Origin of the sequence: Ideonella azotifigens (genome assembly GCF_021043325.1) — a bacterium.
Classification (GTDB): Bacteria; Pseudomonadota; Gammaproteobacteria; order Burkholderiales; family Burkholderiaceae_C; genus Ideonella; species Ideonella azotifigens.
Map to the genome: position 1 here is coordinate 399,829 of NZ_JAJNKD010000002.1, position 113,571 is coordinate 513,399.

The 113,571-nt window shown below is 67.2% G+C and carries 99 protein-coding genes and 1 pseudogene (2 of these 100 cut by a window edge); 41 read left to right on the plus strand and 59 right to left on the minus strand.

Annotated features, from left to right (window positions below):
* On the minus strand, positions 1–196 hold the 5' portion of the coding sequence (locus tag LRH25_RS06450) for a hypothetical protein (protein ID WP_141287243.1). The gene continues 1,817 nt to the left of window position 1, outside the view; only the first 196 of its 2,013 coding nucleotides appear in the window; it begins with the start codon at positions 194–196; its stop codon lies beyond the left edge, outside the window.
* Positions 197–426: 230 nt separating this feature from the next.
* Between LRH25_RS06450 and LRH25_RS06455 the strand changes: the two genes are divergently transcribed.
* Positions 427–1,557: a sterol desaturase family protein gene (locus LRH25_RS06455; protein WP_141287242.1), complete on the plus strand. Its 1,131-nt coding sequence runs from the start codon at positions 427–429 to the stop codon at positions 1,555–1,557.
* Positions 1,558–1,698: 141 nt separating this feature from the next.
* Positions 1,699–2,925 carry a hypothetical protein gene (locus LRH25_RS06460; RefSeq protein WP_141287241.1) on the plus strand — a complete coding sequence of 409 codons (1,227 nt, stop codon included), beginning with the start codon at positions 1,699–1,701 and terminating at the stop codon, positions 2,923–2,925.
* Positions 2,926–2,945: 20 nt separating this feature from the next.
* On the opposite strand, the gene LRH25_RS06465 is transcribed toward LRH25_RS06460, so the two are convergent.
* From LRH25_RS06465 to tgt, 3 genes are all read right to left on the minus strand, one after another.
* A complete protein-coding gene (locus tag LRH25_RS06465) occupies positions 2,946–3,488 on the minus strand; it encodes a hypothetical protein (protein WP_170200822.1) in 543 nt (180 codons plus the stop codon).
* Positions 3,488–5,653 carry a hypothetical protein gene (locus LRH25_RS06470; RefSeq protein ID WP_231010520.1) on the minus strand — a complete coding sequence of 722 codons (2,166 nt, stop codon included), beginning with the start codon at positions 5,651–5,653 and terminating at the stop codon, positions 3,488–3,490. Before LRH25_RS06470 ends, LRH25_RS06465 begins: the two co-directional genes overlap by 1 nt.
* Positions 5,654–5,763: 110 nt before the next feature.
* Positions 5,764–6,924 (minus strand): tRNA guanosine(34) transglycosylase Tgt, encoded by a 1,161-nt coding sequence (gene tgt / locus LRH25_RS06475; RefSeq protein WP_141290660.1) that lies wholly within the window; start codon positions 6,922–6,924, stop codon positions 5,764–5,766.
* Positions 6,925–6,996: 72 nt separating this feature from the next.
* On the opposite strand from tgt, the gene LRH25_RS06480 reads away from it, so the two are divergent.
* The gene (locus tag LRH25_RS06480; RefSeq protein WP_141290658.1) at positions 6,997–7,584 is read left to right on the plus strand and encodes an IMPACT family protein; all 588 of its coding nucleotides are present in this window, start codon (positions 6,997–6,999) and stop codon (positions 7,582–7,584) included.
* Between the two features lie 279 nt (positions 7,585–7,863).
* Here LRH25_RS06480 and LRH25_RS06485 read toward each other — a convergent pair whose 3' ends face one another.
* Positions 7,864–8,202, minus strand: coding sequence for an NIPSNAP family protein (locus tag LRH25_RS06485; RefSeq protein WP_141290656.1), 339 nt, complete (start codon positions 8,200–8,202; stop codon positions 7,864–7,866).
* A gap of 99 nt (positions 8,203–8,301) precedes the next feature.
* Between LRH25_RS06485 and LRH25_RS06490 the strand changes: the two genes are divergently transcribed.
* Entirely contained in the window at positions 8,302–8,988 is a 687-nt protein-coding gene (locus LRH25_RS06490) for a winged helix-turn-helix domain-containing protein (RefSeq protein ID WP_231010521.1), read from the plus strand.
* Positions 8,989–9,002: 14 nt separating this feature from the next.
* On the opposite strand, the gene LRH25_RS06495 is transcribed toward LRH25_RS06490, so the two are convergent.
* Both LRH25_RS06495 and queA read right to left on the minus strand, forming a co-directional pair.
* Complete coding sequence (locus LRH25_RS06495; protein ID WP_231010522.1) at positions 9,003–9,473, minus strand: c-type cytochrome; 471 nt, start codon at positions 9,471–9,473, stop codon at positions 9,003–9,005.
* A gap of 119 nt (positions 9,474–9,592) precedes the next feature.
* A complete protein-coding gene (queA, locus tag LRH25_RS06500; protein ID WP_231010743.1) occupies positions 9,593–10,714 on the minus strand; it encodes a tRNA preQ1(34) S-adenosylmethionine ribosyltransferase-isomerase QueA in 1,122 nt (373 codons plus the stop codon).
* A gap of 478 nt (positions 10,715–11,192) precedes the next feature.
* Between queA and recG the strand changes: the two genes are divergently transcribed.
* The 7 genes from recG to LRH25_RS06535 all read left to right on the plus strand — a co-directional run bounded on the left by recG (position 11,193) and on the right by LRH25_RS06535 (position 23,517).
* Entirely contained in the window at positions 11,193–13,358 is a 2,166-nt protein-coding gene (recG, locus tag LRH25_RS06505; protein ID WP_375142158.1) for an ATP-dependent DNA helicase RecG, read from the plus strand.
* Between the two features lie 173 nt (positions 13,359–13,531).
* The gene (locus tag LRH25_RS06510) at positions 13,532–15,085 is read left to right on the plus strand and encodes a M4 family metallopeptidase (RefSeq protein WP_231010523.1); all 1,554 of its coding nucleotides are present in this window, start codon (positions 13,532–13,534) and stop codon (positions 15,083–15,085) included.
* A gap of 258 nt (positions 15,086–15,343) precedes the next feature.
* Positions 15,344–16,906: a M4 family metallopeptidase gene (locus LRH25_RS06515; RefSeq protein WP_211361378.1), complete on the plus strand. Its 1,563-nt coding sequence runs from the start codon at positions 15,344–15,346 to the stop codon at positions 16,904–16,906.
* A 238-nt stretch (positions 16,907–17,144) separates the two neighbouring features.
* Positions 17,145–18,701 carry a M4 family metallopeptidase gene (locus tag LRH25_RS06520; RefSeq protein WP_141287641.1) on the plus strand — a complete coding sequence of 519 codons (1,557 nt, stop codon included), beginning with the start codon at positions 17,145–17,147 and terminating at the stop codon, positions 18,699–18,701.
* 248 nt (positions 18,702–18,949) lie between these two features.
* A complete protein-coding gene (locus LRH25_RS06525; RefSeq protein WP_141287642.1) occupies positions 18,950–20,512 on the plus strand; it encodes a M4 family metallopeptidase in 1,563 nt (520 codons plus the stop codon).
* A gap of 326 nt (positions 20,513–20,838) precedes the next feature.
* Positions 20,839–22,431, plus strand: coding sequence for a M4 family metallopeptidase (locus tag LRH25_RS06530; protein ID WP_141287643.1), 1,593 nt, complete (start codon positions 20,839–20,841; stop codon positions 22,429–22,431).
* Between the two features lie 162 nt (positions 22,432–22,593).
* Positions 22,594–23,517 (plus strand): LysR substrate-binding domain-containing protein, encoded by a 924-nt coding sequence (locus tag LRH25_RS06535; protein ID WP_141287644.1) that lies wholly within the window; start codon positions 22,594–22,596, stop codon positions 23,515–23,517.
* Here the strand turns inward: LRH25_RS06535 and LRH25_RS06540 are convergent.
* From LRH25_RS06540 to LRH25_RS06555, 4 genes are all read right to left on the minus strand, one after another.
* Positions 23,507–25,603 carry an alpha/beta hydrolase family protein gene (locus LRH25_RS06540; RefSeq protein WP_231010524.1) on the minus strand — a complete coding sequence of 699 codons (2,097 nt, stop codon included), beginning with the start codon at positions 25,601–25,603 and terminating at the stop codon, positions 23,507–23,509. The two genes, LRH25_RS06535 and LRH25_RS06540, sit on opposite strands and share 11 nt — an antisense overlap.
* A gap of 73 nt (positions 25,604–25,676) precedes the next feature.
* On the minus strand, positions 25,677–27,551 hold the full coding sequence (locus LRH25_RS06545; RefSeq protein ID WP_231010525.1) for a hypothetical protein: 1,875 nt from the start codon (positions 27,549–27,551) through the stop codon (positions 25,677–25,679).
* A 37-nt stretch (positions 27,552–27,588) separates the two neighbouring features.
* Positions 27,589–28,527: an ABC transporter ATP-binding protein gene (locus LRH25_RS06550; protein ID WP_141285088.1), complete on the minus strand. Its 939-nt coding sequence runs from the start codon at positions 28,525–28,527 to the stop codon at positions 27,589–27,591.
* 11 nt (positions 28,528–28,538) lie between these two features.
* The gene (locus LRH25_RS06555; protein WP_141285090.1) at positions 28,539–28,949 is read right to left on the minus strand and encodes a GntR family transcriptional regulator; all 411 of its coding nucleotides are present in this window, start codon (positions 28,947–28,949) and stop codon (positions 28,539–28,541) included.
* Between the two features lie 244 nt (positions 28,950–29,193).
* Here LRH25_RS06555 and LRH25_RS06560 point away from each other — a divergent pair, with 244 nt between their 5' ends.
* The 3 genes from LRH25_RS06560 to LRH25_RS06570 all read left to right on the plus strand — a co-directional run bounded on the left by LRH25_RS06560 (position 29,194) and on the right by LRH25_RS06570 (position 32,118).
* On the plus strand, positions 29,194–30,666 hold the full coding sequence (locus tag LRH25_RS06560; RefSeq protein WP_141285129.1) for a catalase: 1,473 nt from the start codon (positions 29,194–29,196) through the stop codon (positions 30,664–30,666).
* Between the two features lie 103 nt (positions 30,667–30,769).
* A complete protein-coding gene (locus LRH25_RS06565) occupies positions 30,770–31,528 on the plus strand; it encodes an acyltransferase (RefSeq protein WP_231010746.1) in 759 nt (252 codons plus the stop codon).
* A 59-nt stretch (positions 31,529–31,587) separates the two neighbouring features.
* A complete protein-coding gene (locus LRH25_RS06570) occupies positions 31,588–32,118 on the plus strand; it encodes a Dps family protein (protein ID WP_141285094.1) in 531 nt (176 codons plus the stop codon).
* Positions 32,119–32,156: 38 nt separating this feature from the next.
* On the opposite strand, the gene LRH25_RS06575 is transcribed toward LRH25_RS06570, so the two are convergent.
* Positions 32,157–32,918 (minus strand): hypothetical protein, encoded by a 762-nt coding sequence (locus LRH25_RS06575; protein ID WP_141285096.1) that lies wholly within the window; start codon positions 32,916–32,918, stop codon positions 32,157–32,159.
* A 297-nt stretch (positions 32,919–33,215) separates the two neighbouring features.
* Between LRH25_RS06575 and LRH25_RS06580 the strand changes: the two genes are divergently transcribed.
* Positions 33,216–34,844 carry a peptide chain release factor 3 gene (locus LRH25_RS06580; protein WP_141285097.1) on the plus strand — a complete coding sequence of 543 codons (1,629 nt, stop codon included), beginning with the start codon at positions 33,216–33,218 and terminating at the stop codon, positions 34,842–34,844.
* A 105-nt stretch (positions 34,845–34,949) separates the two neighbouring features.
* On the opposite strand, the gene LRH25_RS33010 is transcribed toward LRH25_RS06580, so the two are convergent.
* The 15 genes from LRH25_RS33010 to LRH25_RS06655 all read right to left on the minus strand — a co-directional run bounded on the left by LRH25_RS33010 (position 34,950) and on the right by LRH25_RS06655 (position 49,165).
* On the minus strand, positions 34,950–37,064 hold the full coding sequence (locus LRH25_RS33010; RefSeq protein ID WP_141285099.1) for a fused MFS/spermidine synthase: 2,115 nt from the start codon (positions 37,062–37,064) through the stop codon (positions 34,950–34,952).
* Positions 37,061–37,411, minus strand: a complete 351-nt coding sequence (locus LRH25_RS06590) for a DUF192 domain-containing protein (RefSeq protein WP_141285101.1) — start codon at positions 37,409–37,411, stop codon at positions 37,061–37,063. Before LRH25_RS06590 ends, LRH25_RS33010 begins: the two co-directional genes overlap by 4 nt.
* Positions 37,412–37,445: 34 nt before the next feature.
* Positions 37,446–38,309 carry a type II secretion system F family protein gene (locus tag LRH25_RS06595; protein ID WP_141285103.1) on the minus strand — a complete coding sequence of 288 codons (864 nt, stop codon included), beginning with the start codon at positions 38,307–38,309 and terminating at the stop codon, positions 37,446–37,448.
* A gap of 17 nt (positions 38,310–38,326) precedes the next feature.
* Positions 38,327–39,169 carry a type II secretion system F family protein gene (locus LRH25_RS06600; protein WP_141285105.1) on the minus strand — a complete coding sequence of 281 codons (843 nt, stop codon included), beginning with the start codon at positions 39,167–39,169 and terminating at the stop codon, positions 38,327–38,329.
* A complete protein-coding gene (locus LRH25_RS06605; RefSeq protein ID WP_141285107.1) occupies positions 39,166–40,908 on the minus strand; it encodes a TadA family conjugal transfer-associated ATPase in 1,743 nt (580 codons plus the stop codon). Before LRH25_RS06605 ends, LRH25_RS06600 begins: the two co-directional genes overlap by 4 nt.
* Before the next feature lie 17 nt (positions 40,909–40,925).
* The gene (locus tag LRH25_RS06610; RefSeq protein WP_141285109.1) at positions 40,926–42,440 is read right to left on the minus strand and encodes a type II and III secretion system protein family protein; all 1,515 of its coding nucleotides are present in this window, start codon (positions 42,438–42,440) and stop codon (positions 40,926–40,928) included.
* A 47-nt stretch (positions 42,441–42,487) separates the two neighbouring features.
* On the minus strand, positions 42,488–43,432 hold the full coding sequence (cpaB, locus tag LRH25_RS06615) for a Flp pilus assembly protein CpaB (RefSeq protein WP_141285111.1): 945 nt from the start codon (positions 43,430–43,432) through the stop codon (positions 42,488–42,490).
* Positions 43,433–43,449: 17 nt separating this feature from the next.
* Entirely contained in the window at positions 43,450–43,650 is a 201-nt protein-coding gene (locus LRH25_RS06620; protein WP_141285113.1) for a hypothetical protein, read from the minus strand.
* Entirely contained in the window at positions 43,647–44,366 is a 720-nt protein-coding gene (locus LRH25_RS06625; protein WP_141285115.1) for a hypothetical protein, read from the minus strand. Before LRH25_RS06625 ends, LRH25_RS06620 begins: the two co-directional genes overlap by 4 nt.
* Positions 44,363–45,157, minus strand: a complete 795-nt coding sequence (locus tag LRH25_RS06630) for a hypothetical protein (RefSeq protein ID WP_141285117.1) — start codon at positions 45,155–45,157, stop codon at positions 44,363–44,365. The genes LRH25_RS06625 and LRH25_RS06630 overlap by 4 nt, the downstream gene beginning before the upstream one ends.
* Positions 45,154–46,026, minus strand: coding sequence for a hypothetical protein (locus LRH25_RS06635; protein WP_141285119.1), 873 nt, complete (start codon positions 46,024–46,026; stop codon positions 45,154–45,156). Before LRH25_RS06635 ends, LRH25_RS06630 begins: the two co-directional genes overlap by 4 nt.
* A 41-nt stretch (positions 46,027–46,067) precedes the next feature.
* Positions 46,068–47,537 carry a pilus assembly protein TadG-related protein gene (locus LRH25_RS06640; protein ID WP_170200728.1) on the minus strand — a complete coding sequence of 490 codons (1,470 nt, stop codon included), beginning with the start codon at positions 47,535–47,537 and terminating at the stop codon, positions 46,068–46,070.
* A gap of 89 nt (positions 47,538–47,626) precedes the next feature.
* Entirely contained in the window at positions 47,627–48,376 is a 750-nt protein-coding gene (locus LRH25_RS06645) for an OmpA family protein (protein ID WP_231010526.1), read from the minus strand.
* A 124-nt stretch (positions 48,377–48,500) separates the two neighbouring features.
* Entirely contained in the window at positions 48,501–48,737 is a 237-nt protein-coding gene (locus LRH25_RS06650) for a hypothetical protein (protein WP_211361285.1), read from the minus strand.
* Positions 48,738–48,871: 134 nt separating this feature from the next.
* Entirely contained in the window at positions 48,872–49,165 is a 294-nt protein-coding gene (locus LRH25_RS06655; RefSeq protein WP_141285125.1) for a Flp family type IVb pilin, read from the minus strand.
* Between the two features lie 381 nt (positions 49,166–49,546).
* Here LRH25_RS06655 and lnt point away from each other — a divergent pair, with 381 nt between their 5' ends.
* The 5 genes from lnt to LRH25_RS06680 are packed head-to-tail and all read left to right on the plus strand — an operon-like array spanning position 49,547 to position 53,694.
* Positions 49,547–51,163 carry an apolipoprotein N-acyltransferase gene (gene lnt / locus LRH25_RS06660; protein ID WP_231010527.1) on the plus strand — a complete coding sequence of 539 codons (1,617 nt, stop codon included), beginning with the start codon at positions 49,547–49,549 and terminating at the stop codon, positions 51,161–51,163.
* Positions 51,160–51,921, plus strand: a complete 762-nt coding sequence (locus tag LRH25_RS06665) for a TadE family protein (protein WP_170200835.1) — start codon at positions 51,160–51,162, stop codon at positions 51,919–51,921. Before lnt ends, LRH25_RS06665 begins: the two co-directional genes overlap by 4 nt.
* Before the next feature lie 15 nt (positions 51,922–51,936).
* Positions 51,937–52,317, plus strand: coding sequence for a hypothetical protein (locus tag LRH25_RS06670; protein ID WP_231010528.1), 381 nt, complete (start codon positions 51,937–51,939; stop codon positions 52,315–52,317).
* A 1-nt stretch (position 52,318) separates the two neighbouring features.
* A complete protein-coding gene (locus LRH25_RS06675) occupies positions 52,319–52,726 on the plus strand; it encodes a hypothetical protein (RefSeq protein WP_141287347.1) in 408 nt (135 codons plus the stop codon).
* Positions 52,723–53,694, plus strand: coding sequence for a hypothetical protein (locus LRH25_RS06680; RefSeq protein WP_141287346.1), 972 nt, complete (start codon positions 52,723–52,725; stop codon positions 53,692–53,694). Before LRH25_RS06675 ends, LRH25_RS06680 begins: the two co-directional genes overlap by 4 nt.
* A 9-nt stretch (positions 53,695–53,703) precedes the next feature.
* On the opposite strand, the gene LRH25_RS06685 is transcribed toward LRH25_RS06680, so the two are convergent.
* The 3 genes from LRH25_RS06685 to LRH25_RS06695 are packed head-to-tail and all read right to left on the minus strand — an operon-like array spanning position 53,704 to position 56,662.
* Positions 53,704–54,444 carry a substrate-binding periplasmic protein gene (locus LRH25_RS06685; RefSeq protein WP_141287345.1) on the minus strand — a complete coding sequence of 247 codons (741 nt, stop codon included), beginning with the start codon at positions 54,442–54,444 and terminating at the stop codon, positions 53,704–53,706.
* Between the two features lie 15 nt (positions 54,445–54,459).
* On the minus strand, positions 54,460–55,821 hold the full coding sequence (locus LRH25_RS06690; protein WP_141287344.1) for a GGDEF domain-containing protein: 1,362 nt from the start codon (positions 55,819–55,821) through the stop codon (positions 54,460–54,462).
* 55 nt (positions 55,822–55,876) lie between these two features.
* Positions 55,877–56,662 carry a substrate-binding periplasmic protein gene (locus LRH25_RS06695; RefSeq protein WP_211361359.1) on the minus strand — a complete coding sequence of 262 codons (786 nt, stop codon included), beginning with the start codon at positions 56,660–56,662 and terminating at the stop codon, positions 55,877–55,879.
* 137 nt (positions 56,663–56,799) lie between these two features.
* On the opposite strand from LRH25_RS06695, the gene ubiA reads away from it, so the two are divergent.
* Entirely contained in the window at positions 56,800–57,738 is a 939-nt protein-coding gene (ubiA, locus tag LRH25_RS06700; RefSeq protein WP_141287343.1) for a 4-hydroxybenzoate octaprenyltransferase, read from the plus strand.
* 84 nt (positions 57,739–57,822) lie between these two features.
* Here ubiA and proC read toward each other — a convergent pair whose 3' ends face one another.
* Complete coding sequence (gene proC / locus LRH25_RS06705; protein WP_141287342.1) at positions 57,823–58,683, minus strand: pyrroline-5-carboxylate reductase; 861 nt, start codon at positions 58,681–58,683, stop codon at positions 57,823–57,825.
* A 229-nt stretch (positions 58,684–58,912) separates the two neighbouring features.
* Between proC and LRH25_RS06710 the strand changes: the two genes are divergently transcribed.
* Together LRH25_RS06710 and LRH25_RS06715 are read left to right on the plus strand one after the other, a co-directional pair.
* The gene (locus tag LRH25_RS06710; protein WP_141287341.1) at positions 58,913–60,187 is read left to right on the plus strand and encodes a Glu/Leu/Phe/Val family dehydrogenase; all 1,275 of its coding nucleotides are present in this window, start codon (positions 58,913–58,915) and stop codon (positions 60,185–60,187) included.
* A gap of 128 nt (positions 60,188–60,315) precedes the next feature.
* The gene (locus tag LRH25_RS06715; protein ID WP_141287340.1) at positions 60,316–61,287 is read left to right on the plus strand and encodes a Bug family tripartite tricarboxylate transporter substrate binding protein; all 972 of its coding nucleotides are present in this window, start codon (positions 60,316–60,318) and stop codon (positions 61,285–61,287) included.
* Positions 61,288–61,455: 168 nt separating this feature from the next.
* On the opposite strand, the gene LRH25_RS06720 is transcribed toward LRH25_RS06715, so the two are convergent.
* The gene (locus tag LRH25_RS06720; RefSeq protein WP_231010748.1) at positions 61,456–61,851 is read right to left on the minus strand and encodes an aldehyde dehydrogenase family protein; all 396 of its coding nucleotides are present in this window, start codon (positions 61,849–61,851) and stop codon (positions 61,456–61,458) included.
* 336 nt (positions 61,852–62,187) lie between these two features.
* A pseudogene (locus tag LRH25_RS06725) lies at positions 62,188–65,121 on the minus strand (L-glutamate gamma-semialdehyde dehydrogenase); the annotation flags it as partial.
* A gap of 106 nt (positions 65,122–65,227) precedes the next feature.
* Here LRH25_RS06725 and LRH25_RS06730 point away from each other — a divergent pair.
* Together LRH25_RS06730 and LRH25_RS06735 are read left to right on the plus strand one after the other, a co-directional pair.
* Positions 65,228–65,719: an Lrp/AsnC ligand binding domain-containing protein gene (locus LRH25_RS06730; protein WP_141288129.1), complete on the plus strand. Its 492-nt coding sequence runs from the start codon at positions 65,228–65,230 to the stop codon at positions 65,717–65,719.
* Between the two features lie 187 nt (positions 65,720–65,906).
* Positions 65,907–66,182, plus strand: a complete 276-nt coding sequence (locus LRH25_RS06735; protein WP_141288130.1) for a hypothetical protein — start codon at positions 65,907–65,909, stop codon at positions 66,180–66,182.
* A 4-nt stretch (positions 66,183–66,186) separates the two neighbouring features.
* On the opposite strand, the gene LRH25_RS06740 is transcribed toward LRH25_RS06735, so the two are convergent.
* Positions 66,187–66,879, minus strand: coding sequence for a YggS family pyridoxal phosphate-dependent enzyme (locus LRH25_RS06740; protein WP_141288131.1), 693 nt, complete (start codon positions 66,877–66,879; stop codon positions 66,187–66,189).
* Between the two features lie 73 nt (positions 66,880–66,952).
* Here LRH25_RS06740 and LRH25_RS06745 point away from each other — a divergent pair, with 73 nt between their 5' ends.
* The 4 genes from LRH25_RS06745 (at position 66,953) to LRH25_RS06760 (ending at position 70,888) form a co-directional block, all read left to right on the plus strand.
* Positions 66,953–67,996, plus strand: a complete 1,044-nt coding sequence (locus LRH25_RS06745; RefSeq protein ID WP_141288132.1) for a type IV pilus twitching motility protein PilT — start codon at positions 66,953–66,955, stop codon at positions 67,994–67,996.
* Positions 67,997–68,053: 57 nt separating this feature from the next.
* Positions 68,054–68,659, plus strand: a complete 606-nt coding sequence (locus LRH25_RS33015) for a Crp/Fnr family transcriptional regulator (RefSeq protein WP_170200905.1) — start codon at positions 68,054–68,056, stop codon at positions 68,657–68,659.
* 67 nt (positions 68,660–68,726) lie between these two features.
* On the plus strand, positions 68,727–69,863 hold the full coding sequence (locus LRH25_RS06755) for a PilT/PilU family type 4a pilus ATPase (RefSeq protein WP_141288134.1): 1,137 nt from the start codon (positions 68,727–68,729) through the stop codon (positions 69,861–69,863).
* Positions 69,864–69,994: 131 nt separating this feature from the next.
* Entirely contained in the window at positions 69,995–70,888 is an 894-nt protein-coding gene (locus tag LRH25_RS06760) for an NAD(P)-dependent oxidoreductase (protein WP_141288135.1), read from the plus strand.
* Positions 70,889–70,920: 32 nt separating this feature from the next.
* Here the strand turns inward: LRH25_RS06760 and LRH25_RS06765 are convergent, their stop codons facing one another.
* From LRH25_RS06765 to LRH25_RS06775, 3 genes are all read right to left on the minus strand, one after another.
* Complete coding sequence (locus LRH25_RS06765) at positions 70,921–71,550, minus strand: BON domain-containing protein (RefSeq protein ID WP_141288136.1); 630 nt, start codon at positions 71,548–71,550, stop codon at positions 70,921–70,923.
* Positions 71,551–71,608: 58 nt separating this feature from the next.
* Complete coding sequence (locus LRH25_RS06770; protein WP_231010529.1) at positions 71,609–72,208, minus strand: SIS domain-containing protein; 600 nt, start codon at positions 72,206–72,208, stop codon at positions 71,609–71,611.
* Positions 72,209–72,307: 99 nt separating this feature from the next.
* The gene (locus tag LRH25_RS06775) at positions 72,308–72,730 is read right to left on the minus strand and encodes a YraN family protein (protein WP_375142159.1); all 423 of its coding nucleotides are present in this window, start codon (positions 72,728–72,730) and stop codon (positions 72,308–72,310) included.
* Here LRH25_RS06775 and rsmI point away from each other — a divergent pair.
* On the plus strand, positions 72,729–73,694 hold the full coding sequence (rsmI, locus tag LRH25_RS06780; protein WP_231010530.1) for a 16S rRNA (cytidine(1402)-2'-O)-methyltransferase: 966 nt from the start codon (positions 72,729–72,731) through the stop codon (positions 73,692–73,694). The two genes, LRH25_RS06775 and rsmI, sit on opposite strands and share 2 nt — an antisense overlap.
* Positions 73,695–73,846: 152 nt before the next feature.
* Here rsmI and LRH25_RS06785 read toward each other — a convergent pair whose 3' ends face one another.
* Entirely contained in the window at positions 73,847–74,224 is a 378-nt protein-coding gene (locus LRH25_RS06785; protein ID WP_141287856.1) for a hypothetical protein, read from the minus strand.
* 169 nt (positions 74,225–74,393) lie between these two features.
* Between LRH25_RS06785 and tldD the strand changes: the two genes are divergently transcribed.
* Positions 74,394–75,857, plus strand: a complete 1,464-nt coding sequence (gene tldD, locus LRH25_RS06790) for a metalloprotease TldD (RefSeq protein ID WP_141287857.1) — start codon at positions 74,394–74,396, stop codon at positions 75,855–75,857.
* Between the two features lie 71 nt (positions 75,858–75,928).
* A complete protein-coding gene (locus LRH25_RS06795) occupies positions 75,929–77,242 on the plus strand; it encodes a glycosyltransferase family 2 protein (protein ID WP_141287858.1) in 1,314 nt (437 codons plus the stop codon).
* Here LRH25_RS06795 and LRH25_RS06800 read toward each other — a convergent pair.
* The gene (locus LRH25_RS06800; RefSeq protein WP_141287859.1) at positions 77,214–78,575 is read right to left on the minus strand and encodes a hypothetical protein; all 1,362 of its coding nucleotides are present in this window, start codon (positions 78,573–78,575) and stop codon (positions 77,214–77,216) included. The genes LRH25_RS06795 and LRH25_RS06800 overlap by 29 nt on opposite strands.
* Before the next feature lie 162 nt (positions 78,576–78,737).
* On the minus strand, positions 78,738–79,979 hold the full coding sequence (locus tag LRH25_RS06805) for a sulfatase (RefSeq protein ID WP_170200873.1): 1,242 nt from the start codon (positions 79,977–79,979) through the stop codon (positions 78,738–78,740).
* 441 nt (positions 79,980–80,420) lie between these two features.
* Here LRH25_RS06805 and LRH25_RS06810 point away from each other — a divergent pair, with 441 nt between their 5' ends.
* Positions 80,421–81,569, plus strand: coding sequence for a 3-deoxy-7-phosphoheptulonate synthase (locus tag LRH25_RS06810; RefSeq protein ID WP_141287861.1), 1,149 nt, complete (start codon positions 80,421–80,423; stop codon positions 81,567–81,569).
* A gap of 27 nt (positions 81,570–81,596) precedes the next feature.
* On the opposite strand, the gene LRH25_RS06815 is transcribed toward LRH25_RS06810, so the two are convergent.
* Both LRH25_RS06815 and LRH25_RS06820 read right to left on the minus strand, forming a co-directional pair.
* A complete protein-coding gene (locus tag LRH25_RS06815; protein WP_231010531.1) occupies positions 81,597–82,982 on the minus strand; it encodes a hypothetical protein in 1,386 nt (461 codons plus the stop codon).
* Between the two features lie 160 nt (positions 82,983–83,142).
* On the minus strand, positions 83,143–83,751 hold the full coding sequence (locus LRH25_RS06820) for a cob(I)yrinic acid a,c-diamide adenosyltransferase (RefSeq protein WP_231010532.1): 609 nt from the start codon (positions 83,749–83,751) through the stop codon (positions 83,143–83,145).
* A 54-nt stretch (positions 83,752–83,805) separates the two neighbouring features.
* Between LRH25_RS06820 and LRH25_RS06825 the strand changes: the two genes are divergently transcribed.
* A complete protein-coding gene (locus LRH25_RS06825; protein WP_141286464.1) occupies positions 83,806–84,588 on the plus strand; it encodes an SDR family oxidoreductase in 783 nt (260 codons plus the stop codon).
* 32 nt (positions 84,589–84,620) lie between these two features.
* Positions 84,621–86,033, plus strand: a complete 1,413-nt coding sequence (locus tag LRH25_RS06830; protein WP_141286462.1) for an FAD-binding oxidoreductase — start codon at positions 84,621–84,623, stop codon at positions 86,031–86,033.
* A 68-nt stretch (positions 86,034–86,101) separates the two neighbouring features.
* On the opposite strand, the gene LRH25_RS06835 is transcribed toward LRH25_RS06830, so the two are convergent.
* Positions 86,102–87,073, minus strand: a complete 972-nt coding sequence (locus LRH25_RS06835) for a hypothetical protein (protein ID WP_141286460.1) — start codon at positions 87,071–87,073, stop codon at positions 86,102–86,104.
* 231 nt (positions 87,074–87,304) lie between these two features.
* On the opposite strand from LRH25_RS06835, the gene istA reads away from it, so the two are divergent.
* Positions 87,305–88,840, plus strand: a complete 1,536-nt coding sequence (gene istA / locus LRH25_RS06840) for an IS21 family transposase (protein ID WP_141286458.1) — start codon at positions 87,305–87,307, stop codon at positions 88,838–88,840.
* Positions 88,833–89,651 (plus strand): IS21-like element helper ATPase IstB, encoded by an 819-nt coding sequence (gene istB / locus LRH25_RS06845; protein ID WP_141286456.1) that lies wholly within the window; start codon positions 88,833–88,835, stop codon positions 89,649–89,651. Before istA ends, istB begins: the two co-directional genes overlap by 8 nt.
* A gap of 218 nt (positions 89,652–89,869) precedes the next feature.
* Here istB and LRH25_RS06850 read toward each other — a convergent pair whose 3' ends face one another.
* The 5 genes from LRH25_RS06850 to LRH25_RS06870 all read right to left on the minus strand — a co-directional run bounded on the left by LRH25_RS06850 (position 89,870) and on the right by LRH25_RS06870 (position 97,069).
* Complete coding sequence (locus LRH25_RS06850) at positions 89,870–91,501, minus strand: SpoVR family protein (protein ID WP_141286454.1); 1,632 nt, start codon at positions 91,499–91,501, stop codon at positions 89,870–89,872.
* Positions 91,498–92,781 (minus strand): YeaH/YhbH family protein, encoded by a 1,284-nt coding sequence (locus tag LRH25_RS06855; RefSeq protein WP_141286452.1) that lies wholly within the window; start codon positions 92,779–92,781, stop codon positions 91,498–91,500. Before LRH25_RS06855 ends, LRH25_RS06850 begins: the two co-directional genes overlap by 4 nt.
* A 251-nt stretch (positions 92,782–93,032) precedes the next feature.
* Positions 93,033–94,955 (minus strand): PrkA family serine protein kinase, encoded by a 1,923-nt coding sequence (locus tag LRH25_RS06860; protein ID WP_141286450.1) that lies wholly within the window; start codon positions 94,953–94,955, stop codon positions 93,033–93,035.
* 573 nt (positions 94,956–95,528) lie between these two features.
* A complete protein-coding gene (locus LRH25_RS06865) occupies positions 95,529–96,434 on the minus strand; it encodes a ParB/RepB/Spo0J family partition protein (RefSeq protein WP_141286448.1) in 906 nt (301 codons plus the stop codon).
* 38 nt (positions 96,435–96,472) lie between these two features.
* Entirely contained in the window at positions 96,473–97,069 is a 597-nt protein-coding gene (locus tag LRH25_RS06870; RefSeq protein WP_141286446.1) for an RBBP9/YdeN family alpha/beta hydrolase, read from the minus strand.
* Between the two features lie 85 nt (positions 97,070–97,154).
* Here LRH25_RS06870 and argC point away from each other — a divergent pair, with 85 nt between their 5' ends.
* Entirely contained in the window at positions 97,155–98,099 is a 945-nt protein-coding gene (gene argC / locus LRH25_RS06875; protein ID WP_141286444.1) for an N-acetyl-gamma-glutamyl-phosphate reductase, read from the plus strand.
* A 162-nt stretch (positions 98,100–98,261) separates the two neighbouring features.
* Positions 98,262–98,999, plus strand: coding sequence for a hypothetical protein (locus LRH25_RS06880; RefSeq protein ID WP_231010533.1), 738 nt, complete (start codon positions 98,262–98,264; stop codon positions 98,997–98,999).
* Between the two features lie 31 nt (positions 99,000–99,030).
* Here the strand turns inward: LRH25_RS06880 and LRH25_RS06885 are convergent, their stop codons facing one another.
* The 3 genes from LRH25_RS06885 to mnmG all read right to left on the minus strand — a co-directional run bounded on the left by LRH25_RS06885 (position 99,031) and on the right by mnmG (position 102,820).
* Positions 99,031–99,822, minus strand: a complete 792-nt coding sequence (locus LRH25_RS06885) for a ParA family protein (RefSeq protein ID WP_141288726.1) — start codon at positions 99,820–99,822, stop codon at positions 99,031–99,033.
* A gap of 330 nt (positions 99,823–100,152) precedes the next feature.
* The gene (gene rsmG, locus LRH25_RS06890; RefSeq protein ID WP_141288724.1) at positions 100,153–100,815 is read right to left on the minus strand and encodes a 16S rRNA (guanine(527)-N(7))-methyltransferase RsmG; all 663 of its coding nucleotides are present in this window, start codon (positions 100,813–100,815) and stop codon (positions 100,153–100,155) included.
* 43 nt (positions 100,816–100,858) lie between these two features.
* Positions 100,859–102,820 carry a tRNA uridine-5-carboxymethylaminomethyl(34) synthesis enzyme MnmG gene (gene mnmG, locus LRH25_RS06895; RefSeq protein WP_141288722.1) on the minus strand — a complete coding sequence of 654 codons (1,962 nt, stop codon included), beginning with the start codon at positions 102,818–102,820 and terminating at the stop codon, positions 100,859–100,861.
* 207 nt (positions 102,821–103,027) lie between these two features.
* Here mnmG and LRH25_RS06900 point away from each other — a divergent pair, with 207 nt between their 5' ends.
* Entirely contained in the window at positions 103,028–103,300 is a 273-nt protein-coding gene (locus tag LRH25_RS06900) for a YkgJ family cysteine cluster protein (RefSeq protein ID WP_141288720.1), read from the plus strand.
* A gap of 8 nt (positions 103,301–103,308) precedes the next feature.
* Here the strand turns inward: LRH25_RS06900 and LRH25_RS06905 are convergent, their stop codons facing one another.
* The 4 genes from LRH25_RS06905 to LRH25_RS06920 all read right to left on the minus strand — a co-directional run bounded on the left by LRH25_RS06905 (position 103,309) and on the right by LRH25_RS06920 (position 108,150).
* On the minus strand, positions 103,309–105,522 hold the full coding sequence (locus tag LRH25_RS06905) for a peptidase domain-containing ABC transporter (protein WP_231010534.1): 2,214 nt from the start codon (positions 105,520–105,522) through the stop codon (positions 103,309–103,311).
* A 3-nt stretch (positions 105,523–105,525) separates the two neighbouring features.
* Positions 105,526–106,791, minus strand: coding sequence for a beta-barrel domain-containing protein (locus LRH25_RS06910; protein WP_170200985.1), 1,266 nt, complete (start codon positions 106,789–106,791; stop codon positions 105,526–105,528).
* A gap of 331 nt (positions 106,792–107,122) precedes the next feature.
* A complete protein-coding gene (locus LRH25_RS06915; protein ID WP_170200984.1) occupies positions 107,123–107,293 on the minus strand; it encodes a hypothetical protein in 171 nt (56 codons plus the stop codon).
* Positions 107,294–107,421: 128 nt separating this feature from the next.
* Positions 107,422–108,150, minus strand: coding sequence for an autoinducer binding domain-containing protein (locus LRH25_RS06920; protein WP_141289550.1), 729 nt, complete (start codon positions 108,148–108,150; stop codon positions 107,422–107,424).
* Between the two features lie 143 nt (positions 108,151–108,293).
* On the opposite strand from LRH25_RS06920, the gene LRH25_RS33370 reads away from it, so the two are divergent.
* Positions 108,294–108,662 carry a DUF4902 domain-containing protein gene (locus LRH25_RS33370; RefSeq protein ID WP_510591021.1) on the plus strand — a complete coding sequence of 123 codons (369 nt, stop codon included), beginning with the start codon at positions 108,294–108,296 and terminating at the stop codon, positions 108,660–108,662.
* Between the two features lie 108 nt (positions 108,663–108,770).
* Here the strand turns inward: LRH25_RS33370 and LRH25_RS06930 are convergent, their stop codons facing one another.
* From LRH25_RS06930 to LRH25_RS06945, 4 genes are all read right to left on the minus strand, one after another.
* A complete protein-coding gene (locus LRH25_RS06930) occupies positions 108,771–109,934 on the minus strand; it encodes an ABC transporter permease (protein ID WP_141289548.1) in 1,164 nt (387 codons plus the stop codon).
* The gene (locus tag LRH25_RS06935) at positions 109,931–110,722 is read right to left on the minus strand and encodes an ABC transporter ATP-binding protein (RefSeq protein ID WP_231010536.1); all 792 of its coding nucleotides are present in this window, start codon (positions 110,720–110,722) and stop codon (positions 109,931–109,933) included. Before LRH25_RS06935 ends, LRH25_RS06930 begins: the two co-directional genes overlap by 4 nt.
* Positions 110,719–112,191: an alpha/beta fold hydrolase gene (locus LRH25_RS06940; RefSeq protein WP_231010537.1), complete on the minus strand. Its 1,473-nt coding sequence runs from the start codon at positions 112,189–112,191 to the stop codon at positions 110,719–110,721. The genes LRH25_RS06935 and LRH25_RS06940 overlap by 4 nt, the downstream gene beginning before the upstream one ends.
* 296 nt (positions 112,192–112,487) lie before the next feature.
* Positions 112,488–113,571, minus strand: the 3' portion of a protein-coding gene (locus tag LRH25_RS06945) for a S9 family peptidase (protein WP_141289993.1). 857 nt of this gene lie beyond the right edge of the window; the window shows 1,084 of its 1,941 coding nt (coding positions 858–1,941); the start codon falls outside the window, past its right edge; its stop codon occupies positions 112,488–112,490.

Below are 113,571 nucleotides of genomic sequence, written 5' to 3' on the forward strand. Positions count from 1 at the left end.
GGTCCCGCATCGGTCGGAAAACGCTGGCATCGGTCGCCAGCGTCGCACCAGGAGTTACAGCCGCGGGCAACAGCCCGCTGGTCGTGCGTGTATCGCCACCACCTCCGGCGTCGCCCCCACCGCCTCCGCCACAGGCAGCCAAGCCTGCCAGCACAACCCAACACGCCAGTCGAACAATTTTCGGCTTCACAGCCACCTCCCTGCCTCATTGAATAAGCGAAACCCACAGCACTGTTGCCAGCAGGCAAAACAGATTTTGCCTGTCAGTTCGCCTTCGCAACCAGCTTGGTGAAGAAGCACCTGATCCATCACCGCCAACGCGACGCACCGCCTGAAAGTGGGATTGCCACCTGCCAGCGCCGCTGGCAGCATGCCGCGCTGACACGACAACACAGGCGCCGATGCGCGCCGCCAAGGGAGTTTGCATTGGAAGATCTCGACAAGCTGAACCGGCTGGCCGCCTCGCATGGCGCGCTGCAGCGCGGCACCGGCATGGTCTCGGGCGTGATTGCGCTGAGCCTGGCCATCCTGTGTTTCCTCGGCGTGCTGGCCTTCCACTTCCCGCAATACCTGACGACGCCGCAGTTGCGCCAGTCGTACGACGTGGCGGTGATCCGGCAGATCATGCTGGGGGCGCTGGCGGTGTCGGGCGGCATCGCGCTGTTCAACATCCTGTTCGGCCGCGCACGCTGGCTGGCTTTCAGCGCGTTTGCGCTGGTCGGCCTGTGCCTGCTGCTGGGCGGGCACAAGGTGCCGGTCAACGACTTCCCGGACAACACGCCCTACATCGGGCTGGACTGGTTCATCCTGGACCTGCTGGGCTCGACGCTGATCTTCGTCTTCATCGAGAAAATGTTTGCGCTGCGGCGCGAGCAGCCGGTCTTCCGCGCCGAGTGGCAGACCGACTTCCACCACTTCATCGTCAACCACCTGGTCGTCGGCTTTGTGCTGCTGGCGACCAACCTGCTGGTGCACAAGCTGTTCGGCTGGGCGGCGAAGGATGGCATCCGTGGCTGGGTCGAATCGCTGCCCTTCCCGGTGGCGCTGTTCCTGATCATCCTGGTGGCCGACCTGGTGCAGTACTGGACCCACCGCGCGTACCACGAGGTGCCGCTGCTGTGGCGGCTGCATGCAGTGCACCACAGCGTGAAAAGCATGGATTGGCTGGCCGGCTCGCGCCAGCACATCCTGGAGCTGCTGATCACGCGCACGCTGGTGCTGGCGCCGATCTATGTGCTGGGTTTCAGCAAGGAAGTGATCGACGCCTACATCGTCGTGGTCGGCTTCCAGGCGGTGTTCAACCATGCCAACGTGAGCGTGCGGCTGGGGCCGCTGCGCTACCTGATCGTCACGCCGAATTTCCACCACTGGCACCACAGCCAGGACGACGAGGCGATCGACAAGAACTACGCGGCGCACTTCGCGTTCCTGGACCACATCTTCGGCACTGCCGTGAAGTCTGACCGGCCGTGGCCGGGCCAGTACGGCGTGTTGGGCGACTACGTGCCAGACGGCTTCTGGAAGCAGGTCGCCTTCCCGTTCCGCTGGAAGGGCTGAGGTGGCCCTCTACAGGTAGCGCATGCCGCGCCGGCCGGTGGCGCGCGGCGATACCACGCCGATTCCCGTCGGCGCCCGCCAGCGCCGCACCTAGATTGGCGAGGTGTTCCACTCCCGCACGCCTTGCTGGCGTGACTCCGCGTGAAGAAATCCATCCTGGCCGCCGCATTGCTCGCTGCCACCACGGCCTTTGCTGCAGCCCCATCGGCGCCGGACCTCACGACGCCCGCCGGTTTCCAGCGCAGCTGCGCCGAGATGCCTGTGAGCGCCCCCAGACCTGCCGCTGCGCGTCAGGCCCCCCAAGGGGGCCAAGAAAACTCGGGAGCGGCCCTTCGTTTCCTTGAGAGCGCCGACAGCCTGCCCAATGACGACGCCCGCCTGGCCTGGGTGATCTGCCGCGACGTGGACCAGGTGCGCGACCTGATCACCTGGGGCACGCAAGGCATGGCGATGCTGGACAAGGCGCATCCGAGCAAGGAACAGGTGGTGGCGGAGGTCACGCGCAAGGTCGACGAGCTGCGCGAGCAGCTGCGGCGCTCGCGCCTGCAACTGCAGCGGGTGCAGTTGGGCAAACGCACGTCCTTGCTGATCGCGCCCGGCCAGTGGCAACTGGACCTGAACGGCAACGGCCAGCAGGAGGCCTGGGAGACCTGGTTCTTCGCGCTGCCGCGGCCGCATGACGGCGCTTCGCAACCGCGGCTGCCGGACAACGACGAGGACCGCTACCGGCGCGAGTTCGACGCCAACGCGCTGATCCGCCTGGACCAGAGCGACGTGCTGTGGGCGCTGTCGTACCACCAGTTCCTCGAAGGCCTGCTGACAACCGTGCGCGCGTTTGACTTCGACACCGACCACGGCGAGCTGGTGCTGAGTCGCCCGGCCTTGCTGCGCAGCGCGCACGGCCTGATCGCCGCCGGCCTGGCGACCTCCGAGCAACTGCGCCGCAGCGTGCTGGCCGAGACCGACGACGAGCACGAATGGGTGGCCAACCCACGGCAGAAGAGCAGCGTGTTTCCCATCCCGATCACCGCCGCCGATTTCGAGACCTGGCGCGCGCTGCTGCAGGAACTGGACGCCGTGTGGCAGGGCCGGCACCTGCTGCCAACCACGCGCGGCGGCCGCGGCCTGCTGGCCAGCACCGCGCCGGTGTGCCCGGCGGGCCAGGGGCTGGACGTGGCACGGCTGTTCAAGTCACCGCCACCAGTGGGCACACGCGTGGGATTCGACCGGATGCCGGCGCTCAACAACCAATCCTGCCGCACTGTGGACGCCACGCACCCGCTGAGCAATCTGTCCACGCGCCTGGACCGCACGGCCAGCGAGGCCGGCGGCATGGCCGCATTGCGCTACCTCTATTGGGTCAACTGAGGCGCCCGATCAAGGCCTGCTCAGTCGCGGCTCAGCCAGCGCTTGAGCAGCCGCACCCAACGGCCCATTCGGCGCTTGACGACCCGCGCCGCGCGCCACGGGCGCGAGGCGCGCACCTGGGCCAACAGGCGCTCCTTGAACACGGTCCAGCGTGCGTAGTTGCGGGCGAACCAAGCCAGGCGCATCAGCGCCGGCTGGGTCAGCGTGAACAGGCGCGCGACGATGGCCGTGCCGGCCACCTTGGCCGCGACGATGACCAGCGTGCCCAGCAGCGCATGGCCGCGACTGATGGCAAACAGCGCCAGCAGCTTGACCGGCAGCAAGGCCAGCGTGGGCAGCGCAAACAGCGCCAGCGCGCCATACGGCGGCAACGACTCGATCCAGCGGCCAATCCAGCGGAAGCCCGGCCACTGGCCGATGCGCGCCATCGCGCGTTGCAGCGGCTCCCAGCCCCATTCCTCGAACAGGATCAGCGCCGCCAGCGGCCACTCCCACAGGCCGCGCACAAAGCGGCGCCAGAACGGCTTGCGGTGAGGTGGACGCGGCGGGGGGCTGCTGTGCATCAGCCGGAGTGTGCCTCGGCTTCGGGTGGGGTTGCCGCCGGTGCGAGGCAGGCCAGCAGTTCGGCCAGCCAGGCCTGCAGCGCGGCGCCGCGGCGCAGGCCGGTGACCGGCTCGGCGCTGGCGGCCTTGTCGGCCTGCGCCTCGCGCCGGCTGGCTAGGCTGTCGGCCGGCAGCAGTTGCCAGACGGGCAGGCTGCGCTGGGTGCGCAGCGCGCGCACGCGCTGCAGGCGGCGCTCGCGCACCGCGTCGTCCCACGGACGATCAAGCAGGATGACCAGCGGGCGCTGCGGCTGCACGGCGATGCGTGGTTCGTCGGCCGGCACGCCATCGGCCACCAGCAGCACCTGCGCCTCGGGCGCATCGCGGAACTGGCGCAGCAAGGCCTCGCGTTCGTTCATGGCGCCCGCCAGCGCAAACGCCGGCAAACCAGCGTCAACGAGTCGCTGGGCCAGCTCGGGCAGTGCCTCGGCATCTTCGGCGAACACCACCACGCGGCGCACGCCGTCGGCCATGGCCTGTTGCAGCAGCGCCGGCAGCGCCGCTTCGCCGGCTTCGCGGCAGGCCTGTTGCTGCGCTTGCAGTTGACGCTGCAGCGCGAGCTGGTCACTGTCGGACAGGAAAGCGCTGCGCTGCCAGCGCGACAGCAACTGCAGTGCGGCGGCCTGCGCCTTGTCATGGGTCTCACGCTGCGACGCTGGCAGCGGACAAGCCAGGGTCTGCGGTGCCCAGGCCGGCCACTGCGCAGCCACGTCGGCAAAGCGTCGTTGCAGCAGCAGCGGCGCGAGCACTGCGTCGCCTTCCCCGTCCAGCCAGTCGGCCAATGCGCCGCTGCGCCGGCGGTCGATGCGGCGCAGCCAGGCCTCGGCACCGGCTCGGTCGGCCTGCAGCAGATCAGCCGGGCACAGCACCCAGCACCAGGTCGGTTGATCGGCCAGCACGGGCAGCGGCGTGCGCAAGCCGTCGCGCTGGTCGACGATCAGCACGCTGCCGGCTTGCAGCGCGGCCAGGTCGAGTTCGTCGTTCCAGGCCAGCAGGCGCGGCGCGGCTTCATCCGCAGCCGGGCTCTCAAGAAAACGAAGGGCCGTTCCCGAGTTTTCTTGACCCCCTTGGGGGGCCTGACGCGAGGCGGCAAGTCTGGGGGCGCTCAGCAAAGCCTGCCATTCGGCCAGGCGCTCGGCGGGGGCCAGCACAGTCACCGTGTCGGCGCCGAAGTGGCGGCGGACCAGTTGCCAGGCCAGCGCAGCTTCGCGCGCCGGTTCGAGTTCGGCATCGTCAGCCACCAGGCAGGTGCCGACGCAGGCGAGGAAAAACGCGCCTTCGAGCTGGGCGGGGCGAGGCGTCAGCGCCTGCGGCGCTTCGGGCAGCGACACATCGTCCAGTCCTTGCGGGTATTGGGCTTCGAGGTGGTCGATGCGGCCATGCAGGTCGCCTTGCGCGGCGAGGTGCTGCCACACGGCGTCTTCGACCACCAGCTTGTGGCCGGCGTGCATGGCCTCGGCCACCAGGGCCGCCAGCGCGTCGGTGCTGTTCAGCGCCAGCACGCCGCCGGCCTGCTGCAGCGGCGCCACCGCATCCAGCAGGCTGTTGGGGCAGCGGCTGCCGCTTTGCCAACGCAGCGTGCAGCGCAGGCCGTCGTCTTGCAGCGTGAGCTGGCTGTGGGCGGGGCGCGGCGGAAGAGGTGGGAGCGGCGGGGCGACAGGCGCGCTGGGCGCTTCGACCGGTGCGACTTCTTCGGCAACGGGCGGCGGCACTTCGGGCTGGACGGCGGGCGCTGGCTCGAGCTCGACGGGCGGCGCAACGACGAGCTCGGCCTCGACAGCGACCTCCTCGACCACCGGTGCAAGCTTGGCAGGGCGCGCCGTCTTCGCAGCGGGCTTCTTGGCACGGGCTCGCGGTGCGGGCGCTGTTGCCGCGGTCTCAACGACCTCGACGACCTCGGCCACAGGCGTGGCCACCGGTTCAGCCGGCTTGGCGCGCGAGCGCTTGCGCGGTGCGGGGGCCGGCGCCTCGGCGGCCTCGACCACCGGCGCAGCGACTTCGGCCACGGCCTTTGGCGGCTTGCGCGTGCGGGCGGTTTTGGCGGCGGGTGGTAGGGTGTCGACGATGAGGTCGGCAGCGGGGTCAGCCGGCGCGGAGGCCGCGCGGCGCTTGGCAGAGGTCGCCATGGGGCGAGTTCATCCGTGGTGAAGAAGGGGAGGTGCCCGGCCGCCAGCGACGGTGCGCCGCACAAGGGCGGCACACGGCCAGCGGTGGGCTGTGAGGAGGTCTCTGTTCGCTAGACGCCGCGTGCCCGGTCGGCCGCGAACTGGCGGCGGAATTCGGCGAAGGTGCCGGCGTCCAGGGATGCGCGCACTTCGCGCATCAGGTTCAGGTAGTAATGCAGGTTGTGCACCGTGGCCAGCATCGGGCCCAGCATTTCGCCGCAGCGGTCCAGGTGGTGCAGGTAGGCGCGGCTGAAGCCGCCGGCGCCCATCCCGGCAACATTCGCGTCGCCCGCGCAGGCATAGCAACTGCAGCTTTCGTCGATCGGCCGGTGGTCGCTTTTGTGGCGCGCGTTGCGGATCTTCAAATCGCCGAAGCGGGTGAAGAGGTGACCGTTGCGGGCATTGCGGGTAGGCATCACGCAGTCGAACATGTCCACGCCGCAGACCACGCCTTCGACCAGGTCTTCCGGCGTGCCCACGCCCATCAGGTAGCGCGGCTTGTGGGCCGGCAGCAAATGCGGCGTGTGCGCCATGATGCGCAGCATCTCGTCCTTGGGCTCGCCGACGCTGACGCCGCCAATCGCATAACCCGGCAGGTCCAGCTCGACCAGCGCATTCAGCGAGGCTTCACGCAGGTTTTCGAACATGCCGCCCTGCACGATGCCGAACAGCGCGTTCGGGTTCTGCAGCTTGGCAAACTCGGCCTGCGAGCGCTTGGCCCAGCGCAGGCTCAGCTCCATCGAGACCTGCGCTTCCTTCTCGGTCGTGCGGTGGCCCTTGGTTTCGTAAGGCGTGCACTCGTCGAACTGCATGACGATGTCGGAGTTCAGCACCGTCTGGATCTGCATCGAGACTTCCGGCGTGAGGAACAGCTTGTCGCCATTGACCGGTGACGCGAACTTCACGCCTTCCTCGGTGATCTTGCGCATCTCGCCGAGCGACCAGACCTGGAAGCCGCCGGAGTCGGTCAGGATCGGCTTGTGCCAGTTCTCGAAGCCATGCAGGCCGCCGAAGCTGGCCATCACGTCCAGCCCGGGCCGCATCCACAGGTGGAAGGTGTTGCCCAGGATGATCTGCGCGCCCATGTCGTGCAGCGAGCGTGGCAGCACGCCCTTGACGGTGCCGTAAGTGCCCACCGGCATGAAGATCGGCGTCTCGACCACGCCGTGGTTGAGCGTCAGCCGGCCGCGGCGGGCATGGCCGTCGGTCTTGATCAGTTCGAACTGGAGCATCCGGGGATTGTCGCGCAGTGGGGCACCCGGTCTCGCGGGTGGGCGCTGCCCTGCTGGCGGGACAATGCACGCATGCCCTTCAGCCTGAACCAGCCGGTGCACCACGAGCTGGTGATCAAGAAAAGCCGCTTCATCGCCTGCGTCGAACCGATGGCCGACCGCGCAGCGGCCGTCGCTCGCGTAGCGGAACTGCGTGCCCAGCATCCCGGTGCCAACCATGTCTGCTGGGCCTTGATGGCCGGTGGCCAGTCAGCCGCCAATGACGATGGCGAACCCGGTGGCACCGCCGGTCGGCCGATGCTGGACGTGCTGCGCCACCAGGACCTGGAGGGCGTGATGGCCAGCGTGGTGCGCTACTTCGGCGGCGTGAAGCTGGGCGCTGGCGGCCTGGTGCGCGCCTACACCGACGCGGTGGCGCAAGCCTTGTTGGGCGCCGAGAAGACGCCGCTGCAAAAGCGCATCGAATGGCGCTGCGAGGTGCCGTACGCACTGGAGGGGCGCTTTCGACGGGAGTTGGACCTGGCCGGGGCTTCTTTGCTCGACGCAGGGCACGGTGACGGCGTGGTGCTGCACTTCTCGGTACTGGCGTCTGCTTCGGAGGCCTTGAAGCTTCGATTGGAAGAAGCGGGTCAGGGAAAGTTGTGCTGGCTGACTGACTAGGTTTCAGTGGCCAAGGCCAACGGGTGGCCGGCTCCGTTCATGTCCCCCGGCCTTCGGCCTCCTCCTTTACTTCACTGCGCCGGCCACCCGCCGTCCTTGGAACTCCACGGTCTTGGGGTTTCACGGTCGAACAGCCAAAACACCGTGCCAGATCAGGGTGGTGGGATGCTGTGCAGCAAAGTAAAGGAGGAAACTTCGGCGCAGCCGAAGTTGGGGGACATGAGCGGAACAGCGTCCCGCCGGCCTGATCCCACGCCGACCCCAGGTCGTGAACGGCCATCACGAAGTCATTTCCGCAGACCGGTTCAACGTCCCCGGCACACCTTCGCAAAAGGTCCGCCACTCACGCAGGATGAAGCGCCCACGTTGGGCCGATTCGAAGTTGGCGCGGCCTTCGGGGTCGGCTTTCAGGCGGGCGCGGTAGCGCTCGTAAGCGGCCAGGTCTTCGAACGAGATCAGGCCCCAGGCCTCGTGGTTGCTGCCTTCGCTGGGCAGGAAATAGCCGATCAGCTGCCCGCCGCAACGGGGAATGATAGGGCCCCAGGCCTGGGCGTAAGCGGTGAAGGCTTCGCGCTGGAACGGGTCGATTTCGTAGCGGATGAAACAGGTCACGGCCATGGTGGCTCCTCGGGGTCAATCAGACGGTGACGCCACTGTGCGTGCTTTTCAGTCGGGCACGATTCGCCTACGATCGAACCATGAGCGCAATCCATTGCCATGGCTGACGGGCCACCGATTGCCCGTGTGGCCGCCTTGATCGGCGACCCGACACGTGCCGAGATGCTGGCCACGCTGATGGCCGGACAGGCGTTGACCGCCACCGAACTGGCGCAGCGCGCGGGCGTTGGCAAGGCGACGGCGAGCACGCACCTGGCGCGCTTGGTCGAAGCGCAGTTGCTGGTCGTCAGCGCGCAAGGCCGGCACCGCTATTTCCGCTTGGCCGACCCCGACGTGGCCCAGCTGCTCGAAAGCCTGATGGGCGTGGCCGCGCGCAGTGGTGCGAGGCGGCTGCGGCCAGGACCGAAGGAGCCGGCGCTGCGCGAAGCGCGGGTCTGTTACGACCATCTGGCCGGCGAGCGCGGCGTGCAGCTGATGCTGGGCCTGCGCCAGCGCGGGCTGCTGCCGGAGGGGGACGGGGTGTTGCCACTCGCGCCCGGAGCGACTGCCTTGTTCGGCCGGCTCGGGCTGGTGCTTTCAGCACTTCAGGCTCAGCGCCGGCCGCTGTGCCGCAGCTGCATGGATTGGAGCGAACGGCGGCATCACCTGGGTGGCGCGCTCGGCGCGGCCGTGCTGGACCGGGTGCTGTCGCTGGGCTGGGCGCGGCGCGAGGCGAACTCGCGGGTGCTGAAGTTCACCGGGGCCGGTGAGGCGAACTGGACGGCGTGGATCCACAGCGAGGGATGAACGCCATCGCCGCGCTACGGCTCCGGCGGGGTTTCGGGCAGGGCCAGGATCCAGCGGACCAGTTGCTGCACTTCCTCGCCGGAGGCCAGCGGGCGGTTGGGCGGCATCGACAAGCCGGCCACGTCGCGCCAATGCGGTGCCTGGGGACGCGAGCCACCTGACACGATGGCGCTCAGGCGCTGCAAAGCCGACGGCTGGTCGCGGTAACGGTTGGCCACGTCGCGCCAGAAAGGTCCGACCGGCGGCCGGGGCGCCGGAACCGCTTCCTCTTCATCCGGCACAGGACGGTCCACTTGATGGCAGGCGGTGCAGCCGCTGCGCTCGGCGAGTCGCAGCATCGCCAGGTCGAGATTGGCCTCCGGGGCTGGTGCCGCGACAACTGGCGCGACCGCGGCAGGTTGCACCGGCCCGGCCGGTGGCAGGGTGCAGGCGGCGAGCGCCATCGCAGCAACGGCGCAGGAGAGAACGGCAAGACGGGAAGGCATGCGGCACCTTAGGGGCAGGCCGGCCGCAGCGGCTTGCGCTGGGTCAAACCGGCCGCGGCGCGGCCGCGCCACCCGCCCGGCGGGTGGCGTTGCGAACACGCAAAGCCGGGTGCCCCAATCTACCGACGATCCAAAAGCATCGCGTCGCCGTAGCTGAAGAAGCGGTAGCGCGCTTCGACGGCGTGGCGGTAGAGCGCCATGATGTGTTCGTGGCCGGCAAAGGCGCTGACCAGCATCATCAGCGTGCTCTTGGGCAGGTGGAAGTTGGTGACCAGGCGGTCCACCACGCGGAACTGGAAGCCGGGCGTGATGAAGATGTCGGTGTCGCCGCTGCAGGCGTGGTCGATGCCGCGCTGGCTGCCGGTCTGCCGCGCGGCAGATTCGAGCGCGCGCAGCGTGGTGGTGCCCGCCGAAACGATGCGGCCACCAGCGGCGCGGGTGCGGGCAATCGCGTCCACCGTGGTTTGCGGCACCTCGAACCACTCGCTGTGCATCTTGTGCTCGGCCAGGTTCTCGGTGCGCACCGGCTGGAAAGTGCCGGCGCCGACGTGCAGCGTGACCTCGGTGGTCGCCACGCCGCGGGCGGCCAGCGCGGCCAGCACCGCCGCGTCGAAATGCAGCGCGGCGGTGGGTGCGGCGACGGCGCCGGGCTTGTTGGCGAACACGGTCTGGTAGCGCTCGGCGTCTTCGGCTGCGTCCTCGTGCGTGATGTAGGGCGGCAGCGGCACGTGACCGTGGCGCTCCAGCAGCGCCAGCGGGTCGCCCGGCCAGCGCAGGTGGAACAACGAGCCGTCCGGCCCGCCGCGGCCCAGCACCTCGGCTTCGAAGCCCTCGCCGCGGTCGGTGCCCAGGCGCACGGTGCTGCCGGGCTTGGGTGACTTGCTGGCGCGCAGGTGGGCCAGCACTTCGCCGGGGCCAGCGGCCGCGTGGTCGTAAGGCAGCACCCGCTCGACCAGCGCTTCGACGCTGCCGCCGGTGGCCTTCTCGCCATGCAGGCGGGCCTTGAGCACGCGGGTGTTGTTGAAGACCAGCAGGTCGCCCGGCGAGAGCAGCGCGGGCAGCTCGCGGAAGATGCGGTCGACGGGCGTGTCGCCGCGACCGTCGAGCAGGCGCGAGGCGCTGCGCTCGGCCGCCGGATGCTGCGCCACCAGCTCGGGTGGCAGCGGGAAGTCGAAGTCGGCCAGCGTGAACTGGCGGGGCGCCGGGGCGCCGGCAGGGCAAGAGGCTTCGATCAGGGGCATGGCTTGCAGGCTTGACTGGCCTTCAAAGCTGGACATGGGCCGATTGTCCCATCCGATGCCCGGGCGGCGATGCGGAGATGTCCGCAAGGCCTGCCACGGCGTGAAGTCTCAGCGCGAAGCGCTGTTGGGGTCGGCGCTGGCAGCGACTGCCGCGGCACTGTCCGAATGGTCCCAGGACCAGGCCAGGCCCACGGCCACGCTCAGCACCAGCGCCAGGCCCAACAGCAAGCGACCCACCAAACGACCCATCACACGCAAGGCAACCATACCTGTCCAGTTTGTTCGAGCAGCGCCTGATGGCCCCCGCGATTTGCGGGCGAAACCTTGTCTTGGCGCTGGCGCAATTGTCGCTGCCGGCGGCCGCGGTTTGCAGGCGGGAACTGCAAGTGGGTGCCTCTTTTTTGTGTCAGAAAAGAGAACCCCAGGGGGAACCCGAGCCCGGACGGGCGGACCTGCGCAGGCGCGATGTCACGCGAGAATGCCGGCCATGCCGCGTTCACCAGCTGCCAGCCCTGCCACCGATGCCCCGAACGGCGCTGCCTCGGGGGACGCCAAGCCGGCCTTGAAGGCCGACCTGCGCAGCGCGCCGGCCAAGGCGCTGGACCGCATGGGGCTGGACACGCCGCTGGCGCTGGCGCTGCACCTGCCGCTGCGCTACGAGGACGAAACCAGGCTGAGCGCGATTGCCGCGCTGCAGCCGGGGCAGACGGCGCAGGTCGAGGGGCAGATCGTCGAATGCCGCGTTGACTTCCGGCCGCGGCGGCAGCTGGTGGCACGGCTGCATGACGACGCGGGCGACGAGCTGGTGCTGCGCTTCGTCAACTTCTACCCCTCGCACCAGAAGACGCTGGCGACGGGCCAGCGGGTGCGCGTGCGTGGCGAATTGCGTGGCGGCTTCTTCGGCCGCGAGATGGTGCACCCGACCTTCAAGGCGGTGGACGAACACACGCCGCTGGCGGCCGCGCTGACCCCTGTGTACCCGGCCGGCGCGCAGCTGCCGCAAGCCTACCTGCGCAAGGCGGTGGCGGCCGGTCTCTCACGCGCGCCGCTGGACGAGCTGCTGCCCGCCAGCGTGCTGCCGCCCGGCCTGCCTTCGCTGCGCGCGGCGCTGCAGTTCCTGCACCAGCCGCCGGCCTCGGCCAGCCTGGCCACGCTGGAGGACCACAGCCACCCGGCCTGGCAGCGGCTGAAGTTCGAGGAACTGCTGGCGCAGCAGCTCTCGCAGATGCAGTCGCGCCGCGAACGCGCACGGCTGGCGGCGCCGGTGATGCAGGCGCTGCCCGGCGGCCTGCACGAGCGGCTGCTGGCGGTGTTGCCCTGGGGGCTGACCGACGCGCAGCAGCGTGTCAGCCAGGAGATTGCCGCCGACCTGGCCAAGCCGCAGCCGATGCACCGCCTGCTGCAGGGTGACGTGGGTTCGGGCAAGACGGTGGTGGCCGCACTCGCCGCCGCGGTCGCGATGGACGCTGGCTGGCAGTGCGCGCTGATGGCACCCACCGAGATCCTGGCCGAGCAGCATTTCGTCAAGCTGGTGCAGTGGCTGCAGCCGCTGGGCATCACCGTCGCCTGGTTGACCGGCAGCCGCAAGGGCAAAGGCCGGCGCGAGATGCTGGAACGGGTGGCCAGCGGCGAGGCGAAGCTGATCGTCGGCACGCATGCGGTGATCCAGGACGACGTGCAGTTCGCGCGGCTGGGCCTGGCCATCGTCGACGAACAGCACCGCTTCGGCGTGGCCCAGCGGCTGGCGCTGCGGCGCAAGCTGCGCACCGAGCGCGGTCCGGGCAGCCCAGCGCTGGAGCCACACCTGCTGATGATGAGCGCCACGCCGATCCCGCGCACGTTGGCGATGACTTACTTCGCCGACCTGGAGGTTTCGACCATCGACGCGCTGCCGCCCGGCCGCACGCCCATCCTGACCAAGGTCTTCGGCGAAGGCCGGCGCGACGAGGTGATGGCGCGCATTGCCGAGGAGGTGGCGCGGGGCCGGCAGGTGTACTGGGTCTGCCCGCTGATCGAGGAATCCGAAGCCGAGGGCGACGGGCGCGGCAAGCCGCTCTCGGAACTGGCCAATGCGACCGACACGCACCAGGAACTGAGCGATGCGCTGCCAGGCGTGGTGGTCGGGCTGATCCACGGCCGGCTGGCACCCACCGAGAAGGCCGAAGTGATGGCCCGCTTTGCCAGCGGGCAGACCGCCGTGCTGGTGGCGACCACGGTGATCGAGGTTGGCGTGGACGTGCCGAACGCCAGCCTGATGGTGATCGAACATGCCGAGCGCTTTGGCCTGGCGCAGCTGCACCAGCTGCGTGGCCGCGTGGGTCGTGGCGAGGTGGCCAGCATCTGCGTGCTGCTGTACAGCTCGCCGCTGTCCGAGACCGGCAAGCAGCGGCTCAAGGCGATGGTGGAAACCGGGGACGGTTTCGAGATCGCGCGGCGCGACCTGGAGATCCGCGGGCCGGGCGAGTTCATGGGCGCGCGCCAATCGGGCGATGCCTTGTTGCGTTTTGCCGACTTGGCAGAGGACGCGCCGCTGCTGGCAAGGGCCCGCCAGGCGGCGCCTTGGCTGCTGGATCACCACCCTGCCGCCGCCCGGGCGCAAGTGGCCCGCTGGCTGGGCAGCAAGGCCGATTTCCTGAAGGCCTGAGGGTCAACCGTCCCCCCGCAAGAGGGGTTGACCCGACCTGTCAGTTCTGACACCTCCCCCTGTTCAAGGGATGTCATCGCGCTGAAACAGAGCCCGACACTGCGTCGCGGCCCGAAGTCGACGATCCGCCGACTTCGGGCCGCAAAAAAACTACCCACAAGGAAATCGGACTCATGAAGACTTTCGCGTTCAATGCCATTGCCATGGCTGTCGTGGCCTTCTCGATGGCTGCGCCCGCCCAGGCCGCGGCCCCCGCCGCCGACCACCCCGCCGTGCAGCGTGCACTGGCCCACCTGAGCGGCACCGGCTTTGCCGCCGCCCACGCCTCGGGTTCGGACAGCTACGTTGCCCGTGACCTGATCGTCGACGAAGACGGCGCCGAGCACGTGCGCTTCGACCGCAGCCACAACGGCCTGCGCGTGATCGGCGGCGACCTGGTGGTGCATGGCGGGGCCGACGGCAGCTTCCGCAGCATCAGCCAGACACTGAGCCGCATGGTCCAGGTCGACCTGGTGCCCAAGGTCGCCAGCGAGCACGCCGGCAAGGCCGCGCTGGCGCTGTTCCCGCACCGGGACGGCGCTGTGCAAAGCAAGGAACTGGTGGTCTACGCCCGCAGCGGCAAGCCGCAACTGGCCTGGGACGTGCTCGTCAGCGGCACCCAGGCAGACGGCACGCCCAGCGAGGCGCACCTGATTCTCAGCGCTTCGAGCAAGAAGCTGCTGGACAAGTGGGACGACATCCACACCGCCGACAACGTCGGCTCCGGCAAGACGCTGTACTCGGGCAACGTCACGCTGCATGACGACCTGTCCGGCAGCACCTATACGCTGCGCGACCTGACCCGCGGCAGCCATTACGTGGTCACGATGAAAAACGGCACCCGCCGTGAGACGCTGGTGACCGCGACCAACAACGTCTGGGGCAACAACACCGAAGCCGACCTCGAAACGGTGGCGGCCGACGCTGCCTACGGTCAGAACATGACCTGGGACTATTACAAGAACACCTTCGGCCGCAGCGGCATTGCCAACGACGGCAAGGGCGCCTACTCGCGGGTGCACTACAGCCGCAACTACGACAACGCCTACTGGAGCGATAGCTGCTTCTGCATGACCTATGGCGACGGCAACAGCTTCACGCCGCTGGTCTCGCTGGACGTGGCCGGCCACGAGATGACGCACGGCGTGACCTCGCGCACCGCCAACCTGACCTACTCGGGTGAATCCGGCGGCCTGAACGAAGGCACGTCCGACGTCATGGGCACGATGGTCGAGTACTACGCTGCCAACAGCAACGATCCGGGCGACTACACCATCGGCGAAGAGCTGAGCAGCACCCCGCTGCGCTACATGTACCAGCCGAGCAAGGACGGCGCCTCGGCCGACTGCTGGTACTCCGGCGTGGGCAACCTGGACGTGCACTACTCATCCGGTGTGACCAACCACTTCTACTTCCTGCTGGCCGAAGGCACGACCGCCGGTTCGCCGTCCAAGACCTGCGTCTCGGGCAACACCAGGACGGCCACCGGCACCGGTACGCTCACCGGTATCGGCCGCGACAAGGCTGCGAAGATCTGGTACCGCGCGCTGACGGTCTACATGACCGCCAGCACCAACTACGCCGGCGCCCGCACCGCGACCATCAGCGCGGCAACCGACCTGTACGGTGCAAGCTCGGCCGAAGTGGCCGCCGTCAAGGCCGCCTGGACCGCCGTCAACCGCAGCTGAGCGCCTGCGCGCAGCTGGTCATTGGCAGCGCGGTTCGCGCGCTGCCAACACTGAGCCGTCACAAGGCCAGACCCGAAAGGGCCTGGCCTTTTTCTTGCTACATATGCATTGCATATCTTCAAAGCAGAGACGGATGTCAATCCCATGAACTGTTTTGGGGCGCGTGCAAGCCTTTTCGGGGCTCACCGGCCCTCTCGTCATGCGGCGCCGCCGCACCCGGCCATCCGCCGGCTCGTCAGCAAGAAAGTCACCCACTTCATGAAGCTCGTCTCTCTTCGCCTGGTCGCTGCTGCGGCCATGGCTGTCTGCCTCGGTCAGTCCGCCTTTGCCGCCAAGCCCACGGGCGACAACCCGGCCGTGCAACGCGCGCTGGCGCACCTGGGCGGTGCCGCTTTCGCAGCCGCCCATTCGTCCGGCGCAGACGCCTTTGTCGCCCGTGACCTGATCGTCGACGCCGACGGCGCCGAGCATGTGCGCTTCGACCGCAGCCACAACGGCCTGCGCGTGATCGGTGGCGACCTGGTCGTGCACAGCGCCGGCGACGGCAGCTTCCGCGGCGTCAGCCAGACGCTGGCGCAAATGGTTCAGATCGACCTGTCGCCCAAGGTCGATGCCAAGCTGGCGGCCAAGGCTGCGCAAGCCGAATTCGGCGCTGGCGGCACGGTGAAGAACAAGGAACTGGTGGTCTTCGCGCGTGACGCGAAGCCGACGCTGGCCTGGGACGTGAAGGTCAGCGGCGTGCGTGCCGACGGCACCCCGAGCGAAGCCCACCTGATCATCAGCGCCACCAGCAAGAAGCTGCTGGACCGCTGGGACGACATCCACACCGCGGACGCGGTGGGCAACGGCAAGACGCTGTACTCCGGCAAGGTCAAGCTGCATGCCGACCTGAGCGGCAGCACCTACACGCTGAAGGACGCGACCCGGGGCAACCATTACGTGGTCAGCATGGGCAACGGCACCTCGACCGAGACCATCTTCACCGGCAGCGACAACGTCTGGGGCGACAGCACCGAAGCCAGCACCGAGACCGCCGCCGCCGACGCGGCCTACGGTCAGAACATGACCTGGGACTTCTACAAGACGACTTTCGGCCGCAACGGCATCGCCGACGACGGTGCCGGCGCCCGTTCGCGCGTGCACTACAGCAGCAACTACGACAACGCCTTCTGGGACGACAGCTGCTTCTGCATGACCTACGGTGACGGCAACACCTTCACGCCGCTGGTCTCGCTGGACGTGGCCGGCCACGAAATGACCCACGGCGTGACCTCGCGCACCGCCGGCCTGGTCTATTCGCGCCAGTCGGGCGGCCTGAACGAAGGCACGTCGGACATCATGGGCACGATGGTCGAGTACTACGCCAACAATGCCAATGACGTCGGCGACTACCTGATCGGCGAAGAGCTCTACCCGGCCGGCAGCGGCAAGGCCTTGCGCTACATGTACCAGCCGAGCAAGGACGGCGCGTCGGCTGACTGCTTCTACGCGACGGTCGGCCTGATCGACGTGCACTACTCGTCCGGCGTGGCCAACCACTTCTACTTCCTGCTGGCCGAAGGCACGACCGCCGGCTCGCCGTCCAAGACCTGCGTCAAGGGCGACAAGAAGGTCGCTTCCGGCAGCGCCACCCTGACCGGCATCGGCCGCGACAAGGCCTCGAAGATCTGGTACCGCGCGCTGACCGTCTACATGACCTCCAGCACCGACTACGCCGATGCGCGCATGGCCACCGTCAGCGCCGCGACCGACCTGTATGGCGCGAGCTCGGCCGAAGTGGCCGCCGTCAAGGCCGCCTGGACCGCCGTTAACCGCAGCTGAATCGACGCGCCCTGACGGGCGCCTTGTCCCCTGAAAAGGGCCGGGCTCGAAAGGGCCCGGCCCTTTTCTTGCTGTGGAGCTGCCGCCCCCGGGCAGACCCTGCCCCTTACCTGAGGGATGGTCTGTTCAGGTGCCTCCTCACACACTGTTTTTCCCTTGGGCCTACAGGCCCGTCCCAATACGCGGCACCGCCGCACCGGCCACCAGCCGGCTAGTCAGCAAGAAAGTAACTCACGTCATGAAGCTCGCCTCTCTTCGCTTGGTCGCCGCTGCCGCCATGGCCGTGTGCCTGGGTCAATCCGCCATCGCCGCCAAGCCCACCGCCGACAACCCGGCCGTGCAACGCGCACTCTCGCACCTGAGTGGCACCGGCTTCGCCGCCGCGCACTCGTCGGGCTCGGACGCCTTCGTCGCCCGTGACCTGATCGTCGACGCCGACGGCGCCGAGCATGTGCGCTTCGACCGCAGCCACAACGGCCTGCGTGTGATCGGTGGCGACCTGGTCGTGCACAGCGCCGGTGACGGCAGCTTCCGCGGCGTCAGCCAGACCCTGGCGCAAATGGTCCAGATCGACCTGTCGCCCAAGGTCGATGCCAAGCTGGCGGCCAAGGCTGCGCAAGCCGAATTCGGCGCTGGCGGCACGGTGAAGAACAAGGAACTGGTGGTCTTCGCGCGTGATGCGAAGCCGACGCTGGCCTGGGACGTGAAGGTCAGCGGCGTGCGTGCCGACGGCACCCCGAGCGAAGCCCACCTGATCATCAGCGCCACCAGCAAGAAGCTGCTGGACCGCTGGGACGACATCCACACCGCCGACAACACCGGCAGCGGCAAGACCCTTTACTCGGGCAACGTGACGCTGCATGACGACCTGAGCGGCAGCACCTACACGCTGCGTGACCTGACCCGTGGCAGCCACTACGTGGTCAGCATGAACAACGGCACGTCGACCGAGACGATCTACACCGCGACCGACAACGTCTGGGGCAACAACGCCGAGTCCGACGGCCAAACCGTGGCCGCCGACGCCGCCTACGGTCAGAACATGACCTGGGATTACTACAAGACGACCTTCGGCCGCAACGGCATTGCCGACGACGGCGCCGGCGCCCGTTCGCGCGTGCACTACAGCAGCAACTACGACAACGCCTTCTGGGACGACAGCTGCTTCTGCATGACCTACGGTGACGGCAACACCTTCACGCCGCTGGTCTCGCTGGACGTGGCCGGCCACGAAATGACCCACGGTGTGACCTCGCGCACCGCCGGCCTGGTCTATTCTCGCCAGTCGGGTGGCTTGAACGAAGCGACCTCCGACATCATGGGCAGCATGGTCGAGTACTACGCCAACAACGCCAATGACGTCGGCGACTACCTGATCGGCGAAGAGCTGTACCCGGCCGGCAGCGGCCAGGCCCTGCGCTACATGTACCAGCCGAACAAGGATGGCGCGTCCTCTGACTGCTTCTACCCGGCAGTCGGTCTGATCGACGTGCACTACTCGTCCGGCGTGGCCAACCACTTCTTCTTCCTGCTGGCTGAAGGCACCACCGCCGGCGTGCCGTCCAAGACCTGCGTTTCGGGCAACAAGAAGACGGCGACCGGCACCGGCACGCTGACCGGCATCGGCCGCGACAAGGCCGCCAAGATCTGGTACCGCGCGCTGACCGTGTACATGACCTCGACCACCAACTTCGCCGGTGCCCGCGCTGCCACCATCAGCGCCGCGACCGACCTGTACGGCGCGACCGAAATCGCCGCCGTCAAGGCCGCCTGGACCGCCGTCAACCGCAACTGATCCCCTGGGATTGCAAGCGCGGGCCTGGTGGCCTGCGCTTCATCGCCGCCCGGTTGGGGCGCTGCGAACTGCAGCACCCCAACCGGGCGGCTTCTTTTTGTGCATTCGTTCCGCCCCTGCACCAGGCCAACCCCGCGTTCGTGGGATACACCAAAGCGGTGCATCTGCTGACACTGAGTTCATGGGGGCCCTGTCTGGGCCTTTTTTGCGGCCCGAATTCCGCGTCGGAACAGAAAGCAGTTTGTTTCATGAAGTCTCACTCTCTTCGCCTGGTGGCCGCGGCCGCACTCGCCATCTGCCTGGGTCAAGCTGCCCTGGCTGCCCAACCGGCTGCGGACCATGCCGCCGTGCAGCGTGCGCTGGCCCACCTCGGCGGTGCCACGAGCCTGGCCGCCAGCCAGGACGAATTTGTCGCGCGTGACCTGATCGTCGACGCCGATGGCGCCGAGCACGTGCGCTTCGACCGCAAGTTCCGCGGCCTGCGCGTGATCGGTGGCGACCTGGTGGTGCACAGCGATGCCCAAGGCGCGCTGCGCGGCATGAGCCAGCCGCTGGCCGGCGCGCTGCACCTGGACACCACGCCAACGCTGGCCGGCAATGCCGCCAGCGAGTTCGCCAAGGGCCGCTTCGAGCACAAGAATGGCGCCGTCGCCAGCAAGCAGTTGGTGGTTTTCGCCCGCAACGGCAAGCCGCAACTGGCCTGGGAAGTGCTGGTCACCGGCAACCGCGCCGACGCAACCCCCAGCCGCACGCACCTGATCGTCAGCGCCCATGGCAAGCAGTTGCTGGACCAGTGGGACGAGATCGAAACCGCCGACGCCACCGTCACCGGCAAGACCTTGTTCAGCGGCAGCGTGCCGCTGCACGCCGACAAGAACGCCCGCGGCGTCTACACGCTGACCGACGCGACCCGCGGCGGCCACAGCACCGTCTCGATGGGCAACGGCAAGCGCAAGGAAACGGCCGTCAAGAGCAGCACCGCCACCTTTGGCGATGGCACGCTGGCCAATGCCGCCACCGCCGCGGCTGACGCCGCCTACGGTCAGAACATGACCTGGGACTATTACAAGGCCACCTTCGGCCGCAATGGCATTGCCGACGACGGCGCCGGCGCGCGTTCGCGGGTTCACTACAGCAAGAACTACGTCAACGCCTTCTGGAGCGATGACTGCTTCTGCATGACCTACGGCGACGGCGATGGTGGCAAGAGCTACTACCCGCTGACCGCGCTGGACGTGGCTGGCCACGAGATGACGCACGGCGTGACCTCGCGCACCGCCGGCCTGATCTACTCCGGCGAATCCGGCGGCCTGAACGAAGGCACCTCGGACATCTTCGGCACGATGGTGGAGTTCTTCGCCAACAACCCGAACGACACGCCGGACTACACCATCGGCGAGGAAATCTTCGTCAAGGGCGGCGTGATCCGCTACATGGACAAGCCGAGCAAGGATGGCGCCTCGGCCGACTGCTGGTACAGCGGCGTCGGCACCCTGGACGTGCACTACTCGTCCGGCGTGGCCAACCACTTCTTCTACCTGCTGGCCGAAGGCACCAGCGCCGGCTCGCCGTCGCCGACCTGCAAGTCGACCGACACGCGAGTTGCCAGCGGCACTGGCAGCCTGACCGGCATCGGCCGCGACAAGGCCGCCAAGATCTGGTATCGCGCGCTGACCGTCTACATGACCTCCAGCACCGACTACGCTGCGGCCCGTGTTGCGTCCATCAGCGCCGCGACCGACCTGTACGGCGCGAGCTCGGCCGAAGTGACCGCAGTGAAGGCCGCCTGGGCGGCCGTCAACCGCTCGTGATGAATTGATTTGCCGGCGTGTGCGGCGGCCCAAGGTCGCCGCACACGCCGTGAATCTGAACAAGACCTGACAGCCGCCGCTGGCCCTTCGCCACGGCGGCTTTTTCTTTGTCAAATCCCACGTTTGAAGATATTCTCAAAATACTATTAACACTACATTCACAACCACGGCACATTGATCTGTCTGGTTTGCTCTGTGCCGCTGTGTGCCGCTGCACGCCGGGCTTTTCGAGGTCCGCGGTGTCCGGCAATGCCTTTGTGCCCATGGTCCCCGGCCGGGGAAGTTGCCCACACTGCAGCGCCGGCCTCCTCTGGAAAGCTTGTTCGATGAAACCCACCGCCCCTTCCAGCGCCATCCTGCGCGCCACCGTCGCTGGCGTCGCCGCGCTGCTGTCCGCCCAGATGGCTCAGGCCGCAATGCCCCAGCCTGACCACCCCGCCGTGCAGCGCGCGCTGGCCCACCTGAACGGCAGCGCCTTTGCTGCCGTACGCGCCACCGGCAACGACGACTACCAGGCCACCGACCTGATCGTCGACGCCGACGGCAGCGAGCACGTGCGCTTCAAGCGCGCCTTCCGCCACCTCTCGGTCATTGGCGGCGACCTGGTCGTGCACAGCGGCCCCGGCGGCGAGTTCAGCGGCCTGTCGCAGGCGCCGCAGCGCCGGCTGGACCTGGCGGTCGAGCCCACCCTGTCCGGCACCGCGGCCGAAGCCCTGGCGCTGAAAACCTCGGGCGTGGCAGACAGCGCTGTCCGCTCGCGCCAGCTGGTGGTCTATGCCCGCAATGGCCAGCCCAAGCTGGCCTGGGACGTGACGGTGCTGGGTCATGACGAAGCCGGCGGCCCGGCCCGCATGCGGGTGATCATCGATGCGCACCAGGCCAGCCTGCTGGAACGCTGGAACGAGATCCACAGCGCCGACGACAAGGGCACCGGCAAGGCCTTGTACTACGGCACCGTGCCGCTGCACGACACGGTCAACAAGAAGGGCACCAAGTACACGCTGCAGGACAACACCCGCGGCAACCACTACATGGTGGACATGAATGGCACGCAGGACACCGAGACGGTGTTCACGGCCACCGACAACGTCTGGGGCGACAGCACCAAGACCGACCGCCAGACCGTGGCCGCCGATGCCGCCTACGGCCAGAACATGACCTGGGACTTCTACAAGAAGGTCATGGGCCGCAACGGCATTGCCGACGATGGCAACGGCGCCCACTCGCGCGTGCACTTCGGCACGCGCGTGGACAACGCCTACTGGGACGACGAGTGCTTCTGCATGATGTATGGCGACGGCTTCATCCAGTTCAAGCCGCTGGTGGCCCTGGACGTGGCCGGCCATGAGATGACGCACGGCGTGACCTCGCGCACCGCGGACCTGATCTACGGCGACGAATCCGGCGGCCTGAACGAGAGCAGCTCTGACATCCTGGGCACCATGGTCGAGTTCTACGCGAACAATGCCGGCGACCCGGGCGACTACACGCTGGGCGAGATGATCATGAAGAAGCCCGGCACGGTGCTGCGCTACCTCTACCAGCCGAGCAAGGACAACATCTCCGCCGACTGCTGGTACCAGGGCGTGGGTAACCTGAACCCGCATTACTCGTCCGGCGTCAGCAACCACTTCTTCTTCCTGCTGGCCGAAGGCACGGCATCGGCCACCTTCCCGGCTTCCAAGACCTGCACCACCGGTGACACGGTGAAGGCCACCGGCAACGGCAGCCTGACCGGCATCGGCCGCGACAAGGCCGCCAAGATCTGGTACCGCGCGCTGACCGTCTACATGGTCTCGACCGAAACCCACGCCATGGCCCGCGCCGACACCATCAAGGCGGCCGAGGACCTGTACGGCGCCGGCTCGCCCGAGTCGCTGGCCGTTGCCGCCGCCTGGACGGCCGTGAACCGTCCCTGAACGACGAGGCGCTTCGCACCGCTTGAGTCCGTTGGCGCGTGGTCGGGGCAGACCTCTTCGGAGGCCTGCCCGCGCGCCAGCCTTGTGCCGCCGAGGCCAGCCTGGCCCGGCGGCTTTTTTGCGTGCGCGCGGCAACAGCGCATTCCTCGTCACAATCCGGGCATGACCCTGACCGAGCTGCGCTACATCGTCGCCGTTGCCCGCGAGCGCCATTTCGGCCGCGCCGCCGAGGCCTGCCATGTCTCGCAGCCCACGCTGTCGGTGGCGATCAAGAAGCTCGAAGAAGAGCTGGACGTGAAGATCTTCGAGCGCGGCAGCAGCGAGGTCAGCCTGACGCCGCTGGGCGAATCCATCGTGCGCCAGGCGCAGAGCGTGATCGAGCAGGCGCAAGGCATCCGCGAGATCGCCAAGCGCGGCAAGGACCCGCTGGCCGGCCCGCTGCGCCTGGGCATCATCTACACCATCGGGCCCTACCTGCTGCCCGAGCTGGTGCGCAACGCGATCGAGCAGACGCCGCAGATGCCGCTGATGCTGCAGGAGAACTTCACCGTCAAGCTGCTGGACATGCTGCGCACCGGCGAGCTCGATTGCGCAGTGATGGCCGAGCCCTTCCCCGACACCGGCCTGGCCGTGGCCCCGCTGTACGACGAGCCTTTTGTCGTCGCGGTGCCGGCCAACCATGCACTGGCCCAGCGCGAACACATCAGCCCCGAGGAGCTCAAGCGCGAGACCATGCTGCTGCTGGGCACCGGCCACTGCTTTCGCGACCATGTGCTGGAGGTCTGCCCGGAATACGCCCGCTTCTCCAGCGACACCGAGGGCATCAAGAAAAGCTTCGAAGGCTCATCGCTGGAAACCATCAAGCACATGGTTGCCTCGGGCATGGGCGTGACGGTGGTGCCCGGCCTGTCCGTGCCCAAGGAGCCCACCGCGCACCTGGCGTACGTGCCCTTCACCGAACCGGTGCCGACGCGCCGGGTGGTGCTGGCCTGGCGCCGCAGCTTCACGCGCTACGAGGCCATTGCCGCGCTGCGCAATGCCGTCTATGCCTGTGAACTGCCGGGCGTGACACGGCTCACGGCCTGAGCCTGGGCATCTCCGCGCCCAGCCGGGTGTTGCGCGCCAGGTAGGCCTGCAGCACCGCATCCGGCGGTGCGGGCTGCGGGCCACCCAGGCTTTGCTGCAGCTGGCGCTCCATCAGGTACAGAGCGGCCTCGCGGCCCAGCGGGTCGTCATTGCGGTGGCCGGCCTGCGGGTCGACCAGCAGCGTGACCGGCTTGTCCAGCGCCTTCAGGCGAGCCGCATAGTCGATGACACCGCTCAGGTCCACGCGCCGGTCTTCGCCGCCGGCGATCAGCAGCACGGGGCGGCGCAAGCTCGCGGCCTGCGCCAGCGGCGACTGCGCGCCGAGCCTGGCCATCGCCGCAGCGTCGCGCGGGTCCAGCTGCAGCAGCGAAAGCCAGTGCTCGAACGGCATGTAGCCGGAGACCACATCGGCCTCGGCGCTGCGGGCGATCGAACGCAATGCCCAGCTGAAATCCGGCGGCGGCACCGAGGCCACGCCGACCTTGAAGAGATCCGGCGAGAAAGTGACGCCGGCCAGCGCGGCGTAGCCGCCAAACGACGCGCCGACGATGCCGACGCGCTGCGCGTCGCCCACGCCCTGCGCCAGCAGCCAGCGCACGCCGTCGCCAATGTCCTGCAGCACGCGGCCGGTGCCGCCGTAGTCGCCGCGCGCCGCCAGCACATGGTCGCGCCCCAGGCCGGTGGAGCCGCGGTAGTTGGGCTCGAAGACGGCATAGCCGCGGTTAGCGAGGAATTGGGCGGTGGCGCTGTAGTCCGCACTGGCATGGCTCCAGGGGCCGCCGTGCACCAGCGCGAGCAAGGGCAGCTTGGCCGGTGCCACGCCGGGCGGCAGGCTGAGGAAGCCGCGCATCGTCAGGCCGTCACTGGCGCGGTAGCGGATCGGCAGGCGGTGCGCGAGCGCGGCTTCGGGCACAGCGGTGGCCGGCATGCCGCTGCGCTGGCTGATGGGCGGAAAATCCAGCACCTGCCTGAGCCGGCCGCTGGCGGGGTCGTAGCACTGCCAGCGCGGCACCTGCAAGCTGTCGCCACGTTCGCTGACCAGCCAGCGCGCGCCAGGGCCACGGCCAACCTGCACACGCAGCACGCGGCCCGGCAGGGCGCGTCGCAGCGCGGCGGCGTGGCGCTGCATCTCGGCGCCCAGCCCGCTCAGCAGCGGCGCCGTGCTGCGGTGGTCGGCGAACACCGGCTGGGCAGTCAGCGGGTCCAGCGTCAGCTCATCGATGTCGGCCTCGCCGCGAGGGTCTTGGTAGATCGGGTGCAGGCGTCCTGCCGCGTCCAGCCGCTGCAGCCCGCGCAGCGAACCTGGCAGGTCGCTGCGCAGCAGCAGGTCGCCCGCGTCGGTGGTGCGCGGCAGCAGGCCGCAGCGATGCAGTTCGGCGCAGCGCAGCGTTTCGATCAGCGCGCCGCTGCGGTCCACGCGGTGGATCACCGAGGCGTCGCCCTCGATGCGCTGCAGCCAGGCGAGCCGGCCGTCCGGCGCCAGCGCAAAGCCAACCAGGCGCTGCGCGTCCTGCCTCAGTACCTCGCGCTGGCCATGCATGTCCGCGCGCACCAGCTGCCAGCTGACAGGCTCGGTGCTGGCCTGCGCCACCAGCAGCACGGCCGCCGGCCGCGTCGGGTCCACTGCCGCCCAGCGCTGCTGCAGGCGCCCGCCCAGCGGGCTCAACAGGCCCGAGCCGGGCTGGCCCGCCATGGCCTGCGCAAAGAGCTGTGTCGGCGAGGCCAGCAGCAGCCAGCGGCCGTCCTGCGACCAGCCGAGTTCAGTCGCCTCGGTGCGCTGCAGCCAGCGCCGGGGCGCGCCGCCATCGACCGGTTGGGACCACAGCTCGCGCTGGCCGGGCACCGGTTCCCGCAGGTAGGCGATGGTGCGGCCGTCCGGCGACAGCGTGGCTTCGCTGACGGCTGGCTGCAGCAGGAAGTCGGCCCGCGCAAGCAGCGGCGCTGCGAGGCGTGCCCGTTCGGCCGCGATGGCGGTGCGCAACGCCGCATCGGTGCCTGCAGGCGCCGCTGCAAGCAGTGCGAAGCTGGCCGCGGCCAAGGCCAGAACACGGGCCAGCGCCACGCACCAGCGGCAGATCGAAAACATGAGCATCTCCCTCGGCCCCGCCGATGGCAGCCGATGCAAGCGAATCCGAAAGAGGCCTGGGCCTGGCGGGCAATCAGGCCACGAGGGCGCGCGGCGGCGCAGGCCGTGGCGTGGCCTCGGGCGCGGCATCAACGCCCTCTTCCGGCGGCACCAGCAGCCACAGGCTGACCAGCGCCGGCCAGCCGATCAGCACGCCAGCGGCCACCCACGCGGCACGGGCCGGCCAGCGCAGCGGCAGCTGCCGCACGCGCCACGCAGCGGCCAGTGCCGCCAGCAGGCTCATGGCGGCGGCCAGCAGCTTGATGTCGCGCGGCACCGGAGCGGGGTGGGTGGCGCGCAAGGCATCGGGCGGCGCCAGCAGCGCGCGGGCCCGGTCAAGCGCCTCCGACATCACCGGCGAGCTCCACCAGGCGCGGTAGCGGAAAAAGACCGGGTAGTCGAAGCCCACTGCGCGGCGTGCCACTTCCTGCACCTGGCCGGCATCGTCGGTGCGCAGCAGCACCTGGTACGGCGGCACGCCTCGCGGGTCATGCGCAAAGCGGGTGAAGCTGCAGGAGAACAGATAACCATCGACCAGCTCGATCAGCGTCAGGTCGCTCAGGTCGCCGAAGCGGCCGGGGCCGGGCAGCGGCACGCGCTGGCGCGGCTGCAGCAGGCCCTGGCCGGGGTCCCTCAGCAGCCGGCCGTCGATGATGTAGGCCGCCTTGTCGCTCAACGCGCCCAGGTGGGCGCCGAGCATCGAGACGCCCAGCAGCAGCTCGCCGGCCGGCAGCTGCAGGCGCGGTGTCACGCGGCCGGCCAGGCTGTCGTACTGGTAGAGCGTGTTGCCGCCCGCCAGCAGCTCGTCGCCCTGCGCCAGGAAAGGCTGGCGGCCGATGGGCAGCACCGGCACCGGGAAGGCGGCGTTTGCCGCGCCCACGCCCAACGTGCCCGCCGCGCGGCCATCGACCAGGCTGAGGCCTTGCAGGCGCATGCTGTCGTGGCTGAAGGTCCAGCGCACGCGGCGCTGCGTGTCGTCGAAGGCCATCGGTTTCACGTTCGTCAGTTCGCCGGTGTGCGGCAGCAGGCGCAGCTGCTGCGCAATGCCCAAGGGCTCGGACAGGGCCACCTGCTCACGCAGGCGCTGCGCATCGGGCGAGGCACTGGCGGCCAGGCCGGCGAGCAGGCGCGCGCGGTCGTCCATGCGCTCCAGCTCGTTGTGGCCGCCGGGCGCGGGCACGGCCCGGTTGTTCGGGTGCGAGCCCTGCATGATCCACAGCATCTCCACGCCAAACCACAGCAGCAGCAGCACCAGGTACACGCCCATCTGCAGCGGCAGTGCGGTCAGCAGCACGGCGCCCCAGCGACGCGGCGGCGCACCCAGGTCCGGCTGGAAGGCCAGCATCACCAGCGCCAGCAGCCACAGCAGCGCCACCATCTGCAAGGCCAGTGCGGCCAGGCCGATGGCATTCATCGCCGGCAGCCAGGCGAGGAAGACCAGGCCGGCCGCGGCATGGCGACGGTTCGCCAGCATCGCGTAAGCACCGGCGAGGTAACCGCAGCCGGCGATCTGCAGGCCAGCCAGCGCCAGCAGCAGGTGGCGCGCATCGACCACGCGCGCCGTCATGCCCGCCTGCCAGCCGGCGACGACCAGCACGGGCAGCGCCGCCGCGAAGGCCAGCAGCACGGCACCGGCGGCCAGCAGCGCGGCCGCCGTGCGCGCGGGCGCCAGCGGCCGGTGCAGCAGGTTCAGCCAGGTGCCGGGGCGGCGGTACACGCCCATCTGGTACAGGCCCAGCAGACCCCCGACCGCGCCGTAGGCGATGCCGAAGGCCAGGTGCACCAGCCAGGGTTGCTGCCCCAGGTCGACCACGCGGGTCAGGAAGCCCAGCACCAGCAGGTGCAGGCCGGCAATGCCGATCGCCCAGCCGCGAAAACGCAGCAGCTCGGCCTTGAACAGGTCCCACATGATCTGTGTCCTCGAAATGCGCTGAAGGGGGCGGCGCTCAGGCTGCGATGGGCGCAGCATGGTGCTGCGCGAGAAAGCTGTTGACGGCACGGTCCAGGCTCACCGGCATGCTTTGCACGCTGCGCGCGCCGCTGGCGCGCAGGAAGCGGCCGAAGCTGTCGTCCTGGTCCAGCACCAGGTAGTGGTGCAGGCCGTCGAGCTGCTGCTGCTCCAGCAGGCCGGGCACCTGGGCCGGGTCGGGCGCCTTGAACGGGATGTCGGCCACCCAGTGGGTGACACGGGCGCGGAAGTCGTCCGGCGCGGACATGTGCTTGAGCCGGCCGCGCTCCAGGATGATGAGGTTGTCGGCCACACGCTCGATCTCTTCCATCTGGTGCGAGCAGTAGATGACGGTGCAGGCGCCACGCCCGTCGGTGGCCGCGTTCGAATACAGCAGCGATTCGAGGAAGGCGCGTTTGGCCACCACGTCCAGGCCCAGTGTGGGTTCATCCAGCACCAGCAACTCGGGCGTCTGCGCCAGGGCGAGCGCGAGGTTGAAGCCGGCACGCTCGCCGCGCGAGAGCTGGCTCACCTTCTGAGCAGGCTGCACATGGTAGTGGCCGATCACCTCGTCGAACACCGGCTGGCGCCAGCCGGGGTACTGGTGGCGCTGCATCGCGGTGACGGCCGCCACCGCCATCCAGCCGGGCAGCGTGTGCTCCTCATTGACAAAGCCGATGCGGGCGCGGTCCTGCGGGCGCAGCCGGGCACTGTCTCGGCCGAGGATGGTGGCGCTGCCGGCGCTGGGCGGCAGGAAGCCGAGCAGCACGCGGAACAGCGTGGACTTGCCGGCGCCGTTCGCGCCGACGATGGCGTGCACGCCGCCGCGTGGAATCTGCAGGTCCAGGTGATCGAGCGCGAGCTTGCGGCCGTAGCGCTTGCACAGGCCGGCGGTGTGGATCACCGGCGCCTCAGGCGTGAACAGGCTGTCGTTCATGGCGGTGGACCTCAGGCCAGTTTCTTCGGCGCGAGCACGCGCAGCGCGTCGTCCAGCCGGGCCAGCGCATGCTGCGGCGGGTAGTCCAGCGCGGCCACTTCATGCACGAAGCGCTGGATGGCGTCGTCCAGCCGGCGCTCGCGTTCGCCGTCGCTCAGGCGCTGGCGCGGCGTGGCCACGTACAGGCCCAGGCCCTGGCGCGCGTCCAGCCAGCCTTCGGCCGTGAGTTCGGCGTAGGCCTTGGCGACGGTGTTGGGGTTGACGGTGAGCTGCTGGGCCAGGCCACGCACGCTGGGCAGCTGCGCGCCGGCGAGCAGCTCGCCAGTGGCGATCTTCAGGCGCACCGCATCGACGATTTGCTTGACGATGGGACGGGCGTCGCCGGTGGCGATCTGGATCATCAAGGGCTGGGGGCGGCTCATGTGGTCTCCAAAGACAAGGCTCGACTGTACTACTTGAATTAGTACAGTGCAAACACTTGGCTGCCGGCCACTGCCAAAAGGCCCACCCCCTGCCCCCGCTTCAGGCCATCTCCGACATGGCTCTATTGGGTTGGACGAATTCATAGCTCATTCCTAAGATCAACGCTTCCTGACCCACCTTCCGGAAGCCGCCATGAGCCAATCGTCCGATCCGAAATCCTCCCTCGCCGCCGGCTGCCCGGTGATGCATGGCACCACGCTGACGACCAGCGCTGGCGCGCCGGTGGCCGACAACCAGAACAGCCTGTCCGCCGGCCCGCGCGGCCCGCTGCTGATGCAGGACCTGCACCTGCTGGAGAAGCTGGCCCACCAGAACCGCGAGCGCATTCCCGAGCGCGTGGTGCATGCCAAGGGCTGGGGCGCGTTCGGCAGCTTTGTCGTCACGCATGACATCAGCCGCTACACGCGCGCCAAGCTGTTCGGCGCGGTCGGCAAGAAGACCGACGTGCTGACGCGCTTCTCCACCGTGGCCGGCGAGCTCGGCGCGGCCGACGCCGAGCGCGACGTGCGCGGCTTCTCGGTCAAGTTCTACACCGAAGAAGGCAACTGGGACCTGGTGGGCAACAACACGCCGGTCTTCTTCATCCGCGACCCGCTGAAGTTCCCCGACTTCATCCACACCCAGAAGCGCCACCCCCGCACCCACCTGCGCAGCAACACCGCCGCATGGGACTTCTGGAGCCTGTCGCCCGAGAGCCTGCACCAGGTCACCATCCTGATGAGCGACCGCGGCATCCCGGTGAGCCCTCGCTTCATGGACGGCTTCGGCTCGCACACCTACAGCTTCATCAGTGCCACCGGCGAGCGCCACTGGGTCAAGTTCCACTTCAAGAACCACCAGGGCCACCGCACGCTGACGAATGCCGAAGCGGCGCAGGTCATCGGCCAGAGCCGCGAGAGCTACCAGGAAGACCTGTACGGCGCGATCAGCAAGGGCGAGTTCCCGCAGTGGACGCTGTTCATCCAGGTCATGAGCGAGCAGCAGGCCGGGCAGACGAGCTACAACCCCTTCGACCTGACCAAGGTCTGGCCACATGCCGAGTTCCCGCTGATCGAGGTCGGCACGCTGACGCTGAACCGCAACCCGCAGCACTACTTCACGCAGATCGAGCAGGCCGCGTTTTCGCCCAGCAACGTGGTGCCCGGCATCGGCCACAGTCCCGACAAGGTGTTACAGGCCCGCATCTTCAGCTACGCCGACGCGCATCGCTACCGCCTGGGCACGCACTACGAAGCCCTGCCGGTCAATGCGCCCAAGTGCCCGGTGCACCACTACCACCAGGACGGCTCGATGAACTTCTTTGCCCACGACGGAGAACACGGCTCCGGCAGCGAAGATGCGTATTACGAGCCCAACTCCTTCGGCGGCGCCCAGCAGACGCCCGCCTACCGCGAGCCGCCGCTGCCGCTCAGCGGCGATGCCGACCACTACAACCACCGCGAAGGCAACGACGACTACGCCCAGCCCGGCGCGCTCTACCGGCTGTTCGACGAAGGACAGCGGCGCCGCCTGGCCGAGAACATTGCCGCGGCGATGAGCGGCGTGCCGGCCTTCATCATCGATCGCCAGCTGACCCATTTCGACCTGGCCGACCCGGAGTACGGGCTGCGTGTGCGAGGGGCGCTGCGCGAGCGGGGCATTGCTTTCGGCGCCTGAGCCTTCGCAAGCGTTGACGACGCGGGTTGCCAAACCAGCAAGCGCTCGGGTAGCCTCGGCCGTCTGGCGGCAACTTGCCGGCAACAAAGGACGGTTCATCTTGGTGGAGTACAAGCTGGCGGCGACCCCGCCCTGGGTCAAGCGCAAGGGCGAGTTCGGGGACAACTGCGTGTTGCAACTGGCGCCGGAAACCGTGGAGGCTGGAGAGAGCGGGAAATTTCAGCTGTCGCTGCTGCACAAAGGCGGCAAGCGCGCCCTGCATGGCATTCGCATCCGCCTGGCCATGCTCTCAGGCCACCTGACATTGAGCCTGGGCGGCGACCGTCACAGCATCGATTTCGGGCCTGGCGTCACCGGTCACTACGACGTGCGCATGTGGCGCACTTCCAGCCTGAACATCGGCCGGGGCACCACCTCGACCCGTACGCGCATCGTCTGCGACCATGCAGATGTGACCGTCGGCGAGGACTGCATGTTCTCGTCCGACATCCTGGTTCAGGCCGGCGACCAGCACCCGCTGATCGACCTGAAGACAGGTGACGTGATGAATGACACCCGGCGCCGCATTGCGCTGGGCGACCACGTCTGGATCGGCCGCGCAGCGATCCTGATGGCCGATGTGCAGATCGGTCGAGGCGCCATCGTCGGCACAGGTGCCGTGGTGACCAATGACGTGCCGGCCACCTCGGTGGCCGCAGGCGTGCCGGCCCGCGTGCTGCGCACCGACACGACCTGGAGCCGTCAGTTCGGCAGCTTCGACACGCATGCCCAGGCGCTGCTCCAGGAGCGCGGCCTGGTTCAACCCGACACTGATGACGCGCCAGACAGCAATCTGACCGAAGACGAATCCGCCGATGATTGACCTGCGTCACAGCTGGACGCACCGGTCACCTTCCATCCCCTGCCAAACAAGGAGTTCCCATGGCCAAGACAAAGACCAAGACCAGCACTGACGTGCTCGCCACCAACACCAGCGCGCCGCCGATCAACATCGGCATCAGCGACAAGGACCGCGCCGCGATTGCCGGCGGCCTGGGCAAGCTGCTGGCAGACACCTACACGCTCTACCTGACCACGCACAACTTCCACTGGAACGTGACCGGGCCCATGTTCAACACGCTGCACACCATGTTCATGACGCAGTACACAGAGCTGTGGAATGCGGTCGACCCGGTCGCCGAGCGCATGCGCTCGCTGGGCCACGCCGCCCCCGGCAGCTACGCCCAGTTCAGCGAGCTCAGCTCCATCCCGGACGTGCCGACCACGCCGCCCAAGGCGCTGGAAATGGTGCGCATCCTGGTCCAGGGCCACGAAGCCGTGGCCCGCACCGCCCGCAGCATCTTCCCGTTGGCCGACAAGGCCGGCGACGAACCCACCGCCGACCTGCTGACCCAGCGCCTGACGGTGCATGAGCAATCCGCCTGGATGCTGCGCTCGTTGCTGGAAGAGTGAATCAGCCGCCCGCGTGCCAATCGCGGGCTTTTTTCCGATCAACGCGCAGGTTTGCAGAACCAGCGCGCCTCACCCTCGGCAAACGCGAAGCTGGCCACGCCGCCCCCGCCTTCGCCAAATGCGCGTTCGATGTGCAGGTTGGCGCCGTCGGCCCACTCGATGTCGCCATTGAGCGTGCCATCGGCAAAGCGGCTGCCGATGCCGGCTTCCGCCAACTTCGCGCCTCCCTTGAGCGCCAGCGCCTTGCCGTTGAGGGTCACGGTGCTGGCACTCACCGAGTAGCTGGCCTGCCGGGACTCACCTCCCTCCCGTTTGCCGCCGCGCTTGCGCCCGAGGTTCTTGCAGTCACCCGTGATGGTCTGGCCGCCGGTGTCGTACACCGCCGCCAGGAAGTCGATCAGCGGCTCGGTCGCGCTCAGCAGGCGGGAGCCGCGCATGTCGGCGTCGGCGCACATCTGGCCCTCCGACACGTTCCCGCCGTCCTCGGTCCGGCCAATGTCCACAAAGGTCTCGCCACCTGGCTTGTCGTTGGTCATGCCCACCCGGCGACCGCCAACAGAGAGCTCGTAGCCAAAGCCAGCTGATGCAAAGTGGCGGCTCAGCGCGAACTGCGCCGCCGGATCGAACATGGAAAGGCTGAGCGAACCGATCGAGATCACGCCGGCGGGCGAGACCGTCACGCTGCCGGGACGATTGCCCTTGCCCTGCCGATCAGGAATCTCGCCGCAAGCCTTGGCGTTGTAATGGCCCGCCAGCAGGCTGGCGAAACCGCGCTGCAAGGCCGGAACGTCATTGATCAAGGGCCCGGCTTGGGCCGGCGCAGCAATTGCGGCGAAAATCAATGCACAAGCGCCGCCAAGCGTGGCGCACGAGAAGCCCTGGTTCTTCATTTCTGCTCAATCCTCCAATGTGACGGATCCCTTTGAACGCGCGGGCTGGCCGGTCGACGACCGATAATCCCCCAGTCCACACACGTCGTTGCAACAGCGTTCGCCGTGAGGCGGGCCTGTTGCATCCCATTGCGCCGGTGGCAGCCAGCTGCTTGCTCACCGGCACCAGGGCCCTGGGGGCCCACTGACGGCCGAGGGCCGCATCCTATGACCTCTGAACTCGCCCAACAGGTGCGGCAACGCCGCACCTTCGCCATCATTTCCCACCCTGACGCGGGCAAGACCACGCTGACGGAAAAGCTGCTGCTGTTCTCCGGCGCAATCCAGATCGCCGGCTCGGTGAAGGCCCGCAAGGCCTCGCGCCATGCCACGTCCGACTGGATGGAGATCGAAAAGCAGCGCGGCATCTCGGTGGCCTCCTCGGTCATGCAGATGGAATACCGCGACTGCACCATCAACCTGCTGGACACCCCCGGCCACCAGGATTTCTCGGAAGACACCTACCGGGTGCTGACTGCCGTGGACGCGGCGCTGATGGTGATCGACGCGGCCAACGGCGTCGAGCCGCAGACCCGCCGCCTGCTGCAGGTCTGCCGGGCCCGCAACACGCCCATCCTGACCTTCGTCAACAAGATGGACCGCGAGGTGCAGGACCCGCTGGCGCTGATGGACGAGATCGAGCGCGAGCTGGGCATGACGGTCGTGCCCTTCACCTGGCCGGTCGGCATGGGCAAGTTCTTCCACGGCGTGATGGACCTGCGCAAGCAGCAGATGCGCGTCTTCAGCCCCGGCGAAGACCGCGTGGCCGGCACCGAGGAAGTGCTGGAAGGGCTGGACAACCCGGCCTACGCCGATCGCTTTGGCATGCAGTACGAGCAGGCCCAGGGCGAGATCGAGCTGGTGCGCGAAGCGGCGCCCGAGTTCGTGCTGGAAGACTTCCTGGCTGGCAAGCAGACGCCGATGTTCTTCGGCTCGGCCGTCAACAACTTCGGCGTGCAGGAGGTGCTGGACGCGCTGGTCGGCCTGGCCCCGTCGCCCGGCCCGCGCCCGGCGATCCAGCGCACGGTGCACCCGGAAGAGCCCAAGTTCACCGGCGTGGTCTTCAAGATCCAGGCCAACATGGACCCGTCCCACCGCGACCGCATCGCCTTCCTGCGCGTGGCCTCCGGCCGCTTCGAGCGCGGCATGCGGCTCAAAGTGGTGCGCTCGGGCAAGGAACTGCGGCCCAACACTGTGGTCACCTTCATGAGCCAGAAGCGCGAGCTGCTGGACGAGGCCTTTGCAGGCGACATCATCGGCATTCCGAACCACGGCGTGCTGCAGCTCGGCGACACGCTGACCGAAGGCGAAAGCCTGCAGTTCACCGGCCTGCCTTTCTTCGCACCCGAGCTGTTCCGCTCGGTCGAAGTGGCCGACCCGCTGAAGACCAAGCAACTGCGCGCCGGCCTGACACAGCTCGGTGAAGAAGGGGCGATCCAGGTCTTCCGCCCCATGCTCGGCTCGGTGCTGCTGCTGGGGGCCGTGGGCCAGCTGCAGTTCGAAGTCGTGGCGCACAGGCTGGAACACGAATACGGCGTCAAGGCCCGCATCATGCCGGCGCGCTACAACGTGGCCCGCTGGATCACCTGCGAAGAAGCCGACGGCGGCGAGAAGGAACTCAAGCGCTTCGTCGACGGCAACAGCCACCGCTTGGCGCTGGACGCGGTCGACGCGCCGACGCTGCTGCTCGAATACGCTGGCGAGCTGCGCGCCATCCAGGAGAACTGGCCGAAGATCAAGTTCCACGCGCTGCGCGAACATGCCGGGCTGGTGTTTCAGCAGCGCATGGGGGATTGAGGCAAGAGAGGGGCCGCGCCCATCTCAATCGCAGCCGGATAGCCAGCCAAGCCGAGCCATCGGGCTTCAAGGACACGCGCACACGGCACAAGGGCGGCGTGGCGTTCAGTGCAGCGCCTCGAACAAGTTGTTGTGGCCGTCGGTCCAGGGCGCCAAATTGCCAACCGATGCCAGCGGCAGCTTGCGCGCCAGCAAGGCCGGCTGGCTGACGAAGGCCTGGTCCTGGGTCACCAGCACCCAGTAGGAGGGTGTTTCCGGCTGGCTGGGCCGGCTCTTCAGCTGCACCGCTTGCATCCCCGCATCGACTGCCAGCCGCAACACCACCGGCGCCAGGTCCAGGTACAGATTGGAGACATGGAAGGCGATGATCCCGCCGGGGCGAAGGTGCTGGCGGTAGATCGCCAGCGCCTCGCGGGTGAGCAGGTGCACCGGGATCGAGTCCCCGGAAAAGGCATCGACCACCAGCACATCGAAGTCGCCGCGCCGGCCTTCGGCCAGTTCCGCTTCCAGCATCAGACGTGCATCGCCCAGCACCACGCTGTGGTGCGCCGGTGAATTCTTCAGGTAGGTGAAATCACGTTCGGCGATCTGCTGGCTGTGGGGGTTCAGCTCGTAGAAGCGGAAATCGTCGCCAGACTGCCCCCAGGCGGCCATCGTGCCGACCCCCAGGCCGATCACCCCCACATGGCGGCCCACACGACCAGCGGTGTAGCGCATCACCTCGGCCACGCCGCTGCTTGTGCCGTAGTAGGTGGTCGGCGTGCGCTGGCCATGTTCCGAGCGCAGCTGGGTGCCGTGAAGGATGGTGCCGTTGAACAATGCCCGTTTCGCCTCGCCCTGGCCCCCGCGGCTCTCAACCACTTGCGAAGCCGCATAGAAGTTGCGCTGCTGGGACACGACGCCCATCGCATGCTGGCGGTGGAAGACCCACGCCATGGACGCGGTCAGCAGGGCGCTCGCCACGGCCAGCGCCAGCACCACCCATGCGGCCTTGTTGGCGGTGAGGTAGCGTCGCAGCAGCCACAGCATCAACACCGACATGGCCGCCAGCATCAGTGGCAGCTCGTAGTAGTTGTCCAGCACCGCAGGCGCCAGCGCACCCACCGCCAGGCCACCCAGCGCCCCACCCAGGCTCAGGCAGAGGTAGAAGCGCGTCAGGTATTGCGGGCCCGGCTTGCGCAGGCTGAGCTCGCCGTGGCAGAACATGCAGCAGACAAAAAACCCCACCGCATACAAAGGCACGGCCCAGCCGATGGCCACCAGCCGCGGTGGCAGGTTGGTGCACCACGCCATCGCGGCGAGCAACAGGATCAGCGGCGCAGTGAACCAGGCACGCCGGTACCCGCCACGGCCCTCGAAGCACAGGATGAAGCTCAACAGATAGAGCGACAACGGCAGCAGCCAGAGGAAGGGCACCGGCGCGATGTTCTGGGTGATGTGGCTGGTGATGGCCAGCAGCAGCATCGAGCCCATCATGGAAAGCAGCAGCCACAGCCCGAAGTCGGCCCAAGTTGGCGCCAGGTTCGAGGCCGTCGACCAACCACTGCCGGCCATTTCGCTTGCCGCTGCGGCCTGGCCTTTCGGCCGCCCCGCAGCCCAGGCGCTGGTGGCACACAGCAGCGCAAACAGGCAGAAGACCAGGCTCCAGCCCTGCGCTTGCTGCAGGCTGCCGGTGAACGGCTCGATCACGAATGGATAGGCCAGCAACGCTGCCAGCGAGGCCAGGTTGGACAGCGCAAACAGGCGGTAGACCCGTTGCCGCGGAAACAGGCGGCTGTACCAGGCCTGCAGCAGCGGGCCGGTTGTGGACAGGCAGAAATAAGGCAGGCCCACGGTGGCCAGCAGCACCCACAGCACCTGTCCGATCGGCGCCTTGTGGGGGTCCGGCTTCAGCGCGGTCTCGGGCACGATGGGCAGCAGCACCACGGCCAGCACCAGCAGGCCCACGTGCACCCAGGCGTGGGTGCGCGGGCGCAACCAGCGGGTGGCCAGGTCCGAATAGAGGTAGCCGGCCAGCAGCAGCAGCTGGAAGAACATCAGCGCCGTGGTCCAGACGGCAGCGCTGCCGCCAAACCATGGCGTGATCTGCTTGGCAATGATGGGCTGGACCAGGAACAGCAGGAAGGCCGACAGGAAGATGCAGGTAATGAACAGCGCCTGCACCGGCAGCGCAGCATGCCGGCTCACCAGTGCGGGCCAGCGCTGGCTGAGGGTGTTCACGCCATCAGGTCCAGCGACATGCCGGGCTTCAGCCCCAGTCGTCTCGCCAGGCCGGCGCGCAGTTCCAGCGTGGAGGCAGCGCCGCCACAGCGCGCGAAGCGCCAGGGCTTGAGCTTCGGCACGATCTTCAGCACCACGCCATCGGCTCGCAGGAACAGCACGTCGATCGGATAGCGCATGCCAAAGGTGTGCACGCCATTGCAGGGCTGCAGCCACAGACCGCAAGGATGTTGCAGTTCCTTGGTGGCCAGCAGGCCGACGGCGCGCCGCCACCAGGTGTTGGCATTGCGGATCACGCGCTGGGTGGGCACGCCGTCGATGTTGAGGGTCAGCAGGGCAGCGGACATGGCAGGAGAACTGGGTGAGAAGCAGGCGCGAGGGTCACAAGCCCGAGGCCATGAACTTGATCGCGATCGGAAACCCGATCACCGCGAAGGTGCAGGGGAAGATGAACATGATCAGCGGGCCCAACATCTTCACCGGCGCTTCCATCGCCAGCTTCTCGGCGCGCTGGAAACGCTCGGTCCGGCGCTGGTCGCTCTGCGCGCGCAGGATGGGGCCAAGGCTGGAGCCCATCAGCTCGCCCTGCACCAGGGCGCTGACCAGGCTGGAGATGGGCGCGTAGCTCATCCGGTCGGCCAGGTCGCGCAAGGCTTCGAGACGCGGCTTGCCGGCCCGCACATCGCGCAGCACGCGGTTGATCTCGACCATCAGCGGCCCGGGCTTGCATTTGTCCACAGCCTTCTGCAGCGCGCCCGTGAGGTTCAGACCCGACTCGATGGACAGCGTGACGATGTCCAGGAAAAACGGCATTGCCTTCAGGATGGCCAGATTGCGCTTCTTGGTGTGGTCGCTCAGCCAGATGCTGGGGTAGGCGTATCCGAACAGCCCACCCAGCACGCCGCCCAGCAGCAAGGTGCCGTCGCCAGCCAGCGCCATGCCGGCCACCGCGCCCACCAGAAGGCCGACGATCTTGCCACCGAAGAACTGCTGTGGCGTCAACGCGTATTCCTGGCCGGCCTTGCGCAGCTTGGCCAGCAGTGCCGCCTCGCGCTCGCCGCGCAGCAAGAAGCCGAAGGTGTTGGCGAAGATGTTGACAGCCGGCCACAGGTACCTGAATCCTTTGGGCGGGCGATCGCGGTAGACGGTCTCCGCGCCGCCCAGTTCGGCCACGAGCCGCCACACGGCATAGGCCGCCACGGCAAACGCCGTGCCGGCGAGCAGGGAAACAAGAATCGGGTCCATGGCTGCAGCCTTCCGCGCTAGACGTCGATGGTGACGATCTTCTTGATGAAGAAGCCGCCCAGCATCAGCATGACAAACACACCGGCCATCACCGCCCAGCCGTACCAGGTCACGAACAGCGGCATCATCGAGGCCGGGTCCATCACGTAGAGGATGCCCGCCAGGAAGATGGGCAGCATGGCCACGATCAATCCCTGCATCTTGCCCTGCGAGGTGAGCGCCTTGATCTTGCCTTCCATCACCGCCTTGGCACGCAAGGTGGTCGCCAGCCGGTCGAGGATCTCCGACAGGTTGCCGCCCACTTCCTTCGCGATGGTCATGGCCGAGACGAAGAGGTCGATGTCCTCGATGTTCAGGCGCTGGGCCATGCCGCGCAAGGAGTCTTCCAGCGCCAGGCCCAGGCGCTGCTCGCGCAGCAGCATCGAGAACTCCTGCGAGATCGGTGCCGGACACTCCTGGACCACCATGTCCAGCGACTGCTGCAGGCTGGCACCGGCGCGCAGCGAGCCCGCCATCATCGTCAGCGAATCGGGCAGCTGCAGCACCAGCTTGGCCAACCGCCGCTTGCGCATCACGACCCACGCCAGGCGCGGGAAGACCGCACCCACCACAGCGGCCACCACTGCGAAGAACAGCGTGCCGGTGATCAGCCAGACGAACAACGGCAGCAGCACGAAGATCGCGACGTTGACATGGAACAGCGCGCGCGGATCGACGAACAGGAACATGTCGTCCAGCGAGACACGTGCGTTCTCGGTGAACTGCTCACGCCAACCCTGGTACGCATTGCGCAGCACCCAGAAAGTGGCGATGACGGCGCCCAGCACCATCAGGCCGATCAGCGTGAGGTCCAGCGTCATGCGCGGCGCCCCCCTCGGTCATCGTCTGCCGGCGGCAGACCGTCGCGGAAGATGTCCAGGTCCAGTGGAATGCCAATGCGGGCCAGCTCGTCGTAGAACTCCGGCACGAAGCCGCGGCCGACAAAGTGGCCCTGGGTCTTGCCCGCGGCGTTGATGCCGGTCTGCTCGAATGCGAAGACCTCCTGCAGCTGGATCTTGCCGCTCTCCACGCCGGTCACTTCGACGATGCTGGTGACCTTGCGGGTGCCGCAGGCAAAGCGGGTCTGCTGCACGATGATGTCGATGGCCGAGGCCACCTGCTCGCGGATCGCGCTGACCGGCAAGTCCATGCCGGCCATCAGCACCATGACCTCCAGGCGGGCCAGCATGTCGCGTGGACTGTTGGCGTGGGCCGTCGTCAGTGAGCCATCGTGGCCAGTGTTCATCGCCTGCAGCATGTCCAGCGCTTCGCCGCCACGACATTCGCCGACGACGACCCGGTCCGGCCGCATCCGCAGCGAGTTCTTCACCAGCTCGCGAATCGAGATCTGGCCCTTGCCTTCGATGTTGGCCGGACGCGCTTCCAGCGTGACGATGTTGGAGTGATGAAGTTGCAGTTCGGCCGCGTCCTCTATGGTCACGATGCGTTCATCGTTGGGGATGAAGTTGGACATGATGTTCAGCAGCGTGGTCTTGCCGGAGCCGGTGCCGCCCGAGATCAGCATGTTCTTGCGCTTCTCCACGCAAACCCGCAGGAACTCGATCATGGCCGGGCTGGCCGAACCGAACTTCAGCAGGTCGTCCGCACCCAGCTTGCGCTTGGAGAACTTCCGGATCGTCAGCGACGGTCCCTTCAACGCCAGCGGCGGAATCACCGCATTGACCCGCGAGCCATCCTTCAGCCGCGCATCCACCATCGGCGAGCTTTCGTCGATGCGCCGGCCGATCGGCGCGACGATGCGCTCGATGATGCCCTGCACCGCCCGGTCGCTGGTGAACGCCACTGGCCAGCGCTGCAGCTGGCCCGCCCGTTCGACGAACACCTCGTCCGCCCGGTTGACCATGATTTCCGTGATGCTCGGGTCGGCCAGCATGGGCTCCAGCGGTCCGAGGCCGATGGCCTCATCGCGCACCTCCTCGAGCAGTTGCACCCTGTCGATGTGCGGCGGCAGGTCGTTGGACATGCGCGCGATCAGGTCGCGGATCAGCTTCTCGGTCAGCTCGCGCAGGTCATCGTCAGCCATGCGGTGCGTGTCGGTGCGGCGCACGTCAAAGGCTTCGAGCAGACGGTCGTGCAACAGGCGGCGGAAGCGATAGTGCTCCTCGCTGGCAGGCAGCGGGATGGGCGGCCCGGCGGGCGCTTCGGGCACCGCTGCCGCCGGCTTGGGCGCTGCTGGCGCTTTTGCCACGCCAGCGGCAACCCGCGGGGCTGCAGGCTGGACCGCGTCGGCCGACAAGTCCTCGCCGCCCGGCCGGTGCCACATGACCTTGAGCGAGTGAGAACCGATGCGGATCTCGTCGCTGTCGCCGACCGGGTGGGCCTGCTCGAGCTTGCGGTCGTTGACCTGGGTGCCGAAGGTCGAGTCCAGGTCGCGCACGTAGACCCGGTCGTTGGACACGAAGACCTCGGCATGCCGGCGACTGACGCGCCAGCCCGGCAGCGTGACCTCGCAGTCCAGGTCCTTGCCAATCACGCAGCGGGGCGCATGGATGCGCAGCGGTGCCGGATCGGACGCGCCGGCGATTTCAATGGTGAGCATCAGGACATCTCTCGGTTTCAGCGATTGCCACGCGAGCCACCGCCCATGGGCGTTGTGGTCGTCGAAGGTGCGGGTTCGTCGGGCGGCGGCTCCAGGCGGCCGCGGGTGTTCTGGTCCGCGTCCGTGGCAAGCGCGGCCGCGCGGTCGATAGCCGTCTTGTTCATGGCCGAATCGGGGGTGATGACACGCGGCGTGGCGATGACAAACAGCTCGGTCTGCTCGGTGCGCGCTTCCTTGGCGCCAAACAGCATGCTGATGAACGGCAACCGGCCCAAGCCTGGCAGCGCGTCGGACGACTTGTCGCTGCTCTGCCGCAACAGGCCCGAGATCACCAGCGGCTCACCGGTCTTCAGGGCCACCTGGGTCTCGGTGCGGTTGGTCGTGAAGGCCACGAAGCCGCCGTTGGAGTTGCGGGTGTCGGGCTGGCTGACCTCGATCAGCAGGTGCGAGTCGATGTTGCCGCTGCCATCGGCCACAGGCTTGAATTCGATCGACACGCCGTACTTCTTGTACTCCACCGAAACCACGCCGAAGCCCTGACCCACGGGGATGGGAATCTCGCCGCCAGCGAGGAATTCCGACGAACCGCCGCTGCGACAGGACAGGCGCGGCTCGGCAAGCGTCCAGGCGTCGCCGTTCTGCTCCAGGAAGTTCAGCGCCGAAGTGATCGTTGTCGCCAGACCCAGGTAGGTCGCGATCGGGTGCCCGGTGGTCACCGGCGCAAAGCCCGCCTCGGGCCGGAAAGGCGTGTTGCTGTAGCCCAGCACGTTGGTCGCCAGGGTCGGCCCGTTGGCGCTGGTGGCCCACTTGATGCCGAGTTGGTCCAGCGCGCGCTTCTTGACTTCCACCACCCGCAGGTCGATCTGCACCATGCGCTCCAGCTGCAGCGGGTCGGCATCCGCCGGCGCGTTGGGCACCAGGTTCAGCACTTGCGGGAAATGGGTTCCAAGCAGCTTGATGCGCGCCGCGGCCTCGGCATTGGGATAGCGGCCCTCGATGACGATGCGCTCGCCGACCGCACGCACGTTGATGCCCGGCGTCTCTTTCAGCATCGCCTGCAGGTCGTCCAGCACACGGCTGGTGCGCGACACCATCACCTGCAGCTCATAGCTGAGCTGCCGACCGTTGCGCAGCCAGACGTGCATGACCGTCTCGCCGGCGCCTTCGGCCAGCAGCACGATCTCGCGGTCATCGACCACCGTGGCCTTGACCAGCGCGCCATTGCCGATGGCGATGCGTGCGACGCCACGCAGGCCGATGGTCTGCACCTCGCCCACGGCCATCACCCGCTTGAGGCCGGTTTCGACCACCGCCGGCGCGACAGGGCGGGCCGGCAGGCGCGCGCCGGTGGCCGGTGGCGGCTGGGTTTCGATCAGGGTGCCGGGAGCGGTGGTGACCGCAGGTGGGGTGGGGCGCGGCACCACGGCCGCAGCGGGGCTGCCACTCTGGGCCCAAGCGGCAGCCATGGGCAGGACAAGCAAACCCAGGGGCAGCACGCCGCGGGCAAAAAATGACAGGACGGGCGACAACAAGACAACTCCCAGGAGGTTGAGGGCTGGAGGAGAAATGGGGGGCGCGCTCAATGCACGCCCTGGGCGGCAGCCCCGGCAGGGTCCCCTCCCGCCGCACGCGCCGCACCGCCTCTGCCGGCCTGGAAAGGCATGGCCGCCGCAAATCGCTCCAGCTGGAATTGCGGTTGCGCCACGCCCCCGCCGCCACCGCCCACGATGTATTCAATGGAAGGCCCGACGCTGGTCTTGCCGTCGCCGTGGCTGCCGATGTTGGAGGCGGTCAGCGCGCGCGTACCGTTCGGCACCTCGTCTTCGGGGTGGCGCAGCACGGCGGTCAGGCGGCCAGAGCTCTTGGCCACGATGATGCGGTCCGCGTCGAACGGCGAGACCTCCAGCGTGATGGTGGAGAACGAGCGATCCTTGCCGCTCTCGTCATCGCGCTTGGAGAGGTGCTGGTCGGTGGCCAGCACGGCCACGTTGGACAGCAGCGGCGCGGTCACGTCCTCCTTCGCGCCAGCCGAAGAGTCGACGGGCTTGGCCGAATAGATCAGGTCGATGCGATCACCGGGGCGCAGCATGCCAGAAATGGAGTTCACCGCATCGACCTCGAAGGTCAGCGCCCGCATGCCCTTCTTCAGGGTGGCGGAAAACACCTGGCCGCCATTGCCTTCGGAGTGCACCGGCAGCAGCACGTCGCCACGCTTCATCGGCACTGCCAGGCGTTGCCGTTCGAGCGCACCGAACTGGTTGGGCCGGATGGCGTCGGCGTGCAGGAATTCCACCGGCACCTCGCGCACCGCCATCGCGTCGGCCGTGATGGACTCGCCACGCGCCATGTCGCGCTTGGCCACCACCACGCTCTCCGTCTTTCGCCCGTTGTGCGCCTCTTCTTCCAGCTGCGCCATGCGCCGCTTGATCAGGTGGTTGCTCACCACCACGGCGCCGATGCCCAGCGCGATGGCAATGCCCAGCAAAAGCCAGTTGGTGTTGATCTTGGGTTTCTGAAAAGCCATGGCGAAGCCCGTCTAGGTCAGGGAAGCGAGATGAAGTAGGTGAGGTTGCGGAAGAAGGCCCGGATCATGTCCGTCAGGTACTGGGCTCCGGTCTTGCCGCCGCCGAAATCGAGGTAGAACAGCGCTGCTGCCAACGCGGCCGCCACCATGGCGTATTCCACGAGGGCCTGGCCACGCTGGGTGCGGATCCCTTTGACGAGTTTCAGCATGCGGTTCACGGCTGCAAATCTCCGGTCGAGGACAGCAGGTTCACGGTGAGGTAGCTGCGGCGGTCGCTGGGCCGCCAACTCAGCGCCACATCCACCGACTGCGAGCCCTTGTTGAAGCTGGCCAGCCAGGTCCTCACGCCGTCGCGCTCGACGGGGGCCTGCTTGTCGAAGGCCGCTTGCCAGCCGCGGCGCTGCCACTCCCCGCGCCAGCGGTTCATGTTCACTTCGAAACTCTCGTTGCTGACCATCGTCACGAGCTGGCTGCGCGTCGGCCCATCGACCGACTCGGTGACCTGCGCGATGCGGGTGTCGTAGAAGCGCGGCAGCTGCGAGGGAATCGGCTCGCGCCGCACATCGCCGAAATGCGCGGTACTGATGAGCCCCTCACTGCCGGAGGGCTGACGCGGCTTGACCTGAACAGCGACCTGGAAGTCCCCTGTCAAGGTGGACAGGCCTTGCCAACCGCCCGCAGCCGTCTCGCGCGGCGCACCAGCCCTGGCACTCTTCCATCGCTCACGATAGAAGCTCAGCACCTCGCCGGGACTCAAGTCGGTTTCGAAGCGTTCGATGCGGCTGGGCAGGCCGTTGATGACCGAATCCTGCGCCACCCATTCGACCTTTGCACGCGGCGGCGCAGGCACCTCGGGCCAGTCGGTGGCGGCCATGGCCGGCCCTGCCAGCATCGCCAGCGCCACGCAGCCGCCGCGGAGCTGCGGTGGCGTCATTTGCACTGGCCGTCGCTGTTGTCGGCACCACCGTCCAGGCGATGGTCCGGCACCACGTCGGGCTTGATGCAGCCAATGATCGGGCCATCCGGCTCGAACAGGGCCAGCGCCACCTCCAGCAGCTTGGTCAGCGCACTCGGTACCTTGGAGGTGGGCACGATGGTGGAGGCGGCGTCGCGCGTGGACGAGCTGCCGCCGCTGTTCAGCGGATTGCCGGCGGCGGCGGTCGTCGCAGCCAGCACCAGCGGCTTCGGGCTGTCTTCCGACAGGTTGAACTTGTTGACCAGTTTCACCTCGAGGCTGGCCTTGCGGCCCGGCGGATAGTCCTTGCCAGCCGACTTCGTCATCACGCCCATGGTCTTGGTCACGGCGCCGGTGCCCACCGGGGCATCGTCCCATTGGAAAGTGACGTCGGTTTCGGCATTGGCCAGCAGGCTGGTGCCACCCAGGTCGCGCCACAGCGCGGGCTGGCCTTTGTCCTTGCTGAGCATCGCGATGGTGTCGTCGGACTGGATGCGCCCCTTGTTCAGGTAGTCGCCCTCGGCGAAGAACCGCGTGCGCGTCTGGTCTTCGAGCTTGCTGGTCGACAGGCGCGCCTCGCTGGGCTCGCGCGCGCGTTGGAAGGCGGCATAGCGGCTGGCCTGCGTGGTCGTCATCGCCAGGTCGCCATAACGGCCGGCGTAGCTCACCGCGATGAACAGCGGCGTCAACACCGCCAGGGCGACCAGGAACTCGGCAATCGACTGGCCGCGTTGGGCCTGGCGGCTGCGCATTTGGTTTGACTGAGTCATCGACGGTCCCCCAGTGAGGTCTTCGCGGGCTGTGACACGAAGCTGCGCACCGCTGCAGCACTGAAACGTTCGGCGGGAATCGGTGTGCCATCCGTCATGGACAGCAGCCGATCGTTGAGGAAGGCCGTGGTCTCGCCCAGCAGGCCGTCCAGCACATCGCCCTGGGTCGAACCCGAGCCCTTCAGCACGACCAGCTCGTGGTGGCCGTTGTAAACGTAGATGGGCTGGCGCTCGTAGAGGCAATAGTCGGCAGCGGGGCTGTCCTTCTTGTGGCCCTCGGCGGTCAGGCCGGCCTCGCGCATGGACTTGGCCACCACGTCGCTGTCCCACACGCAGCGCGCGCCCCCGGCGTCCTCGGCGGGCAGGCCGGTGAGGTCGTAGGCCTTGGCCTTCTTGCCGCAGCCTGCGCGCGATGCGGCCACCGTGTTCAGCTCGACCTTGGGCACGACCGGATTCTCATAATCCAGCAGTTCCTTCATCGAGGCCGAACCACCGTTCGTGGCTTGCCCGCATTCCTGGCCAGCCCAGGCGTGGCGCTCGGTGAACAGCGCCAGTTCGCAGGACCCGCTGGCCGGGTCCGCCGCAACCTTGCGATAGGTGTTGTAGCCGGCGTGGCTGGCCTTGTCGAAATACTCCTCGCTTTCGACGACCTGCAGCTTGCGCAGGTACTCGTCGGAGGGCAGCTTGACCGGCCCGCCCGGCGGCAGATTCTTCGCCGCGCGACAGGCTTCCACGGTCAGGCCGATGCCGTTCTTCAGGCCTTCGAGGTTGCCGGTGGCCGCGCGATGGATGTAGATCGGCGTGCGGCTGTCTTCGGCAGCCGCGGCGGCCGAAGCCAACGGTGCCGCCAGGCACAGCAGAAACGCCACGCCAGCCCGGTATCCGCATCGGAAAAGGGTGCGGATACCGCTCAATTCTGGCCTCCCGGCGTGTACAGGACCTTGTCGGGCAGCATGCCCATGGCGATCATCAGCTTGGCCTTCTCGGCCTGGGTCAGGTCCACCAGGCGCGCCTGCCAGTAAGGGCTGAACAGCGAGCCATATTCCTTCGCGCTGTCGGAGCGCCACAGGACGTTGGCGGTCTTGTCGTTCGCCAGGTTGCGTTGCGGCCGCTCGAAGAACACGCGCGCCTTGGCCAGCGCGGTGTACTGGTCGGCCTCGTTGCGCTCCAGCATGTCGCCGGAGCCGGTCACCGCAGTGCTGTCCAGGCCCACGCCCATCTGGTGGGTGGTCAACACGGCGGCGCGTGACTTGCGCGTGGCGACCAGGAAGTCCACGCCCAGCGTGGCCCTGGCATTGGTCGACTTGTCCTTGATGTCGTAGACATCGGGCACGCCGCTCCAGTTCATCAACTTCGTCGCGTTGCCGCCATGGTTGGTGGCGTCGCCATGCGCCAGCTCCTGGGCCCAGCGGTGGGGGTCCCATTCATTGCCCGATGAACCGTTCTTGTCGGCGTTGGACCGGCCCCAGCCGATGGGCTGGTATTCCTTGCACATGCCGGACTTGCAAGGCACCTTCTCCCAGACCTCCAGCGTGTCTTCGGTCTCCCAGCGGTTGAAGTCGCTGGACAGCTTGGAGCCGCCCTTCTTCTCGGTCCCCATCAGGCCAAGGTCCAGATTGAGGTACCACAATCCAGGGCGATCCGTCGAGAATCGGTCACGCGAGGCCAGCAGCACATCGGCCGCGTCCTTGCGCTTGCTGTCGGTGTACTGGGTCGTGAAGTTCTTCCAGTCCTTGAGATTCTGGGAGATGGTGACCGCGAGCACCCCCGGCCGCTTGTCAAGCTCGACGCCCACATCGGTGTGGGTGCCGAAGTTGGTCTTGTTGGCATCGATGATCTTGGTGGCCGCGTCTTCGGCCAGCGCACCGCCGGCGAGGATGACCGCCTTGTGCGCGCCTTCGATGGCGAGCTTGGAGCCTTCGATCAACGGGATGATGGCCTTGTCGTCGGCCTTGACCAGCAGGTCATGCACCTCTTCGGTCGCGTCTGCCAGCTTGTCGAGGATCTTGCCGATGGCCTCGATGGGCGGAATGAAGATGCCGATGATGTCGGCCAGCGTGCCGAAGTTGTTCGCGGTGGTGCCGAAGTACTGCAGCCAACTCTCGATGCTGAGCATCTGGATCAGGAAGGCCTCGTTCGCGATCATCGCGCGATTGTTGTAGGCCGCGAGGTTCAGAATGCGCGCCTGCACAGTAGCGCCGGCCAGCGCGCCCGCGTCGGCCGCATTGACCGTGCGTTGCTTGGCCACGGTGATCTGGGCCACATTGAACACGCCATACAGGATGGCGGCACTGGCCACCATGGTGCCCAACAGCCAGATCAGGGCCTGGCCACGCGCACTGCGCCGAACCGGAGAGATGCCAAGACGCCTGTTGAACATGTTTGTCCTTCCCGTCGCCTGGCGCGCAGGCCAGACCTTGTTGCACTTGCCGCTGGCGGCCGCGCAAGAGGTCTCCCGCTTGCGCTGCATCAGCTCTTCACCAACTCCACGCGCCGGTTCTTGGCGCGACCCGCCTCGTTGCGGTTGTCCGCCACCGGGACCTCCTGCCCCCGGCCGACTGCGGCCAGGCGCTTGCCGTCAATGCCCTGCGCGACCACCGCCTTGAGCACTGCCTCAGCCCGCGCCTGGGACAGCTTCTTGTTGTCAGCCGCCTGCCCCACGTTGTCGGTGTGGCCCTCAATCGACAGCTTCAGCTGCGGCTGCTGCTTCAGCAACACGGCAATCTCCTTGACTGCCGCCTGCCCGTCTTCCTTCAGCACCGCCTGGTTGGTGTCGAAGTTGATGTACAGCGTGGCAAAGCCGCTGTCGGCAATTTCCTTGGCCAATTGGCCGGCCTGCACCGACTGCACCATGGCCTTCGGCTCAATGATGGTCAGCTCGTAACGCGTCTCATAGGGAATCCTGAGCAGGACGGCAATAGGCGCCTGATTCGGTTGCTCGATTCGGAAAACATGCCAACCGTAGCTCCCGTCAACGTACGGAGAACTCAGCAACTTACCGCCCAGCTTCTGGATGGCAGCCTCGTAGTTCCGATAGATCTCGACCTGGCTGCGCTTCTCCGACTTTGACGAGAAGGCATACACCAGCGCCGTGACCTTGCCTTCAAAAGCCAAAGGACCTTCGTACTTCGCACCTTTGGCGATCACGATGTCGGAAGGCTTCAACGTCACGGCGTCGAACGATTTGACGTCCTTGCTGCGCACGCTGTAGCCGGGCATGCCGCTCAGCAGCGGATGATCCGTGTAGTCCCGCTCGGCCCAGGCCGGAGGTGCCGAGATGGCACTGGCCAGCGATGCTGCCAACAGCCGCCGGCGCGAACAAAACGCCATCTGACAGTTCCTGTTACTTCGTGGTCGCGGGGTCGGTGAAATTCTCAAGCCCGATCTTCGCCTTGGCTTCGGTGGTGACCATCTTGCCCGTGCTCACCGCCGACTTGTTGGCGTCGACAGCGTCGGTCGCGTCGCCGCCTACCGCAGCAGCAATGCCGGCGGTCTGATCGCGCAAGGTTCGCCCGTACAGGTTGTAGACGCCGATCGCCGCGATGGCGATCAGTGCGACGATGATGATGTATTCCGTCATGCCTTGGCCGCGTTCACGCGCGGCCACGGAGCGTATCGGTGTCATAACACCCTCACATGTGTTCGGCTGCAACAGCCCGGATGACAGAGGCTGGTGCGGGCGTCTTGCAACGCCCGCACACCAGCAGACCCAAATCAGGTCTTCGGCTTGACGGTGGCGCCGTCGGTGAAGTTTTCCAGGCCCTTGGTCTTCTTGGCTTCGTTGGTCGACTCTTGGCCGTTAGACACACCGAGCTTGTTGGCATCCTGGGACTCGGTGCCGGCGCCGCCCAGGGCGGCGGCCATGCCGGCGGTCTGGTTCCGCACCGTGGCGCCAAACAGGTTGTACACACCGATGGCGGCCACTGCGATCAGCGCCACGATGATGATGTACTCGGTCATGCCCTGGCCGCGCGAACGGCGCAGCGAGTTGTTGGCAAACAGCTTCATAAAAGGTTCCTCTTTCACGTGGTGGATGGAGGCATCTGCCCGTCGCTAATACCGCATGCGACCTGAAACAGGCCCTGAGATCGCGGACCCATGAAGGCTCGCTGGGCCGAACAATATTCGGGACATACGGGGGTCGGCATCCCCCTAACCCGTGCATTTGTGCAACGCGGCGTAAGAGATTTGAAACAGTGCTTCACAAGTCGTCACGCGCTTGCTTTGTCATCTCGACCCATCGAGACTCGCGCGCCATGCGTGTCGACATCGTGTCGGCGAACAGGGAGGAATGTGCGGGCAAGCCAGGCAGCCATCGCGCGGGGACCCAGGATCAAGCGACCTTTTCCGGCAGCGTCACGCTGGCTGGCGGCGGGTCGTGCGCGGCCCGTGCAGGTCAAGGTCGATGGCGTTTCGCTGATGCTGTGGATCGGCTGCGCCGGCTGCGGGACGATGCTCGGCCTTTGCGCGGCCTGGCCCTGGGCCTGGGCGCTTGGATTTGTCGGCTTGACGACACTTGGCCTGCTGGTGATCGGGGCCTCGCGGCGCTCCGCCAAGCAGGGCTTGGCGGCTGTCACGATCGCCTGGTCCGCGTGGCAGCTGGCCGGCACAGGCTGGGTCGCGCTGGCCGTGAGAGACGGCGCGCACACCACGCTGTGGCAACTGGTGGTGCTCGCGGTGCTGCTGGTGTTGCAGACCGCGCCGGCCGTCGGCAGCTGGTGGCTGCTGGACCTCGCCACCCGCCGCCGTCACCCAGCCCATGATCGCGACGCGCTGCACCTGACGCTGCGCCTGGGCCTCACGCTGGCCTGCGCAGAGAGCCTGCGCCAATGGGGCTGGTGGGGCAGCGGCTATGCCGGCCTGGGCACGGCATTTGTCGAGCTGCCTGGCGCCCGCCTTGTCGTGCCCGCACTCGGGGGCGCGGGGCTGGGCTGGCTGGTGTGGGCGACGAGTGCCACCTGGGCGTGTGCCGCCTGGTATCGCATGGCCGGGGCAAGGCGGGCTGGCCGGTGGGCAGTCGGGGGCGTGCTGCTGAGCAGTCTGGCCTGGTGCGCGCTCTGGGGCTTGTCGAGACAGCCGACACCGGGCTGGTTGCAGACGCGACCCGGCAGTGATTTGAGCGTGATCGCGGTGCAGCCACCGGCCGAGCGTGGCCGCCACTGGACGCCGCAGGAGCGCGACGATGCACTCGCGCAGCTGAGCCAGGCCATCCGCGGGGCGGCACCGGGCACGGTGCTGGTGACGGCTGAAACCTTCTTCCCGGAACCTCCACCGCGTGTCGCATGGGGCGCCTGGCTCGACCTCGTAAAGCTGATCCGCGCGCGCGGCGTGCACGTGTTGGTCGGCATGCCGCACATGCTGCGCGACGAGACCGGGCTGCACATGATCAATGCCGTGGTGCAGCTCTCGCCCGAGCGGCAGTCGTTGTATGCCAAGGAACGGCTGGTGCCGGGCGGCGAATACCTGCCCTGGCCGGAGACCCTGGGCCCCGTCTATGCGCAGGTCTTCGAGAAGGCCCGCACGGGTCAGCAAGCGGGGCCACCGGAACTGACCGGGCCGCTGTTCGCCAGCGGCCAGCCGGTTGGTGCGTCGATCTGCCACGAGCTGTCGTTTGCGCTGACGATGAGCGAGCGGGCCCGCGAGGCGACCTGGCTGGTCAACCTGGCCGACGACATGTGGATCGACAACGCGCTGTACCGCCAGCAGATGGTGTCGGTGGCCCGGCTGCGCGCGATGGAGGCCGGCAAGACGCTGCTGCGGGTGAGCCAGGGCGCCACGTCGATGCTGGTCTCGCCGGAGGGTGAGGTGCTGGCCAGTGCGCCAGACGCCAACGCCCGCCTGATGCCTTTGCAGGTTCAGACCCGAGAGGGCCGCACGCCTTACCAGCGCGCGGCCGAATGGCTGGTGCTGCTGCCGCTGACCCTTGCGGTCGCCTGGTGCCTGGTGGCACTCGGCCGCCGCGTCCTCTTCCCCCGCCCGATGTCCAACCCGACGACGACGCCATGAAGCCCATTTTTTCGCACCGCCGCCGTGCCGGTCCGCCGCGCGCCCGTGGCATCACGCTGGTCGAGTTCGCCATCGTGTTTCCGCTGGCCACGCTGTTCGTGCTGAGCCTGATCCAGGTCGGCATGGTCTACATGGCCAAGCTCACGCTGAACCACGCCACGTTCATGGCGGCCCGGGAAGGCTCGCTGCACAACGCCAACGAGAGCTACATCCGCGAGGCCTTGATCCGTGGCCTCAGCCCGTTCTACCAGAACAGCACAAAGACCAGCGACAGCGACCGCCTGTTCGCGGCCTACTTGGATGCACAAAAAGCCAACAAATCATTCAATCCCTACAAGGCCGAGATCGAGATCCTGAGCCCGTCGCCGGACACCTTCACCGACTTCGGTGTCAAGGATCCCAAGACCAAGGTCACCTACATCCCAAACGACAACCTGGAGTACCGGGACGTGGGCGTGACTGGCGGCAAGTCCAAGCAGAACATCCGCGACGCCAATCTGTTGAAGATCCGCGTGCGCTATGGCTACGAACTGAAGGTGCCGCTGATCGGGGGCATGCTGTCTCGCATGATGTGCGGCGGCAAGATTGGCGTGCAGGCCTACGGCAATGTGCAACCGTGGAACGCCCTGATCCTGACCTCGCAGCCCACGGACTGCCTGAAGTACTACCAGCGCCCGCTCAGCGACGACAAGGTCTACATGCCAATCGAGAGTTACGCGATCGTCGAAATGCAGTCGCGTGCAGAACAAGCCAAGTGAAGAAGGAGTAGTGAGTTGAACAACATTCGATGGGCCGCAACGGCCATGGTCATGGTTTCCCTGGCGCTGAGCGCCTGCGGCGGCGGCGGCAACGAATCCGGCCCGCCGGATGCCATCCAGGCGTCGCCCGCGGCGGTGGCCGTTACCGGTCCCGCCGGTGCTTGCGCCACCGGGCTCGGCCCAACCGTTTACCTGTATGGCGGCACCCCACCTTACAAGCTGAAGAATTCGGTCCCGATGGCGCTCGCGCTGGACAAGAGCACGGTCGGATTGAGTGGCCAGGGCTTCACGGTGACCTTCACCAATGGCGTCTGCCTGGATGGCATGCCGGTGTCCGTCGAAGACGACATGGGCCGCATCATCGAGGTGATGTTCACCAACCAGATGGGGAGCTGAAATGCGCTTGGCCAGGCGGATCGCGGCCCTGGCGCTGTTGGCGGGCTTGGTTCCCGGCGCGTCCGCATGGGCAGGCGGTGAGCCCGGGCGCGTTCAGGTGTGCCGGGTCGGCGCAGTCGAGCTGATCGTGGGCGGCCAGGCGGCTGGGCAGGACTGCCAGCCAGGCGATCAGCGCCGCAAGCTCCAGGCCAGCCCGGCCACCACGGGCGAAACCGGAATTCCGACCGGCGTGCAGAAGGTGCGGGACCAGGAGCGCCGGCGCATCCTCGAAGAAGAGCTGGCGCGCGAGCAGGCCGCGATGAGCGACCTGCAAAAGCAGGGTGCGACAGCCGACCCGGGCAGCCTCGCCCGCACCCAGTCGAATCTCGTGGCGCTGCGGCAGGAATTGGCGCGCAGCAGCACGCCATGAGCCTCGCCCAACCGGGCGCGACTGGCCTGTCGCGCGAGCAGATGCTGGCGGTGTATGGCTTGACGCCCTTGCTGATGGCCGTGGTGGTGCTGGACCTGGTCGCCTTCCAGGGCCATGGCCGGCAACTGTTGCCGCACAGCCCGGCCTCGCTGCCCGTCTACAGCCTGGTGTTCGGGTTCCCGCACGTGCTGGCGAGCTTTTTCCTGCTGGGCGACCGCGAGTTGGCGCGTGGCGCGATGCCGGTGCTCTGGCCCTCCGCCCTGATCGCGTCGGTCAGCGCGGTGCTGGCGCTGTCCGTGCTGAACTCGCGTCAGATCGGCCTGGCGCTGATCCTGACGACCATGGTGCACGTGGTCGGCCAGCAGGCCGGCTTGGCCGCAGGCCAGGCCGGCCTGCGGCGTTGGCCATGGGCCACGCGGATCTGGCGCCTCCTGATGGCAGGCGTGGGCTGTGCGGCCGGCGCGGCAATTGGCGGCGAGGCCATGATCGCCGTGGTCGAGGCGCCCGAACCGTGGTTGCTGATGGCCGGCGTCTGCCTGCTGCTGGCGACACCGCTGGGCGTCTGGCTGGCCTGGCAGGCACGCCGGGCCGGTGGTGACATCCGCGCATTGTTCGCCATCCAGGCCACGGCGATGGCCGGCTACGCGCTGGTGCTTTTGGGTTACCCGCTGCTGAGCATCTGGCTGTTCCGCTGCGTTCATGACGTGACGGCCTTCATGGTCTACGGCACGGTGGCGAACGCCCGCATGCGCGCAGCACCCGGCGCCAACCGGCTGTACGCCTGGCTGGGCCTGCGAGGGGCGATCACCGGCTGGGTGCTGTGGCCGCTGTCCATCGTGCTGACCGCTGTGGCAGCACTGGCGCTGCCCGGCGTGGTGCTGGTCGCCCTGTCCTGGACCCACTACCTGGCCGAACACCGGATCTGGCGCGTTGGCTCGCCGCTGCGGCGCTGGCTGGCGCTGCGCTGAGCCAGCTTTTCAGCGGTGCGCACCCATCAAGCGCCCCACCGTCCCATCCGCCTTCAGCTTGTCGAACGCCGCCTTGGTGCGCGCCACGGTCTCGTCCGGCGTGGCCTTGCTATAGGCCATGTAGATGCCGGTCGTCAGCGCGTCCAGCGTCAGCACTTTTTCGAGTTTTGCAAAGGGAATGCCGGCCTCGGTGCAGAAAGCCTGTGCGTCGCTTTCGGGCAGGGGGACGAGTTCGACCTGGCCGCTGAGCAGCTTGCGGAAGTTGTCGACGTTCTGGGACGAGGTGATCAGGCGCTCGAAGCCCTGGTCCTTCAGGTACTGCTGGCGCAGGTCGTCGCGCATCACACCGATGCTGTAGCGCCTGGCGTCTTCGAGCTTGCGCACGGCAATGTCCTGGCGCTCACGCAGCTTGTAGAGGTGGTACTCGAGGCGCATGAATTCGCCGGCCCACTTGAACTGGGTTTCCCGTGCGGGCGTTCGCGCGATCAGGTAGATCAGCACGTTGGGCTCCTGCAGCGCCATGTCGTAGGCGCGGGCCCAGGGGTAGATGCCGATGCGGTGGTCGGTGAGGCCGGCGTTCTGCAGGCTGGCTTCGACGATCTCGCTGGCCGGGCCGGCGACCTTGCCGTCCTTCAGCACCACGTAGGACGAGGCTTCGGCAACAACCTTCAAGGTCTGGGCATGCAGGCTCGTGACGAGCAGCGAAGCGGCCAGCGCCAGCAGGCGAAACAGCGGGATGGAATGCTTCATCGAAAGCTCCTGGGACTAGTTCGAGACGCGGTTGCGGCCCCGGTTCTTGGCGCGGTAGAGGGCTTCATCGGCACGCTGCATCAGCTCATCGAAGCGGTGCATGGTCTCTTCGTCGAACTGCGCGACGCCAATGCTCAGCGTGACGTGCAGCGCCACCAGCGAACCGGTGTGCGGCAGGCCCATCTGCAGCAGCCGTGCGCGCAGCCGCTCGGCCGCGGCAACGGCCTGCTCGGCATCCAGCGCCGGCAGCAGCACGGCAAACTCCTCGCCACCGATGCGGGCGCAGAAGTCGCCCGAGCGGGTGAAGGTCTGCTTCAGCGCATCGGCCACGGCCTGCAGGCACTGGTCGCCGTGCGCGTGGCCGTAGGTGTCGTTGTAGCGCTTGAAGTAGTCGACGTCGCAGACCAGGAGCGACAGCGGCAGCTGCTGGCGCCGCGCACGGCGCAGCTCGGTTTCCTTGACCTCGTCGAAGTGGCGGCGGTTGGCCAGGTCGGTCAGCGGGTCGGCGCGTGACAGCCGCTCCAGCCGGGTGTTGACCGCGCGCAGCTCGGTGGTCTTGGCGTCCACCAGGTCAGCCAGGCGGTCTCGGTGCGCGGCCAGTTCGCGTTCGTCGCGGTGCTGGCGCGCCAGGTAGTCCGACAGGTTGCCCTGCAGGTGGTTGACGCCGGCTTCGAGCAGGGTGAGCTCGTCGCGATGGGCGGCAGCGCGCTGCAGCTGCAGCCGCCGGCCCAGGGTCTCGGGCGTCAACGTGGCCAGGTGGCGAGCGATGCGCCGCACGTGCACCGTGACCGAACGGTGGAACAGCCACATGATGAGGCCTGCCAGCAGCACCGACTGCAGCACCTGCGTCAGCACGATCTCCAGCAACTCACCGCGCAGCCGCAGCCACAGCAGGCGCTCGTCGCCCTGCAGCGTGAAGTCGCCAATTACTTCGACCGCGCCCGGATACGGGCTGTAGCTCAGCTCGCGCTGCAGTGTCGGGGCGCGGCCGCCTTCGGGCGCGCCGGGCTTGCGCTGCTGCAGCACCTCCGGCGAGCGGCCGGACTGGCGCAGCCTCAGCTCGATGCGGCCGACCGACTGCACCTGCGCCATGCTCGCCATGTGGGCCAGCAAGTCCTCGCGGTCCATCTCCCAGATGGCCTTGGCCAGCGCGCGCTGGAACACGTCGCCAATCAAGGCCAGCTCGGTGTTCATGGTCGCCACATTGGCCTGCCAGGCCAGCCAGGTGCGTGCAGCCACGCTGAGCCCGGTGAACAAGAGGCTGAACACCAGCGTGGCCAGCACCAGTTTGCGGCCCAGCGAATGGCCGAGCACGGTGTCGGACGGATGGTCGGGCGCAGCGGGCTGGGCGTCCACCGCCGGCTCGCCCGCGGGCATCGCAGGCTCAGCCGATGATGCTGGGCTGACGCCGTGATCGGCCGCGGCGCGGGCCTCACAGCCAGCGCTTCTGGATGCGCTCATAGCTGCCGTTTTTCTTGATCGTCTCCAGGCCCTTGCGGAAGCGCTCGACCACCGCGTCCGGCGTGCCCAGGCTGAACGCCATGTTCAGGCCTTCTTCGCTGCCCACATCGGGCAGGTGCAGCGCGCGGACCAGCAGCTTGGCGGGATCGTCGCCAGTGCGGCGCACCAGGTACAGCGCGTTCAGCTCGTTGGAGATCCACAGGTCGACCCGGCCCTGCTTGAGCTTTTCGTAGTTCAGTTCGTACTTGCTGCTGGACTGCAGGTTCTGCCCCAGCAACAGGCCTTTGCTCGCCAGGTACTGCTCGCCAGCGTCTTCATGCACGGTGGCGATCTGGTACTTGCGCGCATCCTCCAGCCGCGTGAGCTTGACGGGCCGGGCGGCCAGCGCAAACAGGTACCAGCGCGTGGGCGCGACCACGCCCACCCACTTGAACAGCTTCTCGCGCTGCGCCGTGCGGGAGATCGAATAGATCAACACATTCGGTTCGTTCAGCGCGGTGTTGTAGGCCCGCGCCCAAGGCATCACCTGGATCGCCGTCGGCTGGCCTAGCGCTTCCAGCACCGCCCGCACGATCTCCGTGCTCAGGCCGGTGACCTTGTCGTCCTGCGTCATGTTGTACGGCGGCAGCTCCTCGGTGAGGATGCGCAGCTCGGCCGGCGCCGCAGCAAGGCTCAGCCCCGGGCAGGCCAGCGCACCCATCGCGCCCAACAGGCAGGTGACGGCGTCTCGGCGGTTGGGCAGCGCAGCAGCTGGCATGGCAGGCGTAGGAGCGGACAACGGGGGCAGCAGGAGGCGGCGGCGGAAAGTTCCGCCATCGTCTGTGCTATCGGCTGGAACACCAAGGACTTGAGCCAGCTGAGGCTGGCCAGACCGAAGCGGATAATCCCACGCCGATGAACGCCTCTTCAGTCCCCGCCACGCCCAAGCCGGACGCACCACCGCCGCGCAGCCGTTTGTCGCTGTACCTGGACCTGATCCGCTGGAACCGGCCTGCCGGCTGGTTGCTGCTTTTGTGGCCTACGCTGGCCGCGCTGTGGATGGCGGCGGACGGTTTCCCGGGCTGGCATTTGCTGGCGGTCTTCACGCTGGGCACGGTGCTGATGCGCAGTGCCGGCTGTTGCGTCAACGACGTGGCCGATGCCGAGTTCGACAGGCATGTGAAGCGAACCGCACAGCGGCCAGTGACCAGCGGCGCGGTGAGCAAGCAGGAGGCGCTGGCTGTGGGCGCGGTGCTGGCACTGCTCGCCTTCGGGCTGGTGCTGACGACCAATCCGCCGACGATCTGGCTGTCCGTCGTGGCGCTGGCGGTCACGCTGCTGTACCCGTATGCGAAGCGCGTGGTGTCGATGCCGCAGGCCGTCCTTGGCGTGGCCTTCAGCTTCGGCATTCCGATGGCCTTCAGTGCAGTGCAAGGTGGGCAGGACTGGGCACTGGCGGCCATTCCGGCGGCCGTGCCGGCATTGGCCTGGTGGCTGCTGGTGGGCAACCTGTTCTGGGTGCTGGCCTACGACACCGAATACGCGATGGTCGACCGCGACGACGACCTGAAGATCGGCATCAAGACATCGGCCATCACGCTGGGCCGCTTCGACGTGGCCGGCGTGATGCTGTTCTACGGCGCCTACCTGATCAGCTGGGGCGCGCTGGGCCACGGGCTGGGCCTGCTGAAGACCTACCTCATCGGCATCGCCGCCGCGGCGCTGCAGGTCGGCTGGCACTTCACGATGATCCGCCACCGCTCGCGCGATGGCTGCTTCCGTGCCTTCCGGCTCAACCACTGGGTGGGATTTGCGGTGTTCGCCGGGACTGTGATCTCGTACTTGCCAAGCTGACGCGGGTCGAGCGCCGGGCCGCCCCAAGCCGGCCCGCATCCCCTCGGGGGGCCGCTTGGCGTGCCCGCCAAGCGAGAGGCGCCATCAAGCCCCAAACTCGTCGCCCAGTTCCTTGGCCCGGTTCTTCGCGGCCAGCATCGCGAACATGAAATGCTGCTTCACGCCATGCGCTTCCAGCACGTTGAGCGCGGCGAAGGTGGTGCCGCCCTTGGACGTGACACGCTCGCGCAGCACTTCGGGCGAGTCGCTGGATTGGCGGGCCAGCTCGGTTGCACCAGCGAAGGTGGCCAGCGCCAGTTCGCGGCCGGCTTCGGCGCTCAGGCCCATCTGTTCCGCAGCCTGGACCATGGCTTCGATGAAGTAGAAGACATAGGCCGGGCCAGAGCCTGACAGCGCGGTCACCACGTCCAGCTGCTCCTCGCGTTCGACCCACAGGCTGCGGCCGGTGGGCGCCAACAGCTGCTCGATCTGCAGTCGCTCGTCCAGCGTGACCTGGGCCATGGCGAACAGCCCGGCAATGCCTTGGCCGATCAACGCGGGCGTGTTGGGCATGCTGCGCACCACGCGCTCGCTGCCGGTGGCGCGGGCAATCGCCTGCACGCGGATGCCGGCCATCACCGACAGGTGCAGCGCCTGGCCGACATGGCCGGCGCAGGGCGCCGCAGCGTCGGCAAACAGCTGCGGCTTGATGGCCCACACCACCAGCCCGGCCTGCGCCAGCGCCGGGCCGGCCATCGGCAGCACCCGCACGCCGAACTGGGCAATCAACCGGTCCGCCTGCTCGGCCGAAGGCTCGACCACGGTGATGGATTCGGCCGCATGGCCGGATTTCAGCAGCCCGCCGATCAACGCACTGGCCATGTTGCCCCCGCCGATGAAGGCGACGCGGGAAAGGGCTGGCGCGGTGGCCGGCGACGGGGCGTGAAAGGGCGTGGCAGTGCTCATGCCGGCGAGTGTAGAGAAATGCCGTGTTCAGCGGCCGGACCGTCCCCTGTAGAGGGCATTCCGCCGATACAGATGCAGGCCGACCCGGGGACTTCATGCAAAACTTGCATAGCCCTCGGTGACAAATTCGGCGGCTCCGGGCCTAGAGTGCGGCCAGCGTCACGGCGGCCCCCATGAGACGGCCTGCCGCAGGCGCGCACACCCGAGAATTCCCTGGAGATTTCGCGTCATGTCTTCGCCGCTTTCCTTTGTTCACCCCACGCCGGACAGCCCCTGGGGCACCTACCTGTCGCAGGTCGACCGCGTCGTCCCCTATCTGGGCAACCTGGCCCGCTGGGCCGAGACGCTCAAGCGCCCCAAGCGCACGCTGATCGTCGACGTGCCCATCGAGCTGGACAACGGCACCGTGGCGCACTTCGAGGGCTACCGGGTGCAGCACAACCTGTCGCGCGGCCCGGGCAAGGGCGGCGTGCGCTACCACCCGGATGTGACGCTGGAAGAAGTGATGGCGCTGTCGGCCTGGATGACCGTCAAGACCGCTGCGGTGAACCTGCCGTTCGGCGGCGCCAAGGGCGGCATCCGCGTCGATCCGAAGCAGCTGTCGATCAAGGAACTGGAGCGCATGACGCGCCGCTACACCAGCGAGATCGGCCTGATCATCGGCCCGCAGAAGGACATCCCGGCGCCGGACGTGAACACCAACGGCCAGATCATGGCCTGGATGATGGACACGTACTCGATGAACACCGGCTCCACCGCCACCGGCGTGGTCACCGGCAAGCCGCTGCACCTGGGCGGCTCGGCCGGCCGCATCAAGGCCACCGGCCGCGGCGTGTTCGTCACCGGCAGGGAAGCGGCCCGCCGCATCGGCCTGGACCTGAACGGCGCGCGTGTCGCGGTGCAGGGCTTCGGCAACGTGGGTGGCTCGGCCGCCGAGCTGTTCGCCCAGGCCGGGGGCAAGATCGTCGCCGCGCAGGATCACACCGGCACCATCTACAACGCCAACGGTTTCGACCTTGGCGACCTGATCCCGCACGTCACCCACACCGGCGGCGTGGCCGGCTTCAAGGGCGCCGACGTGATGAACTCGGAAGAGTTCTGGGACGTCGATTGCGATATCCTGATCCCGGCCGCGCTCGAAGGCCAGATCACCGAGGACCGCGCCCGCCGCATCAAGGCCAGGCTGGTGCTCGAAGGCGCCAACGGCCCGACGGTGCCCAAGGCCGACGACATGCTGTTCGAGCGCAACATCCTGGTCGTGCCGGACGTGATCTGCAACGCTGGCGGCGTGACCGTCTCGTACTTCGAATGGGTGCAGGATTTCTCCAGCTTCTTCTGGAGCGAAGACGAGATCAACGTGCGCCTGGACAAGATCATGGTCGACGCGCTGAAGAAGATCTGGGACACCGCCGACCGCCACAAGATCACGCTGCGCACCGCGACGTTTGCGGTGGCCTGCGAGCGCATCCTGATCGCCCGCGAGGAGCGTGGCCTGTACCCGTAAACCGACGGACATGCCCCTGAGTGGGGCTGCTTCGCCTCATGCGCACGACAAGGCCACCTCCCGAGGTGGCCTTTTTCATGGCCGGCCATTGACGACAATGGACGCCCGTTGACTGCCACCTGCCTGCCATGCGCCGCCGCCTCGCCTTGCTGCTCCTGCCTGTTGTCGCCTTGCTGAGCAGCGCCACCGCCTGGGCGCAGGCCTGGCCAACGCGAGCGGTGCACATCGTCGTGCCGGCACCTGCCGGCAGCTCGGTGGACCTGACTGCAAGGCTGTTGGCCGACAAGCTGAAGGATCGCTGGGGCCAGCCGGTGGTGGTGGACAACAAGCCAGGCGCCGGCGGCATGCTGGGCGTGGACGCGGCCGCCAAGGCCGCGCCGGACGGCTACACGATCGCGGTCGGCTTCAATGGCCCGGTCGCCTTTGCGCCCTTCATGTACCGCAAGCTGCCGTACGACCCGGCCAAGGATTTGGTCCCGGTGGTGATGACCACGCTGCAGCCCAATGTGCTGGCGGTCAGCGCTTCGCTGCCGGTGAAAAACGTCAAGGACTTCATCGCGCTGGGCAAGGCCAAGGCCGGCAAGATGAACTACGCCTCGGTCGGACTGGGCAGTTCCTCGCACCTGACGATGGAACTGCTGCTGGCCGAGGCCGGCTTCGAGGCCACGCATGTGCCGTACAACGGCTCGCCGCCGGCCGCGATGTCGGTCGCCAGCGGCGAGACCGATGCGGTATTTGCCGCAGCACCCGCGCTGCTGCCGCTGGCCAGGACCGGCAAGCTGCGGCTGATCGCCGTCAGCGGCCGGCAGCGGCTGGCCTCGATGAAGGATTTGCCGACGCTGGTCGAAAGCGGGTTGCCGAATGTCGAATCGATGATCTGGAACGGCCTGTTCGTCGCCGCGCGCACGCCGGACGCTGTCGTGCAAAAGCTCAATGCCGACGTCAACGCCGTGCTGCAGGACCCGGCCGTGATCGCCAGCTTCGAGGTCCAGGGCCTGCTGCCCGGCAGTGGCTCGGTGGCCGATTTCCGCCAGACGGTGGCCGGCGACACGCAGCGCTGGGGCGCGATCATCCGCAAGATCGGCTTGCAGCTGGATTGAGGGCCCTTTGCCTCTGCCGTGGTTCAAATAAATGGGGTCAGAGTCAATTTATCTTAAGGTGCCTCAAAGCAGCGCTGCGGCTGTGCTCAGATAAATTGACTCTGACCCCATTTACTTGTGCGCCGACCGTCCCCCGCTTTCACCACGCGGGTCGGTCCGGCCTGCGTGTCAAAGGCCCGCGAGCAAAGCCGCATTCCCACCCGCTGCAGCGGTATTGACCGTCAGCGTCTGCTCCGCACAGAAGCGGTACAGCTGACGCGGACTGGTGGCTTCGGTGAGGGACAGCAGCGGCAGGATCGCGCCGGGCTGCGCGGCGAGCTGGTGCGCCAGGCGTGGCAACACCGCAGCAGACGTGGCGCAGACGCCCGCTACACGCGCGTCTGCCACCAGCGCGGTGCCCAGCGAGTCGAAGCTGCCAGGCAGCGGCTGCAGCACGGCCGCCGGCAAGCCGGCCTGGCGCAGCGCTTGCAGCCAAGGTTTGGCGGCGTCAATCGCCGTCTCGCTGCCGGCCCAGGCGACCGTGTTGCCCGTGACCAGCGCGGCGCCGACTGCGGCGGCCAGCATGTCCTGCGCTGCGTCTTCGCCGACAAACGCGAACAGGCCGCGACCGTGCAGGCGCAGCTCGTTGCGCTCGCCGGTCGGGCCGGGCAGCTCGACCGTTGCCAGCGTGGTTTCGGCCGCCGTGGCCAGCGCGCGCCACCGGGTGGCGATGGCCGGGCGGCTGGCGGCGAGGGCATCGGCCGCGCGACGCAGCAGCGCACTGCGCTGATCCAGCGGCGTGGCACGCCAGCCGGGCAGCGCCTGCAGCGGCGGGTTCAGTGCAGCGTGGGCGGCGGTGGCGACCAGCGACAGGCCGGGTGTCACGACGGGCGCTGGCGCGAGGCTGGGCACCGCGCCGGGTTCGACCGCGAAGCGCAGCAGGTAGTGCGGGCCGCCGGCCTTGGGGCCGGTGCCGCTCATGCCTTCGCCACCAAAGGGTTGCACGCCAACGACCGCGCCGATCATGTTGCGGTTGACGTAGACATTGCCGATCTGCGCGAGCGCCGCCAGGCGCTCGGCGCGGCTGTCGATGCGGGTCTGGATGCCGAAGGTCAGGCCGTAGCCGAGGGCGTTGATCTCGCGCACCAGGGCTTCGGGTTCGCCGCGCCAGCGCACCACGTGCAGCACCGGGCCGAAGATCTCGCTCTGCAGCGCACTCACGGCCGGCAGCTCGAAGGCCACCGGCGGCACCAGGCGCGGGAAGGCGGCGGCATCCACCACTGTTTCGCCGAGCAGTTTGGCCTCGCGCTTCAGGCGCTGGACCTGGGCCGAGATGCCGCTGAAGGCTTCGTCGTCGATCACCGGGCCCACGTCGGTGCGCAACTCGGCCGGGTCGCCCACGCGCAACTCGGCCATCGCGCCACGGATCATCTCGATCACGCCGTCGGCAATCGCTTCGTGCACGCACAACAGGCGCAGCGCCGAGCAGCGCTGGCCGGCGGAGCGGAAGGCGCTTTGCACGACCGCGTCCACCACCTGCTCGGGCAGCGCGGTCGAGTCCACGATCATCGCGTTCAGGCCGCCGGTTTCGGCAATCAGCGGCACGGGCGCACCACCCTTGTCGGCGAGCGTGCGCTGGATGATGCGAGCGACCTGCGTGGAGCCGGTGAAGCACACGCCTGCGGTGCGCGCATCGGCCACCAGGCCCGCGCCCACGGTTTCGCCCGGGCCGTGCAGCAGCGCCAGTGCGTCGGCCGGCACGCCGGCTTCGTGCAGCAGTGCGACCATGGCCGCGGCAATCGCCGGTGTCTGCTCGGCCGGCTTGGCGGCCACGGTGTTGCCTGCCACCAGCGCCGCGACGACCTGGCCAGCGAAGATCGCCAGCGGGAAATTCCACGGGCTGATGCAGACGAACACGCCGCGGCCCTGCATCGGCGTGGGGCCACCCAGCGCAGCCTCGGCCTGGTCGGCGTAGTAGCGGCAGAAGTCCACCGCTTCGCGCACCTCGGCCACGCGGTCGCCCAGGGTCTTGTGGGCTTCCTTGACCAGCAGGCCGCAGTAGCTGGCCAGGCGTGCGTCCAGCAGGTCGCCGGCGCGGCGCACGATGGTGGCGCGCTCGGCCACCGGGCGGGCGGACCAGGCTGTGAAGCCGGCCGACAGGCGGGCCATCGCGACGTCGATGTCGGCGGCGCCGGCTTCGGGCACCGCGGGGACCACGGTAGACGCGACGGCTGCCGTCAGCGGCTCGCGCTGCGGCAGGCTGGTGATGTCAGCGCCGGTCGAATTGCGGCGGGTCGCGCCGTAGAGGTCCGCCGGCAGCGGCAGGCCTTCGGCAACGCCGGCTTCCGGCGCGGCGGAATGGGCCAGTTGCAGCGGCGAGGCCAGCAGTTCGGCGGGCGAGACCTCGGCGTCGGCCAGCAAATGCACGAATGACGAGTTGGCGCCGTTTTCCAGCAGGCGGCGCACGAGATAGGCCAGCAGGTCGCGGTGTTCACCCACCGGCGCATAGACGCGGCAGGCAGCCTTGGCATCTTTCAGCACCTCGCGGTAGATGCCGTCGCCCATGCCGTGCAGACGCTGCATCTCGTAGTCGGCGCCGGGCTGGGCACCGGCGTCGATGGCCATCTGCTGGATCGCGGCGATGGTGCCGGCGTTGTGCGTGGCGAACTGGGGGTAGATGACTTCGCGGTGCCCCAGCAGCGCCTGGGCACAGGCGAGGTAGGACACATCGGTGTGCGGCTTGCGGGTGTAGACCGGATAGGCTGGTAGTCCCATTTCCTGCGCGCGCTTGACCTCGCCGTCCCAGTACGCGCCCTTGACCAGGCGCACCATGAAACGCAGCCCATGCGCGCGCGCGATGCGGGCCACCTCATCGACCACCGCCAGCGCGCGCGTCTGATAGGCCTGCACCGCGAGGCCGAAGCCACGCCACTGCGGGTAATGCAGCGCGATGCGTTCGGCCAGCGCGTCCAGCAATTCCAGCGACAGCTCCAGCCGGTCGACCTCCTCGGCGTCGATGGTCAGGTTCAGCTGGGCCGGCGCGGCGCGCTCGACCAGCGCCCAGACGCGCGGCAGCAGCTCGGCGAACACGCGCTCGCGCTGCGCGTCTTCATAGCGCGAGAACAGCGCCGAGAGCTTGATCGAGATGCCGTCGCTGCTCTCCGGGCCGCGGCCACCGGCGGTGGCGGCGATCGCGGCTATCGCCTTCAGGTAGGCCGCCTGGTAGCGCTCGGCGTCGTGTTCGGTGCGGGCACCTTCACCCAGCATGTCGTACGAAAAACGCAGCATCGGCTGCGCCTTGCGCTGGCTGGCGGCCTCGGCCATGGCTTCCTGGATGTGGCGGCCCAGCACGAACTGGCGGCCCAGCAGCTGGATGGCGCGCACGGTCGCGGCGACCACAGTGCGAGCACCCAGGCGCTTGATCAGCCCGCTGTCCTGCTCGGCCTCGGGCAGGAATTTCTTCGACAGCGCGATGGCGCTGGCCGACAGGTTGGCCAGCAGGCCGCCGCTGCTGTCACTGCTGTCGAAGTCGGCTCGACCGAGCTGGTCGGCGGTCAGCGCAATCGCGGTTTCCACGTCCGGCACACGCAGCAGCGCTTCGGCCAGCCGCATCAGCGCCAGGCCTTCGGCGCTGGAGATCGGGTATTCCTTCAGCAGCGACTCCATGGCCCAGAACGGCGCCGGCTTGTCGCGCACAGCCAACACCCATGGCGTGGCGCGTGCGGTCACCGCGCCCCAATCCAGCCCCGCATCGACGCGCGCACGCGCTGCGGCCAGCACCTGCGCCTCGGGCTGGTACGGAAATGGCAAGCGCTGGCGCTGGGCCGGCAAGGGGAACGGCGTGGGGGTGTGCATGGCAGTGAAAGGCAGTAGAAAACCTGACTGGATAGATGCGCAGCTTATGCGGACAATTCCCGGTAAAGATTCGGAGTTTTGACCGTATGACGGAGTTTTCTCAAGAATGAAGCCCACCCTCGAACCGATCGATCTCGAGCGAGGGCTGGACAAGATCGATTTGCGCATCTTGCGCGTGCTGCAGAAAGATGGGCGCATCAGCAACCTGAAACTCGCCGAAGAGGTGCATCTGTCGCCCACGGCCGTGCTGGAACGGGTCAAGCGGCTGACGCGCGAGAACTTCATCCTGGGCTACGAGGCGCGGCTGAACCCGGTCAAGCTGGGCGCCGGGCTGATGGTCTTCGTCGAGGTGCTGCTGGACCGCACGGTGCACGACGTGATGGACAGCTTCCGCGCCGCGGTGCAGGTGCGGCCCGAGATCCTCGAATGCCACCTGGTGGCGGGCGGCTTCGACTACCTGCTGAAGACGCGGGTGTCGGACATGGCGGCCTACCGCTCGTTTGTCGGCGACGTGATCTGGTCGCTGCCGGGGGTGCGCGAGACGCGCACTTATGCGGTCATGGAAGAAGTGAAAAATACCACTTCGCTGAGCTTCTGACCGGATTTCTGGCGGCAATGGAGGCATCCACCCACCAGACCGCCTGAAAACACCCCCCTTTCGAGGGGACCCCGGAAAACCTTCTCCCCCCCACCAGGGCGATTGAGCGCGAGAGCTGCATGCCGGACGATGCCGTCCCATGCAGTACCCGCCATCACCACCCAACGAAAGCCAGGAGGAGGATCCCATGTTCAGCGCCCTCAACACGCCGCGCGCGGCAGTTCAACGCTTGTCGCCGCTGCTGCCCATGCTGAGGGTGCCGCCCCTGGGGCCCGTGCGCCAGCCGGCCAGCGCGCCACCGCCAGCGGGCCTGAAGCTGCCGGCGGAAGATCCGCTGCGCGGCGGTTGGCACGACTCCAGCCTCGATCTGCAGCGTGGGCTGCTGGTACAGGACCTGTACGTCGAAGCGCCAAACACCGACTGGCTGGCGCTGTTCGACGAAGACGACCTGCCCAAGCGCTGATCACTCACACGCGTGCGCCGAAGATCGCGGTGCCAACCCGCACCAGCGTGGCGCCTTCGAGCACCGCCGCTTCCAGGTCAGCGCTCATGCCCATGGACAGCGTGTCCAGCCCGACCAGCCCCTGGGTCCGCAGCGCAGCCAAGGCCTGGGCCAGCGCGCGGTGCGGCAGCCGCTGGGCCGCAAGGTCTGCAGCAGGCTCGGGAATCGCCATCAGGCCGCGCAGCCGCAGCCGCGGCAAGGCGGCCACCTGCGGCGCCAGCACCGTCAACTCGTCCAGCGCGATGCCGCTCTTGCTGGCCTCGCCGCTGACGTTGACCTGCAGGCAGACGTTCAGCGGCGGCAGCTGGGCCGGCCGCTGGGCCGACAGGCGCTCGGCAATCTTCAGCCGGTCCACCGTGTGCACCCAGTCGAACTGCTCGGCCACCACACGCGTCTTGTTGGACTGCAGCGGGCCGATCAGGTGCCACTGCAGCTCGCCGCGCAGGTCGGCCAGCGCGGCGATCTTGTCCAGCGCTTCCTGCACGTAGTTTTCGCCGAATTCGCGTGCACCGGCCGCGTGGGCCGCGCGCACCGCTTCGGCGGCGCAAGTCTTGCTCACCGCCAGCAAACGGACATCGTTCACGTCACGTCCCGCGGCAGCGGCGGCCTGGGCCAGGCGGCCCCGGACTTGTAGTATGTTCTCAGCGATACTGGCCATGGTCGATCCAGGATAAACCAGGCCGGTCCCAGCCCACCGCAACCGGCATTCCAAGGCTGCACGCCACACACCCATGGACATCACCCAACTGCTGGCTTTTTCTGTCAAGAACAAGGCCTCCGACCTGCACCTGTCCGCCGGCCTGCCGCCGATGATCCGGGTGCACGGCGACGTGCGGCGCATCAATGTCGAGCCGCTGGGCCACAAGCAGGTCCACGCCATGGTGTACGACATCATGAACGACACCCAGCGCAAGCAGTACGAAGACACGCTGGAGTGCGACTTCAGCTTCGAAGTGCAAGGGCTGGCGCGCTTCCGGGTCAACGCCTTCCACCAGAACCGCGGCTCCAGCGCGGTGTTCCGGACCATTCCGTCGAAGATCCTGACGCTGCAGCAGCTGAACTGCCCGCCGATCTTCGCCGAGCTGGCGCTCAAGCCGCGTGGCCTGGTGCTGGTGACCGGGCCGACCGGCTCGGGCAAGTCGACCACGCTGGCGGCCATCATCGACCACCTCAACGAGAGCCACTACGGCCACATCCTGACGCTGGAAGACCCGATCGAATTCGTGCACGAATCGAAGAAGTGCCTGATCAACCAGCGCGAGGTCGGCCCACACACGCTGAGCTTCTCCAACGCGCTGCGCGCCGCGCTGCGCGAAGACCCGGACGCGATCCTGGTGGGCGAATTGCGCGACCTGGAAACCATCCGCCTGGCGCTGACGGCCGCTGAAACCGGCCACTTGGTGTTCGGCACGCTGCACACCTCCAGCGCTGCCAAGACCATCGACCGGGTGGTCGACGTGTTCCCGGCGGCCGAGAAGGACATGGTGCGGGCGATGCTGTCGGAATCCGTGGTCGCGATCATTGCGCAGACGCTGTGCAAGACCAAGGACGGCCAGGGCCGCGTGGCGGCGCACGAGATCATGCTGGGCACCTCGGCCATCCGCAACCTGATCCGCGAGAACAAGATCGCGCAGATGTATTCGTCGATCCAGACCGGCAACAACGTTGGCATGCAGACGCTGGACCAATGCCTGGCCGACCTGGTACGACGCAACCTGGTGTCTGGCAGCGAGGCCCGCGTGAAGGCCAAGTTCCCCGAGAACTTCCCCGGCTGAGCCGGGAAAGCGGCGGCAGTGAAGCGGCTTCTTGCCTTTTTCCGTGCGCGCCAGCCCGTGGCTGCGCCGAGGGAGGACGACTCCGGCTTCTACGCCACGCAGTTTGTCGACCGCCACCAGGACACGCAGCTGTTCGTGCCCTGGACGCTGCGCGCCCCTGACCTGAACGCCAAGCCCTACGACGGCTCGCTGGGCGTGCTGTCGCTGGTCAAGCTGCTGGGCCAGGACCGCGCGCTGGCGCTGCTGGGCGCCGAGCAGCTGGCGGTGCTGGGCGGCTATTTTGAATACGTGCAGCTGGACAGCGGCAAGCAGATCATCGGCCAGGACGAGCAAGGCGACTTCCTCGTCGTGGTGCTGCAAGGCGTGGTGGCCGAGGACCGCATGCAGCCCTCCGGCGCACGCGCACGCATCGGCGAGTCGCGTGCAGGCGACCTGCTGGGCGAGATGTCGATGCTGGACGGCGGCACGCGTTTTTGCGCCTGCACCGCCTTGACGCCGGTGACACTGGCTGTGCTGGCCAGCCAGGCGCTGGAGCGCATGATGATAGAAGAGCCGCGGCTGGCCGCCTCGCTGCTGGCCTGGATTGCCAAGCGGCTGTCGCTGCGGCTGCGCCAGGTCAGCGCGCGGCTGTCGGTGCAGCTGACACGCAGCACCCATGATTGACGCGCATCGCCTTCACGCGGGCTGAAGCGCACTCGACTTTTCCTCTTGCCTCGAAAGACCCTGCCCCATGGAACGCGATCAGGCCTCGAAATTCGTCAGCGACCTGCTGCGCCTGCTGGTCACCCGCAATGGCTCGGACTTGTTCCTGACCGCCGACTTCCCGCCGGCGATCAAGGTCGACGGCAAGGTCACCAAGGTCTCGCCGCAACCGCTGACCGGCTCGCACACGCTGGCGCTGGCGCGCGCCATCATGAACGACAAGCAGGCGGCGGACTTCGAGCGCGACAAGGAGTGCAACTTCGCGATCTCGCCGCAAGGCATTGGCCGATTCCGGGTCAACACCTTCCTGCAGCAAGGCCATGTGGGCATGGTGCTGCGGACGATTCCGGCGCATTTGCCGACCATCGACGAGCTGAGCCTGCCGCGGGTGCTGAAGGAAGTTTCGATGACCAAGCGCGGGCTGGTCATCATGGTCGGCGCCACCGGCTCGGGCAAGAGCACCTCGCTGGCGGCGATGGTGGACTGGCGCAATGAAAATGCCTACGACCACATCATCACCATCGAAGACCCGGTCGAGTTCGTGCACCCGCACAAGAACTGCATCATCACGCAGCGCGAGGTCGGCATCGACACCAACGACTGGGAAGTCGCGCTGAAGAACTGCCTGCGCCAGGCGCCGGACGTGATCCTGATGGGCGAAATCCGCGACCGCAAGACCATGGAGCTGGCGGTCGCCTTCTCCGAGACCGGCCACCTGTGCATGGCCACGCTGCACGCCAACAGCGCCAACCAGGCGCTGGACCGCATCATCAACTTCTTCCCCGAAGAGCGGCGCGACCAGTTGCTGATGGACCTGTCGCTGAACCTGAAGGCCATGGTCTCGCAGCGGCTGATCCCGCGCCAGGAAGGCAAGGGCCGGGTCGCCGCGGTCGAGATCATGCTGAACACGCCGCTGATGGCAGACCTGATCTTCAAGGGCCAGGTGGGCGAGCTGAAGGAGCTGATGAAGCGCTCGCGCGAGCTGGGCATGCAGACCTTCGACCAGGCGCTGTTCGACCTGTACGAGGCCCACGCGGTGAACTACGAAGACGCGCTGCGCAACGCCGACTCGGTCAACGACCTGCGGCTGAACATCAAGCTCAACAGCAGCCGCGCCCGGGTCAGCGACCTGTCTGCCGGCACCGAACATTTGACGATTGTTTGAGCCCCCAGGCTCCCTGCCGGTCGCTGCCCCCCAAAGGGGGCTCGCGCAGCGGACCGGCAAAGCCGGATCCGCGCACGCCACTTGACGCAAAACCGGGCAGCTCCTTCGGAGCGCCCCTTTGGGCCACCCTTATGACGAAGACCTACGAAGCCACCCCGTCGCAAACCGTCGCCTTCATCGGCTTGGGCGTGATGGGTCATCCGATGGCAGGTCACCTGCAACGCGCCGGCCACCAGGTCACGGTCTACAACCGCAGTGCGGCCAAGGCGGCAGCCTGGGTGGCGGAATACGGTGGCCGCAGTGCACCCACGCCGCGCGAAGCGGCGGCCGGCGCGACGTTCGTGTTCTGCTGCGTGGGCAATGACGACGACCTGCGCTCGGTCACGCTGGGCGCGGACGGCGCATTCGCCGGCATGGCCGAAGGCGCGGTGTTCGTGGACCACACGACCGCCTCGGCCGAGGTGGCGCGCGAGCTGCACCGAGCGGCGCGCGGGTTGGGCCTGCAGTTTGTCGACGCGCCGGTCTCTGGCGGCCAGGCGGGCGCGGTCAATGGCATGCTGACGGTGATGTGCGGAGGCGATGCCGGGCCGTTCGATGCGATGCAACCGGTGGCGATGGCCTACTCGCGCGCGGTGACCCGCGTCGGCGAAGTCGGTGCCGGTCAGCTGGCCAAGATGGTCAACCAGATCTGCATCGCCGGCGTGGTGCAAGGCTTGTCCGAGGCGATTGCCTTCGGCCAGCAGGCCGGGCTCGACATGAAGCAGGTGCTGGACGTGATCGGCAAGGGTGCGGCGCAGAGCTGGCAGATGGACAACCGCGGCAAGACCATGGTCGACGGCCAGTTCGAGTTCGGCTTTGCGGTCGACTGGATGCGCAAGGACCTGGGCCTGGTGCTGGACGAAGCCCGGCGCAACGGCGCCAGGCTGCCGGTGACGGCGCTGGTGGACCAGTTCTACGCCGACGTGCAGGCGCTGGGCGGCAACCGCTGGGACACTTCCAGCCTGATCCGCCGGCTGCGCAGCTGAGCGATTCCCAGTTGCTGCAGCGGCGGCAGCGCTCAGCGCGCCTGCAGCGCTTTGCGTTCTTCTTCGGTGATGGTCTCGGTGACCTTCACGACTTTTTGCACGCCATTGATCGCGCGCGCCAGGTTGGCCGCGCGGTCGCTTTCCTCGGTGGTGACGCGGCCCATCAGGTAGACGATGCCGCGCTCGGTGACGACCTTGAAGGCATTCGCTTGCACGTCGCCCGCGTCGACGAAGGTCGCCTTGACCTTGCTGGTGACAATCAGGTCGTTCGAGCGTGAGGTCAGCGAGCTGCTGCCCATCACCGCGGTTTCGTTCGTCACCGAGCGCACGTTCTCGATGCCGGCCACCGCCTGCTCCAGCGCAGCACGATCAGCCTCGTTCGGCACTTCGCCGGTCAACAGTACCCAGCGGTTGTAGCTGACCACACCCACGTGGCCGCGGTCGCCCAGCACCGCGCTGACCTTGCGCGCGGCCTTGGACTCGATGGCGGCGTCTTCCACTTGCGCGCCGGAGGTGCGGCGGTCGGTGTACAGCAGCACGCCGCCAGCGGCGCCGCCCAGCATCAGCGGCACGCAGGCGCTGAGGCCGGCACCGGCCAGCGTGGTGGCGGCCAGCAGCGTGGCAAGGGAAGCGAGGCGGCGAGGAGTGAAAACAGCAGGCATGTGAACTCGGTTTCTGACAGGCCGAAGCAGGCCCGGGATCAGGCGACGGGGGCGCGGCTCAGGCCGGCCCGTCCTCGCCCAGCAGTTGAATGTCGATCGCGTCGCACAGTGCGTGCAGCGCCATCAGGTGCAGTTCGCGCACCCGCGGCGCGCGAGGGCTGGCCACCGGAATCCAGACGTCGGTCTCGGCCAGCCGGTCCGGCCAGGGGCCAGGATCGCCGCCGGTCAGCAGCAGCACGCTCATGTCCTTGTCATGCGCGGCCTGCACGGCAGCATGCAGGGCAGGGTCGGTGGACAGCAGGCCGGCGAACACCACCAGCAGGTCGCCGGGTTGGCCCAAGGCACTGATCTGCGTGGCCAGCAGCAACTCCGGCGCCGGGCCGGCCTGGCCGCCCAGCGGCCTGGCCAGCGCCGGGCCCAGGGCCACGGCCGCCAGCGAGGGCCGCTCGCGCTCGAAACGCAGCATCAGCGCGGCGCACAGCCACTGGGCCAGGTCGGCGTCGGCCCCTTGGCCGCAGGCCAGCAGCTTGCCGCCAGCGGTGAGGCAGCCGACTGCAGCTTGCGCAGCCTCGGAAATGGGGCGGGAGAGGGCTTCGGCAACCTGGTTGAGCAGGTCGGCGGTCTCGAAGAAATGGTGCTGGATGCGGGCTTCAAGCATGGGCGCCGATGATAAGCCGCGGCTGTGACGCGATCCGGGCTACCGCTTGGGTGCTGGCCGGCGCCAGGAGTTCCGTGCGGATGACGGCGAGCCAGCGATTCACGCGGCGTCGAAGGCGGCTTTCAGCCACTCGATGCGGCCATCGTCGATCGCCACCACATCGAAACGGCACGGTGGCAGCGTGGCGAACTGCATCAGGTAGGCGCGCGCTGCATAGATGAGCTTTTGCTGCTTGCTGCGCGTCACGCTGGCCGCCGCGCCGCCATGCGCGCTGCCGCGGCGCGCCCGCACCTCGACGAAGACCAGCGTGCCGTCGCGGTCGCGCAGGATCAGGTCGATCTCGCCAGCCCGGCGCGACGGGCCACGGGCCAGCCGATAATTGCGCTCGACCAGCTTCAGGCCATGGCGCTGTAAATGCGCCAGGGCCTGGTCCTCGGCTTGCATGCCGGCGGGCACTTCGCCCTCGGTGCCCACGGCCGCGGCTGCCGGCACCGCCACCGCAGCGCGTTTCCAGAGACCCATGTCCGCCTCCTCCTCTTCCGCCCATTTGCTGCAAGCCGCAGCCGCCGCCGCCGGCAGCCAGAGCTTTCCGGCCAGCACGCTGTACGTGGTGGCCACGCCCATTGGCAACCTGGCCGACTTCAGCCTGCGCGCGGTACACACGCTGGCGCTGGCAGACGCCGTGGCCTGCGAGGATACGCGGGTCAGCGGCGGGCTGTTGCGCCACCTCGGGCTGGACAAGCCGCTGATCGCGCTGCATGAGCACAACGAACAGAGCGCCGCGGCCAAGGTCCTGGAACGGCTGGCGCGCGGCGAGCGGGTGGCCTATGTCAGCGACGCCGGCACGCCAGCCGTGTCCGACCCTGGCGCGGTGCTGGTGGCGCAGGCGCAGGCCGCCGGCTACCGCGTGATGCCGCTGCCGGGCGCCAGCAGCGTGGTGACCGCCTTGAGCGCCGCCGGTTGCCTGGCGGGCCACAGCGGCGCAGTGGGATTTCACTTCACCGGCTTCCTGCCGGCCAAGGGCGGCGAGCGCCAGGTGGCACTGGACGCGCTGCTGCAGCAAACAGGCGCGACGGTGCTGTTCGAAGCACCGCACCGCATCGAAAACCTGGTGGCGGCGCTGGCTGAGCGCTGCGCGGAGCGCAAGGTCACCTTGTGCCGCGAGCTGACCAAGCAGTTCGAGCAGGTTCACAGCGCACCCGCAGCCGCGTTGCCGGCCTGGCTCGCGGCGGACGCGCAGCGTCTCAAGGGCGAGTTTGCGTTGGTGCTGCACCCGTTGCCGCCGGCCGTGCAGCAAGACGGCGACGATGGCCTGCCCAGCGATGCCAAGCGCCAACTGAAGGTGCTGCTGAGAGAGTTGCCACTGAAACAGGCCGTAGCGCTGGCCGCCGAGCTGAGCGGTGCGCCACGCAATGCGCTCTACACGCTGGCGCTGCAGCTTCGCAGCGCCGGTGGCGATGAAGAAGCCGCGTCCGGGCAAGACTGAAAACCTGTCGTCGGAAAAAGAAAGCCCGCCGGGGCACAAGGCCAGGGCGGGCTGCAGCGTGATCAACCAGGGGCTCCAGGCCTGACCTGCGGGCCGCGCGCTGGGGCTCAGTCAGCACGCGCCGGCAGGTGACCTGCACACACCTTGGACGATCACTGTTGCGGGGTGGTCGTCGGCGCAGTGGTCTGGCCGTCATGCGCCTGACGGGCAATGTGGCGGTTGGTGCGGCGCTCGGCCGAACGCACGCGGCTGCGCTCCTTGGCGGTCACCGTGCCATCGGCAGCAGCCTTGTCTTGCAGGTTGCTGATGTGCGTTTCCTGCTTGTCCAGGCGGTTGGTTTCGGCAGCATTCAGGCCACCGCTGGCGGCGGCTTTGTCGATGCGCTGTTGCTGGCGGTCCTGCTTTTGCGCAATGTGCGGCGTGCTGGCGCCGCGCTCGACCGGGGTCGCGGTTTGCGCGGAGGCCGCCACGCTGGCCAGGGACAGGATGCTGGCCAGCGCCAGTGCAGAGGTGGTTTGCAGCTTGAACATGGGATCGCTCCTTCGATTTGGGTGAGACAAACAGGCCGGCGCCGGTGGGTGGGGTTGCTTGTGTCGCCGGATGTGAAGCACAACGCATCCCATGCTGCGTGAGATGACATCGAATGGTCAATGCATGTAACGCCCCACAGGCTGCAGGCGCACTCCTACAATCAAAAACATGATCTCGCGCGAACCCACCCTCGAACGGCTTGCCGTGGCCCAAAGCCTGCTGCTGGACCCTTACCAGCTGACGGAAGCCAGCCTGTCCCGCGCCCTGGCCACCATCGGTGAACACCGGGTGGACGACGCGGATCTCTATTTCCAGTACACCCGCCACGAAGGCTGGAGCCTGGAAGAAGGCATCGTCAAGAGCGGCAGCTTCTCGATCGACCAGGGCGTGGGCGTGCGCGCCATCGCCGGCGAGAAAACCGCATTCGCCTATTCGGACGACATTTCCGAAGCCGCGCTGCTGGATGCCGCGCGCACCGTGCGCAGCATCGCTGCAGCCGGCCAGAGCCGCCGCGTCAAGCTGGACCGCAAGCCGCAAATCGCAAAGAGCCGTTTGCTCTACGCGCCGCTGGACCCGATCGCAACGCTGGACAGCACGCAGAAAGTGGCGCTGCTGGAGCGCGTCGAGAGGATGGCCCGCGCCCGCGACCCGCGCGTGGTACAGGTCATGGCCGGCCTGGCCGCTGAATACGACGTGGTGATGGTGGCACGCGCCGATGGCACCCGCGCCGCCGACGTGCGCCCGCTGGTGCGCCTGTCGGTCACCGTCATTGCCGAGCAGAACGGCCGCCGCGAAGTCGGCTCCGGCGGCGGCGGCGGCCGCTTCGGCCTGGGCTACTTTCAGGAATCCCAGCTCAACGAATACGTGGACCAGGCCGTCAACGCGGCACTGACCAACCTGGACTCCCGCCCCGCACCGGCAGGCATGATGACCGTCGTGCTGGGGTCCGGCTGGCCCGGCGTGATGCTGCACGAAGCCGTCGGCCACGGACTGGAAGGTGACTTCAACCGCAAGGGCGCGTCCACCTTCTCCGGCCGCATTGGCGAACGTGTCGCCTCCAAGGGCGTCACCGTGCTGGACGACGGCACGCTGACTGACCGCCGCGGCTCGCTGAACGTCGACGACGAAGGCAACCCGACCCAGCGCAACGTGCTGATCGAAGACGGCATCCTGCGCGGCTACATCCAGGACAGCATGAACGCCCGCCTGTCCGGTGTGAAGCCCACCGGCAACGGCCGCCGCGAAAGCTACGCCCACGTGCCGATGCCGCGCATGACCAACACCTACATGCTGGCCGGCGACAAGCCCAAGGAAGAGATCATCGCCAGCATCAAGCGCGGCCTCTACGCCACCAACTTCGGCGGCGGCCAAGTCGACATCACCAGCGGCAAGTTCGTCTTCTCCGCCTCCGAAGCCTTCTGGGTCGAAAACGGCAAGATCCTCTACCCCGTCAAGGGTGCCACCCTGATCGGCAACGGCCCCGACGCCATGACCCGAATCAGCATGATCGGCAACGACCTCGAACTCGACACCGGCGTCGGCACCTGCGGCAAGGAAGGCCAGAGCGTGCCGGTGGGGGTTGGGCAGCCGACGTTGAGGATTGATGGGTTGACGGTGGGTGGCACTGCTTGAGCGAGCCATCCTCCTCATCTTCCCTGCCGGGTCAGCAGGATTGCTGTTGCCCGGTTTGACTGCTGCGATCGATGTTTTCCTTCCTGAACGGTTCGCGTCAAAAGCGCGACAAGAACGAAACGACCAGCGAGCGTAAAGCCGCAGAGGTCGTGCCTCAGCCTGCTGCAACCAAGGCTGAAGCGCACTCGGCCGAAGTCGAACAGCCCTTCCTCGGCCTCGGCGGCATTTTCGACAAGGTCCGGGACCTGAAAAAGGCCGGGCAAGCACAGGCCGCTGGTGAGTTGCTGATGGCAACCTTCCGCGAGCGCGAGCATCCGGTGGTGGCCTATCGCATGATCGCAACCTTGTTGGACTTGCGCCGCTACGACACGATCCTCGAATTCCCGTCAGCGAAGCCCTTCAATTCACGTGACTTCTCGCTGGCTGAGTACTTGGTCAGCGCGGGCCCGGATCGCGCCGCCTCGCCCCTGATGTCAGACTCGCCGGCATGGCAAGGACTGGGCTACGTAACCATGGTGAAGGACGAGCAGGACATCCTGCTGTTCAACTTGGTCTGGCACTACGCGATGGGGGTGCGTCGGTTCTTTGTCATCGACAATCTGTCCACCGATCGCACGCCGGCACTGCTGCAACTGTTCCAGCAAGCCTTCGCCGATGTCACCGTGCTCACGCTCAAAGACACCGTGATGGCCCACTTCCAGGGCCGCAAGGTGTCCGGCGCCTGCTGGTACCTCAAATCCCTGTGGCCCGAGCTGGAGTGGCTGATCCTTGTAGACGCGGACGAGTTCGTCTGCAGCGACCGACCGCTGCGCGAAATGCTGGAGGCTGTGCCTGCCGAGATCGATGCCGTGGCGCTGCCCAAGAGCATCTATGCGTTGACGCCCGGCGATGCGGTAGAAGATGTGGACCACTTCTTCTACCGACTGACCCACCGACAGCCGCTGTCGCACGTCTCCGCCAAGGTGATCGTGCGGGCGCGCGTTGGCATGGAGATCGCGCAGGGCAATCACAAGTTGCTGGAAGCCGGCCACTACGCCCGTGCTAGCTATACCTCTTTGCCAGGCTTGACGATGCGCGAGTTCCCGATGCGCACGCGAGCCCAGTTCGAACGCAAGGTGATCAGTGGTGCGCAGGCCGTGAAGGCGGCACGCGAGCAAGGACTGGTCGCCGTGGGTGGCGACCATTGGATGAACCTTTACCGGCTGCTTGAGCAGGGTGGGTCGCAGGCGCTGCAGGCCAGGCTCGACACCCAGATCGCCAACAATGCAGAACGGGCCTGCATTGCAGACCCGCTTGCCATGGGCACGGTGATGGATCGCCATTTGCCTGACTGGCGTCAGGCAGTGCCATTGACCGTCACTGCGGTCCCACGAACAGGCTCTTGAAGCCGCCGCCGATCTCCGCCCGAAAGTTGCTGTCCGGGTTGTAGACCTCCTGCGCGACGTCGGTCGAAAGCAAGGCCCAGGCACTGGCATCGTTCCACGCGCTGCCCCACAGCGAGGCGATCTCGGCATCGGAGACGGCGCTGGGGGCCTTGTTCACGGCGCGGCCGGTGGTGATGCGCAAGACATTCATCAGCTGATCAAAGCTGATCGTCACGTCGAAAGTCTTGGCGGCAAACGTTGCATGTTGGGACGCTGCACCTTGCGAGGTCCACAGTGCGAGCCCACGCTCTGAATCACTGGTGGTCACACCGTTGCCGTAGATCGGCCCGCTGACGATGGGAATGCCGCCCTGGACGGGATCGCCCCATACCTTGGCGTTCACGAACCACGATTCGCCTGACCAGTTGCTCACGCCGGTGCGCATGATCGCTGTGTCCATCAGGTACTGGATCTGGCAAGGATTGGTGGCCTCGTCCTGCCGGCACTTGTGGTTGTAGAACGTGGCCATCATCTGCTGCTTGACCTGGGCCATCGCCCGGCCACCCTCGACGCTGGCGGTGGTCAGCCCCTGTTCGCTGCGCAGACGTGCCTTGGTGCCGTTGAGCCAAGGCTGCAGCGGATCAGCCAGCCAGGCTGCATGGCGGAAGTTCACAAACGTGCCCGTGATGTAGGCGTTGTCGCCCTTGCCGTTCTGGCCGCTGCTGGAATACGGGCCGAAGAAGCTGGCCTGACCGTCGCTCTGAATACCTGAGCTGGTCAACAAGGCCATTGCGCCGTTGGCATCAGACGCATTCAGGAAGGCGCTGGAGGCGCCTCGCTTGGCACGCGAGGCGGCATCACAAGCCGAGGTGTTGGCAGAAGGAACCCAACGCAACTCGGCGCCCGCGGCATCGGCCGGCACACCGGTCAGGCCTGAAACATCGGCGAGCCGAGTGTCGCTGAACGAATCCAGCGGGCCTTGCGAACCAGCCGTGCAGCCCTGCGCCTGGCCGAAGAAGAAAATCTTCATGCCAGGCGACAGCGCCGTGTTGCCGTCGTTGGGATCCCAGAAGGCGGCCAATGCCGTGCCACCGGCCACCTTGTTCAGTGAGCTCGCGCTCGCATTTGCTGCTCCGGGCGCGAAATAGAAGCTGTCTGCACCGATCGTCAATTCTGGCGCGACTGCCTGGCTGCCGCCCTGCGGCTGCTCGGCCGGCACGCTCGTCCCGGAGTCGCCACCACCGCCACCGCATCCCACGACCAACCCGCTGACCAGGAGGGCGAGACCCAGTCCCGTGCTGTGCGCAGGCTTGCGCGAGTGTTCCTTGTTCCCGATTCCGACCGTGCTGACCATGATTGACTCCGTTGCAGGAGCGCGACCCATGAGGGGGCGCGCTTGCAAAGGTCATCGGTGGCCAGGGCACTTGTCTTGAAGTGGAGGTGCAGGCGGTTTGGTGGCTTTCTGTCGCTAAAGTTGGTCGGGCAAGTGTCGAAACTTGGCTGGATTGCGGAAGAACTACACGGGGCGAGGCGGCATCAGCGCGTCGAGCTGGGCCATCAAAGGCTCGTGAGACGCATCTCCCGCCAGATTCTTGTACTCGTGAGGATCAACGGATTCATCGTAAAGCTCCCTCTCGCCAGCGCTGTAGCGGATGTACCGCCACTGGTCCGTGCGTATGGCATGGTCGTACTGCTCATGCGTGGTGAGCACAGGCACATCCCAACTGCGCGATGGCTGCTCAATCAAGGGACGCAGGCTGACGCCATCCATCGGATAAGCCGGCGCGGCACGGCAGTAGTCCAGCAGGGTGGGCACCATGTCCCGCAGGCTGACGCACGCACGCTGGCGGACCGAAGTGGCCTGACCTGGGCGCCTCATCAGGAAAGGCACATGCGTGGACCGCTCCCACAGAGCCTCCTTGTGCCAGTGGAATTTCTCCCCCAGATGGAAACCGTGGTCGCTCCAGAGCACGACCATGGTGTTGTTCGCATGCGGGCTGGCGTCCAGCGCCGCGATCAATCGGCCAATTTGTTCATCCACCCATGAAATGCTGGCCAGATAAGCTTGCACAGCATCGGCCCACAGGTTCTGCTTGGTAATGCACTGATGGAAGTTCCATTGCAGCGCGATCGCTCGTCCCGCTGGCCCTAGGTCGTCCAGGTCATCTGCGGGCGCCTCCGGGAGCGCCAGTCCTTCTTTGGGGTACATGTCGAAAAAGCGCTGGGGCACGTACCAGCCAACATGCGTGCGCACGAACCCAACCCCCAGAAAGAAGGGCCTGCTGCGACTGGCCGACGCCAGATAGTCGATGCCCTGCTGGGCGAAGCGGTAATCGGGATGGTCTGAGTCCGGGCCGCTGGTCGGGCCCCAATCAAAAGCACCTACACCTGTGCCACTTGGACACACCTTGTTGGCGTACGGAGTGGTCGTAGGAAACGGCTGCGAACCCAGGGTGAAGTTGTGATCAACCTTGCCATAGAGCTGCGTGGCGTAGCCCGCATTGTTCAGCATGCCCCACAACATCGGCTTGCCCGGATTCACCGTACTGAAGGTTTGGTCGAGATCCCAAACCCCTGTTGACTGCACCGACAGGCCGGTCAGTGCACTGGCACGTGATCCAGTGCAGGTCGGCGCGTTGCAATAGGCCCGCTCGAACACAGTGGAACGTGCAGCCAGCGCATCCATGTTGGGCGTCTTGACTTGGGGATGGCCTTTGAGAAATCCGACCCAGTCATTCAGATCGTCAATGGCGATCATCAACACATTGGGCGGTGGGCCACTTTCCCCGCCGGAATCGCCGTCACTGGGAGTTTGATCCGGACCGCCGTCCCCTCCCTCAGATGAACTTCCACCACAACCCATTAAAGCAGCGCCCACACCCGCGAGCTGCAACCATGTCCTGCGTCGCATGCATCCCCCCTCATTTCCCCGTCAATGGACCGCTTGAAAGTTGCGGCCTTGTAAAGCACCAAAGCATACCCTTTTCCTTTCCAATCCCGCCCGTGCTACATTCATCGCGTCATGAGCGCCCCGCGATTCTTTTTTGCCTACTTTTGGTTCTCGCCCCGTCTGGCGGCTGGAGAGGCAATCGCGCGCGACTGAAGCATCAAGCGAACATCCCCAGAAAACCGCCGGCCCCACCGGCGGTTTTTTTTCGCCGGTGCCCAAGGGCCACCACTGTCCCCAGGAGAAGCCCAGATGAATGCCAAGGCGACCGCGCCCCAGCCCCTTTCCGCCCCGTCGAGCAGTGAAGCCCGCAGCGGGCTGGTGCTGAGCGAGCGCACCAGTGAAACCGATGACCAGCGCATCCAGGAGGTGACGCCCTTGCCGCCACCCGAGCACCTGATCCGCTTCTTCCCCATTGCCGGCACGCCGACCGAGCGGCTGATCCAGTCGACCCGGCAGGCGGTGCGGCGCATCATGAAGGGTCAGGACGACCGGCTGCTGGTGGTGATCGGGCCCTGCTCGATCCATGACCCGGCTGCCGCGCTGGAATACGCGCGCAAGCTGCAGCCGCTGCGCCAGCAGTACGCGGACACGCTGGAGATCGTGATGCGGGTCTACTTCGAGAAGCCGCGTACCACTGTTGGCTGGAAGGGGCTGATCAACGACCCCTACCTGGACGAGAGCTACCGCATCGACGAAGGGCTGCGCATGGCGCGCCAGTTGCTGGTCGAGATCAACCGGCTGGGCATGCCGGCAGGCAGCGAGTTCCTTGACACGATCAGCCCGCAGTACATCGGCGACCTGATCTCGTGGGGCGCCATCGGCGCGCGCACGACCGAAAGCCAGGTGCACCGCGAGCTGGCCTCGGGCCTGTCCGCACCGATCGGCTTCAAGAACGGCACCGACGGCAACATCAAGATCGCAACCGATGCGATCCAGGCCGCCGCCCGGCCTCACCATTTTCTGTCGGTGCACAAGAACGGCCAGGTCGCGATTGTCGAGACCAAGGGCAACCAGGATTGCCACGTCATCCTGCGCGGCGGCAAGGCGCCGAACTATGACGCGCAAAGCGTGATGTCGGCCTGCAGCGAGCTGGAAGCGGCCAAGCTGACGCCTTCGCTGATGGTGGACTGCAGCCACGCGAATTCGAGCAAGCAGTACCAGCGCCAGCTGGACGTGGCACGCGACATCGGCGCGCAGCTGAGCGCCGGCAGCCGGCAGATCTTCGGTGTGATGGTCGAGAGCCACCTGGTGGCCGGCGCGCAGAAGTTCACGCCGGGCAAGGACGACGCGGGCCAGCTCTGCTACGGCCAAAGCATCACGGACGCCTGTCTTGGCTGGGACGACTCGGCCGAGGTGCTGCGTGTGCTCAGCGAAGCGGTGAAGGCACGCCGGGGCTGAGGCGGCGCATTAAAAAGAGGAATCTCTTCATCGAAGCGCCTGCGAGCCGGCATACAGGTCCAGCACGCCGCCGGCGATCTCGACCCGGCCGGCATCGTCCGGGTTGTAGACCTCCTGGCCGACTTCGGCCGACTGCAGCACCCAGGCGTCGCGTGCGTCCCAGCGGTTGCCCCATCGCTGGCTCATCTGTTCGCTGCTGAGCTGGCTGGGCGCCACGCCCAGCTGCTGCGCAGCGACCATGCGGGCGGCGTTGAGCAGCTGGTCCAGGCTGACGGTCGCGTCAAAGGTGCGAGGCGCGAAGGTGCCATGCTGGGTGGCCGAGCCCTGCGAGGTGAACAGGGCCAGGCCACTGTGTGGCTCGCGCGTGGTTTCGCCGGGCGCACCCAGCCCACCGCGCACCACCGCCGCGCCACCGCGCGCCGGTTCCAGCGTGACGTGGCCGTTCAGCTCGAAGGCATCCTGGGCGGTGCTGCCGTTGACTTCCGAGCGTGCGAGCACGGTGTCGAGTTCGTACTGCAGCTGGCAGGCGGCGGGCCGCTTGTCCTTGACGCAATCGGCATTGACGAAGGTCGCGCGCAGCAACTGGCGGACCTGCACCGTGGCTTGCGTGCCACGGCGCAGCGTCAGCGAGGCGACCTGCTGGCGGGTGCGCAGGCGTGCGGCGGCGCCGGTGGCAGACCAGGGCAGCGTGCCGCCGGCCTGGCGCTGCGGTGGCCGGAAAGTCATCGCGCTGCCGGCGGTACCGGCGTTGGCACCCGAGCCGTCCTCGCCATTGGCGTCCAAGGGACGCAGCGCAGCGCGCTTGCCATCGGCCTGGAAGCCGGTGGTCGTGACCATGCCGATGCCGCCGATGCCCTCTTGGGTGTCGACGTAGATGGCGGTCGCGCCGGACTCGCTGGCCTTCTCGGCGCCACAGTCGTGGTTCGCAGGCTCGGAGCTCCAGCGGGTGGCGGCGGGCGTGCGCTGCGACGGCAGGCCGGTCAGCCTGGAGAGGGTTTGCAGCTTGGCGTCGCTCGGCGCGGCGACACCTGCGGCCCCGCCTTCGGTGCCGCCACAGGCCATCGGCCGGCCCCACAGCAGCACGCCCACCTCGCTGGCGGACGGATCAGCGGCAGCGCGCCGTTGCGCCTTGCCAGCGCTGGCGACGACATGCGCGCTGGCTCTTTCCAGCTGGCGCAGTGTCGCCACATCCGACGGGCGGAAATACACCGCATCCGGGCTGACCTGGACCGCCGGGCCAACGCTGACGCCGCTGTCCGGCAATGCGGTGCGCCAATCCAGCGCACTGCCACGCGCCACCTCGCTACCGCCACCACCACAGGCGCTGAGCATCGCCACTGCGGCGGCTGTCCACATGCCTGCAGCGCCCGTTCGCCAGCCGCCCTGCCCTTGCCGGGCCTTGTCCTTTGCCATCGCCATCCCTTTTGTTCACAAGGAACGGCAAAGCCAGATGCCCGCTCCAGTCCGGGACTTCGGACAAGAGGGGGACCGGATTAACGCCTGCGGTCCACACAGGTCGGTCAAACGTGAAAGTCAGCACACGCTCTCAGTTGTGTGCGAAGGATTTGGCAGATCAGCCGGTGGGCGCGTCGTCTTCCGGCAACGCATCGGCCTGCTGGCGCGCCAGGCGCTCGCTGCGCCAATAGACGTCGTCACCGCCAAGGCCGTCGAGGTTGGCACGGTTCAGCACACGGGCCAGCACGAACATCAGGTCAGACAGGCGGTTCAGGTACTGGCGCGGCGCGTCGTTGACGGCCTCGTGGGCGGTCAGCGCCACCACCGCGCGCTCGGCGCGGCGCGCGATGGTGCGTGCCACATGGGCCAGCGCCGCGCTGCGGGTGCCCGCGGGCAGGATGAACTCGGCCAGCCTCGGCAGGGCCGCGTTGTAGTGCGCCAGGGCGGCGTCCAGCCCGGCCAGCGCCTCGGCTTTCAGCAAGGTGTAGCCGGGAATGGACAGCTCGCCGCCGAGGTTGAACAGCTCGTGCTGGACGACGACCAGCAGCTCGCGCACGTCGTCCGGCAGCGGTTCGGCCAGCAGCACGCCGATCTGCGAGTTGAGCTCGTCCACGTCGCCCATGGCGGCAATGCGCAGGTGGTGCTTGGGCACGCGCTGGCCGTCGCCCAGCCCGGTGGTGCCGTCGTCGCCAGTGCGGGTGGCGATTTGTGAGAGTCGATTGGCCATGCGGCGATGTTAAGCGGCGCCGCCTTCACAAGCGTTTTGGGCTAGATTGCCAGCATGCCCAGTTCGCTTGCGCCCTCGCCCGCTTCCATCCCACCTCCTGTTTTGCTGGTCACCGGCGGTGGCCGTGGCATCGGTGCTGCGGTGGCCCTCGCCGCTGCTGCAGCCGGCCATGCCGTGGCGGTGAACTATCACCGTGACGAGGACTCGGCGCAAAAGGTGGTCGAGCGCATCGCGGCAGCGGGCGGCAAGGCCATCGCGCTGCAGGCGGACGTGTCGCAGGAAGAGCAGGTGCTGCGCATGTTCGCGGCGGTGGATGAAACCCTGGGCCGGCTGAACGGCCTCGTCAACAACGCCGGCATGCTGGCGCCGCAGATGCGTGTGGAACACATGACGGCGGCGCGGCTGCAGCAGGTGCTGGCGACCAATGTGATCGGCAGTTTCCTTTGCGCGCGCGAAGCGGTGCGCCGCATGGCGCGCAGCCACGGCGGCGCGGGCGGCGCCATCGTCAACCTGTCCTCGATGGCGGCCAAACTGGGCGCGCCCGGTGAATACGTGGACTACGCGGCATCAAAGGGCGCGGTCGAAGCGTTGACCATCGGCCTGGCCAAGGAAATCGCGGCCGAGGGCATTCGCGTCAATGGCGTGCGCCCGGGGTTGATCCACACCGACATCCACGCCAGCGGCGGTGAGCCCGGCCGCGTGCAGCGGCTGGAAGCCAGCGTGCCGATGGGCCGAGGCGGACAGCCCGAAGAGGTCGCGGCCGCGGTGCTGTGGCTGCTGTCTGACGCAGCCTCGTATTGCACCGGCACCTTCATTGATGTGTCTGGCGGTCGCTGAAGACCGCGACCGGACCGCACAGGAATCACGACATGAACGCCCCTCAACTGATGCCAAACCAGGTTGCTCGACCGGTGCCGGCCGAGCTGCTGTCGCAATTGCGCGCACATTTCGGCGAGCGCTGCAGCACCGCATTGGCGGTCCGCGAACAGCACGGCCGCGACGAGTCGCCGTTCGACGTGCTGCCGCCCGAGGCCGTGCTGTTCTGCGAAAGCACTTCGGACGTGGCGCTGGCCGTGCGCCTGGCGGCCGCGCACCGTGTACCGGTGATCGCCTACGGCGCCGGATCGTCTCTGGAGGGCCACCTGCTGGCCGTGCAAGGCGGCATCAGCCTGGACCTGTCGCGCATGAACCAGGTGCTGCGCGTGCACGCCGAAGACTTGACGGCCACCGTGCAGCCCGGCGTGCTGCGCAGCCAGCTGAACCACGAGATCAAGGACCAGGGGCTGTTCTTCCCCATCGACCCGGGCGCGGACGCTTCCATCGGCGGCATGAGTGCGACGCGCGCGTCCGGTACCAACGCTGTGCGCTATGGCACGATGCGCGAGAACGTGCTGGCGCTCGAGGTGGTGACCGCCAGCGGCGAGGTCATCCGCACCGGCACTCGCGCGCGCAAGAGCAGCGCCGGCTACGACCTGACGCGGCTGATGGTCGGCAGCGAAGGCACGCTGGGCATCATCACCGAGGTCACGCTGAAGCTGCATCCGCTGCCCGAATGCGTGGCCGCGGCCATCTGCTTCTTTGAGGACGTGGGCGCGGCCGTCAACACCACCATCCAGCTGATCCAGCTCGGCGTGCCAATCGCCCGTTGCGAACTGCTCGACACGCACGCAGTGCGGGCGGTCAACCACAACGACCATCTCGGCCTGAAGGAAGCGCCGATGCTGCTGATGGAGTTCCACGGCAGCGACGCGAGTGTCAAGGAACAGGCCGCCACGGTGCAGGAACTGGCGCGCGACTGGGGTGGTCAGGACTTCCAGTGGGCGACCACGCCGGAAGAGCGCACCCGGCTCTGGACTGCGCGTCATCACGCCTACCTGTCAGCGCTGCAGATGAAACCCGGTTGCCGCGCTGTCACAACAGACACCTGCGTCCCGATCTCGCGCCTGGCGGAGATGGTGACCAGTGCACTCGCCGAAGCTGAAGCCGCCGGCCTGCCGCATTTCGTCGTCGGCCACGTCGGCGACGGCAACTTCCACATCGCCTACCTGATCGACCCGGCGCTGCCGGCCGAGCGCGAGCTGGCCGAAGACCTGAATCGCCGCGTCGTCGAACGTGCCATCGCCGCGCAAGGCACCTGCACCGGCGAACACGGCATTGGCCTTCACAAACAGGGCTTCCTGATCGACGAAACCGGCGAAGGCGCGGTGGCGATGATGCGCGCGGTCAAGCAGGCGCTGGACCCGCACAACATCCTGAATCCGGGGAAGATTTTTCAGATGTGAATTCAGGCACCTGAATTGAGAAGAGCCGGCATGCGCCGGCCCCAATGGTCACATCAACGTGCAGACAATCAAGGCACCAGCGTGATCGTAGTCGACGGGAACATGGTGCTGAAGTCGGTGTCGCCACCGTCCTCGATGCTGGTCATCATACGGCTGTTACCAGCGAAGTCGGTTACGCTGAGCGTCGTCAGCTTGTAGTCGCCCGTCGGTTGATAGTAGTAATAAGGCGTGGTCGCCATGCGAATTTCGGCCTTGCCGAGGCCGCGTGCGGATTCGGCGTTGGTGAAGCTAAGGCAATCGTAGGCGCTAGGAGAGCAGAAGGTGGCACTGGCCATGCGGACACCGGACACCTTGTCTTCGGCCGTGTCTTGCACAGTGACACTGAATCCAGCCATGGCTTGGTTGGAGTAGGAACCCTTCTGCAGGGCCGACAAGCTCACAGTAGGCGTGAGCACTTTGCCGGAGACCACCGTAGGAGCCTGCGTGTCACCAGAGGCACCAACGACGTTGAAGCTGGTCGATCCACCAAACTGAGCCAGCGCTGCAGCATCGTAGACCCTCCCGTTTCCCGCCGCGTCAGAGACCTGAAGGGAGGTGATCGACCAAGTGCCGGTGCTCAGGTTGGACGCATCGATGGCAAGCTTGCCCTTGATGGTCTTGTCGGGATATCCCACCGCAAAAGTGGCGAAGTTCGAGCTGTAGTTGGTCGCGTTCTGCACCCACAGTGTGACTTGGCTGACGCCGGCAAAATCATCGCTGGCCGTGAAATTGACCAACAATTGGGCCGCTCCCTTGCTGGAATCCAGATCGGTCTTGCCGGTCGAGAAAGCCGTCAGCGTGGGGGCGACGTTGTCCACCTTGATATAGCTGGCCTGCACAGCGCGCGAAGGTGACTGAAGATGCAGGCGTTCAACGCGCTTGTCCAGGAATGCCCGCGCCTGCGGGGTCAGGTCGAAGTTGCCGGAGAAGTCTGAAGCCTGGGCCACAGAAGCAAGGGCGGTGCAAGCCGCCGCCAATACCTGGCGAGAATCGAATTTCATGACGGTGGAAATGGAGTGTTATCTGCGGCGGGCGTCTTTGCCCTCCGCAAATCGCCCCGCGCGCGCACGTTAATCCAACCCGTCATGCAGGTCATCCCCACATTCGGGGGTGTTCGTATGTTGGCGCCGACCGAAATTTGACCCACTTACAGCGATAGTGCCGATCCAAATTTGACCCGGGTGTTCGACCTACCCTGCCTCTTTCTTGAGCAGGGGGAAGGAGTGATCACCATGGCCATGATTGGCAAGGTCAAGCGGATGTACTTCCGCGAGAAGAAGTCTGTTCGGGAGATCGTGCGGCTGACGAGTTGGTCGCGCAACACGGTCCGCAAGTGGTTGAAGGCGGCGGCGCTGGAGGCGCCGAGCTACCGACGCAGCGAGATGCCGGGCAAGCTCACGCCGTTCCACGAGACGATCAAGCAAGCACTCAAGGTGGACGCGCACCGCCCGCGCCACGAGCGGCGCACGGCGCGGGCCCTGCACGCCCAGATCAAGCTGGAGGGCTACAGCGGGGGCTACAGCCGCGTCACCGACTTCATCCGGGCGTGGCGCCAGGGTGAGGGGCAGTCCGTGTCCACCAAGGCCTTCGTGCCCCTGGTCTTCGAACTGGGCGAGGCCTTCCAGTTCGACTGGAGCGAAGAGGGGCTGGTGGTGGGCGGCATCTACTACCGGATGCAGGTCTCGCACCTCAAGCTGTGCGCCAGCCGAGCCTTCTGGCTGGTGGCATACCCCAGCCAAGGTCACGAGATGCTGTTCGACGCGCACACCCGTTCGTTCGCGGCGCTGGGCGGCGTCGCCCGGCGCGGCATCTACGACAACATGAAGACGGCGGTCGACAAGGTCAAGAAGGGCAAGGGCCGCGTCGTCAACAAGCGCTTCGCCGTGATGTGCGCGCACTACCTGTTCGACGCCGACTTCTGCAACGTCGCCTCGGGCTGGGAGAAGGGCGTCGTCGAGAAGAACGTGCAGGACAGCCGCCGGCGCATCTGGATCGACGCGGCCAAGCTCAAGTTCGGCAGCTTCGTCGAACTCAACGCCTGGCTGGGTGACCGGTGCAAGGCCCTGTGGGACGAGGTCCGCCACCCCGAGCACGACCAGTTCAGCGTGGCCGAGATGCTCGAGCACGAGCGGCCGCACCTGATGCCCATGCCCGAGCCGTTCGACGGCTATGTCGAGAGCCCGGCACGCGTGACCAGCACCTGCCTGGTGAGGGTGGCGCGCAACCGCTACTCGGTGCCCTGCGAGTTGGCCGGCCAGACGGTCAGCACGCGCCTGTACCCAGGCAAGATCGTCGTCGTGGCAGGCGACGACATCGTGGCCAGCCATGAACGCCTGAGCGACCGTGGCCAGACCCAGTACCACTGGCAGCACTACATCCCGCTGATCCAGAGGAAGCCCGGCGCGCTGCGCAACGGGGCGCCCTTCGCCGACATGCCCGAGCCGCTGCAGCAACTGCGTCGGGCACTCCTGCGTGACCCGGGCGGCGACCGCGTGATGGCACAGGTGCTGGCCATCGTGCCGACGGCCGGGCTCGATGCTGTGCTGGTGGCGGTCGAACTGGCGCTGGAAGGCACCCGACGAGGGCGGCGGGTCAGCGTCGAGCACGTCCTCAACGTGCTGGGCCGGCTGAACGGTGCGCCGATGCCGGAGAACGCCGCCACGGGGCTGCAGGTGGCCACCAAGCCGCTGGCCGACACTGAGCGCTATGACCGCCTGCGCGGCAACAGCCTGAACAGCGGTATCGCCGAGGAGGCCGACCATGCGTGAGCTTGCCGTCGAACTCAAGCAACTGCGCATGCACGGCATGGCCGGCGCGTGGGCCGATCTGGTGGAGCAAGGCGGTGGCGGTGCGGGCGGGGCAGCACTGGAGAGCTCACGCTGGCTGCTCGAACACCTGCTGCAGGCCGAGACCACAGACCGCGCCATGCGCTCGGTGAGCCATCAGATGCACACGGCCAAGTTCCCTGTGCACCGTGACCTCGCGGGCTTCGACTTCGACGTCTCGCCAGTGGACCGCAAGTTGATCCACACGCTGGCCGAGCTGACGTTCACCGACGCGGCGCACAACGCCGTGCTGGTGGGCGGGCCCGGCACCGGCAAGACGCACCTGGCGACAGCCATCGGCGTGGCCGGCATCACGCGGCATGGCCGGCGGGTGCGCTTCTACTCGACGGTCGATCTGGTCAACGCGCTGGAGCAGGAGAAGGCCAGTGGCAAGGCCGGGCGCATTGCGGCGAGCCTGCTGCGCATGGACCTGGTCATCCTCGATGAGCTGGGCTACCTGCCCTTCAGCCAGGCGGGCGGAGCGCTGCTGTTCCACCTGCTGTCCAAGCTGTACGAGCACACCAGCGTGATGATCACGACCAACCTGGACTTCGCCGAGTGGTCCAGCGTGTTCGGCGACGCCAAGATGACCACGGCCTTGCTGGACCGGCTCACGCATCACTGCCACATCATCGAGACGGGCAACGAGAGCCATCGCTTCCTACACAGCAGCGCCGTGGCCAAGAAGCGCATCAAGGCGCGTGAGCAGTCTCGCCGGCTCGACAAGCAGCCACCACCGGAGGCGGACAGTTGAGCGAGGACCACGAGGGATGCCGCTACGGGCTCCGCCCTGCGCGGCATCCCTCGCGAACTGACTAACGTTAGGAGAGCAACGAAACAGCCGCAGACCTACACTTATCCACAGCTGACCGCCACGCGGTTGGCATCCATCCCCGGGTCAATATTGAATCGGCAGGGTGGGTGGATCGGCGCCGACAGTGTTCGTACGCTCCTTGAAGATGAATCCCTGGCTCAGGGCGCAGGCACGTTCCAGCGTCGGGTCACGTCACCCTGGCCATTCACGCTTTCCAGGTGCACGCCAAAGCCCCACAGGCGGGCAACGTGCTTGAGGACTTCGTTGGCCCCGTCGTCGAGCGGGCGGTCGTTGTGCTGGGTGTGGCGCAGCGTGAGCGAACGGTCGCCGCGCAGGTTGACGTTCCAGACCTGGATGTTGGGTTCGCGGGTGCCCAGGTCGTACTGGCGTGACAGCGCTTCGCGCACACGGCGGTAGCCTGTGTCGTCATGAATGGCGCTGACCTCCAGCTCGCTCTGCTTCTCGTCGTCGCTGATGGCGAACAGGCGGAAGTCGCGGATCAGCTTGGGGCTGAGGTACTGGCCAATGAAGCTCTCGTCCTTGTAGTTGCGCATGGCCTGGTCCAGCACCGGCAGCCAGGGCTTGCCGGCAATGTCCGGGAACCACTGCTGGTCTTCCTCGGTGGGCTTGTCGCAGATGCGCTTGATGTCGGTGTACATCGCAAAGCCCAGCGCATACGGGTTCAGGCCGGAGTAGCCGCGGTCGCCCACGCGCGGCTGGTAGACCACGTTGGTGTGAGACTTCAGCCACTCGATCATCACGCCGTCGGTCAGGAAGCCGTCGTCGTACATGGTGTTGAGCAGCTTGTGGTGCCAGAAAGTGGCCCAGCCTTCGTTCATGACCTGGGTCTGTCGCTGCGGGTAGAAATACTGCGCGACCTTGCGCACAATGCGCACGACCTCACGCTGCCAGGGCTCCAGCAGCGGCGCATTCTTCTCGATGAAATACAGCAGGTTCTCTTCCGGGTCGACCGGGAAGCGCTTGGCCTGCTTTTCCTCTTCGGCCACTTCGGCCTTGCGCGGCAGCGTGCGCCAGATGTCGTTGACCTGCTGCTGCGCGTGGTGCTCGCGGTCCTTGCGCATGGCCAGCTCTTCGGCGAGCGACTTCTTGCTGGGCCGGCGGTAGCGGTCCACGCCGTGGTTCTGCAGCGCATGGCAGGAGTCGAGGAACAGCTCGACCGTCTCCACGCCGTGGCGCTCTTCGCACTCGGCAACGTAGTTCTTCGCATAGACCAGGTAGTCGATGATGGACGCGGCGTCGGTCCACATGCGGAACAGGTAGTTGCCCTTAAAGAAGCTGTTGTGGCCATACGCAGCGTGGGCGATCACCAGCGCCTGCATCGCCATCGTGTTTTCCTCCATCAGGTAGCTGATGCAGGGGTTGGAGTTGATGACGATCTCGTAGGCCAGGCCCATGTGGCCACGGCGGTAGTTCTTCTCGGTGGAGATGAACTCCTTGCCGTAGCTCCAATGCCGATAGTTCACCGGCATGCCCACACTGGCGTAGGCATCCATCATCTGCTCGGCGGTGATGATCTCGAGCTGGTTCGGATAGGTGTCCAGGCCGAAGCGCCTGGCGGTCGACCGGATCACGTCGTGGTACTGCTCGATCAGCTCGAACGACCAGTCACTGGGATCTGACAAGGGCCGCTCGGGCCGCTGGGGTGAAGGCAAGGGGGACTCCAAGGACATGCGAGGCTTGCGACGGTCACCGTCGGTAGGGATCTTGGCCGGTTTGTCGGCGAAACGGCGGTCCTGGGAGAACTCGCGTTGCGTGGTGGCAGTGTTCATGCAGTCGCCCCTTCCTTCTTGAAGAGATCACGGAAGACTGGGTAGATCTGCGAGGCTTCTACAGCCTTGCGCATCGCAAAGTTCTTGTGGGACGCCGTGAGGCGGTTGTACTCCTCCCACAGGTTTTGTTCTTCTTCCGCGACCTGCACGTACGCGTAGTAGCGGCAGGCCGGCAGCAGCTTTTCGGTCAGCAACTCTCGGCAGCGGCCGGAGTCGTGGTGCCAGTTGTCACCGTCACTGGCCTGGGCACCATAGATGTTCCATTCGGTCGGGTTGTAGCGTTGCGCAATGATCTGGCTCATCAGCTCCAGTGCGCTGGACACCACCGTGCCGCCGGTCTCGCGCGCGTGGAAAAAGTCGTCTTCACTGACCTCTTGTGCCTGCGTGTGGTGGCGGATGAAGACCAGGTCGATCTTCTCGTAGTGCTTGGTCAGGAACAGGTACAGCAGGATGAAGAAGCGCTTGGACAGCTCCTTGCGCTGCTCGTCCATCGAGCCGGAAACGTCCATCAGGCAGAACATCACCGCCTTGCTGGTGGGCACCGGTGTGCGCACGCGGCTGCGGAACTTCAGGTCGATCGGGTCCAGGAAAGGGATCATGCCCAGCCGGGCCTTGAGCGCGGCAATGCGTTCCTCGGTTTCGCGCAGCTCCTTCTGGATGACCTCGTCATCGCTCGGGTTGCGCTTCAGGAAGGCGACCCGCTCTTCAAGCCGATGCAGTTCGCGGCGCGACTCGCCGCCCAGGGCAATGCGGCGGCCCAAGGCGCCACGCATCGAGCGCACCACGTGCAGGTTGTTCGGCGTGCCATCGCTGGAATAGCCTGCGCGGTGCGACTTCCATTCAGGCACCTCTGCGAGCTGGGTTCGGATCAGGTGCGGAAGCGCCAGGTCTTCGAAAAAGACCTGCATGAACTCCTCGCGTGACAGCGAGAACACGAAATCATCGTCGCCCTCACCAGAGTCGCTGGCTTGACCCTTGCCACTGCCCTTGCCGCCACCGCCCTTGGGGCGCTCGATGCGGTCGCCAGTGACGTACTCCTGGTTGCCAGGGTGCACCATTTCGCGCTGGCCACCCTGGCCATGGTGGAACATCGGCTCGGTCAGGTCCTTCTTCGGGATGCGCACCTCTTCACCGCGCTCCAGGTCGCGAATGCCGCGCCCGTCGACCGCGCGACGCACCGCGTCGCGGATCTGGTCCTTGTGGCGCCGCAAGAATCGCTCGCGGTTGCCAATCGACTTGTTCTTGCCCGCCAGCCGCCGGTCAATGATCTGCTGGAGCATGAGGGCCTTTCCTGGATTGCCTGATTCGCTCAGGTCAGTTCAAAAACGCAGTGACAACAAACCATGCCCGTGGCCGGAGGAGACGCGGGCCGAGCGCCGGGCCGCTCTCAAGAAGCCGACGGGCCGCCCCTAGGCTTCTTGCCCCCCTCGGGGGGCCTGCCGCAACGCGGCAGATCTGGGGGCTTCATTCCACCGGGCCCGCGGCCCCCTCGGGGGGCGGGCAGGCGTACCCGCCTGCCCGGGGGCCCCATCTAGCTCGACTTGCGTACGCGCAGGTACCACTCGCAGAGCAAGCGCACCTGCTTGGGCGTGTAGCCCTTGCGCACCATGCGCTCAACGAAGTCCTCGTGCTTCTTGGCCTCGTCGGCGCTGGCCTTGGCGTTGAAGCTGATGACAGGCAGCAGTTCCTCGGTGTTCGAGAACATCTTCTTCTCGATTACCGAACGCAGCTTCTCATAGCTGGTCCACAGCGGGTTCTTGCCGGCGTTGTTGGCGCGGGCGCGCAGCACGAAGTTGACGATCTCGTTGCGGAAATCCTTCGGGTTGGCAATGCCGGCCGGCTTCTCGATCTTCTCCAGTTCGCCGTTCAACGAGGCGCGGTCGAAGACCTCGCCGGTGTCGGTGTCGCGGAACTCCTGGTCCTGGATCCAGTAGTCAGCGTAGGTGACGTAGCGGTCGAAGATGTTCTGGCCGTACTCGCTGTAGCTCTCCAGGTAGGCCGTCTGGATTTCCTTGCCGATGAACTCGGCATAGCGCGGCGACAGCTGCTCCTTAATGAAGGCGGTGTACTTCTGCTCGAGATCGGCCGGGAACTGCTCGCGCTCGATCTGCTGCTCCAGCACATACATCAGATGCACCGGGTTGGCCGCGACCTCCTGCGAGTCGAAGTTGAAGACCTTGGAGATGATCTTGTAGGCAAAGCGGGTCGAGATGCCGCTCATGCCTTCGTCCACGCCTGCGTAGTCGCGGTACTCCTGGTAGCTCTTGGCGCGCGGGTCGGTGTCCTTCAGGTTCTCGCCGTCATAGATCTGCATCTTCGAGAACAGCGACGAGTTCTCCGGCTCCTTCAGCCGCGTGAGGATGGCGAACTGGCTCATCATCTTCAAGGTGCCGGGCGCGCAGGTGGCGCCAGCCAGCGAAGAGCCCTTGAGCAGCTTCTCGTAGATCTTCACTTCCTCGGACACGCGCAGGCAGTAAGGCACCTTGACGATGTAGATCCGGTCCAGGAAAGCTTCGTTGTTCTTGTTGTTGCGGAAGGCCTTCCACTCGCTTTCATTCGAGTGGGCCAGCACCACGCCGTCGAACGGAATGGCGCCAAAGCCTTCGGTGCCCTTGAAGTTGCCTTCCTGCGTGGCGGTCAGCAGCGGGTGCAGCACCTTGATGGGCGCCTTGAACATTTCGACGAATTCCAGCAGGCCCTGGTTGGCCAGGCACAGGCCGCCGGAGTAGCTGTAGGCGTCCGGATCGTCCTGCGCGTAGCTTTCGAGCTTGCGGATGTCGACCTTGCCCACCAGCGAAGAGATGTCCTGGTTGTTCTCGTCCCCTGGCTCGGTCTTCGCAATGCCGACCTGCTTGAGGATGCTGGGGTGGCGCTTGATGACCTTGAACTGCCGGATGTCGCCGCCGTATTCCTCCAACCGCTTGACGGCCCACGGACTCATCACGCGGTTCAGGTAGCGGCGGGGAATGCCGTATTCGCTCTCGAGAATCGGGCCGTCCTCGATCAGGTCGAACAAGCCCAACGGCGACTCGTTGACCGGTGAGCCCTTGATTGCATAAAAAGGCACCTCTTGCATCAGTGCCTTCAGGCGCTCGGCGATGGAGCTCTTGCCGCCGCCGACGGGGCCGAGCAAATAGAGGATCTGCTTCTTTTCTTCCAGGCCTTGAGCGGCATGTCGGAAATACGACACGACCTGCTCGATCGCGTCTTCCATGCCGTAGAACTCGGCGAAGGCAGGATAGATCTTGATGACCTTGTTCGCGAACAGCCGCGACAGGCGCTGGTCGTTTCGCGTGTCGACCATCTGCGGCTCACCAATCGCCTTGAGCATGCGCTCGGCGGCGGTGGCGTAGGCCAGAGGATTGCGTTTGCACTCGTTGAGATAGTCCTCGAGGGATATCTCCTCTTCACGGGTACGTTCGAACCGGGCTGCGAAGCTGCTGATCACGTCCATGGGACCTCCTGTGCAGGGAAGGCGCTGCCGGTTGCAAGACCGATCAGCGGCTGGAAAGTTTTGATGAAGTCCCGGCTTGACTGAGCCCGGGCGCCATCAGAGCGTTCCGATCAGAGACGTGTGATTCGTGTGCTTTGCGAGGCTTTAGATTGCGACTGAAGTGAGTGTGTCAAACGCGTGAAAAGACGGTGCTTTCAAGGGCTTTCCACCATCACTGCCTGATCGCCACAACTTGCATAAGGTGTGCCAGACAAGCAGCTTGGCGCGGTCTGAACCTGCTGGACGCGGCGCCTTTGTGTCATCGTTGTGAAACCATCTTCGCGCCGTTTGCGGCAAGGTGCAAGAGGGTGAGGACAGGGAGCGCCTTGGCAACACAGGTCGAAGGCCATGACGTGACAAACGCCACAACCCGTGCAGCGGACGACAGGGCTGCCACCAATACGGCGACCCATACGGCGCTTCGTATGCCGACAGGGGCCCCGCGCACGGCGCGGGGCCGAGTTGGTGCACCGGGCCCGCCCCAGGGCAGGGGGTCCCCTGCCAAACGCCCGGAAATGCCCCGGGCGCCGCGGCTCAGCGCTCGGTCACACCCAGCTTGTCGAGCAGGCCGGCCAGTTCGTCCAGCGAGCCGAAACGGATCACGACCTCGCCCTGCTCGCCGCGGCGCGTCTTGCGCTGCACGCGGATCTCGACATCGGCCGTCAGCTTGTCGGCCAGCTGTTCTTCCAGGCGCACGATGTCGCGCGACTTTTCGCCGGCCACCCGCAGCAGCGGCGTCTGCCGGCCCGGGTTCAGCGCCTTGGTGGCCAGCTTCTCGGCCTCGCGAACCGAGAGTTTCTTGGCAACAATCTCGTTGGCCGTGAGGATTTGCTGGGCTGCCGGCAGCGGCAGCAGGGCCCGTGCATGGCCCATGTCCACGTCACCCGCCATCAGCATCTTCTGCACCGGCTCGCTGAGCTGCAAAAGGCGCAGCAGGTTGCTGGCGGCGCTGCGCGAGCGGCCCACGCTTTGCGCCGCCTGCTCGTGCGTCAGGCCGAATTCATCGACCAGTCGTTTCAGCCCTTGTGCTTCTTCCAGCGGGTTCAGGTCCTCACGCTGGATGTTCTCGATCAGCGCCATCACCGCGGCGGCTTCGTCCGGCACCGGCTTGACCAGCACCGGCACCTCGGTCAGCCCGGCAAACTGCGCGGCCCGGAAGCGGCGCTCGCCGGCAATGATCTCGTAATGGCCCGGCGTGTCCAGCGGACGCACCAGGATGGGCTGCATGATGCCCTGGCTCTTGATGCTCTCGGCCAACTCGTAGAGCGAGCCTTCGTCCATGCGCGTGCGCGGCTGGTACTTGCCAGCCTGGAGCTGGGCGATCTTCAACACCGAGGGGTGACCGTCACGCGCCGCGGCCGCGGCAGGGGCGTCGCTGACCTTGGGGCCCAGCAAGGCCTCCAGCCCCATCCCGAGGCCCTTGGGTTTTTTTGTTGCCATGCGGCGATTGTCAGCGATGGCCGGGATTCAGCCCGGGTTCATGACACTTTGTCTTCGCCGCCGTGATCTTCCCCGGCGTCATCCGGGTCCGCCATCAGATGCTGCAGCACCGCCCTGCCCTCCGGCCAGTCACCCAGGCCGGAGTCGCCGTTCAGGTGACCGAGCGGCCCCAGCGCCAGGCAGGCCACGCCCCAGTCGGCAGCCATCTGCATGGCTCGCGGCAGGCTGCAGAACGGGTCGTCGCTGCTGACCAGGGCCACGGCCGGGAACGGCAGCGGCTTGCGCGCGATGGGTTGCCAGTTGTGTAGCTGGGGTGGCATGTCCTCGCGCTCGGTGTCCGGCGGCGCGACCAGCAAAGCGGCACCGACCCGCGCGGTGTGCTTGGAGTGCGCAGCCCATGCGGCCACCAGCTGGCAGCCCAGGCTGTGCGCGACCAGCACCGCCGGCCGTGCGTCGGCCAGCAGCACCTCGTCCAGCCGCGCCATCCAGTCGCCCCGGCGCGGCCAGTCCCAGTCAGCCTGCAGCACCCGCTCGTCGCCGTAGAGGACTTCCCAGCGGCTCTGCCAATGGGCGGGGCCGGAGTTCTGCCAGCCCGGCAGCAGCAGCACCCTGGGCTCGGTCAAAAGCTTGGTCATGCAAATCGCCGGGTCAATGCCGTATGCTGTGAAGTTGACCTTGATTCTGGCGCAAGCCATTCCAAGACGACCGAATGAGGATCGCATGAGCTACAAAGTCTTTGTCGACGGCCAGGAAGGCACCACCGGTCTGCGCATCCATGAATACCTGGCGCGCCGGCCGGACATCGAAGTCCTGCGCATTGACGCCGAAAAGCGCAAGGACAACGCCGAGCGCGCCCGGCTGCTGAATGCCGCCGACGTGGCCTTCCTCTGCCTGCCGGACGCGGCCTCGCGCGAAGCCGTCTCGCTGGTCGACAACCCCAATACCTGCCTGATCGACGCCAGCACCGCGCACCGCACGGTGCCTGGCTGGACCTTCGGCATGCCCGAACTGGCGCCGGGCCAGCGCGACGCGATCCGCGCCAGCAAGCGCATTGCCAATCCCGGCTGCCACGCCAGCGCCTTCATCCTGGCGCTGCGGCCACTGGTGGACGCTGGCCTCGTGCCGGCGGATGCCGCCGTCTCGGCGACCTCGCTGACCGGCTACTCTGGCGGCGGCAAGAAGATGATCGAGCAATACCAGGAAGGCGGTGACGTCCGTCTGGACGCGCCGCGCCCTTATGCGCTGGGCCTGGCCCACAAGCACCTGCCCGAAATGGCCGCGCACACGGGGCTGCAGCAGCCACCGGTGTTCCTGCCGGTGGTCGCCAACTTCTACAAGGGCCTGGCCGTCAGCGTGCCGCTGCACCTCTCGCAACTCAAGCCCGGCACCGACGCCTCCGCACTGCGGCATGCGCTGGCCGAACGTTATGCCGGCGAAGCCTTCATCCGCGTGATGCCGCTGGGCGGCGATCCGGCCACGGTCGAAGAAGGCTTCTTCGACGTACAGGCCTGCAACGACACCAATCGGGTCGACATCTTCGTGTTCGCCAATGCCCACCAGGCTCTGCTGCTGACCCGCTTGGATAACCTGGGCAAGGGCGCCAGCGGCGCCGCGGTGCAGGCCATGAACGTGCACCTGGGCGTCGAGGAGTCGCTGGGGCTGTGACCCCCTAAGCTGCAGTTCATCACCCCACGGGGGGACAGACGCAGACAACCGACTGGGGCATGCTCAGCATGGGCAGTTGTCCTACGCTGTATTTGCTTGCAATTGCCCATACTCGGTTCCATCCGTCACCGTGGGGGGCACATGCCCCGGGAGGCATGTTTGTTGTTGGTCACTTCTCGTTTCCGGCCCGCTCAGCGCGGTGCCGATTCATTGCTGCCGCCATCGGCGCAGCGTTCCAGCCTTCGCGCCGCCTCCAGTGGCGTGCCGTGGCACTTGCTGGCATGCGCGGCAGCGCTGGCCGCCGGCTTGCCGGCCGCGGCGTCCGCTGCTGAGCCGCGTGCCGGCGACGGCACCTGGTCCATCGGCCTGTACGGCGGCAAGCTGATCAAGGACAACCTGCTGGACATCGTCCCGCATGCCTTCGAAGGCAAGATCACCGGCCAGAACACCGTCATCGAGGGCGTGCTGGTGCGGCGCAGCCTGCAGGACTTCGGCTGGATGAAAAGCTGGAGCGACTGGGGCGGCATCCCGGTGTTCAACGGCCTTGAATTCGGCGCCTTCCACCATCACGGCGGGCTGGACACCGACGAGCTGATCGCCGCCTGGCGCGTCGGTGCCACCGGCGCCAGCTTCGGCGGGCTGAACATCGACCTGGCCGGCAGCTTTGGCGTTTCACACGCTTTTGGCGGCGAGCCCTACGACAACCCGGACCACCACAAGAGCAGTGACAACTACGCGACGCTGTTCTACATGGCGCCCGAAGTGGTGCTGCACCACGACGCCCTGCCCGGCTGGCAACTGGGCTTTCGCATCCACCATCGCTCCGGCATCTATGGTCTGGTCGCGCCGTCCAAGGTGGGCTCGAACCATGTCGGCATGTACCTGATGCGGGACTTCTGAGCCAGGCCTGCCCGGCGGGACGACCGGGCGATCACGCCATCAGGCGTCGATCGCCCTTCCCGCCAACCCGCTCCACCATCTCCGCGGCGAACTGCACAAAGGCCTGAGCGCCACGCGAGGCGGGGTCGAACACCACGCCCGGCAAGCCATAGCTGGGGGCTTCGGCCAGGCGGACGTTGCGAGGGATCACGCTGTCGAACACCTTGTCGCCGAAGTGCGTCTTCAGCTGCTCGCTGACCTGGGTCTGTAGCGTGATGCGCGGATCGAACATCACCCGCAGCAAACCGATCAGTTCCAGGTCGCGGTTCAGGTTGGCATGCACCTGCTTGATGGTATTGACCAGGTCAGTCAGCCCCTCCAGCGCAAAGTATTCGCACTGCATCGGCACGATCACGCCGTGTGCGCTGCACAGGCCGTTGAGGGTCAGCAGGCTCAGCGACGGCGGGCAGTCGATGAGCACGAAGTCATAGTCCGCAGCCGCGGCCTTCAGCGCGCCCCGCAGGCGCTCGTTGCGCCGCTCCAGCGCCACCAGCTCGACCTCGGCCCCGGCCAGTTCGCGGTTGGCGCCCAGCACGTCATAACCGGCCTTCTCGGCCCGGACCTTCGCCTCGGCAACGGTGGCCGTCTCCAGCAACACGTCATAGACATTGGTCTCCAGCGTGCGCTTGTCCACGCCCGAACCCATGGTCGCATTGCCTTGCGGATCGAGGTCCACCAGCAGCACGCGCTGGCCCACCTTGGCCAGGCCGGCGGCAAGGTTCACGCAGGTGGTCGTCTTGCCGACGCCGCCTTTTTGGTTGGCAATGCAGAAGATGCGGGACATGGACAGACAGTTGGCAACCGGGCCGGGCACCCGGCGAAGCGGGCATTGTCACCTGCGCAGAGCAGCTCCCGGTGGGCGAGGCCGTGGCTGCACGCGAAACGCCACAAGCTCGCTGAGTTTTGCCATCGAACTGCGCAGCGCGCCTTGCAGCTCGCAGCCCCACGCCTGTGGACAGACTTGTGGAAATGTCTTGTACAGCCGGTGGGTGACCTGGGGGCTGTAAGTTGAAAAAGTACCGAATTCGTGTGGACAAGCCTGTGGGCAGAATGCTGACAAGGCTGGGATGGACCTGGGGATGACCTGGGGACCCAGCTGTTGGCGGACGGCAGATCAGCGCGGCACCAGCCAGACCAGGCAGCGCTCGGCCGCCAGGCCCGGCACCTGCAGGGGCTGCACGCGCTGGATCACCACGTCCGCCGGCACCTCGGCCTGCTCGGCATCCTGCAGCTTGGCCTTCATCGCCACCCATTGGCCGCCGGGCGCCAGGCGCGCCCGGCTCAACGTCACGAAGTCCACCAACGAGGCAAACGCGCGCGAGGTGATCAGCTCAAACGGCGGCTCGGTCATCGCCTCCACGCGCTGGTGCGTGGCGTTGAGATTGGCCAGCCCCAGCTCCGCGCCCACTTGCCGGATGAAGCCGGCCTTCTTGGCAACGGTGTCCACGCAGGTGACCGACCAGGTCGGCCGGCAGATCGCCAGCACCACGCCGGGCAGCCCTGCCCCGCTGCCCACGTCCAGCAGCCGCCATGGCGCTGCATCGGCCGGTCGCTGCCCGGCGGCCGCATCCAGTGGACCCACCAGCGCCAGGCAGTCCAGCAGATGCTGGCTGAGCATTTCCCGCGGATCGCGGATGGCCGTCAGGTTGTAGACCTTGTTCCAGCGCGAGATCAGGTCCAGGTAGGCCAGCAACTGGGTCGGTGCCTGCGGCGGCAGCGTCAGGTGCAGCGCCTGCAGGCCGGCGTCCAGTGCGGACGAAAGAGGATGGGAGCTCATGCAGCGAAGGCAGCTTTTTGATGTGAAAACATGGCGCAAGATTTCAAGCTGCAGCCGGCGCGTCGTCCGGCAAGGCAAAACTGCTCAGGCGCTTCTTCTTCAAGTGGACCAGCAGCAGCGAGATGGCCGCAGGCGTCACGCCCGAGATGCGCGCCGCCTGGCCCAGGGTCTCGGGCCGATGGCGGGTGAGCTTCTGGCGCACCTCGTAGCTCAACGCGGTGACCTGGCCATAGTCCAGCTCGGCCGGCAGCCTCAGCGTTTCGTAGGCCTGGGCGCGGCCAACTTCCTCGACCTGCTTGTCAATGTAGCCGGCGTACTTGGTGGCAATCTCGATTTGCTCGATCACCGCATCCGCCAGTTCGGCGCCTAATTCGACTCGCAAGGTTTCACGTGAAACACCCGCCTCGGGCCGTGCCGTCGCGGCAATGCTGACGACGGTGTCGTAGTTCACCCCCGGCCGGCGCAACAAGTCTGTCAGGCTGTATTCGTGCTCGAGCGCCTTGCCCAGCACCGCCTCGGCATCGACCGCCGGGAAGTTGCGGGGATGCACCCAGGTCGCCTTGAGCCGCTCTGTTTCACGTGAAACAGCGTCGCGCTTGCGGTTGAACTGATCCCAGCGGGCATCGTCCACCAGCCCGATTTCGCGGCCCAGCTCGGTCAGGCGCGCATCGGCGTTGTCTTCCCGCAGCTGCAGCCGGAACTCGGCGCGGCTGGTGAACATGCGGTACGGCTCTGTCACGCCCTTGGTGATCAGGTCGTCAGCCAGCACGCCCAGGTAAGCCTGGTCGCGCCGCAGCGTCACCGGCGCCTTGCCCTGCACCTGCAGCGCGGCCTGCATGCCGGCGTACAAGCCTTGCGCCGCCGCCTCTTCGTAGCCCGTCGTGCCGTTGATCTGGCCGGCGAAGAACAGGCCGTTGACCTGCTTGGTCTCGAAGGTGGCGCGCAGCTCGCGCGGGTCGAAATAGTCGTATTCGATGGCGTAGCCCGGCCGCAGGATGTGGGCGTTTTCCAGGCCAAGCATCGAGCGCACGGCCGCCAGTTGCACGTCGAACGGCAGCGAGGTGGACACACCGTTCGGGTAGAACTCGTGCGTGGTCAGACCTTCTGGTTCCAGGAAGATCTGGTGCGCGTCCTTGTCGGCAAAGCGGTTGACCTTGTCTTCGATGCTGGGGCAATAGCGCGGCCCCACGCCTTCGATCATCCCGGTGAACATGGGGCTGCGGTCGAAGCCGCTGCGAATGATCTCGTGCGTGCGTGCGTTGGTGTGCGTGACCCAGCACGGCACCTGGCGCGGGTGCATGCGGGTGCTGCCCATGAAGCTGAACACCGGCACCGGTTCCAGGTCACCGGGCTGCTCGGCCAGCTTGGAGAAGTCGATGCTGCGCCCGTCCAGCCGCGGCGGCGTGCCGGTCTTCAGCCGGCCCTGAGGCAGCTTCAGTTCCTTCAAACGGGCCGACAGGCTGATCGCCGGCGGATCGCCCGCACGGCCGCCAGCGTGGTTCTGCAGGCCCACGTGAATCTTGCCGTCCAGGAAGGTGCCGGCGGTGAGCACCACCGCCCTGCCCCGGAAGCGAATGCCGACCTGCGTCACCGCCCCGACCACGTGATCGCCCTCCAGCATCAGGTCATCCACCGCCTGCTGGAACAGCGTCAGCCTGGGCTGGTTTTCCAGTTTGTGGCGGATCGCCGCCTTGTACAGCACCCGGTCCGCCTGGGCGCGGGTCGCGCGCACGGCCGGGCCCTTGCTGCCGTTCAGGATCCGGAACTGAATGCCGGCTTCATCGGTGGCCAGCGCCATCGCGCCGCCCAGTGCATCCACTTCCTTGACGAGATGGCCTTTGCCTATGCCGCCGATCGACGGGTTGCAGCTCATCTGCCCCAGCGTCTCGATGTTGTGCGTCAGCAGCAGCGTGTCGCAGCCCATTCGGGCAGCCGCCAGCGCGGCTTCGGTGCCGGCATGGCCGCCACCGACGACGATGACATCAAATTCTTTGGGATACAGCACGGCGTGCTCCTGGAAAGCGCAGGCGGCGTGGGCGCAAGCCCGCGCGACGCCGGTTGCGCAAATGGTGCGCAAGTTGGACAGGCCGACGGTTCGGCCAACCCTTGATTTTAGGGAATGCCGGCACATCCGTCACGCTGGCAGGGTCGCCGCCGAAGCCGCCAAAGCCGCACGTGGCAGCGCCCTGGTTTCACGTGAAACAATGCCGCGATGGAGTGCCGCCCCCATTGCGCAGCCTGCTGCATCGCCCCGTCCATCTCCAGCGCCATCCCCGGCATGCCGCAAGGCAAACCGGCAGGAGAGCGCTGCGTACAGTTGGACGACCAGGGCCGCTGCCAACTGTTTGGTGACCCCCGCCGGCCTTCGGTCTGCGGCTCGCTGCAACCGTCGCCCGACATGTGCGGCGAGCACCGCGAACACGCAATGTTGTGGATCGGACAGCTGGAGCGGCTCACACGCCCGGCGCACACCCCCTCGGGCTGAAGCCGAACTCAGGCCTCCTGGCCGCCGCCCACGCCACCCACCGTGCGCAGCGTCTGCACCACCCTGCCCGCCTGCAACACGATCACCCGCTGCGCGCTGGCAATCGTCTCGGGCCGGTGGGCCACGATGATGCGCGTCAGCTGCAGCTGCTGCACCGCGCGGTTGACCAGACGCTCTCGGTCAACGTCCAGCGCGCTGGTGGCCTCGTCCAGCAGCAGGATGCGCGGCCGTTTGTACAGCGCGCGGGCCAGCAGCACACGCTGCTTCTGCCCGCCCGAGAGCGTCGTGCCCATGTCGCCGACCAGCGTGGCGTAGCCCATCGGCATCGCCGCGATGTCTTCGTGCACCGAGGCCAGCCTGGCGCATTCGACGACCCACAGCGGGTCGGCATCCGGCGCGAAAAATGCAATGTTGTCGGCAATCGAGCCGGCGAACAGCGGCTCGTCCTGCATCACGGTCCCGATCAGCGAGCGCCAGCGCTGGCGGCCTATGCGCGCCATCGGCAGGCCATCGATCAGCACCTCGCCGGCCTGCGCCTCGTGAATGCCCAGCAACAGCTTCAGCAACGTCGTTTTGCCACAGCCGGACGGTCCGACGATGGCCACCGACTCGCCGGCCGCGATCTCGAAGCTCAGGCCACTCAGCACCTCGGGTTCGGTGTCTGAATAACGGAAATGCAGGCCCTGCACCGTGAGCCGCCCGGTGATGGTCGGCAGGTTGCCTCGCTGGCCAGGCAAGGCCGCCTCCGGGGGGGTGAGCACGATGTCGGCCAGGCGCTCGCCCTGCAGCCGCAACAGCCGCAGCTCACCCGCCTTGTCGACCAGTGCGCTGGCGCGGGTCGCAAACTGCTCCTGGTAGGCCAGGAACGCGAACAGCATGCCGGCGCTGAACTGCTGGTCCAGCACTGCCAGTGCACCCAGCCAGATCACGGCCACGCGCTCCAGCCCGAAGATCAGCCGCTGGCCCACCGACATCACCAGCTCGTGCCGGCGCAGCGCCAGCGCGGCATTCATCGAATCGACCACCAGGTTCATGAAGCGCGACTGGCGGCCCGCCTCGCCGTTGAACAGCTTGATCGCGCCGACGCCGCGCAGCGACTCCAGGAAGTGGCTGGCCTTCTTCGCCTCGTGCACCAGCGCCTCTTCAGAAGCCTCGCGCATCGCGCCGTCCAGGCTCCAGCGCAGCAGCGTGTACAGCAGCACCGCGCCAATCGCCACGGCCGCCAGCAATGGGCTGTACAGCCCCATCAACGCCAGCGTCAACAGCACCATCAGCCCGTCGATCAGGGCCTCGGCGAACTTGGTGCTCAAAGTGTCCTGGATCTGCTGCACCGCGCTGAAGCGGGACCAGATGTCGCCGGTGTGGCGGCGCTCGAACCAGTCCATTGGCAAACGCAGCAGGTGGGCAAACACATTGCCCAGCCACTGGAACTTCAGCATCGCCGACAGGTGCAGCACCGCCCACGAGCGCGCTGCCGCCGTCAGCACCTGCAGCAGCACCAGGCCGGCAAAGCCCAGGCCCAGCGTGGTCAGCAGGTCGCGCTCGCCACTGACCAGCACGCCGTCCACCACCCACTGCAGGAAAAACGGCGTCAGCAGCAGCCACAGCTCCAGCGCCACCGCCAACAGCAGCACCTGGCCCAATGCGCGCTTGAGCCCGCTGACGCGGCCCAGCAGCTGGCGCCAGCGCAGTGGCCGCCGAGCCTCGCCCACGTGAAACCCGGCCCCTGGCGTGAATTCGAGCGCCACGCCGCTGAAATGCGGCGACAGCGCTGGAAGGCGCATGCGGCGCACGCCGCGCGCCGGGTCGTGCACCGTCGCCACGCCGCGCTTGAACTCGGCCAGCACCACGAAGTGGTTCAGGTCCCAATGCAGGATGCAAGGCAGCGCCAGCTGGCCAAACTGCTCGGGCTCGGCGCGCAGCGCGCGCGGGGTCAGGCCCATCGCCGCGCCTATGTCGGCCACGTCGGCCGCGGTCGCACCCTTCATCGAGATCTGGAAACGCTCGCGCAGGCTGGGCAGGTCGGTGTGCATGCCGTGCGCGCCGGCAATCATCGCCAGACAGGCCAGGCCACACTCGGCGGCTTCGGTCTGCAGGATCAGCGGCACCTTGGGCCGCAGCCAGCCAAAGCGCAGGCGGGGTTCGGCGGGTTGCACCGCCTCTGTCGCCAAGCTGCTGTCATCGACCGGCCCACCCTCGGCGCCCGTGCCCTGCCCTCGCATGCCTCAAATCCTCTTGCGCCAGCCCAGCAAGGGCTCGAACAACCACTCCGCCAGCCGGCGCCGCTCCAGCAGCACGTCGGCCTCCAGCTGCATGCCCGGCAGCAGCGGACGCGCCTGGCCGTCGGCGCTCATGGACTGCATGGCCAGTGCCACGGTGATGCGGTACATCGGCTCACTGCCCGCGCCCTGCTTGACCGTCAACGGCACGCTGGCCAGCTCCCCCGCCTGCACCGGTGCCAGTGCCACCTGGATGACGTCCCCGTTCAGCCAGCCATAACGCTGGTACGGATAGGCCTGCAGCCGCAGCTGCACCGTCTGGCCAACCGCCACGAAACCCAGCGCGCTGGACGGGGCATACAGCTGGGCCTGCAGCTTGGCGCCGGCTGGCAACAGCGTGGCCAACGCAGCATCTGCATTCACCGGTTGGCCAGCGCTCACATTCACGCTACTCAGCGTGCCGTCAGATGGCGCACGCAGCAGCAGCGTGCGTTGGGTCGCCGCCTCGTTCGCGCGGGCGGCCGTCTCGGCAATCTCGTCGCGTTGGCGCAGCAGGTCGCTGACCTGCTGCGCCGACTGCAGCGGCAACTCACGCTGCTCCGCCTGCAACTGGGTCAGCTCGCGCGCCAGCGTCTGGCGCTGGCGTTGCAACGCAGCGGCCTCGGCGCGCAGGCCCAGCACGTCCTCGGCCCTCGCCTGCACCTGCGCCGAAGACACGAACTGCGATTTCTCCAGCGCCTCCAGCCGGGCCTGGGCCTTTTCCGCCAGCGCCAGCCGTTGCGCCTGCAGCCTGGCCTGATCGTCGAGTTGCGCCAGCTCGCGCTGCAGGCCTTCAGCCCGATCGGCCTGGCCGTGCGCCTGCTCGCCCTGCAAGCGGCTTGCACGCTGCGCAGCTTCTTCCAGGCTGCGAATGCGGGCATCGAAGGTCTGCTGCAACTGGGCCTGGGAGCTTTCATTCAGGCGCGCACCGTCCACCCTCAGGGTGAACAGCAGGTCACCTGCATGCACCTGCTGGCCCTCGGCCACCGACACCTGCTGCACCGTGGCCGCCAGCGGCGGCACGATGCGCACCAGGCCCTGGTCGGGCATCAGCACGCCGCTCAAATGCGCCCGTCGGCTGGCCTGGCCCAGCACCAGGAAGGCGCCCACCAGCAGCAAGCTGAGCAGCACGCCTGTCGTGATCCAGCGCAGGCCCAGCGGCCGCGACAACTGGATCGCGCCCAGCCATTCCTGCTGGCGGTGCTGTACCGCCTCTGGCCTGAACAAGCTCATGGCAGCCCAGCCCCGGGCCATGCTGGGTTGGCAATGCGCATCGGCAGATAAGGCCTAGGGCTGCTCATGGCCACATGATAGGAGGCCGACCCCCTCGGTTGATGGCGATGGGCCACCCGCAGCGCACGCGACGGGCCCCAAAAAAAGCAAAGGGCGACCGGACACGAAGTCCGGTCGCCCATGCAGTTTTCGCTTCTTATATTCCCAAGACGTCCGTCCTGGCCTTCCCTTTTTTCCTTCTGGAGACCGAGTGACAGCGAGAAAAATGGCCTGCGCTTACCGCAGGCAGCAACCGGATGCTTTGCCCGGTCGCGAGTGAATCAGTGGGGGCTTACCAGGTGCCCTTGGGCAGGTCGCCACCGTCGGTGCCACCGGACACGGCGCGCAAGGCCTGCCGATCCAGCGTGCGCAGCGGTGCAGCAGCTTGCGGGGCGCGCCGGGCGACGGCACCACGCGAGGCACCGAAGGCTTGGCGGACGAAAGATTTCAGGGCTTGCTTCATGGGGTCACTCCGGTGGGGTTGCGCGCATCGATTGCGCATGGCCTCATTGAAGCAAGTCTCGCCATTTGCCGACACTGTCAACTCTGACAGGGTCCCCGCGTCCGGCCCGCATGCTGGCGGGCGGCTCACTAGTGGATCAAACCCAGGCGCAAGGCCTTCAGTACCGCCTGGTGCTTGTTGATCGAGCCAAGCTTGTGCATCGCGTTCTGCAAATGCAGCACCGCGGTGCGTTCGCTGATGCCGAGGATGGAACCGACTTCCCAGGCGGTCTTGCCTTCCATGGTCCAGCGCAGGGCTTCCAGCTCGCGCGGCGTCAGCTTGGGCCGCTCGAGCTGGCGCCCGGGCGGCACGAACAAGCGCATTGCGGCATCCTGCGCGTGCACTGCAAACAACTGCAGATCGGCCACGATGCGGCTCAGCGAACCCGGCTCGGTCGGCAAGGCCTCGTCGCGATCCACGCCCAGCGTGAAGTGACGGCCGTCAGGGAAATGCATGGCCAGCGCTACGCCGGTGCGGTAGCCGAAAGCAGCCTGCTCTTCCCAGAGCTCGCCGGCATCTTGGCTGACGTAGGTGTCCTGGTTCCAGATGATGGGCAGCGTGCCACGCCTGCAGTGCTGCATGACCGGGTCGCGCCGGCCATCGGTGTTGTTGGTGAACACGTCGCGGAAAGCCTGCGGCGTGTTGTCGACGGTGATGAACTCGGACTGCGTCAACGACAGGTCGATCACCGTCATCGCCGACACATAGGTGAAGCCGAGCTCATTGGCAAAACGCACGATCTCACTGCGGAAATCGTCCCGCGACTGAGCCTGCATCACCGACAGGAAACTGCCGCCCAGCATGGGGGAACTGGTCATGCCACCCCCCCATTCGCGGCGCCAGGGCTTGTTGTCCAAGCCCTGACAGGTCTTACATCTAGCAAGCGCAAGACGTGCACTCCAGACTACGGGTCATGCTCTCGCCACAGAACGCTCCAACGCCCCACAGCCAGCGCAGCACCATGCCACCCCCCTGGTCCATCTATTTGTGGCCCACGGTATTTTGTCAGGCAAACACGCAACGCAGGCTGCAATTCGTGCACTTAGGTACACGCATCACACGCGGTGGCCCTCATGGCGAACGCCTTGCGGGTCAGACCATGTGGTGCGAGCGTACCCGAAAGCGAGAGGCCGGGTTGCTGTGGGACTGGGCAGAAATCCAGCACGGGGTCGTCGCGATGGTCGACCCGATGGGCGTGTTGACCAATCTGCGCCTGGTCAGCGATGCCGGTGACGTGCTGAGCGCGCCGGAATCGGCGCTGCACCTGAGCCAGCTGGTTCGGCAATTGCCGTGGCAGGACGAAGTCTGGCGCGCCGTCTGCCAGGCTTGAATGGGGCACCCGGCTCCGCGAGTACGCGAAGCCACCCGCCAAGCGGGTTGCGCAGGCCGCTTGGGGCGGCCCGGCGCGGCCTGCGCTGGGCGGTGATCCAGCCTCGCTTCAGCGCACCGCAGCGCGCTTGAACTGCCGAGCCACGAAGGCCAGGCACAGCACGGTCAGTCCCGCGCAGGCCAGCAGCGGCTCGGCCCACTCGATGGGCGTGATGGCCTCGCCGCGCAGCACGCGGTTCATCAGCGTCGACTGCGCGAGCGCCGGCAGCCACAGGTGCCAGGGCTTTTCGCCGTCCTGGTTGATCATGTTCATCATCGGCAGCAGCGAGACCACCAACACGATCACCGTGGCGCTGGCCTGCGCCTCCTTGAAGGTCTTGCAGCGGATCGCGATCGCCATCAGCAGCGCAGACAAGGCGCCGGCCAGCGGCGCCAGCAGCGCCAGGAAGGCCAGCGCCTCGGGCAAGCCGTACTGGAAGGTCGCCGCCAGCGTCTCGCTGCGCAACAACCATTGCCCCGGCAGGAAGCTGAAGCTCGACAGCAGCGCGATCAGCATCGCCACCGCGGCCACCGCGCCCCACTTGCCCAGCACCAGCGCACCACGGCTGGCGGGGTTCATCAGCAAGGGCTCCAGCGAGCCCCGCTCACGCTCGCCGGCCGTGCTGTCCAGCGCCGCATTCAGCGCGCCGTAGAGCACGGCCATCAGCACGAAAAACGGCAGCATCGCGGTCAGCCGGGCCGCGCGTGCGGCCGGATTGGCCAGGTCGCGTTGCTCCACCTGCGTGGCCTGCAGCAAGCCCATCGAAACGCCGCGCAGCGAAAGGCGCAGCGCCGCCTGCTCGCGGTTGAAGCCCTGCAACAGGCCCGCGATGCGGTTCACGCTGCCTTCGGCGCGCTGGTTGGCGCTGGAGCTCACCAGCTCGACCAGCGGCATCTCGCCCTTGGCCAGGTCGGCCTCGAAGTCCTTCGGTACCACCACCACCGGGTCGCCCAACTTGCTGGTGTCCAGTTGCCGTTCGTAGTCGGCCGGCGCTTCACTCACCGTGTAGGTCTGGCGCAGCAGGTAGTTGTGCAGCGTCGGCGCATTCGCCAGCCCGGCCACCACCACCTCGCGCGCCTCGGCCCGCTTTTCGATGCTGGAGACCAGCGTCGAGATCAGCACCAGCACCAGCGGCCCCATCGCGACCGAGCTGAGCAGCACGGTCAACAGCGTGCGCCGGTCGCGCAGCGCATCGACCAGCTCCTTCCAGAACACACTCCACGCGGCATTCATGACAACCCCCTGCTCGCGGCCAGCGCCTGGCTGGTCCGCTCTTCTTCACTGAACGCCAGGCTCACGAAAGCCTCCTCGAAGTCCTTTTCGCCGGTGCGCGCCAGCAGCGCCGGCACCGTGCCCTCGGCCACCGTGCGGCCGTGGGCGATCACCACCACCTCGTCGCACAATCGCTCGACCTCCTGCATGATGTGCGTGGAGAAGACGATGCACTTGCCCTCGTCGTCGCGCAGCCGGCGCAGCGCCTCGCGCAGGCTGCGCGTGGCCAGCACGTCCAGCCCGTTGGTCGGCTCGTCGAGGATGATGTTGGGCGGGTTGTGCACCAGCGCGCGGGCGAGCGCCGTCTTCATGCGCTCGCCCTGGCTGAAGCCGTCGGTGCGGCGCTCCAGCAGCGGCGCCATGTCCAGCACCTTGGCCAGCGTGTCGGCACGGGCGCTGGCCGCGGCGCGGCTCATGCCGTGCAGCCGGCCGTAGTAGACGATGTTCTCGCGCGCCGTGAGCCGCGGGTACAGCCCGCGCGCGTCGCTGAGCACGCCCAGCCGGGCCAGCGCCTGCATCGGCTGCTGCGCCACGTCGATGCCGTCCACCGCGATGCGGCCGGTGTCCGGCGGCAGCAGCGCGGCGACCATGCGCAGCGTGGTCGTCTTGCCGGCGCCATTGGGCCCCAGCAGCCCGGTGATGCGGCCGTCCCGCGCCTGCCAGCTCACGCCGTCCACCGCCAGCACCGTGCGCGCCTGCCTGCCTCGGCCCTGCTGGAAGCGCTTGGCCAAATCCTGTACCTCAATCATGACGCGGCTCCTGAGGCGGCGGGGGAAGTTGCCGGTGCCTGCTGCAGCGGCAGCAAGGCGGGCGGGCGCGGCAGCAGCCTGGTGCAGCCGGCATCCTTGGGCGCGTCGGCCAGCGCCTTGGCGGCGTCGTCCTGGTTGATGAAGCGGTACACCACGTCGCGCATGCAGCCCTGGGCCATCACGCCGTGGCCGCTGTTGGGCACCACCACGTGCACCGCCTGCGGGCCCAGCGCCTTGGCGACACGCGCCGCATGCCGCGGCGGCGTCACCGGGTCGAACGCGCCCGACAGCAGCAGCACAGGCGCCGTGGACGGGTGAATCTCGTAGAAGGCCGGCGGAAGCTCGCCGCGTGGCCAGTCGGTGCAGGCGCGCTGGTACATACGCGCTTGGCCGTCGCCAAAATCGGCGCCGGGCTTGTCGGTGCCCAACGGCATGCGCGGCACGTCCTCGGCGCAGACGACAGAGAAATGCATGCCGCTCGCGATGCCCAGACCGCGGCCACCGCCTGCGGCCCCCAGGCCCAGGCCAACCAGCCCGGCAAAGCGCCCTTCGCTCGCCTCCTGCACCGCCAGCGGCAGGCCGGCGGCCAGCCAGGGCGCGTACAGCGGCAAGCGCACCACGCCGGTCAGCATGTCGCGCGTCAAGGTGACCTTCTCCTCGCGGCCGGTCATCGGCTGCGGCAGCGTCACCTCGCGCGGCAGGCTGGCGAGAATCTGTTGCCACTGGCTGCGCAGCGCGGGGTATTGGGCGTGACAGGCGGCGTTGCGCTCGCAGTCGCCGAACAAGGCGTCGAGCGCGGCCTGCGCGTCGGTCGAGAAAGACAGCGGCAGCACCATGTCCGGCGGCGCCACGCCGTCCAACACCAGGCGGCGCACCTGCTGCGGGAACTGACGCAGGTAGTCCAGGCCGGCGCGGGTGCCGTAGGAGCCACCCATCAGGTTGATCTGGCCGTAGCCCAGCGCCTTGCGCACGGCTTCGAGGTCGGCCATCGCGATCGGGGTGGTGAACTGGCGCAGGTCACCGTAAGGCAGCTTCTGCAGCCGCTCGCGGCAGCGCACCAGCAGCGCGGCTTCCTGGGCCGGATCGGCGCTGTCGCGCAGCGAGCGCGTCGGTGCCTGGTCGTCGCAGCGCAGCGGTGCGCTGTCGCCGGTGCCGCGCTGGTCGACCAGCACGATGTCGCGCCGGTTCAGCAAACGGGCCGTGATGCGCTGCACCGTGCCAGCCAGCTCGATGGCGCTCTGGCCGGGGCCACCGGCCAGGAAAAACACCGGGTCGGGTTTCGGGTTGCGCGCCACCGCCGGAAGCACGGCGACATGCAGGTCGATCTGCACGCCGTCCGGCTTGCTCGGGTCCAGCGGCCGCTTCAGCACGCCGCAGCGCGCACCGACCTCCACGCCCTTGAGCCGGCAAGGCTGCAGGCTAAGGCCCGGCAGCGTGGCCGCGCCCGCAGCTTCAGCTGGTGCCGGCAAACAGGCGAGCAAAGGCACGGCCAAGGCCGGCGCGGTGGCGCTGTTGCACAACAGGCGAACTGCCGACCTGGGATCTGGCGAAGGCCGGCGCCCGCGGCTTCGCGGGGCGGGCCGGAGGGGAAGGATGAATTGCATGCGGCGCATTCTCGCCAGCGCTCGCAGTCGCCAGGCACCGCCCCCCATGAATGGCGGATCGGCCGACACGAGCGGTGGCCTTTCGCGCACGAACTGCGGCCGCAGGGTGTCAAAACAAGGAGGGGCCCGCAGGCCCTCTCGTGGGATCGAACGCCGAAAGCTCAGGGTTTGAGGTGCTGGCCGAAGAAGCTTTCCATCGCGCCGTAGAACTCGAACTGGTTCTCCTCGTTGTGGAAGCCGTGGCCCTCGTTGTCTTTCACCAGGTACTGCACCGTGACACCCCGCTTCTTCAGCGCCTCCACCACCTGGTCGCTCTCGGCCTTGTTGACACGTGGATCCTTGGCGCCCTGGGCGATCAGCAGCGGGGTCTGGATGCGATCCACGTGCAGCGCGGGCGAGGTGGCGGCCAGGCGGGCGTTGTCCTTCGGATCATCCGGGTTGCCGACCATCGCGTACATCTGCTGGCGGAACGGCTCCCAGTACGGCGGGATCGTCTTCATGAAGGTGAACAAGTTGGACACGCCGACGTAATCCACCGCGGCCGCATAGAGCTTGGGCGTGAAGGTCACGCCGGCCAGCGTGGCATAACCGCCGTAGCTGCCGCCGTACAGGCCAATGCGCTTCGGATCGGCAATGCCCTGGCCGACCAGCCAGGCCACGCCGTCGCTGATGTCGTCCTGCATCGACAGGCCCCACTGGCCGAAGCTGGCTTCCCAGAACTTGCGGCCGAAGCCGGTGGAGCCGCGGAAGTTCATCTGCAGCACGCAGTAGCCTCGGTTGGCGAGGAACTGCACCTCCGGGTTGAAGCCCCACTGGTCGCGCGCCCACGGGCCGCCGTGCGGGTTGATCACGCAGGCCAGGTTCTTCGGCGCGCGGTCAACCGGCAGCGTCAGGTAGGCGGGGATCTCCAGCCCGTCGCGGGCGCGGTAGCGCACCGGCTGCATCGTCGCCATCTGCGCCTCGGGCAGCCTGGGGTTGATGTCGGCCAGCTTGCTCAAGGTGTCGGCCTTGGCGTCGTACAGGTAGCGCGTGCCAGGCGTGCGGTCGCTGGCGGCGGCGACCACGAACTTGTCCTCGGCCCGCGTGCTGGCCTGCAGCATCAGCTCGTAACCCGGCAGCTTCTGCGCCAGCCTAGCGTAGAGCTGCGTGGTCGCCGCGTCGAAGCTGTGGCGGCCCTGCTTGTCCTCGGTGAACTCGGCCACCGTCAGCACCTTGCGCAGCCGCGAGTAGCTGGCGCCGGAGAGG

Excerpts from the sequence above, each read along its gene's own strand:
- LRH25_RS06530 (WP_141287643.1), top strand. The coding sequence starts at position 20,839 with ATGAAACCCACCGCCCCTTCCAGCGCCATCCTGCGCGCCACCGTCGCT.
- LRH25_RS06755 (WP_141288134.1), top strand. The coding sequence starts at position 68,727 with ATGGAACGCGATCAGGCCTCGAAATTCGTCAGCGACCTGCTGCGCCTG.
- LRH25_RS06625 (WP_141285115.1), bottom strand. The coding sequence starts at position 44,366 with ATGACGCCACCGCAGCTCCGCGGCGGCTGCGTGGCGCTGGCGATGCTG.
- rsmG (WP_141288724.1), bottom strand. The coding sequence starts at position 100,815 with ATGAGCTCCCATCCTCTTTCGTCCGCACTGGACGCCGGCCTGCAGGCG.
- LRH25_RS06470 (WP_231010520.1), bottom strand. The coding sequence starts at position 5,653 with ATGGCGACCTCTGCCAAGCGCCGCGCGGCCTCCGCGCCGGCTGACCCC.
- LRH25_RS06810 (WP_141287861.1), top strand. The coding sequence starts at position 80,421 with ATGAATGCCAAGGCGACCGCGCCCCAGCCCCTTTCCGCCCCGTCGAGC.
- LRH25_RS06805 (WP_170200873.1), bottom strand. The coding sequence starts at position 79,979 with ATGATCGCCATTGACGATCTGAATGACTGGGTCGGATTTCTCAAAGGC.
- LRH25_RS06540 (WP_231010524.1), bottom strand. The coding sequence starts at position 25,603 with ATGTTTTCGATCTGCCGCTGGTGCGTGGCGCTGGCCCGTGTTCTGGCC.
- LRH25_RS06830 (WP_141286462.1), top strand. The coding sequence starts at position 84,621 with ATGAACGCCCCTCAACTGATGCCAAACCAGGTTGCTCGACCGGTGCCG.
- LRH25_RS06480 (WP_141290658.1), top strand. The coding sequence starts at position 6,997 with ATGCCCTTCAGCCTGAACCAGCCGGTGCACCACGAGCTGGTGATCAAG.
- LRH25_RS06645 (WP_231010526.1), bottom strand. The coding sequence starts at position 48,376 with ATGCCCGGCTACAGCGTGCGCAGCAAGGACGTCAAATCGTTCGACGCC.
- LRH25_RS06690 (WP_141287344.1), bottom strand. The coding sequence starts at position 55,821 with ATGCCCGCGGGCGAGCCGGCGGTGGACGCCCAGCCCGCTGCGCCCGAC.
- LRH25_RS06795 (WP_141287858.1), top strand. The coding sequence starts at position 75,929 with ATGTTTTCCTTCCTGAACGGTTCGCGTCAAAAGCGCGACAAGAACGAA.
- proC (WP_141287342.1), bottom strand. The coding sequence starts at position 58,683 with ATGAGCACTGCCACGCCCTTTCACGCCCCGTCGCCGGCCACCGCGCCA.
- LRH25_RS06465 (WP_170200822.1), bottom strand. The coding sequence starts at position 3,488 with ATGCACAGCAGCCCCCCGCCGCGTCCACCTCACCGCAAGCCGTTCTGG.
- LRH25_RS06905 (WP_231010534.1), bottom strand. The coding sequence starts at position 105,522 with ATGCGAGGGCAGGGCACGGGCGCCGAGGGTGGGCCGGTCGATGACAGC.
- LRH25_RS06860 (WP_141286450.1), bottom strand. The coding sequence starts at position 94,955 with ATGGACGTGATCAGCAGCTTCGCAGCCCGGTTCGAACGTACCCGTGAA.
- tldD (WP_141287857.1), top strand. The coding sequence starts at position 74,394 with ATGATCTCGCGCGAACCCACCCTCGAACGGCTTGCCGTGGCCCAAAGC.
- LRH25_RS06760 (WP_141288135.1), top strand. The coding sequence starts at position 69,995 with ATGACGAAGACCTACGAAGCCACCCCGTCGCAAACCGTCGCCTTCATC.
- recG (WP_375142158.1), top strand. The coding sequence starts at position 11,193 with ATGCCGGCCATGCCGCGTTCACCAGCTGCCAGCCCTGCCACCGATGCC.
- ubiA (WP_141287343.1), top strand. The coding sequence starts at position 56,800 with ATGAACGCCTCTTCAGTCCCCGCCACGCCCAAGCCGGACGCACCACCG.
- LRH25_RS06595 (WP_141285103.1), bottom strand. The coding sequence starts at position 38,309 with ATGGACCCGATTCTTGTTTCCCTGCTCGCCGGCACGGCGTTTGCCGTG.
- LRH25_RS06850 (WP_141286454.1), bottom strand. The coding sequence starts at position 91,501 with ATGAACACTGCCACCACGCAACGCGAGTTCTCCCAGGACCGCCGTTTC.
- LRH25_RS06545 (WP_231010525.1), bottom strand. The coding sequence starts at position 27,551 with ATGTGGGACCTGTTCAAGGCCGAGCTGCTGCGTTTTCGCGGCTGGGCG.
- LRH25_RS06655 (WP_141285125.1), bottom strand. The coding sequence starts at position 49,165 with ATGAAGCTGTTTGCCAACAACTCGCTGCGCCGTTCGCGCGGCCAGGGC.
- LRH25_RS06740 (WP_141288131.1), bottom strand. The coding sequence starts at position 66,879 with ATGGCCAGTATCGCTGAGAACATACTACAAGTCCGGGGCCGCCTGGCC.
- rsmI (WP_231010530.1), top strand. The coding sequence starts at position 72,729 with ATGTCCGCCTCCTCCTCTTCCGCCCATTTGCTGCAAGCCGCAGCCGCC.
- LRH25_RS06785 (WP_141287856.1), bottom strand. The coding sequence starts at position 74,224 with ATGTTCAAGCTGCAAACCACCTCTGCACTGGCGCTGGCCAGCATCCTG.
- LRH25_RS06490 (WP_231010521.1), top strand. The coding sequence starts at position 8,302 with ATGGCTGACGGGCCACCGATTGCCCGTGTGGCCGCCTTGATCGGCGAC.
- LRH25_RS06765 (WP_141288136.1), bottom strand. The coding sequence starts at position 71,550 with ATGCCTGCTGTTTTCACTCCTCGCCGCCTCGCTTCCCTTGCCACGCTG.
- LRH25_RS06930 (WP_141289548.1), bottom strand. The coding sequence starts at position 109,934 with ATGAATGCCGCGTGGAGTGTGTTCTGGAAGGAGCTGGTCGATGCGCTG.
- LRH25_RS06815 (WP_231010531.1), bottom strand. The coding sequence starts at position 82,982 with ATGGCAAAGGACAAGGCCCGGCAAGGGCAGGGCGGCTGGCGAACGGGC.
- LRH25_RS06550 (WP_141285088.1), bottom strand. The coding sequence starts at position 28,527 with ATGAACGACAGCCTGTTCACGCCTGAGGCGCCGGTGATCCACACCGCC.
- LRH25_RS06730 (WP_141288129.1), top strand. The coding sequence starts at position 65,228 with ATGAAGCCCACCCTCGAACCGATCGATCTCGAGCGAGGGCTGGACAAG.
- LRH25_RS06685 (WP_141287345.1), bottom strand. The coding sequence starts at position 54,444 with ATGAAGCATTCCATCCCGCTGTTTCGCCTGCTGGCGCTGGCCGCTTCG.
- istB (WP_141286456.1), top strand. The coding sequence starts at position 88,833 with ATGCGTGAGCTTGCCGTCGAACTCAAGCAACTGCGCATGCACGGCATG.
- LRH25_RS06560 (WP_141285129.1), top strand. The coding sequence starts at position 29,194 with ATGCATGGCACCACGCTGACGACCAGCGCTGGCGCGCCGGTGGCCGAC.
- LRH25_RS06900 (WP_141288720.1), top strand. The coding sequence starts at position 103,028 with ATGGAGTGCCGCCCCCATTGCGCAGCCTGCTGCATCGCCCCGTCCATC.
- LRH25_RS06600 (WP_141285105.1), bottom strand. The coding sequence starts at position 39,169 with ATGACGCTGGACCTCACGCTGATCGGCCTGATGGTGCTGGGCGCCGTC.
- LRH25_RS06665 (WP_170200835.1), top strand. The coding sequence starts at position 51,160 with ATGAAGCCCATTTTTTCGCACCGCCGCCGTGCCGGTCCGCCGCGCGCC.
- LRH25_RS06630 (WP_141285117.1), bottom strand. The coding sequence starts at position 45,157 with ATGACTCAGTCAAACCAAATGCGCAGCCGCCAGGCCCAACGCGGCCAG.
- queA (WP_231010743.1), bottom strand. The coding sequence starts at position 10,714 with ATGCCCCTGATCGAAGCCTCTTGCCCTGCCGGCGCCCCGGCGCCCCGC.
- LRH25_RS06510 (WP_231010523.1), top strand. The coding sequence starts at position 13,532 with ATGAAGACTTTCGCGTTCAATGCCATTGCCATGGCTGTCGTGGCCTTC.
- LRH25_RS06775 (WP_375142159.1), bottom strand. The coding sequence starts at position 72,730 with ATGGGTCTCTGGAAACGCGCTGCGGTGGCGGTGCCGGCAGCCGCGGCC.
- LRH25_RS06520 (WP_141287641.1), top strand. The coding sequence starts at position 17,145 with ATGAAGCTCGCCTCTCTTCGCTTGGTCGCCGCTGCCGCCATGGCCGTG.
- LRH25_RS06835 (WP_141286460.1), bottom strand. The coding sequence starts at position 87,073 with ATGAAATTCGATTCTCGCCAGGTATTGGCGGCGGCTTGCACCGCCCTT.
- argC (WP_141286444.1), top strand. The coding sequence starts at position 97,155 with ATGAGCTACAAAGTCTTTGTCGACGGCCAGGAAGGCACCACCGGTCTG.
- LRH25_RS06920 (WP_141289550.1), bottom strand. The coding sequence starts at position 108,150 with ATGACCAGTTCCCCCATGCTGGGCGGCAGTTTCCTGTCGGTGATGCAG.
- LRH25_RS06590 (WP_141285101.1), bottom strand. The coding sequence starts at position 37,411 with ATGTCCGCTGCCCTGCTGACCCTCAACATCGACGGCGTGCCCACCCAG.
- LRH25_RS33370 (WP_510591021.1), top strand. The coding sequence starts at position 108,294 with ATGCCACCCCCCTGGTCCATCTATTTGTGGCCCACGGTATTTTGTCAG.
- LRH25_RS06675 (WP_141287347.1), top strand. The coding sequence starts at position 52,319 with ATGCGCTTGGCCAGGCGGATCGCGGCCCTGGCGCTGTTGGCGGGCTTG.
- LRH25_RS06735 (WP_141288130.1), top strand. The coding sequence starts at position 65,907 with ATGTTCAGCGCCCTCAACACGCCGCGCGCGGCAGTTCAACGCTTGTCG.
- LRH25_RS06580 (WP_141285097.1), top strand. The coding sequence starts at position 33,216 with ATGACCTCTGAACTCGCCCAACAGGTGCGGCAACGCCGCACCTTCGCC.
- LRH25_RS06910 (WP_170200985.1), bottom strand. The coding sequence starts at position 106,791 with ATGAGCTTGTTCAGGCCAGAGGCGGTACAGCACCGCCAGCAGGAATGG.
- LRH25_RS06885 (WP_141288726.1), bottom strand. The coding sequence starts at position 99,822 with ATGTCCCGCATCTTCTGCATTGCCAACCAAAAAGGCGGCGTCGGCAAG.
- LRH25_RS06525 (WP_141287642.1), top strand. The coding sequence starts at position 18,950 with ATGAAGTCTCACTCTCTTCGCCTGGTGGCCGCGGCCGCACTCGCCATC.
- LRH25_RS06745 (WP_141288132.1), top strand. The coding sequence starts at position 66,953 with ATGGACATCACCCAACTGCTGGCTTTTTCTGTCAAGAACAAGGCCTCC.
- LRH25_RS06820 (WP_231010532.1), bottom strand. The coding sequence starts at position 83,751 with ATGGCCAATCGACTCTCACAAATCGCCACCCGCACTGGCGACGACGGC.
- LRH25_RS06555 (WP_141285090.1), bottom strand. The coding sequence starts at position 28,949 with ATGAGCCGCCCCCAGCCCTTGATGATCCAGATCGCCACCGGCGACGCC.
- LRH25_RS06680 (WP_141287346.1), top strand. The coding sequence starts at position 52,723 with ATGAGCCTCGCCCAACCGGGCGCGACTGGCCTGTCGCGCGAGCAGATG.
- cpaB (WP_141285111.1), bottom strand. The coding sequence starts at position 43,432 with ATGGCTTTTCAGAAACCCAAGATCAACACCAACTGGCTTTTGCTGGGC.
- LRH25_RS06770 (WP_231010529.1), bottom strand. The coding sequence starts at position 72,208 with ATGCTTGAAGCCCGCATCCAGCACCATTTCTTCGAGACCGCCGACCTG.
- LRH25_RS06605 (WP_141285107.1), bottom strand. The coding sequence starts at position 40,908 with ATGCTCACCATTGAAATCGCCGGCGCGTCCGATCCGGCACCGCTGCGC.
- LRH25_RS06485 (WP_141290656.1), bottom strand. The coding sequence starts at position 8,202 with ATGGCCGTGACCTGTTTCATCCGCTACGAAATCGACCCGTTCCAGCGC.
- istA (WP_141286458.1), top strand. The coding sequence starts at position 87,305 with ATGGCCATGATTGGCAAGGTCAAGCGGATGTACTTCCGCGAGAAGAAG.
- LRH25_RS06870 (WP_141286446.1), bottom strand. The coding sequence starts at position 97,069 with ATGACCAAGCTTTTGACCGAGCCCAGGGTGCTGCTGCTGCCGGGCTGG.
- LRH25_RS06495 (WP_231010522.1), bottom strand. The coding sequence starts at position 9,473 with ATGCCTTCCCGTCTTGCCGTTCTCTCCTGCGCCGTTGCTGCGATGGCG.
- LRH25_RS06825 (WP_141286464.1), top strand. The coding sequence starts at position 83,806 with ATGCCCAGTTCGCTTGCGCCCTCGCCCGCTTCCATCCCACCTCCTGTT.
- LRH25_RS06650 (WP_211361285.1), bottom strand. The coding sequence starts at position 48,737 with ATGACGGAATACATCATCATCGTCGCACTGATCGCCATCGCGGCGATC.
- LRH25_RS06570 (WP_141285094.1), top strand. The coding sequence starts at position 31,588 with ATGGCCAAGACAAAGACCAAGACCAGCACTGACGTGCTCGCCACCAAC.
- LRH25_RS06515 (WP_211361378.1), top strand. The coding sequence starts at position 15,344 with ATGAAGCTCGTCTCTCTTCGCCTGGTCGCTGCTGCGGCCATGGCTGTC.
- LRH25_RS06720 (WP_231010748.1), bottom strand. The coding sequence starts at position 61,851 with ATGCTGGCCGCCGCAGTCGGCGCCGCGCTGGTCACGGGCAACACGGTC.
- LRH25_RS06915 (WP_170200984.1), bottom strand. The coding sequence starts at position 107,293 with ATGAAGCAAGCCCTGAAATCTTTCGTCCGCCAAGCCTTCGGTGCCTCG.
- LRH25_RS06710 (WP_141287341.1), top strand. The coding sequence starts at position 58,913 with ATGTCTTCGCCGCTTTCCTTTGTTCACCCCACGCCGGACAGCCCCTGG.
- LRH25_RS06535 (WP_141287644.1), top strand. The coding sequence starts at position 22,594 with ATGACCCTGACCGAGCTGCGCTACATCGTCGCCGTTGCCCGCGAGCGC.
- LRH25_RS06865 (WP_141286448.1), bottom strand. The coding sequence starts at position 96,434 with ATGGCAACAAAAAAACCCAAGGGCCTCGGGATGGGGCTGGAGGCCTTG.
- LRH25_RS06935 (WP_231010536.1), bottom strand. The coding sequence starts at position 110,722 with ATGATTGAGGTACAGGATTTGGCCAAGCGCTTCCAGCAGGGCCGAGGC.
- LRH25_RS06800 (WP_141287859.1), bottom strand. The coding sequence starts at position 78,575 with ATGGTCAGCACGGTCGGAATCGGGAACAAGGAACACTCGCGCAAGCCT.
- LRH25_RS06855 (WP_141286452.1), bottom strand. The coding sequence starts at position 92,781 with ATGCTCCAGCAGATCATTGACCGGCGGCTGGCGGGCAAGAACAAGTCG.
- LRH25_RS06640 (WP_170200728.1), bottom strand. The coding sequence starts at position 47,537 with ATGTTCAACAGGCGTCTTGGCATCTCTCCGGTTCGGCGCAGTGCGCGT.
- LRH25_RS06715 (WP_141287340.1), top strand. The coding sequence starts at position 60,316 with ATGCGCCGCCGCCTCGCCTTGCTGCTCCTGCCTGTTGTCGCCTTGCTG.
- tgt (WP_141290660.1), bottom strand. The coding sequence starts at position 6,924 with ATGCTCCAGTTCGAACTGATCAAGACCGACGGCCATGCCCGCCGCGGC.
- LRH25_RS06695 (WP_211361359.1), bottom strand. The coding sequence starts at position 56,662 with ATGCCAGCTGCTGCGCTGCCCAACCGCCGAGACGCCGTCACCTGCCTG.